Origin of the sequence: Paenibacillus mesophilus, from assembly GCF_005938385.1 — a bacterium.
Taxonomy (GTDB): domain Bacteria; phylum Bacillota; class Bacilli; order Paenibacillales; family NBRC-103111; genus Paenibacillus_AB; species Paenibacillus_AB mesophilus.
Genome location: NZ_VCRA01000007.1, coordinates 57,672 through 173,014 on the forward strand (window position 1 = coordinate 57,672; position 115,343 = coordinate 173,014).

The following is a 115,343-nucleotide window of genomic DNA, read 5'->3' on the forward strand; positions in this document are numbered from 1 at the left end:
GGTCAAGAAGCAGGACTTCAAATTAACGGCCTGCACGCGGTCCCATTCGTCGCCGGTTATTTCATGCCACGCTTTGCGCGGATATATGCCCGCATTGTTGACCAATATATCGACGCCGCCCCAAGCCCGGTTGACCGTCTCGATCATCGCGTTCACCTGGGCTTCGTCGCTGACGTCCGCGAACACGGCCATCGCTTGCCCGCCGGCGGCTTCGATTTCGGCAACGACGTCCCGCGCCTTCTGTTCGGAGCCGATATAATTGACGGCGACGCGCGCCCCTTCCGTCGCGAAAGCGAGGCATACTTCCCGGCCGATGCCGGTAGATCCGCCCGTAACGAGCGCAACTTTATCGTGTAATCTCATCGCAAGCGCATCTCCTTTACTTTCCGTTGAAGCCGTCCTCGAACGGGTACATCGGCCTCGGGATATGACGGAACGGCAAGCTCCGCAAGTTGGCGGTGCTCGCTCCGGGCGTATCGAGGATATAGATCTGCCGGGTCAGCAACTCGTACTCGGCGCGGAATTGATTCGCCGATTTCACCAGCACGAGATCCGCTTCCAGCGGCTCCAGCCCGACGCTCCGATACATGGCCGGATCACCCGTGAATGTAGGGTTCTCCATCAGCAGCAGCGATATCGTCCCGATGCTTACGACCGCGCATCGTCCCATATTGGCTTCCAGGTTGGAAGCCGCTCCGCCGCCGAAACGGAACTTGCCGCTGCCGATCTTGACGACCGTCCCTTCGATCTCAATCGGCTGTCCGACCGAGCGGCTGAGTGAATGTCCCACCCGGAGCTTGACGTCCGCTCCCTCTCCCGCTTCCACGGCAGCATGGGCCGCATCGCGGTCTACCATCGACAGCAAGCAGTTCAATCGCCGGTCCGCGCCCAGCCGAAGCAGCTCGCGGAGCACGAAGCTGCTGTCCCCCGCCGACCCTGCGCCGGGACTGTCCGCGGAATCGGATAGGACGGCCGGCTCGCCCCGGACCGATTCGGTCGCGAGCTGCCGGACGATTTCCTCGACTTGATATAGCTTGATGTCAAATAGACTCCTCTTGTCCCACATGAGAGCGGCCAGACGATCCGCTTCCCGCTCCGCACACCCGGCGTCTTCGTCCATGACGACAACCGAGCAGCCCATCTCCGCAATGTCCAGCCACGGCTGCACGAGGAACAGCGAGGTCAATGCGCTGCGGCCGTCCCGCTCGCCGGCCGACGCCTCCGACCAGAGCTCTGCCATCGGCCCGCGATAAGTTTCGTGGCGCTCCGCCGGCACGATCATCGGAATTTTCCTCATCCGGATATGCGGCTTCGTTTCTCCGCGTACGATGCGAAACAGCAGCTTCGCGGCGCGGTACCCCGTCTCCACATAATCGACATGAGGAAACGTGCGATAGCCTACGATTCCGTTCACTCCATCGACGATTTTGCGGGTAACGTTCGCATGCGAATCGAGAGTGATGACGATCGGAACGTCCGGACCTACCCGGCTGCGGATCGCTTCGACGATTTCCCCGTCCGCATCGTCTTCATCCTCGGCAACCCATGCTCCGTGAAGCGAGAACAGCACTCCGTCGCAGGAGGGGATTCGTTCCAGCCTCTCGAGCAAAATATGCTTCAATTCATCCAGCGTCCTGCGCGGAACTTTGCCCGAAGAGACCGCCTGCGTAAACACAGTGGGAAGCAGCGTTACGCCGGGCGCTTCTTCCGCCGCGGCGCGAACAAATCCGGCCAGTTCGTTCTCGACCGACTGCGGCTGCAACAGTTCGTCCCCGGTAAGAAAATAATAGTGCTGGAAATCGCGCAATGCGCTGCTCGCTTCGCTGAACGTATTGCTTTCCTGGATCATTCCGCCGATTACAATGTTCATGCTTGCCGTCCTCCTTACCCTTGAGCGGATGCGCCTTCAAGCGCCGGTTTGGCGAGCCTTGTATATTGGCCCAGCGCACCTTTATGCCGGATGTCGGGACGTTTCCATTCCGCTTTACGTTTCTCCAGAGCGAGACCGATTTCCTTCTCGTCGTTCGAATCGCTGCCATTCAGACGAATAAGGTCGAGGCGCCGTTCCGGGATATCGATCCGCACGATGTCTCCGTTCTCCACGAACGCGATCGGTCCGCCGTCAAGCGCTTCCGGCCCCACATATCCGATGCACGGCCCGCGGGTCGCGCCGGAGAATCGCCCGTCCGTGACGAGCGCCGTCGACTTGGACAGTACCGGATCGGAGGCGATCAGCTCGGACATGTAGAACATTTCCGGCATGCCGGTTGCCCGGGGTCCCTGATAGCGGATAATGATCACGTCGCCCGGCTGAAATTCCCGGTTTAAGTACGCGTCCACCGCCGTCTTCTCGCTGTCGAACACTTTCGCCGGCCCTTCATGCACCATCATTTCGGCCACGACGGCCGATTTTTTGATCGTCGCCCCTTTCGGAGCCAAGCTGCCTTTCAACAGCGCCATCGAGCCTTCCGACTTGAGCGGCTTCGAGATCGGATAGATGACGTCCCTTTTGTTCAGCTTATAATTCGCGAGAAACATCTCCGCATAATTCGGCATTTCGCTCTTGGCGAACTGCTCCAGATTGTCTCCGATCGTCCGCCCCGTTACCGTCAAGCAATCGAGATGAAGGTGGTTTCTCAGCTCCTTCATGACCATCGGCACTCCGCCCGCGTACCAGAACAGCTCCGTCGGGTATTTGCCCGCCGTCTTCGTATCGACCAGTACGGGAATTTCGCGGTGAATCGCGTCGAACGTTTCCGCGCTCAGCTCGATCCCGATCTCGCCCGCTATGGCGATCAAGTGCATGACGGCGTTTAGCGACCCCCCGATCGCCGAGTGGATCATGATGGCGTTCTCGAACGCCTTCTTCGTCAATATGCGCGACGGCGTCAATCCGGTGCGCATGAGCTCCATCACCTGCTGTCCTGCGGCTCTCGCCATCCGGCGAATTTCCGCATTCGTCGCGGGAATGAGCGCCGACCATGGGAGCGCCAGGCCGAGCGCTTCCGCCATCACCTGCATCGTCGCCGCCGTACCCATATATTGACAAGCGCCGCACGTCGGGCAGCACGCCCGCTGGAACGCCAGAAACTGCTCTTTGGTCATGTTCTTCTCTTTCACTTCGACGCTCATATGCCACAGCTCTTCGTTCGATTTCATACACGGCCCGGCGCCCATCGCTCCGCCGGGCACATGGATGGACGGGATGTCGAGCCGCGCGATCGCCATCAGATGGGCGGGAACCGCCTTATCTCCGGCCGAGCTCAGCACCATCGCGTCAAAAGGCGTCGCCTTCACGTGGATTTCCACCATCGATGCGATGAAGTCTCTGGATGCAAGCGAATAGTGCATCCCGTCATGAGCCTGTGCGATGCCGTCGCATATATCGGTCGTCGTATAGCGGGCCGGCTTGCCTCCCGCCTGCAGCACGCCCTTCTCCGCTTCTCCGGTAAGCTCGTCGAGATGGTACGAGCTCGGATGGCTCGAACCCGCCGTGCTTTCCACGAGCACCTGTACTTTATCCAAATCGGCCACTGACCAATCCATCGACATACGTAAAGCGTCGCCTTCGAAGCTCATGCTTCTTACTTGCTGGCTGCGCAGCCCTTCCGGTGTTGTGCTCACAATCGTTTTTCCCCTCTCCGGTCGTTTCATAACAATGCTGACAATAATAAGTATAAATGATAATGTAAGATTGTCAACAATATTACTGAAGTTTGTTTGCTAAATATTTGCAGAGAGCTGGGGTGGTCCTATAACGCTCAAATGTACCTTATTTCCGAGAAGTTGGCGATTCGGCAGTCGAGTAGTGTTCATATGTACCTTATCGCATCCTTTCCTAGACGATTTTCGCTGTGAAGTATGCGGTGAGGAGGCGATAACGATCAAATGTACCTTATTTCCGCTAATTGGGTCTTTCAACCGACTAATAGTGTTCATATGTACCTTATCGCATCCTTGCGGGCGATATTGAGGCCGCATAGAGACCCGATCGATCAGTACTAAGTATACTTTTCTAATAAGATTACCCCGAATTGATGTCCTAATGTTTACAATCGTCTTTTTTTCCCTTACTATGAAGGAATGTGAACCTATAAGCTAAGGAAGTGCCGATCCATGTCTCAATTCCGTTTCGACGAACAAAAAGCGACGTCGCTGCGTCATAAAATTACCGAAGATATACGCAGGGCGATTTTTCAAGGCAAATTAAATCCCGGAGACCGTCTGCGCGAGGTGGAAATATCGAAGCAGATGGGCGTAAGCCGCGGGCCCGTCCGCGAAGCGATCCGCATGCTCGAGCAGGAAGGGCTGCTCGTATCGCTTCCATACAAAGAAACGACGGTCGCGGAAATATCCGGCGAGGAAGTTCGAGACGTCCTGAACCCGATCCGTCTCATTATCGAGAATTATGCGATCCGCAAAGCGCTGCCGAACATCGGCGAACGCGAGCTCGAACGGCTCGCTTCCTTCGTACTCGACATGAAGGACGGCGCGGAGCAGAACAATTTGGACAAGATCGTAGAAGCCGATCTCGCCTTCCACGAGTATGTGCTCGGGCTAGCGGACATGCCGGGGCTGCTCAGCACCTGGACTTCGATCTACAACCGGATCCATCTCCATTTCATGATTCAGGGCAAAGCGTACGAGGATTTGAACGACTTGTGGAGGGAACACGACAAGCTGCTGCTGGCGATCCGGCAAGGCGATCCCGACACGATCGAACAAGCTTGGGCCGAGCATATCGGCACGTACAGAACGGCCGAAGCATAACGGCTCCTCTAGCACTCTTCCGGCTGTATGGCCTTTAACAGCCGATCCGACAAACTACTACTTCTATGGAGGGATTTACGTGACATTCGATTTCGACCGCCGCATCGACCGCCGCAATACGCGTTCCTACAAATGGGATCAGAACGGGAAGCTGTACGGGGATCCCGACGTTCTGCCGCTGTGGGTTGCCGACATGGATTTCCCGAGTCCTCCGGCCGTTCGCGAGGTGCTGGAGAAAAGAGCGGCGCTCGGCATATACGGCTATGCGATCCGCACGGACAGCTATTTGGAATCGATCGTCCAATGGTTCCAAAGAAGACACGGCTGGACGATAGAGCCGCAATGGATTACGGACACGCCGAGCGTCGTCACCTCGCTCAGTATCGCGGTCGAGCAGTTCAGCGAGCCCGGTAGCGACGTCGTGCTGCAATCGCCGGTGTATTACCCCTTCTACGATGTCATCCGGAGCAACGGCAGAAACGTAGTCAAAAATCCGCTGCTGCTGCGCGACGGGAAACTTCAAATGGATTATGAGCAGCTCGAATCGCTGTTTCGGAACGGGGCCAAGCTGCTGCTGCTGTGCAGTCCGCACAACCCCGGAGGGCGGGTATGGGACCGCGCGGATTTGCTCCGGCTCGGCGAGCTGTGCCTGACCTACGGCGTCACGGTCGTTTCCGACGAAATCCACTGCGACCTTGCGCTGCCCGGACATAAGCACATCCCGTTCGCCTCGCTCTCTCCGGAGCTGGCCGACATTACGATCAGCTGCCTCGCGGCAACGAAAACGTTCAACCTGCCGGGACTGCACACGTCGTATACGGTCATATCGAATCCGGCGCTGAAGCGCAAGTTCGAGAACCGGATTAAAGCGCTCAGCCTGCATATGGCGCAGCATTTCGCCCAAGACGCGGTGGAAGCCGCTTACCGGGAAGGCGACGCTTGGCTGGACGCGATGCTCGCCTATGTGTCCGGCAATATCGATTACGCGATCGATTATTTGGCCGAGCATTTGCCGGAGGTGAAGCCGGTCCGGCCGGAAGGAACGTACTTGCTCTGGATCGATTGCCGCGGACTCGGCCTCGATGTGCCCGGCTTGAAGGATCTGATGTACCGCAAGGCAAAAGTCGTGTTCAACGAAGGCTCCACATTCGGCGACGAGGGCGAAGGCTGGCTCCGCATCAATCTCGCCTGTCCGCGCTCGATCGTCGAGGAAGCGCTGGAATCGTTTTGCCGCGCGGCCGCGAGCCGGTAACATGTACCGGACAGCGAAAAAAAGCCGGACCTCAACTCGGGTCCGGCCTTTTTCCGTATGAAACCGCCGCCGCCAAGTCATTCAAGCTTCGTTCCCTTGACGTATTCCTCCGGCGATCTGCCGACGATCGCTTTGAAATCTTTAATGAAGTGCGCCTGGTCGTAATAGCCCAAATCGAGCGACAGCTTCGGCCAGTCCGTGATTTCGCCGCGCTCCAGCTGCTCGGCCGCATCGTGAAGACGATAGCGCTGGATGACCCACTTCGGGCTGATGCCGACATAACGGCTGAACAGCCGCTGCAGGGTTCGTTTGTTGATTCCGAACCGGCGGACGAGATCGTCCACCTTCGTTATATCCCTATCTCCTGAGATGGTCGTTACGATTCCATGCACATACTCGACGTTGTCATCCTTGACCGGGAGCCTCCCGCGAAAAAACCGTTCCGCCAATAACACCATGTCCCGTTCGTTGTCTTGGGCGAGAATATCCGCTTCCAGCGGCCGGACATCCGTGCCGAACGCTTCCCGGAAGCTGACGGAACGTCCGGTCAGCCCGGAAATGTCCCGTTTCCAGAAAGGATAAAATCCGCCGGGTCTGAACTTGATGCCGAGCACCTTTCCTTCATCCTTGACTATGCGGATGTCGCTCGTTCTCGTTATCCCGTATATTCGCGTGTTGCGTTGCTCGAAAACCATGTTGACGTTGGGATGCGACAGCACGACTTGTTCATAAGGGGCTTGTCCGCGCAAATCCCATTTCACGATCCAGAACCATTGGATGAACCAGTCGAGATCCTGCGAAGGGGAATACCGGGTAAGCGAAAACTTCTGCCTGCTTTCCTGTATATTCAATATGCCTTTGCCGCTAACCTCTACAGATGCAGTCATTGACCTGACCCTCCTCCGAACGGATCCGCCCCCGCAATGGGGCGATCCGGTGATGACCCTTGATCCGGCTATCCGCCATGTCGCGTTTTTACAATACGTCCGGGACAGTTTGTCCTATACTTAAGCGTAGCAAGCCGACTTCGAGCTTGCAAGCGATATTCCGACGTCAGGAGGCATTGTGGAATGAACGAACTCAGCTATGTTATTTATATCGGAGCCAAGCCCGAGGAAGTGTGGCAGGCGCTGCTGTCTCCCGAAGGCACGAAAGCGATCTTTTTCGGCTGCGTCATCCGCTCTACGTTCGAAATCGGTTCGACCCTCGAATATGTAGGTCCAGGTAACGACGGCGACGAAACCGTCCACGTATACGGCAACGTGCTCGCATTCGAGCCGAACCGCTTGCTGAGCGTAACCGAGCATCCGGGCCCGTCCTATTCCGAACATCACGCCGAGCTGGAGACCCGAATTACGATGACGCTCGAGCCGGTCGGGGCATGCACGAAGTTTACGCTGGTCAACGATCAGTGGCCGGACAATCATCCTTCCCGCGCCAATACGGAGCAAAGCTGGCCGATCATACTGAGCAACATCAAATCGTACGTGGAGACCGGCAAGGGGCTCGATCTCGGCTGGTAATAGAAACGTCTCGCCAACCTGCCCGGCATTCGCTGTCGAGGCAGGCTCTTTTGCGTAACTAAATAGCAAATGATAAAGACTCTTATTTCTCACAAAATGACGGTTGAGACGAAATAAGAGATGCTGGAGACTGTTAATTTGCGGCAAATAGCACGTTCGTGAGCCATTCGCTTCAAATAAAAGCCCCAAACATCTCTTATTGTCACGCTACATTCATTTTGATCAAATAACTGAAGAATGAAACGAGCAGTACGAGCATTACGGCGAATGGGACGCTGATCAAAGCAATCGCGGCTACGGCAAAGCCTCTGCCTTCGGCTGCCGATCTAATTGTCCGTATGGCAAGTACTAGTGTTACGACATAAATGGCAAATGCGACACTATATAAGAGGATTGCAACATAACCGTTACTGCTCCATACTCCCTGACCTTCGGCGATTACGGCGACCAGAAATAAAAGGGTAAAAACGACTCCGGCAGCGCCGACGACGAACGATACGACGCCTGGACTGAATCGGCCGAAGGGCGGTTTCGCGCTGGACAAAAAAACACTCCTCTTCTCCAATAGACTGCATGTAAGCTATAATAGCACGTTTTCGCGAAATGGAAAATCATACGTTGCCGATTGAGCATTGCCGCGTTAGCGGCTATACTTGTGGGGACAGGCAATCCTGGACAAGGGAGCGTGCAAGATGGGAAGCAATGAGGCAATCGGCGGAGGCGGCGGGTTTCATCACGTTGCGATTCGCGTGTTCGATTTCGACGCGACGATCCGGTTCTACACCGAGGTGCTCGGATTCCGCGAGCGGACGAGCTGGGGAGAGGGAGACGGCCGGGGAGCGCTGCTCGATACGGGCGACGGCAATTATTTGGAGGTGTTTGCCGGAGGGCGCGAAGGTCCGAAGCCGGAAGGCGCATTTATCCATATCGCACTGCGGTGCGACAACGTCGACGAAGTGACCGAACGCGTGCGGGCGGCGGGACGGGAAGTGACCGTCGAGCCCAAAACCGCACAGATGGGCGATTACTCGATTCGGCTTTCTTTCTTCAAAGGACCCGACGGGGAGCAGGTCGAGTTGTTCCATACGATCGGCGAGAACAAGCTGTAGCGAGAAAAATAAAGCGCCGACCGCGCGCGATGCCGGTCGGCGTCTCCTTTTTACGTTACCGCAACGTCACCCTCTCCACATCCCCTTCAACGAATTGCCCGCCCGCTTGCAGCACGTAGCGGATGCGGGATGCCGGTACATGCCTAACATCGTCCGCCTTCGCCCACACCGCCAACGCCGCAGCCGTTCCCGCCGCCTCGCCGATCGCGCTGACGCCGGACATGACCCGGTAAGAGCTGTGCGCTTCATGCGTGCCGCTTATACAGCGGGAACTGAGCAGCAAATTTTTCAGCCCTTTGGCGATCAGCGACCGGTACGGAATGTGATAATAGCCCGGCGCCCCGATTTTCACCAGTGTGGCCCCTCCGCCGAGCGGATCGTGGATATCCAGACTGTACGCGCAGGCGGCTACCATATCCTCGAACTTGCGTGCGCCGAGGCAGTCTTCTGCCGTCAGCACATAATCGCCCACAATCCGCCTTCCTTCGCGAACCCCCAGCTTGGGAGCGATAAACTCGACGGACGATCGGGCAAAAGCAGGGTGGCGCTTGACCGCTTCAATCAGCTGAAACGCCTGCTCCGTCCCTTCCTTCATGCCGTTCGCGACCGATTCCGGGCTTGTCGGATCGACATTGGTTACGGCCGTGGAGTTGAACAAAATGCCGCGGCCGTCCGGATAAGGAAAGCATAGAACGCTCGGCCGCGGGTTGCGCGTTCCGCCCTCCTCCTTCATCTGCTTGAAATGCACCGTCAGCTCCTGTCTCAAGGAGCGAATGCCGCCCCATGTCGCGATCCGCGGATTCAGCAGCTTGGACGGATCGAATCCGGTCATTTTGAAGGTGACGGTCGCGGATTGCAGCTTGCCGTCCTCCTCCCGTCCGATCTGGAAAGAAGCTCCGGCCATCGCACTCAGGTTGCCGTCCGCCGTAGCGTCGAGATATACGCCTCCGCTAACGGAAACCGGCTCTCCGCCGCCCGACTCGACTGTAATTCGGACGATGGACTCTCCATCGGTCATTACGCCGGTAACACGATGATCCGTCCATACCGTTATTAGCGGTTCAGCCCGCAGCAGCGACAAATATCGTTCCTTCAATTCCTTCTCGTCGTATGTGGGAACGGTTTCCTCCGTATCGAAAATTCCTTTACCGTTCCCGTAGGCTTGCGGAAACAGCTCGCGATGGATGCCGTTGTTGATGGTCCGGCCGTTATGATCCCGGAACGAGCAAATGAGCGAAACCGCCGAATGAACGCCCGTTCCGCCGATTTCCTTCATCCCCTCGATCAGCAGCACGCTTCTGCGCAGCCGCGCAGACGCGAGAGCCGCGCATATGCCGCCTACCCCCGCTCCAACAATAACAATATCGCGCTTCTCTTCCCGGACACTCATCAGGCTCTCTCCTTCTTGTTTTGCGTCAGCCGGGCTCCACCCGGTATCTTCTCCCTTTACTATGATAGAATCATGCCGTGATAACTACATAATTTTTCGCGAAATAGTTATGTTTTTTTGCGATATAAGAAAAGCTTCTGATCGAAGCCTTTCGATGATGTGCATTCGTGTTTTAGCGGTTGCTTATTCTTGGTTCAGAAACCCGCACTTCGCTTTAACACTATAGCGAAGTTAAATTTTCCGAATCAATAAGAAAACGTCTATCGACGTACTTCAAGGATGAGCGACCGCTACTCTCACCCCAAAAAGTGACGCTATCCCTTCGAAGATTACACCGGGTACTTTTCGGGGACCCCGAACACCGGAAGTTTTTCTTGGTTCAGAAACTCTCACTTCGCTTTAACGCTTTAGCGAAGTTAAACTTTCTTTATCGTTAAAAAATCCCCGCCGGCATTTGGCCGGCGAGGTTGCTGTTTTTGCTCCAGGTATTGCCCATTATTTCATTTTTTTGAGGAGAACGCCGGCGAGTCCTTTGAATACTTTCTCCAGACGAACTTTCTTGTGCCGCGTACCGCCCATACCGCCCAGAATACCCTTGATCAGATCGAACATTGTAATCACCCCCGAACGCATGGATGATACAGTATATTGAAGTCCGATTGATAGAGTCACAGTCAATCAACTATTACTAGAGTCTATCTTGCGGCCGTATCGGAGCAAATGTGCCGGTATTATTCGATCAAGCCTCGATCCTCCCGAACCACGCTTCCCCCTTCGCCTTCAACAGACGAATGAGTACGACATCCGCGGCAACCATCAGTACAAGCAGCAATGCAGCCGCGGCCCACAGACCGAGTCCGAGCCAATTGACCAGTATGAACAAAGCGGCGGCAGCGGCGATGCTGAGCAGCAGATTGAACAAGCCGTTCATATTTTGTTTAACCGCCTTCTGCTCGTTGTCCCACACCAGCTTCGGCAGCCACAGATCGATCATGATGCCGGTCAGGCACGTAAACAAGGTGGCCGCGATCGCAATGACGAGCATGGCCAGTATGAACAGGAGAGGCAGCTGTAGCATGAAGAATGCGACAACGAGTAGGAGGAGCGCTCCGATCATCGTAATGAGCCATCCGGCCGCGACCTTGGCGGCAATCATGCTGCCGTAGGAGACAGGCATATATTTCGAGACGAAAAATCCCGCTCCCTCCCGCGAAATCGAAGTGGAAGCCGTCGCATTCGCACCGGAAACGAACAACAGCAAGGCGAGCCCGATCGCCGGTACAAGCGCCGACGATTCGAACGTTTCGAACAACGTCTGGGCCGAGCCGAGCATTTCTTTGAAATCCGGCTGCGTGAGCACGGGGATAAGCAGCAGCACCGGCCACAGAAACGACATCAGCACGCAGTTGAGAAAAAACGGGGGCGTCCGCATCAGAATGCGCAGCTCCTTTAACAACAGCGCCTTCCGCGCAGACTGCTGCGATGTCTGCCGGTCGAGCTGGGATCCGCTGAGCCGGATTCGGCGAGCCGCCGTTTCGGAAATACCCATTACGCCTCGGAAGTAAAACCGCTGGGCCAGCGCAACGAACACGATATAGAATAGCGCCGTCAAGCCGACGAACAAGACGAGCCATGCCGCTCCGGCGAGCTGGGATTCCCTCAACAGGGCGTTTGCCGCAAGCTTGACGCTCGGAAAAGACCGGGTGGCGAATTCGATTAACGAATTGTTGCCGCCAAGCAGCATGTCCTGCATCTGCTCGGGCTTCATCGCTTTATTGATCGAACGCTGGATGAACATGTTCAATCCGAACGATGCCAGCACCGCCGCTACGCCGCCGAGCATCCGGAATCGGTCTTTGTTGCGGGCTACGCCTGCGAAGCTCATGATCGCCATCGCGATGACCGACGCCAAGACGAGCGGAACGACGGGCAGAGCCAAGAAGACGACGATCGCGTACAAATAATAGAGCACTCCGGCGCCGTCCTTGATGCCGAATACGACGATCAGCGGGACTAGAAAAATAAGCAGCGTCAAATATTCGTACAGCAGGACGGTCAGAAATTTGGCCGTTACGATTTGACCGGGCTTCAAAGGGAGCGGCAGCAAATGCTCCACATCCTGGGCAAAATAAAACACCGTGATCACATAAAAAATACCGAACATGAACACGACCAGACTGGCCAGTGCAAGTCCGAGTCCGAGAACGGCCCCGCCTTGTCCGATCGACTGAAGCGCGTCGTAAAAGATCGCGACCATGTTGCCGATGGCGGACGCGAGCGGCAGCAAGGCGACCAGAAGCAGCGCGGGGAGGAGAAACCGCTTCTTGCCCGGCTTCGACATCTGTCCCGTGCCGTTCACGAGTAAAATACGCGTCAGCGCGAGCGTCTTATTCATCGCCGGTCAGCTCCAAGAACAATTTCTCGAGAGACTGGTCGGACTGGAACCGCTCCTGCATATCTTTGAACGTCCCGCAGAAAAGGATTTCCCCTTTGTTGATGATCGCCACCCGGTCGCACAGCTTCTCGGCCACTTCGAGCACGTGCGTGGAGAAGAAGACCGTCTTGCCGCTGTCCGCATGCTCGCGCATCATTTCCTTCAGCGTGTAGGACGATTTCGGATCCAGTCCGGTCAGCGGCTCGTCCAATATCCATACCGCCGGGTCGTGAATGAGTACGCCCATAATGACGATCTTCTGCCTCATCCCGTGCGAATAGCTCTGAATCGGATCGGACAGCGCATGGGACAAATCGAACCGGCCTGCCAGCGCTTCGATCCGCGGTTTGCGGATTTCCTTCGGCACTTCGTACATATCCGCCATGAAGTTCAAATATTCCAATCCTTTCAGACGAAGGAACAAGTCCGGGCTGTCCGGGACGTAGCCGAACTGCTTCTTGGCCTCGATCGGGGATTCGGCGATATTTTTACCATTGATGCGGATCGTGCCTTTGTCGGGCTTCGTAATGCCGGTAATCATCTTGATCGTCGTCGTTTTGCCCGCTCCGTTCGGCCCGAGGAAGCCGAATATTTCTCCCCCTTGGACGGTCAGCGACATATTGTCGACCGCTTTCGTTTTGTTATTGTAGCTTTTGTCAACGTACATCAGTTCGATCATCGTTCGCATACTCCCTTCCTACAGCCGTCATGTCAAGGTTGCCAACCCTTATTATAGCACAAATCCTTCCTTCTCTTGCCAATCGTTGCCTAAATGCGATCCCGCGCGGATCATGCTTTCCATAACGCCCGGGCCTTGGTATCATGAAGAGAACGACGCGCCTATGATTTTATCCGGATCGAGGCAGGCAAAGGGGAATGAACATGACGGATTACCGTGACGATTTGTCGGAGCACCGCCGCAAGAAGCTGAAGCTGCTGAGATTCGACGAGAACGAGAATAAGCTCGTTGAAGCGGAAAAGCCGAAAGAAACATTCGCCGATGTCGGCGGACTGGAAGAGGTCAAGAAAAAAATACGGATGAACTTCATTCTCCCCCTGAAGCAGCCGGAGCTGTTCGCCGCCTACGGGAAGGAAGCCGGAGGAAGCCTGCTGCTGTACGGCCCGCCGGGTTGCGGCAAAACGTTTCTGGCCCGGACCGTCGCGGGAGAGATCGACGCCCATTTCATGCACATCGAGCTGCAGGCGATTTTGTCGATGTACGTCGGGCAAAGCGAGCACAATCTGCACGATTTCTTCGAGAAGGCGCGGGAGAACAAGCCGTGCGTCATTTTCATCGACGAATTGGACGCTATGGGCGGCAACCGCCATCAGATGAGGCAGCATCACGACCGGATGCTCGTCAACCAGCTGCTGCTCGAGCTGGACGGTCTCCGGACGGCCAACGACAACGTGTTCGTCATCGGCGCTACCAACACACCGTGGTATCTAGACCCGGCGCTGCGCAGACCCGGCAGATTCAACCACCTCGTATTTGTACCGCCTCCCGAGGAGCCCGAGCGCGAGACGATCCTGAACCTGAAGCTGGCGGGCAAGCCGGCCGGACCGCTGGACTTGGCTAAAGCGGCCAAGGAAACGAAGCATTTCTCCGGGGCGGACTTGGAGCAAGTCGTCAAGGATGCGATAGAGTCGGCGTTGGAGCGGTCGATGAATAGCGGACGTATCGAGCCGATTACCCGGGACGATCTAAACCGGGCAACCAAAGGGAGAAAACCGACGACGTTGGAATGGTTCGCCACCGCCAAAAACTATGCTACCTTCAGCGATGCAAATCAGGACTATAAGCACGTGCTGGACTATATGAAAGCGAATGGGATGAAGTAAAGCGATGACCGAAGCGAACCTTTACGCGACCCGATTCCGCAAAGCGTATCAATTGATGGAGTGGAAACGGTATGACGCCGCACTGGAGGAAGCCGGAGCCCTCATCCGGGAAAATCCCGAGGACGCGGATGCGTACGCGCTTGCCGGTGATATCCATCTGAAGACGGGACGGCACGATAAAGCGCTGCATTGGAGCGGAGAAGCGCTCAGGCGCGATCCCGAGAACCAGGTCGCCTGGTTCGTCCGCGTATCCGTTTACTACGAGACGGACAATGACAAGGAGCTGGACGAAGCGCTGCGGGAAGCGATGCGGATCGATCCGTACGAATCGCACTATTTATTTCTTCAAGCCAATTTGAGCAACAAAAAAGGCCGGTTCGCGGAAGCGAAGGCCCATATCGGGAGTGCGCTGGAACTGCAGCCGGAGAACGCGCTTTACTTGGCGATGCTCGGGTACATCGAAGCGCTTTTGAAAAATTACGGCGCCTCCAAGGCGCTCGGGCACGAGGCGCTCCGCCTTGAAGCGGAATCCCCCCACGTCTACTTGTACCTCGCCTGGGCGGCTGGCCGCAGAGATGACTACGCCGCCCAAACCGAGTATTTGAAAAGCGCGATCCGGCTCGCTCCCGACAATAGTCAGATCCGTGGCGAGTATTTGGAGGCGCTGCAGAAAAGCTATGCGTTCTACCGCTTCTTCCTGTATCCCGCCAAGCTGATGAAAAGGTGGAAGCCTTGGCAGCTGCTGCTCGTATGGGTAATCGCGTGGATCGTTTTCAAGCCGCTCGTCCTCGTCTTCATTGTGCTTTATATCGTATCCCACTGGATGACGAAGCTGCTTGTGCACGTCAAAGTATTCGGCTGGACGTTCAGGAAGTAGCGCCCTCGATATTTTTGAACTGGTTGTCGAACATCCGGTAATACGTCCCTCTCTTCGCGATCAGCGCTTCGTGGCTTCCTTTCTCCACGATCGCGCCGCGGTCGACGACCATGATCGTATCCGCGTCGCGGATCGTGTTCAGCCTGTGCGCGATAATGAAGCTGGTGCGGCCTTTCATGAGCTGGAGCAGCGCATCCTGGATATGCAGCTCGGTCCGGGTATCGATGCTGCTCGTCGCTTCGTCCAGAATCAGAATCGCCGGATTGGCGAGAATGACCCGCGCGATGGCGAGCAATTGCCGCTGCCCTTGGCTCAGGTTGCCCCCGTTCTCCGTCAGCTCCGTATCGTAACGGCCCGGAAGACGCTGGATGAATGCGTCGGCGTTGGCCATGGCCGCGGCTTTCCGCATTTCCTCGTCGGTCGCGTCGGGCTTGCCGTACTTGATATTATCCCGGATCGTGCCCGAGAACAAATACGTATCCTGCAATACGATCCCGAAGCATCTTCTCAAGCTGTCCCTCGTATAATCGCGTATATCTCTTCCGTCCAAATAGATGGCCCCGTCCGTTACGTCATAGAATCGGGTAACCAGATTGACTACGGTCGTCTTGCCCGCTCCCGTCGGACCGACAAGAGCGGTAGAGCTTCCTTGAGGCGATTCGAAGCCGACTTTCTTCAGAATGGGGACGTCGGGCCTGTAGCCGAAGCTGACTCGGTCGAACACGACATGTCCCCGCGGATTGTCCAGAACGACGGCGTTCGGGGAGTCTTCCGGCTCCTCTTCCTCCTCGAGAACTTCGAACGCGCGCTCCGCTCCGGCCACCCCGGACTGCAGCACGTTGTATATGTTCGCCAGCTCGTTCAGCGGCCGGACGAACTGCCTCGAATAGCTGATGAAGCTCGCGATGACGCCGACCGTAATGCTTCCTTTGACGGCCAATATCCCGCCGACGATCGCTACGGCGGCGAATCCGATATTACTGATGACGCTCAGCAGCGGCATCATGAAGCCGGACCATATTTGCGCCTTAAGTCCGATCTCGTACAGTCTCGCGTTCACGGTGTCGAACTCTTCGATCGATTTCTCCTCGCGGTTGAACGCTTTGACGACTTGAATGCCGGATATCGTTTCTTCGATATGGCCGTTCAGCTGGCCCAGCTGCGCCTGCTGCTCCTTGAACATGACGCTCGTCTTCTTCGTAATCGTACGGGCAAGAAGATAGACGAGTGGCACGGTAATCAAGCTCGCCAGCGTCAGCACCGGGCTTAATACGAGCATCATCGTCAGTGAGCCGACGATTGCGATCATGCCGGACATCAATTGTACCGTCGATTGGGATATCGTCGTGCTGACGTTGTCGATGTCGTTCGACATCCGGCTCATCACCTCGCCGTGCGGGCGGGCGTCGAAGAACGAGAGCGGGAGCTTCTGCAGCTTATCGAACATCGTGCGGCGCAAGTTCATGACGACCCTTTGCGATACGCCCGCCATCAGCCATCCTTGCATGAAAGTAAGCACGCCGTCCGAAATGTACGCCGCCGTCAGCGCGAACAGCGTCACTTCGAGCAGACGGAAATCGACCTTGCCGCCCGAACCGGTCATCGCGTCTATCGCGACGCCGATCAAATAAGGCCCGGTCAGCATAATCGCCGCATCAATCAGCAGGAAGGCGAAGATGAGCGCCAGCAGCTTCCTTTCTTTGCCCAAATAGCGCCAAAGCTTAGCCATCGTTTTGCGGAAGTTTTTCGGCTTGGCGACGGGGCCTCTGCCGCGCGCCCCGAACCCTCCCGCACCCGGATGCCTGCCGGGACCGACCATTGGCGGCATTTCGCCCGCTCCGGCCTGAGGCCCGCTTCGCTGCTCATTCGGCTTTGACATCGGCCTGCATCTCCCTTCCGATTTGAGACTGATAAATTTCCCGGTAAACGCCGCAGCTCTGCATGAGCGTCCCATGGGTGCCGATTCCGACGATCTCGCCCTGATCGAGCACGACGATTTTGTCGGCGTCCATGACGGACGTGATCCGCTGGGCGATCAGGAGGCACGTAAGTCCTTTGGCGTATGTTTTCAAAGACTGTTTGATCTTTGCTTCCGTTGCGACGTCGACCGCACTTGTGCAATCGTCCAATATTAAAATGTCCGGCTTGCGGATAAGCGCCCTCGCGATGGACAGCCGCTGCTTCTGACCGCCCGACAAGTTCACCCCGCGCTGGCCGAGCCGCGTCTCATACTTTTCCGGATATGCGGAAATGAATTCGTGCGCTTCCGCCAGCTTGGCCGCTTCCTCCACCTCTTGCTCCGTCGCGTCGTCTTTGCCCCACCGGATGTTATCGGCGATAGCTCCCGTGAACAGCACCGTCTTCTGCGGAACGATGGCGATCGTCTCCCTCAGCCGCTGCGGGTCAACGTCTCTCACATCTTCCCCGTTCACCTTGACGACGCCCGAATCGGCATCGTAGAACCGGGGGATGAGACTGACCAGACTGCTCTTGCCCGAGCCGGTAGAACCGATAATGCCTACGGTTTCTCCCGGAAGACAGCTGAACGTAATCTGCTTGATCGCGGGCTCGCCCTCCGGACCTTCGTACGAGAAGGAAACGTTCTCGAAATCGATGCGTCCCTTCAACCCGGAAGCCGGTGCGGACACCCCGTCTCGCCAAGACATCGTATTCTGCTCCGCGAACACCTCGCCGATCCGAACCGAAGACGCCTTCGCTCTGACGAACATATTGAAGACCATCGAGATCGTCATGAGCGACATCAAGATTTGCGTCATATAGTTGATGAAGGCGATAATGCTTCCGATCTGCATCTGGCCGTTATCGACCCGGATACCGCCCATCCAGATGACCGCTATGATGCCGAAGTTAACCGTAAGCATAATAGCCGGATTGAAGACGGACATGGCCCGCATGACCGTAACGGACCGATCGCGATATTCCGCGTTCGCCTTGTTGAACTTGTCGGTCTCGTAATCGAACCGGTTGAACGCCTTGACGACCCGCACGCCCGACAAATATTCGCGGATGACGCCGTTTACCCGGTCAAGCGCTTTCTGAACGAACATAAAGCGGGGAAACCCGATCTTCATGTTCAGCACGACGAGCAAGGCGACGACGGGCACGACGATGGCGAGTACGACGGACAGATGCAGGTCGAGCCGTGCGGCCATGATCAAGCTCCCGATGCACAGCAGCGGCGCTTTCACGAAAATGCGCATCAAGCCGTTGACGAAGTTCTGTACCTGAGTCACGTCGTTCGTCAGCCGGGTCACCAAGGAAGCCCTTTCATATTTGTCGATGCTCGCGAAGGACATCGTCTGGATTTTGCGGAACAGATCGCTTCTCAGCTCCGTTCCGAACTTTTGCGACACGCGGCTCGAGATAATGTTCCGCGAAGTGGCTCCCAGAGCGCCTACCGCCGTAATTAGCAGCATCAGTCCTCCCATGCTCAGCACGTAATCCAAGCGGCTCCCGGCAATCCCGACGTCGATGATCTTGGCCATAATCGTCGGCTGCAGCAGATCGCATGCCGCTTCCACCGTCAAGAACGCCACCGCCACGCAAAACAGCTTCCAATGTTTCCGGACATAAGGAAGTAAAAAATGCATTCCGCTCTCTCCTCTTCGCTATGGCGATAAAGATATTATACTACTCATTATCTTAATTTTTAATGGTTTGTGAAGAAAAAAATTGCCTCCCCGTGTCAACGTTAAAACAACTAACGGAACTAGATTCCGTTATCCACCGTTAAGACCAGGATGTTGTCAAAGTAACGGAACTTGCTTCCGTTATTCAACCTTTTTGCCGTCAACGAAGCAAAAAATGGACGTTTTAGCGCACTAGAGTTCCGTTAAAACCGAGAAATGCGGCAAAAAATTCGACATAGAGGAATACAGTTCCGCTATGCACCAAAAGCCGCATCCGGGCTAACCCGTCCGCAGCCCTCTACCGGCCGAATAGGCGACTTCCGTAATCGATACTCCTTGCCGGACTCCAGGAAAAACGTTTTTGCCGGTTGACAAAAAGCTCCACCGCAAGCTAACATAAACTCAATGAATAAGTTAATTATGAGTTCGTGAGCGATTTGCGAGGATCACGGGCGTGGTCACAAGCATTTTATAAAGATTGGGGATATTCCATTGCCTCCAAAACATACGATCCAAGAGCTGGCACCGGATTATGTCAAAGTATACGAATCGCCGGACCCCGAACATATTTATGCTTATAGTCCGGGCATAGCCGTACTGCCGGGCGGCCGGTTCATCGCAACGCTCGATTTAAGCGGACCGGGGATCGGGAATATTCCGGGACCTAAGCGAATCATCGAATGGGGCCGCCTTTGGTTCGGCAAAGTGTTCGCTTCCGATGACGGAGGGCTGACTTGGAGCCATAAGACCGATTTTCCGTTCATGCATGCGAGACCTTTCGTTGCCGGCAATGACTTATATGTAATCGGACACTGCAACGATTTGATGATTATGCGATCCGGCGACGGAGGGGAAAGCTGGGGGGAACCGGTACGGTTGACCGAGGGACAGGTTTGGCATCAGGCCCCTTGCAATGTGCATTATGCCAAAGGAAACGTTTATTTGGTGATGGAACGGATTACGTATCCCGGGGTGAAGGAGCTGCGCACGCATAGAATGGCGCCGGTCCTGTTGAGAGGAAGCTTGTCGGCCGATTTGACCCGTAGGGAATCGTGGACGTTCGCATCCGAGCTGACGATGCAGGAAGCGTTGTCCGGCAAGGAATGCGATTTGTTCGGAGTTCCGTTCTTCCCGGAGAAACGGCTGGATTCGCCCGCATCGGCTGTTCAACGGGACCCGGCGATTCCCGGGCCGAAAGAAATGTATCCCCGGGGCTGGCTCGAGTCGAATGTCGTCCAGTTCGTCGACGACCGCCATTACTTGTACGATCCGAGCGGCCGCACCTTCCATCTATGGATGCGTTCGGCTACCGGTGGCAACGGATTTGCCGCGATCGCGAAAGCGGTCGAGCAGGATGACGGCACCATCGTGACGATGCTCGAGCAAGCTCCGTCGGGGAAAACGTTTCTATACGTACCTTGTCCGGGCGGACAGATGAAGTTTCATCTATTGTATGACCGCGTAACGGCATTGTACTGGCTGCTCAGCACCCAAGCGACGGACAGCATGACGCGTGCCGAGAAACTTCCGCCGGAGCGGAGCGGCAACCCCAACAATGAACGCCGTCGCCTGCAGCTGCATTTCTCGACCAATTGCGTGGACTGGTGCTTCGCCGGACTTGTCGCCAAGACGAATATGCCGAATGCGGCCCGACACTATGCCAGTATGGCTATTTATGGCGAGGATCTGCTTATACTGAGCCGATCCGGCGACGAACGAGCGGCCAATCCGCACGACGGGAATCTTATCACCTTTCACCGGATCGAACAGTTTCGCGAGCTCGTTTATTGACCTGCTTACCGCCAGCTTAAGACGACGCCGAGGCAGCCGGCCTTGTTATGCTGAATGGTTTGCCACGCTTCGGCGGCGTCCTCGACCCGAAAATGATGGCTAATCAAAGGCGACGTTTGCAGCCAGCCTTCCGAAATGGCCTTAATCGTCTCCTCCATCCGCTTGCCCGTCCAGCCGGAAGGCGTATGCAGCGTTATTTCCTGCCCTCGCAGCGTCTGAATATCGATCAAGCCCGTCTCCCCGAGAAATCCGGCCGAAACAAAATGGCTGTCCCGCTTCATGTACGGCTGTATTGTGCGGAAAGCGTCCATATCGCCCACCGAATCGATCACGACGGCAATGGAACCGTAGTTGCCCAGAAACTCCGCGAGTTCCGTCCGACGCGTATTCGCGCCGCGGATTTGCTCCGGCAAATGGCCGAGCCTTCCGTCATGTCGGCCCAGTACGGCAACTTGCGCCCCCCTGTGGAGCAGCGTCTGGGCCGCCCATTGTCCGACCAGCCCGTCGCCGATCACAACGGCCCTGTCTCCCGCTTCAACGGCCGGCCGTATGCCGCAGTTGTACCCCACCTGAGCGAGCACCAGTCCGCAGTAATCGAGCGGCTGCGCATCCGCCGGCAGCTTCCATATTTGATGCGCAGGCGTAATCGCCGGGCTGACATGGCCGCCCATCGGCTCGAACATCCCGGACACTTTGCCGAGAGCGGCAAATACGCGCTCCCCTGCCTCGATGCCGCGAACAGCCGCGCCGACGGCCCTCACGATGCCCACCTTCTGATAGCCGGGCACGATCGGGAACGGCCACGGATCCCCTTCCTTGTAAGGCACCTCGCCTTTGATTCTTTCCGCGCGCAAATACGACGATTCCGTGCCGGTGCTGATCCAGGAGTATTCCACATCGACAACGACATCGTTGTCCCCCGGCTCCGGAACTTCAACCTCTTTGTATTCGACTTGCCCCTTATCCGTGAAAACTACAGCATGAGCTTTCATTGTGCCCTCCGTATCACTCGGGATGACGAGCCGTTCACTCTCCCGGAATGAAGCAAATTTTGACCGCTTCCTGCCTTCTCAGCATCTCCACGCCCCGGCTGTACTCCGCAAGCGGCAGCTCGCAGCTGATCAGCGGCTCGAAATCGAGCTTGCCGTTCACGATCAGCGCAAGCGCATACTCCGCCGCTTCCCGGAAATGGCCGGGATATCCGATGACGCTTAACCCTTGATGACGCAGCGTGTAATCGTCGCGCTGTACCGCAAATAACGCCACCGCCGTATTCGTGCGGTCCATAATATTACGCACCGCCTGAGGATATCCGACGCAATCGATCGCCAGGTCGAGCGCCCCGGGCTTGCCCCGCTTCGCGAGCTCCTCCGATTCCGGCTCGCAGCAATATGTCGCTCCGAGCTGAATCGCAAGCTCTCTTCTTTGCGGATTCGGATCGAGTCCGATTACTTCCGCCGCCCCTTCGGCCAGCAGCATCTGCACGGCGATCAATCCCGCCGGTCCGAGACCGTTCACGCCGCACCGGCGCCCGCGAATCCCTTCGAACTGCTTCAGCTTCATGACGCTTGCGGCCACGCACATGCCGAGCTCCAGCGAAACCGCTTTGCGAAACGGCACATGCTCGGGGATCGGCAGCAAGTGCTCCTCCTTCATGACCACATACTGGGCGTAGCAGCCCGCTCTATGATGGCCCGCATCCCGCCACGCAGCCACCTTCTGCCCCGCCTTCAGCGTGCAGCCCGGACCCGCCGCCGCGACAATCCCCGCCATCTCGTGACCGGGCTGGCCCGGGGAATAAGGGAAGGCGACGGCCTGCTCGTGCGCGAACATCGGCCTGCCGTAATAAATGTGCAGATCCCACTGGGGGCACGTAGCTACTTCTTTGACCTGTACAAGCAGCTCGCCCGGGCCCGGCTCCGGGATCGGAACTTCGATCAAGTCGGCATGCTCGGCGCCGAAGATTTGCAATGTTTTCATCGTTTGTTTCGCTACCACTCTAGTCACCGCCGTTTTGGATTGTTATTGCTAGCGTTCCATCTAATCATAATGAATGGAGGAGACACGGTCTTTAGAGGATCTATTCCAATACTCGTTCGTCCGGAGGCCGGGAATCCGTTCGGCTTCGCAACGTTCCCCCGGAACGTTTGCACATTATTGACATATCGGCTGCAGCCCTATACCGTAAGGTGTAAATAGGAACGGAGGGAACCGGGATGAATCAGCCTCTCGTATACCGGAGCGACAACTATTTTAGAGCCGGGGAACTGTTCAGCATTATCCGTTTTCACGAACCGAGAAAAGAACACCGCAAGTATCACTCCCATGATTTTGTCGAGATTTGTTATGTGGCGAGCGGCAACGGATATCACATGCTGGACGGCGAAGAGCACCGCGTCACCCGGGGGAATCTATTCATTATCAATTACGACGTCTCCCACGCCTTCCACCGCGAGGATAACGAACATCTCGTCATTTACAACATTTTGTTCAAGCCCGGATTTGTCGACGAATCTTTGATTGATTTCAACGATTTCAACAGCTTGTCGTTGTCTTATTTGTTCAACGGCCTGCTGGATAAGCCGTTCCATCCGAACCTGGCGTTATCGTTCGACGAAATACAGGAATTCGAGGCGCTTATCGATAAAATATATACCGAATACAATGAACAGCGATCCGGCTACATCTCAATTATCCGCGCCTTCGTCATTGAGCTCATTATTCTTATGATGCGCTGCTTCGACCGTTGTCCCGGCAACAGGGAAATGAACAGAAGACTGGACGTCATCAACGCGGCGATAGATTATTTGCGGGAAAACTACACAAGCTCGTTCAGCTTGGGGAGTCTTGCGTCCAAATCGTTTTTCAGCAAAAACTATTTCTGCAAGCTGTTCAAAGAAACGGTGGGAATGACGGTCACCGAGTACGTCCAGAAGCTGCGGATCGAGGAAGCATGCAAAATGATGGAAAACTCGAACAAGAAAATTACGGAAATTTCAATGGATACCGGGTTCGCCGATTATAAATCGTTTTATACAGCATTTACGAAACGGGTCGGCATGACACCGAGCGAATACCGGAAACGTATAGAAGAGGCCGCGGTCAAGCCTTGATTCGCGTTAACCCGTTACTAGCACGGACGATGCCTTATAGCGAAAAAGACGAAGCACGCCTCCGATCCATCGGTTCGGGGGCTGTTTGACCATGTCCGGATCGGATAATATTTACCATCTATCCAAGAACATACGCCATATAAATTCGAAATGTCTGCATGTATCTTAATGTTATATACGTTCGAGGGGGTAACCGCCATTTGATTGAAGCAGCCCGATGAAAGAAACGTGCATACGCTTACCCCATCGCTTTTTCTTTGAAAGCGCTGTCTATTCGTAAGGAGGGATGATTCGATGGAGAAAGAGAAGTCCGACCGCAAGATGAGCAGGAGAAAAGTGTTAACCTTGGGCGCGGCGGGCGCCGCAGCGGTTACGGGAACTTTGTTAAGCAGAGACATAACGCTCGGATACGGCGTGACGGACAACGTGTACGGCAGCGAAGCGGGCATTCGGCGGATTGCCGGAGAAGTTGTGCAGGAGTACGCGCAGGAAGTCGAGGCAGAGCTGGCGGATATAGAGTCGGAGATGGAACTGCGAGGAGTGAATGCCGCGAAGCTCGGAGTGAAAGGAGACGGCACGGACGAATCTGCCGCATTGCGATACGCGATCCAATACGCGGCCGACCGCCATCTGACGCTGCTCATTCCGAAATGGATGACCGTCAGCGTAGATACGATTACGATCACAGGCAAACAAAATTTCGGCATTCGCTGCGAAGGCTGGATACGAAGATTGGATAACTCCCCTACGGTCGGTTCCTTATTGAAGCTGGATTCCTGCTCCGGCGTCTGTATGCCCGAAATCCGTTTCGACGGTAACGGCTTGAATAACGGCTGCATCGAAAATGTCGCCTATACCGTCAATCAGGAGCAGAAGCATTGCCTTGTCCTATTGAATTGTCTGGACGTTACGATCGACCGGATCCATTGTGAGAACCCTTGCGGAGACGGCATCTATATTTCGGGCGGCTCCAAAAATGTGAAGCTGAACACGGTTACGGGACAAGCGGACGCGCAAATCGGCAGAAACCTCGTATCGATCATTAATGCCCAAAATATATGGATCGACTATTTGTACAGCGACAACATCGGCCATTACGATATGCCGGGAGGGTTCGATATCGAGCCTAACGCTTCGACTGAAACGGTACGCAACGTTTTCGTAAATTGTATGAATATTACGAGCGGCGGCACGAATCCCTGCTCCGTGCTGGGTACGAACAACGCCTTGGTAGAAAACATATTTCTCGGTAAAGTCAATCTCGTTCGCACGAACGTCGTTCAGCCTTCAACCGAGATTACGAGCGTCTACATATCCGCCTCCAACGTCCATATTGGTCAGTTGAGCGTCGTCAATAAAACGGCTCACAACATTTCGTTCCTTACTTTGAACAAGCAAGGGCTGACACCAAAAGGGATAACGATTCACGACGCTTACAGCGAGGGGTGCTACAGGGGCATTCAAGTCGGCTTCGGATCGAATGCGGTCGAAAATGTTCAGGTCAAGGCAACGATCAGAAATTGCAAGCACGACGGAATCTTTATGGGAACCGCGAAAAATGTGAAGCTCGACGTCGATATCGACAGCGTCGGGGCCGACCGGTTCATGCTGAACAAGCCCGCGGGCGGCGGAGTATGCGACAACATTTACATCACCGGAAACTTCTCGAAACGCGGAACGGGACTCAAGGCGATGATCATCGGTGACGTTCCCGCCAATGTGGTGAATTGGACGCTCGAGAACGTCGACTTTACGGGATGGGGCAACAACCAGCGCTTGTACGGCGGAGGCTTCCAAGGCTCCGTCCACAAAATCAATTGCCGGAATTTGACTCACCTGACGGCTCTGCCGGCATTCGAGCAATTTAAGCAGGGCGACCTGATTTGGAATATCGGGACCGATCCCGATGTTTCATACTGGAGAAGGCTGACGAACGGAACGGGAAATGCGCTGAATACGGACTGGAAAGCGTACTGATATTACGATTACGATGGAGGTCACCTATGTCAAAGAAAAGCATGATCGCCGCTATGCTGGCACTATCGTCATTAATCGGCTGCAGCAGTGGAGGAAGCGGCAGCGCCGGAGCAGGACAAGACACAGGCGGCAAGGCCGACGTCAAGCCGAAGGCCGACGAGCCGGTCGAGCTCATCTTCCATTCCAACAACGGAGGAAACGTGGAGCAGTTCGACAGCAAATACGGGAACGATCTGAGGAAGAAGTTTCCGAATTATACGATCAAATATATTCCCGACGCCAAAGGCACTTCGCTCCCCGAATTGATGGCCGCGAATCAGCGGGTCGATATTTTGTACAACGTGCTCGATGCCGCCTTGCAGCCTTTGATCGAATATAATTTGCAGTACGACATGACCGATCTCGCCAAGAAGCACCAAGTCGACTTGACGGTATTCGAGCCCACGGTCATCGATGCGATCCGGAATTCAAGCGGCGGCAAGCTTTATATGCTCCCGACGGAAAATCAGGTTCTCGTGCTGTTTTACAACAAAGGCATTTTCGACAAGTTCGGCGTTCCTTATCCGAAGGACGGGATGACCTGGGATGAGGCGAATGAGGTGGCCAAGAAATTGACGCGCAGAGAAGGCGACAAGCAATATTTGGGCATCTTTAACGCTGCACCCGCCATCATGTTTAAGACGAACCAGTTCTCCGAGCCTTATCTCGATCCGAAAACGGGCAAATCGACGTTCGAGCGGGAATCGTGGAAGAAGCTCATTCAGACGCTGTTCCTCGATCCGGCGAAAAGTCAAGGCTATGCCGAGCGGATCGCCGAGCTGAAGCGGATGCCCAACCGGCTCGACTTTACGAATACGCAGGAGATCGCCATGTTTGCGTTCCAGTACGGATTTCCGCTCGCGGTGCCGAAAGATTTGGAGAAAATCGACTGGGATCTGGTGTCGCTGCCGACGTTCAAGGAGCAGCCCGGCATCGGTTCGCAATCCGCCTCGGTCAGCATCGGCATCACCTCGATCGCCAAAAACAAAGATGCAGCCATGGAAGTCATCAAATATTTGACGTCGGCGGAATACCAGATGGAAATATCGAAGAAAGGCGTCATGTCCGCCCGGACGGACGAAGCGATCAAGAAAGCCTTCGCCCAAGACAGCCCGAACAAAGGGAAGAACTGGAAAGCGGTATATTACAATAAAATCGCTCCCATCTCGTCCAAATCGCCATACGAGTTGAAGGTCGAGAACTTGTACGGCGCGGCCGTGATGGATATCGTGACCGGCAAGTCGGACTTGAACACCGCTCTTCGCGAGACGGCGGAGAAGGCCGACAAAGCCGTGGCCGAAGAAAAGCAAAGCAAGAATAAGTAAAGCGAAAACGGCGGGTTTGGTCAATAGAGTGCAACGACAAGAGACTTCCCGTAGGTTAAGATGGTAAAGTGTACAATGCATAACCGAATGGGAGGAAAACAAGCGCATGTACGAGTTTACTAGACTATACGGCCGCCTTCAGGAAAAAGCGGCTAACCCGGCCGCCAGGCCGGTGATCTATGTTGCCATCGGCGACAGCGTTACGCAGGGCTGCTGCGAGGATGGCGCAGTCGAACACGAGCAAGTGTACCACCAGTTGCTCCGGCTGCGCGTGGCGAAGCGATACCCGAACAGCATCTTCAATGTCATCAATTCAGGGGTATCGGGAGACAGCGCCGCCCGGTCGAGAGACAGATGGGAGCGGGACGTTCTGTGCTATAAGCCGGACCTGGTGACGATCAAGTTCGGCTTGAACGACGCCCACGGCGGCGTGAAAGGGATCGAGCCGTATATCGGCGCAATTCGCGATCTCGTCCGGCAGATCAAGGAGCAGACCGAAGCCGACATATTGCTCATTACGCCCAGCATGATGATGAAGCGGGAGAACGAGTTCATCTCGGCCGGCCATCAGCACCACATCCCGACGTTCAAAGCTCTGTACGAAGCCGGACATCTGCTCCGCTACGTCGAAGCATTGCGGGCGTTCGCATCGGCCGCCGGATTGCCGCTGCTCGACGTATATGCGATGTGGGAGAAAATGGAGGCGGACGGGGTCGATATTCATAATCGGCTGTCCAACGGCATCAATCATCCCGATCGGCTGTTCCATGCGCAATTCGCGGAGGCGCTGGAAGAAGCGCTGTTCGCGGGAGCGAAGCAGCCTATATCTTAATGAGAGGGCGACCGAGCCGGCATGTCCGGCCCGGCCGTCCTTTCTCTTCCTTATCAGGAATCGGTCAAACAAAGCAGGCTGTTATGGTAAGCTTGCGCGTCCTCCAGCCGGTCGAACTGAACCGCCTGCCAGTCGGCAACGCGGACGAGGGAAGAGACGGTCCCGGCCGAGAACGTCAGCGCGATCCGGTTCGTTCCTTTCGCCACCGCTTGCGCAAGCGTCGAGATGCAGCGCCAACGCGCCTGAATATCCGCATCGAAATCGTTGGTGAGTGCGATTCCGCCCGATTGCTTGATAGCCGTCTTCACATCCCCGGACATATTCTTGACATGGACGCTGGCGACGATGTATTTTCCCGGCGTCAACGTGTAGGGAGCGGTCATCGTTACGGTTGTAGCCGCGGGAATCGTATATTCGGCGGACGAAGCGTGCAATACGCCGTCGGCGACTTGCGTCGACGTAATGGACGGGTGCGAGACGCTCGGTATGGACGCGGTGCCGCCGAACGATTGGTGCTGTGCATCGGCTCCGAAGTCCTGATGCGCAGTCGCAGCCCGCAGTGGCGTCCAAGCTCCTCCCCGCGCGGTTTTGTGCGGCGCCCCGATCGAAGTGACGAGCATGTTTTGTGGACGGCCGTACTGGGAATTGTCCCGCTCCGACTGGAGCACGCTATCCGCATCTACGGATACGCGCAGCCGGGTCACGCCGGTAATGTCGGATAGCTGGCACTCCGTCATCTTCAGGGAGGAGTTGATCAGCTCGATCGTTTCCATCAAAAGTCCCGACAGCCTGGCGTTGCGGACATTAGTCAAGCTGATTTCATACGGAACGCGCATCGTCCCGTCGATATTTACCGGCGCACCGGTGCCGGCCACCCGCTCGAACCAGCCGCCGCGAAAATCGATGCTGCCCGTCGCGATGCCATTCGTGTTGCCGCCGGTGGCAAGCAGTCCGAAACCGTTTACATATTCGTGAATACAGCCGTCGAAGACGAGATCGAGCGATGAGCCGGAACGGGTAGACATATCGTACCGGTAACAGGCTTTGGCAATGTTCGGTCCCATATGGCAGCGGATATAGTGGTCGTTCCCTTCGTGCATGGACGGATCGGTATTGACCGAGGTGGACCATACGCCGTAATCGGAGGCGATTACGGTCAACTCGCGGAACACGTTGCCGATATTGCCCTGAGGCTTGCGGACGGCCGCCATGCAGTTGGCGAACAAAATGCGCGCGAATTCGTACCGGCCGACGAAACGGCCGTCCGTCGGCGAATCGGCATAAGTCGGGTAAGAGATCGCCGACGCGCCGCGATTGATGCCGTCGTAGCGGAAGTCCCTCACGAACCGCCAGCGCCAATCCCCCGTCGCAATCCGCCTGCTGAGTGTAATGGCCGGGATCGAGGTGACCGCCGGCGTGATTACGGTACTGTAACCATTGCCTTGCAAGCCTCCGGGGAGCGATACGTTAAACTTGTACGTTCCGTCGCCGAGCCGGAGCGTCGAATCCGGATCGGACGAATCGATACAGGCTTGGACCGCTTCCGTATCGACCGCAGCCGGCTCGTAAGGCTTAGCTCCGAAATCGTCGGCCGTAAACGACACCTCCCCCGCTCCCTTGCATCTTAGCCAACAGCCGTTGCCCGTTCCGGTATGGGCGTACCAAGCCTGCCTCTGCGTCTGGGACGACCAGTCGGACGGAAACGGCGCCGACGGATCGATAATGCTTCCGCCGTTATGCAGCGACCGGCCAATCATCTCATCGAATACGAATACGCCCCCGCCGATGACACTCCCCGCATGATAACCCGCCAATCCGACCATCTTGCCGTGCTGCACCGGGATGGTCAACAAATCCTCCATATACATCGCCGATTCTCCGAATGCTCTTCCATATACCAAGCCCGATACCGTCAAGGCGCTCCCATGAACGGGATTCAGCGTGCCGAAGCCCGCGCCGCAAGCCGCCGCGATCCCGGCCGTACCGATCGTCTGCAGCAGCCTTCTTCTGCTGATCGGCTGCTCTTCGCTCCGATTCGGTTGTTCTTGTTCCGTCCTCATAAGTCATCCTCCCTTATTAAACTCCCTGAGTTTGTTGAATAAATTTTCTCCTTATAGCTTCCAGCAGTATGTTTTGCCATTCGTCATAGCGGACCTGCCACAGATCGCCGAGATTCGCCCCGCCGACGTTCAAGTCGATCGGTTTGCCGCTGTCGTCGGTAAAGATGTCGTGGCATAAAGCGCCGCAATGATTAATGGACGTCACTTTGCCAAGTTCGGCGAGAAACGGCTCCGTGATGACGATCCCGTAATGGTAGCGGTCGGATTCGTTCTTGATCAGTTTGTACTGCACAATCTCGGTATTTAACACGAAATCGCATAGCGGCTGCGGGATGCTGCCCCAATCCTTTTTCATCCTGGCGTCGGAACCGACGATAGGCGCATTGACAACATAGAAATTCGAAATCCTCGTCCCCGATGAACCCAGATTGGACCCGCCGTCGGCTCTCGGCTCGAGCCTTACCGTTCCGCCGCCGGCGGACAGCCTCCATCCGGTCGCCGTACCCGCATCCAAATGCAGCTGATCCAAGGCATACACGGACATGGCGGACGTATTGGGCGTTTTGATCCCGCCAACCTCGACGCCGTCTATCTTCGCTTTCAAGATGGATGAACCGGACTGGGTATTGAGCTCCAATACCGGGTTCAGCGTTCTCGAGTGTAGATTGTTCGAATAAAGATCGCAGCCCGATACAGTGGTTGTTCCTTTTATGGAATCGTTTTTGAATATGGGCGGAGCAAGCGTCGCTTTGTTCTCTTGTCTGAAATTGATGACGGAACAGTCACGGCCGCCGACGTAGAACGGAGCTATAATTGCGTTTACCGGCCTCCCGTCGGCATTCGCGGCATTTTGGTACAAAGTGGAATTGACGACCAATGCACAGCTTTCCGATTTCACTCTAAAAGCGGCGTCGCCGAAGAAAAACCCTATCCCGCCGTTGGGCAGTCCGTCGGCAAGTATGGTCTCGCCGGCTTGCGAATAGTCCTTTCTGGACGGGGAATCGGACTGACACATGTTGATGTGATTATTGGAAGCGTTTATCAAAAATCCGATCCTTTGCTCCCTGCCGCCTGACGTGCCGGGATCTTTGCCGTTCGCATAATAACCGGACCAGCCGTGTATGAACGACAAATGGTTGGACCCGCCGTTGACCTCTGTACCGATCGGGTTGAAAATGGTAATGCCGTTCGTGAAATGCCCGTCGCCGGAATTAACGACCAAACCTTTGGTAAACTCATCGCAATTGGGCGACGAAACAAGCCGGAAATTATTCAATAGCAGCTCATATCCCGGTGCGTTGGTTGTAAAGCAGTCTTTCTTGGTGTTGTATACATAAACGGTGTCCCACACAGCGCCATATATATGACTTACCACAATCCCTTTGCAGTTGAGATTGTTTCCGTCTACTACGATATCTTTAGCGTTGCCGACAAAGTAAGTGCCGTTCGTCTTTAATACAGGCTCGCCGGCCCATGTGCCGACTGCTCGAATATAGAAACATTCCAAGTTAACGTTGTTTTTCAAGACGACGGATGCAGATACTGCGGCGATTTTGCCGCCTGTATTGATGGCGAACGAAGCGTACGTTCTGTTCGGCGACTGGGACGAGTTGCCGGCATTCATGGAGCAGGAGTCGATCGCTTTCTGCACCCGCAGCACATCATCGGTTACGCCATCGAGAACCGCCCCCCAACCGTATACGTTGCCCGTCACCCTGGCTGCGTGTCTTTCGGACGGCAGGAACTCGTAAGTGCCTCTGTCGGTTACGACATCGTAGCCCGAGAAAGAGTTGGGCGTGATCGACGCCACAATGTGCGTGCTGGCTGCGAAATCGCCGCTCGGCTCCCACAAATAAAGAACGCCGTATTCCGTACACAACCGGTCGACTCCTTGAGGAACGGAGCTTCCGCTCGTTACCAAATCGTAACCGTGTCCGTATACTTCTTCTGAAACCGTTTTCTTTTTTCCGAAAACGACATCCGTCATCCCCAGCATTTCCGCCGCGGCCACCGTCGCCCCCGCCGCTCCGAGCGAAGCGAGCAGCTTTCTTCTGCTCAGCTTGGGCCGTACACGCTCTTCCGATTCAGTGAATATCGTCCCATCAGCGATGTCCTGATCCAACTTATCCCGCATCCCCATTCCTCCTTGAAATCGATACGTAAAGCCGTGCTCAATTCCCGAGGCGCGCCTTGTCGGCGCACCCGGGGACTTATGTGATGGCGGCATCGCTTGCCGACGGCTATCTGGCCTTCAGCTCGGCCAATTTTTTGTCCAATTCCTCCTCCGCCCGTTTCAATCCGCTGTTGATATCGGTATTGCCTTTCAACACTTCCATCAGTTGATTTTGTACGATCGTCATCCCTTCGCGGTCGTATATCGTGACCGGCGGAATAACCGGGTACGTCTGGTTGAACAAGCCTTTCAAGTTTTTCCCTTTGGCGGCCGGGTTGTTCTCGAACGCGTGCTCCAATATCGCTTTATCCTTCAGACCGGTAATCCGCCCGTTCTTGGTCGCTTCCAGCTGCACCTCGGGGTCCGTGCTCAGATAAGAAATGATCTGGAACGCCAAATCCGCATGCTTGCCCCCTTGCGGCAGGACGAAGCCGTCGGAGAACAAGCCCGTATTGACGTTAGGCTTATCCTTGAGCGTCGGATACGTGACCATATCCCAGCGGAAGCCTTCCTTCTCCGCCGCGACTATGTCGGAATTTTGCAAATACAGGATTTCCGCGATCATCGCCACGTTCCGCGTCTTCAGAAACTCGTCCCGCGTGCTTATATTTCTTTGACTTTGCGGCATCGGCTCGGGGTACGTCCGCTTCATGAGCTCGAACAACGACTTCCAGCCGTCGGTCGTCACCGCCGCTTTCCCCGTCTTGGCATCGAGATACGGGATTCCCATCTGCATTTGCAGGCGATTCAGCGCGCCCGGCGGACGGAAGCCTATATAGTTCACGCCGTTGTCCGGCCGCGACAGCTTCTTGCCGAGCTCGATCGTCTCGTCCCACGTCATATTGTCTTTCGGGTAGGCGACCCCGAACTTGTCGAAAATGTCCTTGTTGTACTGAAGCGCGAACAAGAGAGTGTTGTAAGGCAAATAATAGATTTGTCCTTGATCCGAGTACGATTTGATGCTGTCCACCAGCTTGGAATCGAACTTGTTGAAATCGAAGCCATGCTTCTTGGCGAGCGGTTGCAAGTCGATCGGCACCTTGAGCGGGGTGAGCAGATGGATGTTGGTCAGGCCTTCCCAAATGATATCGGGAATGTCCCCTGCCGCCAGCAGCTCCTCGATCGTCGTTCCTTTTTCGTTTTTGACGAGCTGCAGCGTCACATGCGGGAATTTTTTCTTGACGAACTGGTTGATGTATTTCTCGAAATCGTCCAGCACCGTATGCGCGTAAAACTTCAGCGTTACCGGCTCTTCCTGCTTAGCCGGCGCTTTCGTCTGCTCCTTCGGCTGTGTCTGTTCATCCGGTTGGGCCGTACTGCCGTTATTCCCCGACCCGCAGCCTGCCGCTAGCACGGCGACCGCTAGCAGCGCCGTGCCTGCTCCGAGCAACTTTTTGTTCATTTGGATATCCCCCTTTGATCCGCCATAGACGGAATTCGGTATACGGTGACTGAAACATGCTGCCGCCGACTGAACTCATTATAAGTAAACGAAATGACGCGGGTCTTTAGAGAATATCTCACAATATTGCGATTTTGCTGCTGTGGTAAACGCTTACTCCATCCGGGTTTTACGGCCCGTTTGCATTTTCTTGACTTCTTGTCCCGGCCGGGCCGGTGCGAGAGCCGGTCTACTGCTTATGAAGACGCAAAAAAGCCCGGACAAGTCCGGGATGAGCTGTTGAGAAATTCTGCAATGAGAGGAAGCAGCGAAGACAGGAGGCAGGGAATGTGCTCCACTTCCGTTAAAATCAAGTTGTCTTATTTGAATATAAGAGGTTACAACTCGATTTAAGCATATCCTTCCGAAGCCAGCTTTGCTTACGCAAAGCTCTCAAGTCAGACGCTTCGCTTTACGCCCATCTCCCTGCCCCCTCTTTGTATTTCAAATTTCTCATTTTGACTTTCACAACAACTTAGGCCCGGACAAATCCAGACTCGTCATGTGGCGCCGCCGCGCCCGCGTTTCTGCTGCTCCCGCCACTGCTGGGGACTGCTGCCGTACTTCTGCTTGAACAGTCTCGAGAAGTAATGAATGCTGTTGAAGCCGGTCGCTTCGGCTATTTGCTGGATGCCCATCTCGGTGTTGGCCAAATAGCTGACCGCGGCGTTCAGCCGGAGCTTGTTCAAATAATGGATCGGCGTGACACCCGCTTCGTTCTTGAAAGCGCGAACGAGATAAGACGGATTCAGATGCACTTTGCGGGCCAAGGCGGTCAAATCGAGCGGGTCGTAGTATTCGGATTCCATTTGCCGGATCAGCCGTTGAATCGATTGTCTCGTCGTCGGATCGTCTTCGGCGGGTGCGTCGCGGTCTTCCCGGAAATATTGCCGGATCAGCAATATCGTCTTCCTGATGTCAAGCAGAACGATTTCCGCTTCGAAGTCGGGGTCGCGCTTGTGGCTGATCAAAGATAAAGTCAACGATTCGAGCGTTTGTCTAATCATCTGCAGCTTGGGCGAGCCGTAGTCCGCGTTTTTCTGCAAGCGATTCCACTCGATCGCCTGCTCGACCGTCAGAAACGACTCGGGGTCGACGGCGTCCAGCTCGATAAACCAGAAGCTTAAGGGGGTCAGGAATCGCAGCCGATGGGGGGTATTCGGCGTAAGCATGAACAGGGACGGAGAAGGGACGTCATATTCGACGCCCATCCAATCCAATACGGTCTCCCCTTGCGTAACATAAAGCATTTCACAGAAAGGATGGATGCCGCCGCTTCTGCCCGACCGGTCGAGAACTTGGTTGTAATGGTTGAAAGACCTAATTCGCAAGGCGATCCCTCCCGTACAGCTATTCCTGTATATACAGGAATTATACGCGAAGGCCGGACGATCCGGCTAGTTCAAAGTCGGAGCCATTATTGTACAAGCAGTAACCGCGCCGCCGACAAAAGTCTAAAGCTTCACTCTCGCTTCGCCGGTCGGCGTTCGGTACACCCTGCCCGCGCCCAAGCTGCCCGCTCCCGCCGAAGCATCGTCCGCGTATACCGGAGCGTGTACGGTCATCCCGTATACGACGGCCGCATTCGCGTAATCCGACAGTAGCGAAGCGGAACCGATCACGTTCGCGAACCCTTCGATCCGCGCATTGTGCTGCCGGCTCTTGAATTTGCAGTACACCGTAGTTTTGGCGGCCATCGCCGGCGTCAGCACGAGTCCGGACGTGACGATGTCGGTGTAAAGTCCGAGCTCCGTATCGCGCACCTTCAAATCGTCCGATTTGCTGGCCATTACCGCATTCGTGCAGGTGCCGATATGCCTGATGCCGACAAATTCGCTACTCAGCGTAGCGAATACGTCGTCGGTAATCGTATCGGCTTCGAAGAACCGGGTAAACGAGATCAGGTTGGTGCAATCCCCGATGAACGTCCCGCCGTCGATAACGACATTGGACCAATCGCCCATGAGCAAGGAACCGATCGCGCCGTATTCCGGGTCGTTATGAAGCGAGAAGCTGCCGATCCGTACATTGGAGCCTCGATCGGATACGAACGCGCCGTGGGGACGGCTGTACTTGACAGACTTGCCACAATTGCGTGCGGCCACCTGATGGACGACATGCTGCATTTTCGAGCCGGGATGCGGATAGCCGGCCGTATTGCCGAACAGCCCGATCACCGTCTCGCACCGCTCCGCAACGACACTGTGGACCACCACTCCGGTGTCCTCCTGATACGTTCCGCCGGCCAGGCACAGCGCCATGTAGCAGTCGATCGCGATTATGCTGGCGATGACGGCTTTTCTACCGCCGTATAGGGACGGATTGACGCCGGCCTCGCACGTAACCGCCCTTCCTCCTTTGCGCGACTTGTCGTGCGCCGCGTTTTTGACCGTAATGCTGCCCGCATGCCATTCCGTATGATTTCTCCGCAAATACAATCCGCCTTGGGCCGGAACATTCCCGCAATCGACCTTCAATTCGGTGATGTGCACGTTTTTGACGCCGGGAACGCCGGTTACCGCCGCGTCATACGTCGTTTGCGCGACAATCTTCAACCAATTCGGTCCGCCGAATGTCGTGTTGTTCCACAGCGTAATCGTCTCGCCGATCCCGTAAGCTCCGCCCGCCCAGTCCAGAACGGCCGTGCCGCCGCCCTGCTTCTTCAACTGCAGCGCCATCGCCTGAAGCTGCGGATACGAATTCGTCGCCCCGTTGTCGCCTTTCGCGCCGTAGCGGGTGGCGAGCAGCCCGCCTGTTTTACGAAGCACCGCTATATTGCCGTTAGCCAGCACATGATCGCCGAAGCCGTCGGGCGTTCCCGAGAAGTCGGCCGGCTGGATGATGTCGTATAACGCTCCGCCAAGCGGTCCGAGCGGCGTCCCCGCCCAGCCCGCATAATAGGAGACGGTTGAAGCGAGCTTCCCGGCCGGTATGTCGGCCAGCTTCATCTCCGCCACATTGTCGAAGCAATAGAGCGGCGAACAGCATTCGTCCGGGCCCGGACCGCCGTATACGGCGCTCATGACGGAGTGGCCGGGGGGTGCCGAACCCGCCGCTCCCGCATAGCCGCCTTCCCCGAACAAGAGACCCGCCGCGGCGGCCGCCCCCGCAACCGAGAGGGAAGCGAGTACTTCCCTCCTGCTTAACGTGCGCCGATCCGCATCGGCTTCCATCGTCCGGGCAATGTCGTCATTCGATTTCGTCGTCATCCTCGTCCCACTCCCCGCTTGCAACAGATTGATTGGACTGCTCGGATTCCATTATTTCTTCTGCTGCTCCAATAACTTGTCCGCCCTGTCGTTCGCATCCCGCAGAGCCGAGTTGATGTCTTTGCCGCCCAATACTTCGTTCAACGCTTTGGCCAATTCGGCTCTGACGATCGAATCGTAGCGGTGGACTTTGTACAGAGGCGCCGATTGCAGCTTGAAGATCGCTTCGATGTTTTTGCCCTTGAGCGACTGCAGGTTCGCCCCGAACACTTTCTGCGGCTCGGTATCGACGAGACTGGAGACGTAGCCGCTGCGGCTTATGTCCATCTGCACTTCTTTGGAGGTCAAGTACGCGATGACCTGGAACGCCGCCTCCTTGTGCTTACTCAGCGACGAGATGCTCAAATTGTGCGAATCGACCTGAAACGACTTGCCCGGCACTTGCTCGTACGTCGGCATCGTAACCATATCCCAGTTCTGGTTGATTCCTTTCTTGAAGTTGTCCTCGAAATTGCCGAGCACGTTCCAGAACGCGGACATCGCCACCGTTCCTTTGTAGAAGTCCGTCATGTTGTTGCCGCGGCTGTTGCCCGGTATAGTATATATCGTCCTCAAGTTGTCAAGCGCGAGCCCGAAACGCTCCGCTTCGAGATTCGCTTTGCCGTCGGCCTTCACAAACGGGGTTGTCAGCTGGGAAACCGCCGAGTACGAGTCGCTCGCGTCCAATCCTTTGTAATTGACGCCGCCGTCCGTCCGGGTTACTTTGGCCGCGAGCTCCGCCGCCTGCTTCCAGGTCATGCCGTCCTTCGGATAAGGGACGCCGAACTTGTCGAACAAGTCCTTGTTGTAATACAGCACGGCGAAGTTGCGGTAGATCGGCAGCGCGTACAGCTCGCCCTTGTCTCCCCACATTTTGATCGCGTCAATCGCGAGCGGGTCCAGCTTCGTGACGTCGAAGCCGTTCTTTTTCACCAGCTCGTTCAAATCCTGCAGCACGTTCAGATTGATATACTCCGCGTACCAAGGCGTGCTGTTGTAAAGCAAATCCGGGAACGTCCCCGCCGCCACGAGATCCTCGGGCAGCTGCCCCTTCTGCCTGAGCAGAGGCTGCAGCGTAATGTGCGGATACTTTTTGCGCACCGCCTCCACGATCAGATCCTGGATCGGAAAAGCGTTCTGCATATACAAGGTAAGCGTAACCGGCTCCGGCGCCGCCTGCTTCTCCTTGCCTCCCGCCGTATCCGCTCCTTTCGGCGCATCCGCCGCTTTGCCGCATCCGGATGCCGCGACAAGTACGGCCATCAGTGCAGCCATCGGCCAAAAACATCTCATGTTCATTCCCCCTGTGTGATCATCGCTACATCCTTATCATAATGAAACGCCGGGGGGCGGTCTTTAGATGATCCGTGCCTATCGTCGATTTGCGGCCGCGCGGGGAAACCGCTTTCCTGCTGTCGTTTCGCGCCGCCGTTTGCACAAAACTGACATGCGGAACCGGGAGATGGCTCGTACTCCGGTTCCCCCAGTAAAATAACGGTTGTTTGCGAGACTGTGATTAACTGGTGAGTTAAGGAGTGTCTCTTATGCCGATTTCAGAGAGGCCGAGCATAAGCAAAAAGCAGCCGCCATGGCGATTTTTCGCCCAAGACAGCTGCCCCGAATTCTTATTTAAACTGGGCTGCTACAATTTCCGCCCACTTAAAGTTCGCTTCCTTCGTTCTCCCCGCGTTATGCGGCGTATGGACGACATTATGCCGGCCGAGCAGCGGATCGTCCAGCGGCAGCGGCTCGATGTCGAATACGTCAGCGGCGAGACTGAGCTCGTCGGCCAGCACCCTCCTCCGCAGCTCCTCCGTATCGCATATGCCGGCCCGCGTCGCCAGCACGACGATACAGCCTTGCGGCAGCATCCGGATATGCTCCGCGGTCACGATTCCTTTCGTTCCTTCCGTCAGCGGCACCATCGGGACGAATATTTCGGCGTCCTGCACGAGCCTCTCCAAGTACCATTCCTTCCGGCTCCCCGCACGGTGAAAGGCCGGCTCCGCCGCATAGGGATCCCATACCGCGACATCGGCTCCGAGCATGTTGACGAAACTCGCATACCGGCTCGCGATATTGCCCGCTCCCACGATACGCACTCGTTTGCCTTCCACGGTGCCGTTTACGAAGCGGGGATCGTCCCCGAACTGCTGATACTCGTATTTCCATGGTTGCTGGCTCGCAATGATTTCGTGGTGTGTTTGCGGGATGCGTCTTAACGCGCATATCGTAAGCCCGAGGGCGAATTCGGATACGGACTGTCCCCAGTATCCCTCAGAAGGATGAACATATGCGCTTACGCCTCTGTCCTTCAGCTGCGAATACAATTCCTCGGGTCTCCAGACGGCATAATTGTCGGTGCCGATGTAGGCTTCCCGCAAGCTAGTGAATTTGTCCAAACACGAGGTCGTCACAGGAACGGCCAGCGTGACGAGGCGGGTTACTTTCTCGGGTTCCGCAACCGCCTCCGCAAGCGTGCCGATCCAATTTCGAGGCAAGCGAATCAGCTCGAAATCCCCTACCCGTCCGAGAAGCTGCCGCAAGCGATCCGCCGTATAAGGCCACACCTGCTCGAAGCTCGGATGAACGACAATAACATTAGGAATGGTCATGTTACCTCCCGCAAAATGACTTCCATGCTTGTTCGATAAAGGAAGCCTTGATTTGTCCGCAAAATACAACCGCGCGGTATTTGAACGTACGACTCTCGCCCTTGGCCAGCTTCCACTCTCCGGCGATGCAGCAGCTCGGACCTATCCCCAATTGTCCGTCCACGCGCCATGGAACCGGATGCTCCCTATTCCCGGCATGATCCAAGATCGCGATTCCGGCCGGCCCCTCCCGGCCCTCGATCGGCATGCTCACGGCAACCCAGCGGGCTCGCTGCCCTTCCGCATCCGTACTTCGCCGCCCTTCGCTGCTGTATACGTCGCCGCCCGTTTCTTTACGGAAAGGCATTCGAAGAAACAAGCCTCCATAAGGGTATTGTCCGAAGGTGAGGTCGATTTCCGCGGTCAGCCGCCAATTCAGATCCAGCTCATAATAATCGCCGCGGTCGGTGAAGGACCACGTCTGCTCCTCCTGCAGCATCGGTGAACCCGAAGGGTCGCGCCACTCCGTATGCACAGTCCAGGACGCTTCATTGCCGGCTGCCTGGAAATGCTCGATCGGGAGAGGGTGAAACGAGCCGTCTTGATCTTTATTTCCGCCAAGCCCCTCGCTCCAAAACCCGATGCCGTTAACTGCATTCAAGCCGATATATAAACCGTGCTGCCAAGGATGATGAGAAGGTGCATCTTCGGTCAGAATGCCTTTCCCGTCCGGGGCTGCGATCGGATGAATATACGGCCTCTTATTGCTCTCCGCATGCTGGACGATGATAGGATCAGCTCGACCAACCCGGTATATCCGTAAGACGCCGGGCAAATGTTCAACTCGCAGCGTGAAGGACATAGTTCTTGTTCACTCCTTGAATTTGCCATGTTTTCTGAACTGTGGCAAGTATATTGCCGCCCCCCGATTCATGGCGGATTCATGCGCGCATAACCCGGCACATGTCCAATTCGCGGAAGTGTATACGTCGGGAAACGGGCTCCGGTTGTCGACGATGCTCATGACGAATTCATGTACGAGATGAGGGTGAGAACCGCCGTGTCCGCTGCCTTGCGTGAAGGAAAGATGCTTGTTCTCCGAAGCGTCATACACGCCTTGCGTTGTGAATTTGCGAATTTCTTCAGGCAGCCTGTCGGCGTAGTCCGGAATCTTCACGCGCTCTCCGGACTCGCCGGTAAAAACAACCGGCGCTTCCCGCTCCAACTGCTGCCACTCGAAGCTCATCAGGTCTCCATATACGTCAAAGCTCTCCACATATTCCCTGGACGTTTCGAACAAGGAACGCGTAACCTCCATGGCCAGCTCCGAATCGCGCAGCCGGAATAGCGCGGATTCCACCGCGAACGGAGACCCGTACTTCTCCGCCAACCGCGTATCGATTCTGCCCGAGCCCAGGCAATTGACGCTCTCCGCCTCCCGGCCGGCAAGAGCAAGCAGCGGACCGACCGCATGCGTCGCATAGTGCATGGGCGGCAATCCTTCCCAATACCCCGGCCATCCGGCCATCTCCTGCTGATGCGCGCCCCGCAGAAATTGAATGCGGCCCAGTTTCCCTTGGTCCAGCAAATCCTTGACGTACAAAAACTCCCTCGTATAAACGGCTGTTTCCATCATCATGTACTGTTTCCCCGACTGCCGCTGGGCTTCGACGATTCGATGACAGTCTTCTATCGAAGTGGCCATCGGCACGGTGCAGGCGACATGCTTCCCTGCCCGCAGTGCGGCAATGCTCTGCTCCGCGTGGTCGGGAATCGGCGTATTGATATGGATGGCATCGATATCCGGGTCCAACAGCATCTCTTCGTACCGGCTGTATCGTTTCGGAATGCCGAAATGGTCGGCGATTTGTCCGAGCTTCTCCGCGGATCTTTGGCATACCGCCACAAGCTCCGTATAAGGATGCGACTGATAGATCGGAATGAATTCCGCTCCGAATCCCAGCCCCGCGATGCCGACCTTTATAGGCTTCATTCAAGTGATCCTCCCTTCCCGTGCATACCTAAACTATAGCTTCCGCCAGAAGGGAGGTCGATGAGAATTTTCGTACAAATCCTTAGATTTTTTACATCGGATAATCACGGAAAATAGTATACTATAAACCATATAGTCTGATAGAGGAGCTGTACGAGTGAGAAATTTTACAGCTGCGGATGCTACGCGTCGGCAGGAAGAGAAGCCGCAGAAGCATGTCGCTCTGCTGATCGAAACTTCGAACGAATATGCGCGCGGATTGCTCGCCGGAATCAAATCATACATTCGTACGCACCGCCCCTGGTCGATCTACCTGGGGGAGCATAGCCGGCTCGGCACGGATTTGTCTTGGTTGAACGACTGGCGCGGCGACGGCATTCTTGCCCGTATCGAGAATAAAGAAATCGCCGACTATGTTCGGCTCTTGAATGTGCCGACCGTCGATTTGAGCGCGTCGCGCCTACTCCCTGCTTTGCCATGCGTAGAGACGGACGATGAAACGATAGCGCTATGGGCCGCGGAGCATCTTGCCGGCAGGGGCTTGAAGCACTTTGCGTATTGCGGGGATCCGACATTTCCATGGTCCGTCGAACGAGGGAAGCACTTCGAACGGATCGTTCGAGGCAGAGGCCACCCGATCCATCTTTTTCAGCACGAGCTCAAGTCTACGGTCATGGAAGGGAGAATGGCGATGGCCCGGTGGGTCGAACGGCTGCCCAAGCCGATCGGCATTATGGCCTGCTACGACAGCATGGCCCAGTCGCTGCTGGAGGCATGCCGGATTGCAGGCGTCATCGTTCCCGATCAAGTTGCCATTCTGGGAGTGGACAATGACGATTTGCTATGCAACCTGTCTTCCCCGCCCTTATCCAGCATCCGAACGGATACGATGAAAACCGGATACATGGCCGCCTCGCTGCTCGACCGCATGATGTCGGGCGAACGAATCGAACCCCGGGTATGGTCCATACCACCGCTCGAAGTCGTTACGCGCTTATCGACGGATGTCATCGCTGTCGATGACCCCTACGTATCGGCCGCCGTCCAATTTATTCGCGATCATGCTTACGAGGATCTGAAGGTTGAGGACGTGCTGCGTCGCATTCCGCTTTCCCGGAGGTCTCTGGATCATCGTTTTCTGCAAGCTTTGGGCCGAACCCCGCATGAGGAAATCGTCCAAGTTAGGATGAAGCTCGTCATGCGCCTGCTGACCGAAACGGACTGGACGTTGTCCGTCATCGCCGAGCGGTTAAGCTTCAAGCATGCCGAATATATGGGGGCGGCTTTCAAGAAATTTACCGGTCTGTCGCCCGGAGCGTACAGAGAGAAGCATTCCGGAATTCGCCGAGACTGAGGTGGCCTGTGCCTTATTTCCGCTGTGCGAGCCGCCATTGCTGGGGGCTCATTCCGTATTTGCGCTTGAACAGCCTGGAGAAGTAGTGGATGCTGTTGAAGCCGGTCGCTTCCGCGATCTGCTGCACCCCCATCTCGGTGTTGACCAAATAGCTGATCGCCGCGCTTAGCCTCAGCTTGTTCAAATATTGCATCGGCGTTATTCCGGTCTCGCTCTTGAACGCCCGGACGAGATACGAAGAATTCAGGTGCACCCGGTTCGATAAGGCGGTCAGATCGATCGGTTCGTAATAGCTCGTCTCCATATGTCTCATGAGCGTCTGGATAAATTCCCGGTTCGCCTTGTCATTCGGTTCCGCAGACGCATGAAGCCGGTTCCGAAGGTAATTATGGATAAGCCGAATCGTCTTCATGACGTCAAGCTTGACGATTTCGTCGTCATAGTCGGCGCTGCCGCGATATTTATATTCCAGCGATAGGCTTAAGGCGTCGAGCGTCTGCTTGATCGGGCGCAGCTCTTCCGAACTGTAGTCCGCCTCTTTTTGTAATCGATTCCAATAAATAGCCTGCTCGGCGCTCGGACATGCTTCCTGATCCCCGATATCCATCTCGATGTACCAGAAGCTGAAGGGCGTCTGGAAGCGGACAAGCCGATGGGGCGTATTCGGTGTCAGCACATACAAGCTCGGCGACGGGACCTCGTATTCGCCGCCCATCCATTCCAGAACGGCTGTTCCTTGTGCGATGTACAGCATTTCGAAGAAAGGGTGAATGCCGCCGCTTTTCCCCTTATAGCCGGAGTGAAACGTGTGGCGGTTAAACGTTCTGATATGCATGGCGATCCCCCGAAGCTGCGACTTGGGTGTCCGGTCGGTCCGACGTGCCGGACTACTTACATGAATTATAGGTTTCGAGCCGGAAACGGTCAATCCGCATGAAAAACAAGACGACACGAGCAAAACCTCCAACGCCGCACACCGTACGGCTTTGGAGGTTTTATCGTTTCCTTTCGGATCAGTTAACCGAAAGCTTTAATCAACAAACTGATGCACACGATATTGAGCAGCAGCAGAGCCGGGACGCCGAACGTAAACGAAGCGTGCTTCGTCTTATGCCGAAACGACCTCATCCCGATCCATGCGCCCGCTGCGCCGCCAAGCGCCGCGATGAGAAACAAACGTTTCTCCGGCACCCGCCTTTCCTTGCGCACGGCCTTCAGCTTGTCCAAGCCGAACAGGAAAAAACCGACGACGTTGATCGCGAGCCAGTAGAGCAGTATAGCGACCATCTTACGCTTTCAGCGCAACGACGATTTCCACCTCGGTGGAAGCGCCGAGCGGCAGCGTATGAATGCCGAGAGCGGCCCGGGCGTGCTTGCCCGCGTCTCCGAATACGTCGACGAGCACTTGGCTGCCCGCATTCATGATTTCCGGGTGGGCGGTCACTTCTTCCGTACAGCTCAAATATCCCGTTACTTTGACGATTTGCTCCACCCGCTCGAGACCTACTTCCCTCTCCAGCGCCATCAGGCAGTTCAGCACCGAATAAGCGGCGGAGAGCTTGCCTTCTTCGATCGACACATCGGCGCCGATGCGTCCCTTGTACTTCAGTTCACCGGCCGAGAACGCTACGTTTCCGGAGATATAGGCCATCCGGCCGTCCACCCGCACCGGCAAAACGAGCTTGGGCTCTTTTACTGCTGGAGATTCCAGCCACCCCAGCGATTGTTTGACTTGCTCGAACCGTTCATTAACAGTTGACACGATTGCAGCCTCCTTTTGAAGTTCGGTGAATAATTCCACTACAGGTCTGAAATATGCTTCCGATCGCCGTTGCTTCCAGATTTTTTGATACAAGTTGCAATTATCGAGTTCATGATAATTGTCAACAGAATAAGCCCATAATCGGTAAAAATCCGGAAACAAATGCGAACGCTGACGCTTCTCCAGCATCATTTCAGACCTTCCGCTCCATTTTTCACCGGCTTTTAGATCATTGATTATTGGACTATGCGTCCGAAATTTCCCGGTACGATTTGGCCGTCTTTTATCGCAAACCGGCCGTTCACGAGCACATGCTCCACCCCTTCCGGAGTCAAGCGCGGCTCGGCAAACGTGGCCCGGTCGCGTATCCGGGCCGGGTCGAATACGGCGATATCGGCGTAGCATCCCTTGGCAAGCACCCCGCGCCGGGATATGCCGAACCGTTCGGCCGGGAACGCGGTCATTTTGCGAACCGCCTGCTCGAGCGACAGCCAAGCCCGCTCGTACACGTATTCGCGGAATATTTTCGGATAGGAGCCGAAGCCTCTCGGATGCGGACTGACACCGGCATATATGCCGTCCGTACTGACCATATGTAGCGGATGCTTGAACGTATCCTCTAAGTAACCGTACCGCTCTTGCGGCCAATGGAAAATCATCAGCGACGGATACTCGGTATGGACGATCAAATCGCACACGAGGTCGGTCAAGCTGATGCCGAGCTCGTCGCGCACTTCGCCGATCAGCTTCCCTTCCCAATTCCGGATGCCGGCTACCCAGTCCGGCGCCGCCGCGGAAGCGCTCCCGTCCGCCCGCGGCTTGCCGACCGACGCGAAACGTACCCGGTCAAGCGGAAAAGCTTGCTCGATGTGAGCCGCGATTCGCTGACGGAAGCTTCGGTCCGACAACCGGTCCCGGACCTCCTTGGGGTTCCCTTCTTGGGCGTACGGAGGAAGGTTGAGCAGCAAATGCGTGCTCCCCGCCGGATAAGGGTACATATCGAACGTGATGTCCGCCCCTTCCGACGCTCCCCTCTCAAGCTCCGAGGCCGCCATCGGATCGATCGTCAGATGGGAAATGTGGACCGGAATGCCCGCTTGAACGCCGATCGCGAACGTCTCCTCGCAGCCTGTCCGGATATTGTCGCCGTACCCGCGTTGATGAGCGACGTAGATGCCGCCGTATTCGGCGACCGTTCGCGACAACGCGACCAGCTCCCGGAGATCCGCCCGCCGCATCGGCTCGTATTCGAGTCCGGTAGCGAACGCTTTCGCTCCGCGCTCCATCCAATCCCGCGTGAGGCGGGCCATCCGGGCGATCTCCGCATCATCGGCGGGCCGCGTCTCCCAGTTCAGCACGGACTGCCGGATCGAGCCGTGAGGAACTTGCAGGACGAGATTGGAAGGAATGTTACCGCGAAACAACGCGAGCAAATCGTCGATAGACATCGGTTGCGACGGATCGATGCAATCGTCTTCGTAAAACGTCGCCAAGTAATCTTTCATTTCCTTCAATTGCCCGCCGGACAGCGGCGCCCAGGAAAATCCGTCGGGCGAAGCGAGCTGCGTCGTAACGCCCATCCGGAGCGGTGCGTACTGGTCGGGTCCGCCAAGCAGAGCCAGCTCCGAATGCACATGAACGTCGATAAAGCCGGGACATACGACCCGTCCTTCCGCATCGACGATTTCTTCCGCCGCCGCATCGCCCAAGCTGCCTATCGCCTCGATTTCGTCCCCCGTAATGCCAATATCTCCCTTGAACCGCGGCGCTCCCGTACCGTCGACGATCCAGCCGTTTTTGATCAGTCGGTCAAATGCCATATGGAATACGCTCCTCCGCTTCGTTTACCGGTTCTTCCCTCTGCCCAGTACGGGGACGACGGTTTCCAGCTCTCCGTTCCGGAAAGCGAACAGCTCGTCCGCCAAATTGATCGACGGGCATATATGATTCGGAATGATCCGCAGCACGTCTCCGATACGCAGCTCGGAATGTCCCGTCACCTCGATCGTTCCGTGCTCCTCGGACAACGCCCTGAGAGTCAGGTTCGGGTGTCCGATCACATGCCCGTGGCCGCCGTGCTTGAAAGCGTCCGCCGCGAACGTCTTGCTACCGGCGTCGATAATGATCCGGTTCGGCGTTGGACGGGCAACGACCGTAGCGACTACCGTCACGGCGCAATCTTCCTCCTCCGCTCCACCTGCAGCCATGACGAACCGGTCGTTGAACGCGTACATGCCCGGCCGCATTTCCGTCGCATGCGGGATGTCCGGGATGAAGCGGGCGGTTGCGCTTGCTCCGACGCTGATCTCCGGAACGAACAGCCCGAGCTTGTCGAGAAGCGTCCGCGTCTCGTTCAGCAGCTCCGCATCCTCGATCGCCGTCGCTTTGATCTCTTCCACCGTTGGCTTGGCATACGCGTGACCGGTATGGCTCATCAGTCCACGCACTTCCAGATAAGGCAGCTTGGCGATTTCGAGAATCGGCCCGACGCTCTCCTTCACCCCTCTTCCCATCCGGTGAAGCCCGGTATCGACATCTACGTATACCGGAATACGCCGTTTGTGAGCTTCGCCCACGTCATTGATTCCTTTCGCGACGGCGATGTCGTCAAGCCCTACGGTCAGCTTCGCCCGGCCGAGCAGATCGCTGAACCGCTTCAGCTTGTTCCGTCCGACCAGCGGGAAGGCGATCAAAATATCGTCGATGCCGTGATCGGCCATCACCTCGGCCTCCCCCAGCTTCGCCACCGTAATGCCGGCCGCGCCATATTCCATCTGCTTCTTGGCGATGTAGGGGCTCTTGTGCGTCTTCGTATGGGGACGGAGCTTGACCCCCGCTTGCTTGGCAAGCGCCGCCATGCCGCGCAAATTGCGCTCCAGCACCTCGAGGTCCAAGGCGAGGAACGGAGTGTCCGACATCAGCTCGAAATTTTCGTTTATCATACGATCGGCTCCCTTCTCTATTATGCATCGAATACTAGATGATTGACCAGCCCGAATCGACCATCATGGCGGTTCCCGTAACGAAACCGGCTTCGTCCGAGGCCAAATACAAGGCCGCGGAAGCGATATCGTCGGGCGTTCCGTAACGCCCGGCGAGCGTCTTGCTCATGCGCAGCCGCCTGAGCTCCTCCGTATCGTCGGAGCGGGTCGACGGCGTGTCGATGATGCCCGGGCATATCGCGTTGCAGCGGATACCGTCCGCCGCGAAATCGACCGCAATCGATTTGCAAAGCTGGATGACGCCCGCTTTGGCGGTCATATAGGACGCATTATTTTGGAAAGCGACTACGCCGCCTACGGAGGAAGTGTGGACGATCGAACCGCCTCCCGTCACTCTCATCAGCTGCACCGCGTGCTTGCTGCATAGAAACGGAGCCGTCAGCGTAACCGCCATGCACCGGTTCCACTCCTCAAGCGACGTGTCCACGGCATTTTTGGGCGCCGCCCAGTACGCGTTCGTACTCAAAATGTGCAGTTTTCCGTGCCTCTCGCCGACGCGGCGGAACAGCTCGGCGATCTCCCGCTCGCTTCCGACATCCGTCTTATGCGCCTCGCACTCGCCCCCCGAACGGCGGATGTCCCGCTCGATTTCGCGGACGCTCTCCTCGTTGACGTCGGCCAGGACGACCCATGCCCCTTCCCGGGCGAAACGTCTCGCGATGCCGGCCCCGATCCCCGAAGCCGCTCCGGTCACTACGCATATTTTATTCGCCAGCCGGTTTCCCATTTCCTGTATATCACCGCTTTCTCGTATGGATAAGATTTGCCGCCGCCCGGCCGCATGGATGTCCTTTCAATCGCTCTCCTTCGTCCCGAACGTAAGCGTATCGGCCCAGAACGGCCTATTCCCGCTATCCGCATCCGCCGCCTGTCGGGATTCGCCCGCTCTCGCCTGAATCGATTTCGCATACTCGGACGGAGTCATGCCCCCGTATTTTTTGAACGCTTTAGAGAAATGGTGGATGCTGCCGTACCCGAGCAAGCGCGATATTTCCGTGAAGTTGTGCCGCTCCTCGCGGACGAGCATTTTGGCCTGCTCCACCTTCAATCTTTTGAAATATTCCATTAGGGGGTAACCGGTCCTGCGCTTGAACAGCCGGGTGATGTGCGTCTTGCCTACGTTGAACGATTCGCACACCGCATCGAGCGACAAGTCCTCGTTCAAACGGTCGCGAAGAAACGCCGTCACGCTCCGGACCAGATCGCGTTCCCGCTTCTCCTTCGGCACGAACGGAAGCTTCTCGCTCGGCTCCTGTCCGCCATGGGCGCGGCGGATAAGCCGGATCAGCAATATTTCGAGATAGCTCTGAAGCAGCTGCTCGCACCCTTCGGGGGCTCCGGCTTGGCGCACGATCGTATGCACATCCGGATCGTGGTACGGCGGTGCGAACGCACGGAAGCCTTCTTTGACGATTTGCGCAAGCAGACCCCGCTCGCTTTCGCTCAAGCGGAAATGCCGGTTCGCCAAATGCGCAAGCACCGCCGAGCTGCACGCGAAGGCGACCCCGAACAGATTGGAAGCGGTTACCCGGTTGGCGGACAAGCGATGGTACGCATTCGGCTTATACAGCATGACGTCGCCCTGCTTCAGCTCATACTGCACGTCCTCGACGTATACGATCACTTCTCCTTTGTCCACATAGAACAGCTCCCAGAAATCGTGCTTCTCCCCGTGGAAGACATAATCTTTCGTAAACTCGAAATAATGGAACGCATACAGCTGATCGACGTTAATATAATTCCGCAGCCGGATTCTCGTGTAGTCCAACGATTGTCTCCTCCCCGACTAGACGGCGTGCCTTCAAGCAGCCCGCTTTGATCCCATTATATATCCTCTCTCCCCCCGCTTGTCGCGCTTTTGGCGAAAAAGGACAAAAAAAATGCGATTTCGAACAAAGCATCACAGCGTCCGCTCGTCTTATAATGCAAGTAGATCCCCCAGAAGGAGCGATACGAATGGACCGGAACGGGAAACTGAAGGTCGGCATCGTCGGTGCGGCGGGCAGACCGAGAATATTCAAAAGCGCTTTGGAAGCTCATCCGCGGGCCGCCGTCGCGGCCATTTGCGACATTTCGGAAGAAAGGCTGGAGCAGGCCAAAACGCACTTCGGACCGTGTCCGGCGTTCCTTTCGTACGAGAGCATGCTGGAGCAAGCCGGGCTGGATGCGGTTATTATCGGGACTCCGATGCACTTTCACGTCGGTCAGACGCTGCTGGCGCTGGAGCGCAACCTGCACGTGATCAGCGAAGTTCCCGCCGGAGTGTCCATCGAGGAGTGCAGGAAGCTGGCCGAGGCGGCGGCTCGATCCAAAGGGCAGTACATCATGGCCGAAAACTGCAATTACATGAAACCGCACATGACAATCGCAAATATGGTGCGCAGCGGACTATTCGGAGAGCTGTATTTCGCGGAAGGCGAATATTTGCATGAGGTCAAGCCGTTAAACGAATCGACGCCTTGGCGGCGCACTTGGCAGACCGGGGTAAACGGGATAACGTACGGCACGCACAGCCTGGGGCCGATACTCGAATGGATGGAAGGAGACCGTATCGCGCGGGTAAGCTGCGTCGGCAGCGGCCGCCATTACGCCGACGGCCAAAACCGTCCCTACGGGATCGAGGACACTTGTGTCATGATGGCCAAAACGGAGCGGGGCAAGCTGATCCGGGTCCGCCTCGACATGCTGTCCGAGCGGCCGACCGCGCTCAACTACACGCTCCAAGGCACTCGCGGCTGCTATGAAAGCGTCCGGCACGAGCTGCTTGGGTCGGGGAAAGTGTTTGTGAAGAACGGCGAAAGCGATAAGCACGAATGGGCCGATCTCGCGACGGTCGGCCAAGATTACATTCCCGATATATGGCAGCGCATGCCCGAATCGATGCTGGGACCGAGCGGGCACGGGGGAAGCGATTACGTTATGATGACCGACTTCCTGGATGCATTGACCGAAGGCAAACCTTCGCCCATCTCCATCCACCGGGCTCTCGATATGACGCTTCCCGGCTTGATCAGCCAGCTGTCGATCAAACGGGACGGGGAATGGCTCGATGTCCCGGATTCGCGGGCATGGTGCGGCGACACGGCGTGCGGTTAAAGAATGAACCGAAGAAAGCCGGAATCCGTTAACGGAATTCCGGCTTTCTATGTTCTCCATCCCTATTCCAGTCGAGTATTCGATTACCCGTACCGGTCAAGCACTCAATCGATCGGCAAAGTCACCTCCACCGTTGTCCCCGCACCGTCTGCATGTTTATACTCGATCGTACCGTTATGCTCGTTAATGATTTTGAAGCTGACCATAAGACCGATTCCGGTTCCTTTCACTTTCGTGATGTAGTACGGCTCTCCCAGTTTGGGCCTTAGCTCGTCGGATATGCCTCCTCCCTCGTCCGCGATCCGGATGAGCACGTCTTTGTCGCCCTTTCTCGTCAAATCCACCGTAATCGTGCCTTCGCCGGTCATCGATTCGATCGCGTTTTTGATCATGTTGATGAAAACCTGCTTGATCTTGTTCTCGTCGCACAAAATATACGGCAAGTCCGGGGCGGTGCGGGTTTCGATCGCGATATTGTTCATATTGGCCTGAGCTTGAAGCAGCGTCAGCACGTGGCCGACAAGCTCCTTCAAGTTGATCCGTTTATATTGCTCGGGCTGGTGGTTTGCGAGCAGCAAAAATTCCGTAATGATGCTGTCGATCTGGTCGATTTCCGCGTCGATCACTTCATAGATGTCTTCCCTGCCCATTCCTCTGCGCAGCAGATGGAAGAAGCCTTTGATCGAAGTCAGCGGATTGCGTATTTCGTGGGCCACTCCGGCCGCGAGCTGCCCGGCCATGCTCAGCTTGTCCGATTTGCGGAACATTTCCTCGTTCTGCTTTTGCATCGTAATGTCTTTGGCGATAAGCATGATCGCCGCCACCCGTTTCTCCTTCAGGACCGGAATCGTCGTAGCGTTCAAATGGACTAAATGCCCGTTTTTGTGAATCAGCTCCATTTCGAACGTTTGCGGAATTCCCTGGCTCACCTTCTCGAAGCGCCTTTCCGATTCTTCGAATCGTTCGGGAGGCAGCAGATCGTGTCTGGTTCGCAGCAGCAGCTCTTCCGCCGTATACCCCGTAATGTGCCCGGCAGCGTAATTCGATTGAATAATCCGCCCCTGAAGGTCTATCGTGCAGACGAGATCCGGGTTGCCGTTGTACAGCGCTTCGAATTGGAGAGCGCTCAGCTGCGCGGATTCCAGAGCCAGCTTGCGGTCGATAAAAGCGCCGGCGATCAATATCGCGATCAGGATAAAGATGGTGACGCCCACCCACAAGGACAACGCATCCGGAGCCAACGTTACGGTCAGAAAGGTCGAGCTGCCGGACGGAACCGATTGCATATGCTCCGCCGGTTCCGGCGCCGCCGCGAAATGAGTGGCCATCATGCCGACGTAATGCATGCCCGATATCGCTATGCCAAGCAGAACGGCGCCCGTCATTTTGCCCGTCGGGTTGTGTTCTAGCCAATTCGGCTTCTGCAGCCGGAACGTCAAATACAGCGCCCAATACGACACGACAATCGCAATCAGAATCGATCCGATAAACGGAAGCAGCTTATAATGGATCGTATAGGTGCTCTGGATCGCCGCCATCCCGATATAATGCATCAAGGATATGCCTCCACCCATTAACACCCCTGCGAATATGAAGCAGTAAAAGCTGAGCCGGGCCCGGCTCACCACGAATACGGCGAGAAAGGAAGAAATGATGGCGATAACAAGGGAAATGAAAGTCAAGAACAACTGATACGTCGTCGGAAAAGGCAGCCTTAGCGCCAGCATCCCGATGAAATGCATCGACCATATCCCGAGACCCATCGTAACGGCACTGGCGGACAGCCAGAACGATCTGCGGCGGCGGTCGGCCGACTGCCGCGCCCGGCTCGTCATATCCAGCGAAATGCAGGATGCCGCAATAGCCATCGTAATCGATAAAACTACAAGTGAAATGCTATAGCTCCCACCCGCATGTTCCATCATATCCCTCCAGTGTGAATGGTGTTCGTTCAACCCGTGGGTCGCAATCCGGCTGCGTAAGGAAAAGTATCGATCGCCTCCTTCTCCGTGTTCTCTCGTCTATCCGCTGACGCTGTATATGATAAAACGGGCCGTATGCCGGCACCATGGAAAAGTCGCTGCGTGGCGGCGGAGGCCTGCCGTTAACGGGAAACCACCCGAAAGAGACCTTCCTTAGCAGGACGGTCTCCAACCTTCTTTTGTTTTCCCGTTCTATCGGAGCGCCTGACGAATCACACCTTCGAACCATTTCCATGGCAGCAGCGCTTTCCCCCATAACGTCAGCCGGGCCCCTTTGCCAAGCGCGTAGCGCAAGCGAGGCGACCGGGAGACGGCGATGCGCCCGACCAGCCCGGCGACTTGCCGAGGGTCGGGCGCGGCGGCCGCCGCGCGTTCCGAATATTTCAGCACGGCTTGCAGCTTTCTCCCGTAAGGGGAGTCGGGGCTCGTGCGTATGTTCGCCAATCCTTTGTTCCATATCGGGGTTTTGTACGCGCCCGGCTCCACGAGGACGATCCGGACGCCGAACGGCGACATTTCATGACGGAGGCTTTCGCTGAAGCCTTCTACGGCAAATTTGGAGGCGGCATAAGGCGCGTAACCCGGAAATCCGACTCTTCCGCTTACGCTCCCGATGTTGACGATCGTGCCGCTTCGTTGGCCGCGCATGATGGGCAGAACCGCTCTCGTCATGGCGACGACACCGAAGAAATTCGTCTCCATCTGCAGACGCCAATCTTCCATCGTCAGCTCTTCCACAAATCCGCCCAAAGCAAACCCCGCATTATTGACCAGCACATCTACTCTGCCGTATCGGGACATCACTTCGGACACGACCCTCTCTATTGTTTCGGCATCCGTTACGTCAAGCCGCATCACTTCCACAAGCGGGGCGGCGCCTGCGCGGCCGGCCGCATCAAGCAGCGCGCCTTGATCGCCCGTATGGCGCATCGTGGCGATAACCCGGTACCCGAGACGGGCCAGCTCGACTGCGGTCAGCAAACCGAATCCGCTGGACGTTCCGGTAATCAACGCTACACGTTCCATTTCGATCCCCTCCGAGCTTGTCGGTTCACCTACACATTCGCCAAGCTCGGAGTCATTCCTCTTTTTGGTAACGCTCAAAAGGACGTACCTGTTCAGCACGTCCTTACCCATTTTCATGCGCTGCAAATCATTCCGCCGTATCTATCGCCGGAAGCCGTGTCGCGCCGCTGCCTTTCTTCGTATCATCCACTGTATCCGAGCCGCTTCTTGCGGTATTCCGCCGGGGATATGCCGCTTTCTTTGCGGAACATGCGCGAGAAGTAGTTCGGGTCAGGCATGCATACGATTTCGGCGATTTGCTTCACCGTCAGCTCGGCCGATTGCTCAAGCAGCCGCCGCGCCTTCTCCATTCGGACATGCCGCAAATACTCGAGCGGACTCATTCCCGTATGCCGCTTCAGACATCGCGAAATGTAGTCAAGGTTGTAATGGAACTCCTTCTCCAATTGACCCGTACAAAATGGCAGGCTCTCATGTTTGCGCAAGTAGGCGGCGACCGCTCCGGCCAGCCTTCCCGACCGGCTCTCCGCTTCGGAAGTCCGGACCAGCTCCTGCAGCTTGGCGAGCAATTGCACGAATTGCACTTGAAGCCCCAGCACCGTTTCCACGGAAAGCCGGTTGTGCAGCCGCACCATTTCCTCCAGAATGATCCAAGCTTCCTTCAGCTCCATATAGCCGAACTTGGGCATGTAGATCGGCCGGTTGACCGGCGCCAAGTCCGAATCGGTCCCTTTGCGGAGCACGAGCGACCACGGAATCTGCTCCGCGGGCAAACGGCACTGTTCGGAATCGTGCTTAATATGAATCCAAAATATTTCCGTCTCTTCCTCGCTCTCCCTATATCCGACATGCGTCTTTCCGGGCTCCAGCGTGAGCATGTGGCCGGCGCGCACTTCGTACTCGCGACCGTCCTCCGCCATATACATGCAGCCCGAGCGGACGAACAGAACGTCATAAAGACCGAAATTGCGAGAAAAATGCCTCATTCCCGGTTTCCAGACGCCGTGCCCGACCGTTACAAGCTGCGGCATCGGCGATACGGACCATTCCAGACAATCCATGCTTCCACTCCCCGTTCTCGTCCGGTTGTCGATTGCCCTTGATCTATCGTTATGCTCTTATCCTATACCATTCGGACGCGGAACGAAAGTCGGAATTGTGCTAGCTTAGGTCGGAACCGTCACTGTGTAGGCGGCCGTGGAAGCGCTACACTAGGGATATTGATCCGTTCTTAATTCCAGGAGGTTAAGCCCAATGAGATTCCGCCAAGTGCACCTTGATTTCCATACTTCGGAGGCGATTCCCGGCATCGGAGCCGGCTTCTCGAAGCAGCAATTCCAACAAATGCTCAAGCTGGGCCACGTAGACTCGATCACGGTATTCTCCAAATGCCATCACGGTTGGGCTTACCATCCGTCCAAGGCGAACCGGATGCATCCCTATTTGACTTTCGACCTGCTCGGCGCCCAAATTGAAGCCGCGCACGAAATCGGGGTCAAAACGCCGGTCTACTTGTCCGCCGGATTGGACGAGAAGCTCACCCGCGAGCATCCGGAATGGCTGCAGCGCAGACGCAACGAGCAGCCGGCGGGAGCGCCGGATTTTTTGACCGCTGGGTGGCATGCGTTCTGCATGAATTCGCCGTACTTGGACGTGCTCGTCAGCCAGATCGAGGAGGTCGTGACGGGCTACGAAGCGGACGGCATTTTCCTCGATATCGTCGGCATCCGGGAATGCTATTGCCATCATTGCATCCGCTCCGCCAGAGAGCGTGGAATCGATCCGCGGGATCGGGAGAAAATGGTGCCGCTATGGGAGGAAACGTACGCCCGCTACACCGAACGGACGAACGAAGCCGTCCATAAGCATATGCCCGGACTTCCCGTATTCCACAACGGCGGCCACATCCCGCAAGGGAGACGGGATCTCGCCCGGCGCAATACGCATCTGGAGCTGGAATCGCTGCCTACCGGCGGCTGGGGCTACGATCACTTCCCGCTCTCCGCGCGTTATGCGCAAGGGCTCGGAATGCCCGTACTCGGCATGACCGGCAAATTTCATCTGTCGTGGGGCGAATTCGGCGGCTTTAAGCACCCGAACGCGCTCCGTTACGAGACGGCGCTCAGTCTCGCGAACGGCGCCCGCTGCTCGATCGGGGACCAGCTTCATCCGGACGGGCTCATGGACGAAGCGACGTACCGGCTGATCGGCGAAGCGTACCGCGAGGTGGAGGCGAAGGAGGCGTGGTGCGAAGGGACGACCAACGTCGCGGATATCGCGCTGCTGACCGTGGAAGCGTCCGGATTCGCGAAGGACGACGAGAGAAGATGCCCGAAGCCCGACCAAGGCGCCGTCCGCATGCTGCTCGAAGGAAATTGGCTGTTCGACGTAGTCGATTTCGAGTCGGACTGGAGCAAGTACGCCGTATTGATTTTGCCCGACCGGATTCGTATCGATTCTGCACTCGAGAGCAGGCTGGCGGAATTCGTCGGACAAGGAGGACGGCTGCTGGCAACAGGACAGTCCGGCCTGCGGACGGACGGTACCGGGTTCGCCGTCGATTTCGGCGTACGCTGGGTCGGACCGAATCCGTACCGGCCGGACTACTGGGTGCCGGAGCACGAGTCGGCCGCCGGCTCCGCTCTGTCCGCCGGTACCGCCTACGTCATGTATGCGGAAGGGCAGAAGATCGAAGCGGCAGGCGCGACGATTCTCGGCCATCGCGAGGATCCTTACTTCAACCGCGACGTGTTCCACTTCTGTTCGCACAGACATACGCCGAATAGCAAGCAGCACGGAGGTCCGGGTATGGCGGAGGGTGCGGCGGGCATCTATATCGCCTGGGACGTGTTCGAGGATTACGCGGAGAAAGGAAGTCTGTTCCTGCGCGAGACCGTCTCGCTCGCGCTCGGCCGACTGCTCGGAGACCGCCGGACGCTGACGACCTCGCTGCCTGCCCAAGGCGTAACGACCGTTCAGGAGCAGCCGAGCGAGAACCGGTGGGTGCACCATCTGCTATATGCTTCCCCCGTACGGCGAGGACAATCGGTGGAAATTATCGAAGACATCGTGCCTCTCGACAGCGTCAAGGCATCGGTTCGGACGAACCGTCCGGTAAGCGGCGTCTATTTGGCGCCGCAAATGACCGACATCCCGTTCGAAGCGAATGACGGTGTCGTCACCTACACGGTGCCGAGACTGGAATGTCATCAGATGGTTGTGCTGCAGTTTGCATAATGCGGAAAGACGGAGCCCGCATCCGCGTGGCTCCGTCTTTTTGTATTGTACGATCCGTTTCAGTCCTTCTTGACCGACTTCAGCATTTCCCCGATCGCTCCGATGCTGCCGAGCGTCTCCACCGCCTTCGTCGGGATGAACACTTTGTTCGCCGCCCCGTTCGAAATGTCGGTCAACGCCTCGAGCGAACGGTACGTAAGCACCTGCTCGTCAAGACCGGCCTCGCGCAGCAGCTCGATCCGCCGCTTCTCGGCTTCGGCGACCGCCTGGATCGCCTTCGCCTGACCGAGCGCCTCCAGCTCCTGAGCCTGCCGCAGCCCTTCGGCTTCGCGGATGCGCGCTTCCTTGTCGCCCTCCGCCTTTAAGATTTTGCTCTGCTTGTCGCCTTCCGCCCGCAAAATCATATCCTGCTTGGCCGCCTCCGCCTCCAATACGATGGCGCGCTTACTGCGCTCGGCCTTCATCTGTTTGTCCATCGCTTCCTGGATGTCGCTGGGCGGCTGAATGTCGATTACTTCGACGCGCTCGATCCGGACGCCCCATTTCTCCGTCGCTTCGTCGAGCGCGACACGGATATCGGTCGATATTTTCTCCCGGCCGGAGAGCGTCTCGTCGAGCTCCATCTTGCCGATAATTTGCCGCATCGTGGCCGTGGATATGTTCCGCACCCCGTAGACGTAATCGGAAATGCCGTAAGTAGCCTGCTCCGGCCCGGTCACCTGGTAGAAAATGATCGTGTCGATCTGCACCTGCACGTTGTCCTTCGTAATAACCGTCTGCGGCGGCACGTTCGCCTGCTGGATGCGCAGGTCGTGATACGTCCGCACATGGTCGATGATCGGGACGAGGATGTTGACGCCCGGCGTCAGCAGCCGGTTGAATTTCCCGAGCCGCTCCACGACGCCCACTCTTTGCTGCGGTACGATTTTGATCGACAATGCCGCAATGACGATAACGATGAACAGCACGATAAGAGAAAGTATGACTCCCACTTAAACATCCCCTCTCCATTTGTGGACTTGCAGCAGAGCGCTTCCCCTCTCGACGACGATTACGGTGTCTCCCTTGGTCAAGTTCTCGTCGGAGACCGCGCTCCATGTCTCGCTTCCCACCTTGACGATACCGGGCTTGCCGTCCTGTATGCTCTCGACTACGATGCCTTGCTTGCCGATCAGTTCGTCCACCGCATCCGTAAAGCCTCTCGAAGAGCGGAATCGGCGCGTAATCGGCTTCGTGAACACCGTCAGCACAAGTACGACGATGCAGCCCGCCAACACCTGCCATACGAACGAGTCGGGCACGAACAGCGCGACCGCGGCAGCCACGACGGCGCCGATTCCGATCCATAATAAATAGAACGTCAATGTCATCATTTCGATGACAAGCAAAATGCCGGCCGCGATGAGCCATATCGCCCAAAGCTCCATCTTGCCGCACCCCTTTCCTTCATATTTGCGGACCGCCGGAACCGAAACGGAATTCGCATCGGAGCGGGAATCCGCATGTGGGGCTGTTCTTGTCTACTATATTCCATAGGAATCGGTGATTTTCCTCCTTTTTTTCGCGCGGATTCGACAATCAAAGCGCCGCTCCCCGCAAGGAACTTGGACGCATACGCCGAATTAGGTAGAGACGCAACATAAAACAAACGAGAGAGGGATCGGAAATGAAGCCATGGCCCGAAGAGCTGATCCGATTTCTGGAGCGGCCGTCACCCCTCTTCGCTCATGTGGCAGCTGTAAAGAATGGAGCGCATCCTTTCTGCTGCCGCGTTTACGGCGTTCAAGCGGACGCCAACGGACTTCTGTGGATATCCGTCTTAACGAAGCAGTGGCGGCGGCTGAGCGACTACAAGGCGGACGGCTCGTGCCTGGCCGTCCTGCTAACATCCGGACTGGATAACGAATCGTATCAAGCGAAAGGTCCGTTTGTCCGGTGCCGCGCGTTCGCGGAGGACGATTCGGCATTGCTCGAGCGGCAGCGGAAGCTGACCGTCGACTGCTTCCCGAACCTTGCGCAGCTGCTCCATATCGATTCATCGGACTGCCTTGTAATCGGAATGGAAGTGCACAGCGTGTATATCCAAACTCCGGGTCCGCGAGCGGGCTCGCTGCTGGCCGAAAGGAGAGGATAGCTTGCTGCCTGCCGAACTGATGCCTGTATTCGATGGCGTTTTTCCCGCCACGATCATTACCGGCTCGCGCGACCTCGTTCCGAACATAGCCAATTTGTCGAAAGTATGGCATGTGGACGAGGAGCATGTCGCCATCGCCAACCAACTGCTGAACAAGACGGCAAGCAATCTGCAGGACAATCCGCTCGCTCTCATCCGGTTAATGACCCCTGACGATCTGGTCCATTGGGAGCTGGAAGTGACTTATGTAAGCTCGGTAAGCGAAGGTCCGTTATTCGAATCGATCGATCAATCGATCAAGGCGCTTTCCTGGGTGACCGGTGCCGAATCGGCCGCGGCTTTGCGAGCCGCCGTCCTCTTCCGCGTGCTGTCGGTCAGGCGGTGCGATGAAGAGTCGCATCACCCGCAGCCGGACCCGGAAACATACGGCGATCTGCTGCATGTTTTGGCGGAAACGGTGGAGCTGAACCGGTCCTCCTGCTGGATACCCGGAGCGGACGACCGCGAGCCGCAGCTGGTTGCCTCGAGAGGCGTGCCGGGAGCGGGAACGGACGATTCCGCGTTCGAAGCAATGAAGCGTCTGGCCGCTCTGGTCGCGTCGGAACGCCGGATGATCCGGCTGCGCAACATCCGGTCCCAGATGAATTATATGCATACGATTCGGAAAGCCGCCGATACCTCTCTTCAAGGCGACAGTCCGAACGTGATCCGCCCGCCGATATTGCAGCCGGACAGTTATCTCGCTTTTCCGATCGCAGCAAACGATAGTTTGCAAGGCATCGTTTGCTGTGAACAGGCGAATCCGGCCGGCGGCGAATCGTTCGACCGTCTGGAGGAGCGGTTCCTGACGCTGCTCTCCCGCAGAATCGGCGAGACGCTCTCGAGCTTGGCCTCCGTCTCCGACAACGACCGCCGCCATTTATTCAGACAAGCCGTGGAGCGCGCCAAGCTGGAATGGGCGAAAGAAACCGATCCGTTCTACACCGTGCTCAGCGCGAGAGAACGTCAAGTTTCGATACACGTCGCCCGCGGCTGTACGAATGCGGAGACCGCCAAGCTGCTTTTCGTCAGCGTACGGACGGTAACGACCCATTTGGAGCGAATATACCAGAAGCTTGAGCTGACCTCCCGCGCGGCTCTGACCCGTTACATCGTCGAGAAGGGACTTATGTCGGACGATCCGAATCCGTAATCGAAACAATACGTAATTCAACCGATACAAGGACAAGCAGATTACCGGCTATTATGGGAATTGAAAATCATACTCCCATGAAAGCGGTGTTGAATCAGATGCAATGGCTTGTCATGCTTCATGTTTTGTCGGCGGTAATCGGGATCGGTCCTACCTTCGCTTTTCCGCTGCTGCTGCGCAATACGTCTTCCGCGGCCGAGATGACAACCGCACTCGGCCATGTCGCCAAGCTGGAACTATTTCCGAAACTATTCGGCACGCTCGCCGTTTTATCGGGATTCGCGTTATTTTGGCTCGGCTCGTACGGCTCGTTTATGCAAATTTGGATAATAGGGACGCTGCTGCTGTATATCGTCATCGAGGTGCTGATCATCGGATTTCTGAACCCGACGGCAAAGAAGCTTCATGAGGCTGTTGGAAGCCCTGACGTACAGTCGGGCGGCGGAATATCGCCACAGGCGGGAGCGATGTATGCGCGGGTGAGAAGCTATCATTTGTGGGCAACCGTTCTCAGTACCGTTATCATCGTCCTGATGATTTTGAAACCGCATTGATCGAAGGGGGCACAGTCCATGAACGATTCCCTGCAAGGCGCGTACTTGAATATGATTCAAATCGGGAAGCGGGAGCCCTCGCTGCCCTATTTGCAAAGTCTGATCCGGCATCATTTGTGCCGGGTCCCTTTCGAGAATATAAGCAAGCTGCACTATTATATGCACCAAGGGAAGACCGGCCCGTTATGGATGCCTTCCCTGGAAACGTTTCTGCACAACCGGATCGCAAAAGGATTCGGCGGGAACTGCTACATCTTGAACTCTTCATTCGGGGAGCTGCTGCAATCGCTCGGCTTTCAGACGGAAATCGTCCGCGCAACCGGCGGAAACATGCATTTGGCGCTTCGCGTGACGATCGGACAGCAGAGCTATTATGTGGATGTCGGGTACGGAGCTCCCTTGTTCGAGCCTCTCTCGTTGGAGAGGCAGCCTCATTTTACCCGATTCGGGGAAGAAGTGATCATCACGAAGCTGGAAGACGACCGTTACAGGATCGATCGGCGAACGAACGGGCAAAGCTTCGTGATGAAGCAGATCGAATGGAAGCCTGTCACGTTGGCGAGCTTCAACGACGCGATAACGGATTCCTTGAGAGACGATGACGGTAACCCGTTCATGCGAAGAATCGTGGCAACCGCGTTCAAGAACGATACGGCGTACTCGGTCGTCAATCGGAAGCTGTTCGTGAAGACCGATAAAGGAACGGAACTGCACGAATATTCCCGCGAACGGGACTGGATGGACATGATGCGGATCACGTTCGGCTTCGACCCGGACGCCCTGCGGGAAGCGCAGCAATTTTTGGATGAACGCGGCGTCCGCTTGTTTGGATAAGAACCAACCACTAAATGGAAAACCTGCAGTAAATGCGACTGGTAAAGAGCAAATAGCTGGCCATAACGGGAAAACCTACAGCTAATCTCGCCATAATCGGCCCCAAAAAGCAAATTAGAGAAAACATACTGTAGGTTTTCCAGTTCACTACCCGTAGAAGCAAAGAAATCGAAAAAATAACGGCATGTTTTCCAGTTACGAGTGCGGAAAAGGTTCGATTGAGCCGGATCATGTCTCGGGTCATAGGTAAAGTTACTGATCGAAGCCGTTCACTCCGCTTCCAAAGCCGACGGAAGTCCGACTTTCGCCCGGTCCGGCTCCAGCGTTTTCCTGGCGCGGTATTCGAAGTAAGGGACGGCCAGCAGACATAACACGGACACGCCGATCAGCACGACGAATATAGGGCTCCGGAAATCGTCTACGGACATGACGATCAACAGCGTAGCGATACGGGTTACGCAGATGAGCGTCTCCCTCCAGACGAGAAGCTTCGCCTGTCCCGCCTCCGAATACGGCTTGATCCATTTGAATTGAAGCGTATTCCAGGCCGCGCCGAAGCAAAACATGCCGACCGCCGTCAGCAGATTGGAAACGATGAGCAAAGGCTTGGCGGGGACGAGCACGATCAGGAAGCCGCCGGCGATCAGCAGACAGCCCAGCATCAGAAACGTGCTGTCCTTCAACCCGTACTTGCGGTATACGAACAGCCCTCCCAAGGTGGCGAGCGTGTACAAGCCGTTGAGCGCCGCGATCCAGAACTTGTTCTCCGTCACGCTGAACGTAAATAACAGCAGAAACAGCTGCTGGAACTGCAAAAAGACGCCGGCCGCCAAGTTCGATGCGGAAAACCAGCGAAGACCGGGTTTGCGCAACAGCTCCCGCCACAGCCAACCGAGCGTCGACGGACGGGGCGAGTCATCCTTACCCGCTTTCATCGAAATTTTCGGCATCGCAAACGAGAATACGAGCATGCACACGACGAAAACGAGCATAAGGGCGAACGTGCCCGAATACCCGAAATACATAATAATCGCCGCGGATAACAGCGGGATCGCCAAAGTAACGGCCTGCTGAATGCTTGCCGCCGCCGAGAAATATTGGCCGAGCTCTGCGCTTGTACCGCTCATGGACACGCTCAAGTTTTGCGCCGCGCTGAAAAATCCGTACATGACGCCGACGGCCGCTCCGATCAAGGCGATCCAGAGCAGCCGGTTATCCAGCTCGAGAAACGACAATATCAAAAATGCGCTTCCCCCGGCAAAAGCCGAGATGCCGAGCAGCAGCCGAACCGTTGCTCTGGTCAGCAAGTAAGCCGCTGCGGCGAAAGCGAACGACCACGAGAAATAGACGAGCAAATTGTACCAGGCGACCTCGGAGATGAGCCGGTTTTTCTCCCAAATAAACAGATTGACGAATATTCCGACATAAACGAAAATGGTGTAGCTCATCAAGTTCATGACGAGCCATCTTCTAAGCGCGTGCGACATGTTGGTTCCTCTTTCCGCTAATCTCTGGTCGGCACCGTCATCTGCGTTCCTCTCGGGCCCCAACTAAGTATACTATCGAACGGTGAATTTGACATCGGGGGAGCGCAAAAAAAGAATCGGACATCATCGCCCTCAATAACGTGCGGAGCACCCGGCGCCGCAACTATTGGCTCTTCTGCGAGGGGATACTGCCTCTAACGCTATACGCTGCCGTTCGGAATGTCCCATATAATACGGGCGGCGTATACGCTATTGTCAGCGCCCATCAAAGTTATTAGTCCGCTCATATGGGGAGCCGATCCGAGTGGAGCCAGCTCCTGTTCGGTATACGATTCGAGCAGCAGACGCCGCATTTCCTCACCCCATACGCCCCCATTTTGCATCCATTCGGCTACGGTTACCCATGTCTCCCGCTCGTTCACATTCACGACCCCGAAGTTGCACAGTCTCGCTCCCCGTTCCGGGACCAGCACACGTTCGGATGCGCGGATCAAGCACAGCCGTTCCGGATCGACCTCGGCGATAAACAAAGGAGCCCGGTGTCTGAAGATGTGATCGTTGTTGCCTGCCTTTCTCGTATAGATCAGGAACAGCCCTTCGCTATGGGTTACCCAATGCTGCTGAGTGTTGTACGTGGGCACCTCGCTTCCGTCATCCCAAGTCCAACCTTTCGGCTCCCCGAATTGCAGCCCGTCTGCACTTCGCGCCACAGCCCCGTGATCGTCGGCCCGCAATGTCAAGTAAAACTGTCCCCGGAACCGGGTCAAGGAAGGCTCTACGTAGCCTCGATCACGAAGAACCGTGAGCTCCGTCCCGTGCTCGATATATCGAAGTCTTTCTCCGTCGAAACGACAGCGGACAACCGTCGAGTAGTTGAAATGACGCCCGCCGCTTACATCCTCCGCGGATTTCGAAAAGTAGATGGGCAATAAAATGTCGCCGTTCTCCAAATCGAATCGCTGCGTCGATCCCGCACCCGACGTATAAAAAGTCGGAGGCATCGCCATTTCACGCCAATCCGTCCAGCTTTGACGATCCGCATCGTATACCGCATACCCCGTTTTACGAATCGGCCGGTAGATGTGGTTGCCTCTGTACGTTACGGTATGGCCGATTCCCAGAAGCTTTCCGGTCGCTTCGTGCCATGCCGGAGTAAAGTCGCTTATAACCTCTTCCAAGCCTTCGCCTAGCGTATGTCGTCCAAGAGCCGGCTGTTCCGCGGGAGAGGTCCAAGTCTTCCCCATATCATCGGAACGCGTTACGTTCAAGGCGTAGAAGACGTCGCTGCCGGTTAAATTCAGCGGTGACAGCGTCATGACTACGGAGGTCTTCTCCCCTTTCACGATGCCGGCTCTCGGATGCGTCCAGCACAATTCCTGACCGGGAACGAACCCGGAGCTGATCGTATCAAGCCGAATGTCATAGCCTGGACTTTTGGGTTCAACATACTCGCCCATCTTGCCCGCCTCCTCGTTGTATCACTACGGTCGTCATAGTCCCAATTTTGCTCGCCGCGATTTGCTTCGATTGCTTAATCGGCCGCTTCCGCATCTTTGGCTAACGAAGCTTTGTTTAATATGGAGTCCACGATGCTTACGCCCAATTGAATGTTGCCATAGAACTCCAACCAAGCGCAAGCCCCCTTCGGCAATTAAGCATGAAAAACCGGCGACCGCTGCGATCGCCGGATTCCGTATTCCGTATTGCGTCCATTACCTTATGCCGTCTTCCCTCCGCTTTCGGACACGATTTTGTCCGCGAAGCTTTTGATCGTCGAGCAGCCGAGCAGCGGCGGCTTGGATACGCAGGTGAGGATCAGCTGTCCGCTTCTGGCGTCCCAAGCATACTGGAAATTAACCTTCAAGCCGGCGACCGTTATCGAGATGTTTCCCGACGGCGCATTCGGTATATCGATTCCTTTTTTCTTGCCCAACATTTGCAGTGCGCGAAATACGGCGGGCGTCACATTTTTGTACTTGAAAGGCGGGCATGCGGCCATCCGGCATCTTCCCCTCGTCATGGTGTCGTATTGTATGTATATGAGGGGCTGCTTGGCTAAAGTGCCGCATGAATTAGTGCCACGGAACGATCTTCAACCGCGGCCACAGCGCACTCCATCTGCTTACCTTCTTCTCGTAGATCGACTGCGTAATTTGTGCTTTGTTCGGCCTGACAATCATCCCGAATAAATCGTTTAAACCGAATGGCGCATAGACGCTCCAATCGCCGTTCCCGTCTCTTCGCACTCCGATCGCGGTCGCCGTCGTCGGCCAACTGTTGATCGCATCTTCTACGGAATCGTAAGGCCGGATCGGATATCCGAAATGCCGCTCGTACCATAGATGGACGCGCGCCTGATTTTTCACATCCAGTCTGAACGGCAAATGAGCGAATAGACGCTGCGCGTCTTCGATCGCCTTATTTTCTTTGTCCGGCGACAAATCCGTATCGAAGTACACGATATCGATATCGCTTATGCCATAGTTCAACGGCAGCCCGCTGATATAGTTCCATATCGACTGAGTAACGCAGCCCGCCCCGATATAGCAGTTATCGAGCTTCAGCAGCCGCATGTCTTGAAACAGCGCCTCCATTACAGGATTCGCTTGCAATATGCCGGCAACAGCTTCCAACTGGAAACCAAGATCACGGTTATACGCTTCGAAGCGTGTCTCCGTCGTCATATCCCACACCCCTGCCTCTGACTAAATCTTCGTTGGAGCCGTCGGCTTTGCCTTGCAAATACGGCAGGATCCGCTCCATGTACACTTTCCAATCGACGTGTTCTTGTTGGTCGTTTGGCTTCCCGGCGGAGCGCAACTTTCATCGCCAATTCGCCTCCCTCAACTACCACTTATTGCCGTCAATTCAAGAATACCAAACATACGTTCCCCCATCAACAAGAAACTTGTAAGCGATCCGGTAAAAAACAAAAAGACCGATTCCCGGAACCGGTAATAATAAATACCGGCCGTCTTATCGGTCGTTGCGCTATAAAAGATGCGGGGTCACGGCTGTCTATCCGTATGCCCGTCAAGCGGTGCGTAGCCGGCGGCCTCGTATATCATCTCTGTAAGTTTGACGACTTTGAGCGCGAATTCTCCGGGCACGAGCACCTCATGACGACCTAGAATGGCGTCGACGAAGCTTTTGTCCTGATTGCTTGTCCGTGCCGGCAATTCGGGAACAACCGGCTCTTGCCCCAATCTGCGGACCATAATGCGTCCGTTGTCGTAATGAATCGCTCCTTGTTCCCCGCAAAACATGTAGGTTTCGTGCCAGCCTTGGGCGAAGCCTACGACATTCAGTCCGGCGATCGGTCCTTCGGCGAAACGGATCGATGTAAAAGAATCGATCTCGACCGGTGCTCCGTGCCGATGCACGACCGACTTGACCTCCGCCGGCGTAAGACCCGTCGTCCATAGCAAGGCGTCGACCAGATGGCTGCCCGAATCCATCAGCATCCCGCCTCCGGACAGCTCCGGCTTTACCCTCCACGTGCCTGCCGTACCCTGCTTCCATTCCTGATACAATGTAGCGGTAACCGATGTGAGCCGCCCGATTACGCCGTCCCGGATCGCTTGACGAATGTACAGAAACTCCGGCTGGAAATGGCGCTGGTACGCAACCTGCAGCAGCTTGCCGGCTGAAGCGGCCGTTTGGATCAATTGCCTGGCCTCCCGCGACGAGCAAGTCATCGGCTTCTCGATCAGCACATGGCATCCGGCTCGGAGCGCGTCGGAGGCGTGGGAGTAATGTAGCGTATGCGGTGAGCAGATGACGACCGCATCCAAGCCTCCGGCATCGAGCATGTTGCGGTAATCGTCATGGACGGCGGCGCCGGACAGTCCGAATTTGTGCACGAAGCGGTTCCGGCTCTCCTCGTTCGGATCGGCCAATGCCGTGATCTCCGCCTCGCCGTTCAGCTCCCCGAGCAGCTGCCCGTGCCAATGGGAGATGTTGCCCGTGCCGATCATGCCGAAACGCAATTTCCCCATCCCGTCAACTCCTGTCCTCGTATCTTCGCGTATTGTCGTTCTCTATACACCATATTGAATCGGGCTCGCGGTTATGCCGGGGTCCGCGTCCCGGACTTGGCCGGGCCGATGTCCGCGAATCGGGGAATAAGCCGACTACGCGGGATTGATCGACCTTTCGGCTCGCTCATCGGCTTGCGAGTCCAAGCCAGTCGAGCCATTGGCCGGCATCGGCGAAATCTCCGGCGATCCGCTCGGCCCCGGCCGCGATCAGCCGGTTTCGCTTCACTTCATTGATGCCCTCCCGGCGGTTCTCGTCGCTCGCTATGCCGAGCGGGAGCGCCCCGTTTTCGTGGGCAAGGCGGATTTCCACCTTGCCGTCGCCGATAATCGCCAGCTCGCTGCCGCGGAATCCTTTCTCCTTTAGCAGATCGGCGATGACCTTTTCCTTCGAGCAATCGGCGCGTCCGACCGGGGCTCCCGCTATATCGCGGAAAAACCGGTCCACGCCAAGCACCTTCGCCTCATTGACCACGTCCGGATGGTCGGTTCCGCTAGCGACGTACATATCGATGCCGCGCTCGCGAAGAAGCTCGAGGAACGCTTGAGCGCCCTTCATCAAAAAATCCGCAGGCTCGCGGCGTCCTGCCTGCAAATCGGCAATGCGCTCGTTCACGCAGTTCAGCAGACGGCGGTTGTATTCCGCCTTGTACTCCCATTCGCCAAGCACCTGCGGGTTCCAGCCTTTCTCCGAGACCTTCTCCGCCAGCCACTTCATCTGGAATATAGTCTGAATGCCCGTCGATTGATCGATGTAGGCCGCTATCTCGATATCCAACGCTTCCGACTCCTCCGGCGTGAGCGGTCTCGCTCCCGCGATCGCTTCCTTCATCATCGGAGCCATCGTTTCTTCCCATCCCGCCCGGAGCGTAGACAGCGTACCGTCGAAATCGAACAGTACGGCCTTGATCGGCTCCTTGCGGCTCGGAATGCCGAGTGTCATGTCATGCAGCCTCCCTAATGATACGTTTCGCAAAAGTTGTCGGCCTTCAAGCTTGCGTGCCGCCCGATTCATGAAGCTGCAGCGCCCGCAAGATCGCCGGGATCGTCCGTTCGTGCAGCCCTTCGAAATGAAATCCTTTGCCGCCGAGGCTCGTCGGCCGGTGAACGATATTTTTGCGCGGACGGTAGTAGTAATCCCAATCCTCGTAGCCTACCATCTTGCGGTAGTCGCCCAGCCGTACGATGTCGAAATTGGCGGTCGTAATATGATGGACGGGGTACTGCAAATTGCGTGCGATCGACAGCGCCTTCAGAAACACCTCCGGTCCTGTTACGCTGGAGCCGAAATTCAGGAAGACGCCGCCTTCCAGCTGCGCCACCGTCAGACAATAGGCTTGAAAATCGAAGCCGCTCGCTTGCCCCTGTACGGCGAAATCGCTCTGCGGATGAAGCTGGATATCATCCGGACCAATCGTAATATGGCACGTATACGGAATGTCCGCACGGATGCAGGCACCAAGCAGGCTGTCCTCGATGTACGGAAATCGTCCGGGATTGCGCCTAACGTAGTGGATCAAGCTATCGCCGTAGCCCAAATCATTGACGTATCCGTCCGAAAGCGCACGGTGGATGAGATCCCCGGTTTCCTGCCACATGCCGAGCTTGCCTGCCAGAAGCGTCCCGGGCTCCATCGCTTCCGCCTCTCCGAACGCGGCCAACTCGACGTCCTGCGTGCACGCCGCGCCAGTCAAGGCAAGGTGGGTTACGTAACCGGAGCGGATCAGATCGATCAAATGCCGGTGAATACCCGCCCCGATGACATGACTGCCGAGTGAGACGAGAATGCGGCAGCCCCGCTCCTTGGCCATGATCAGTCTGGCGATGAAATCGTCAAACTGCGGATCGCTCCACTGATCCGGGAACGGCGCTTGACCGGGAACGAAGGCGAGACGCGGACCGGATGGGGGCTGCCCGGCCGCATCGACCGGAGCATGCTCCGAACCCCGTTCGTCCGGCGGCCTCCCCGATGGAACGCCGCCTTCGGGCGGATTGAGGAACAGTCTGCTCCGTCTCGTTCGAACCGGAAACATCTTCGCTTCCGGCTGCAGAGCCGAGTCTGGCCCGCGTGCCGGCGGGAACTCTGCGCCGAGCTCCCGCTTCCTTTGCAGCAGCCCGTGGAACAGCGCCGGAATCGTATATTGATGCAGGCCGTGGAACAACAATCCTTCGCCGCCGATTTCCGCAAGCCGGTCGATCAGTACGCGCCGCGGTCGGTAATGATAGTCCGGGTCCGACTCGGGCGGACGGGAATCCGCCGTCACCGGCACGATGTCGAAGTTGGCGGCGACGATATCGCGCATCGGCAGCCCCCTGTTGCGGGCAAGCGACAGGCCGCGCAGAAACAGCTCCGGCCCGGAAATGGCCGATCCGAAATTCAGGAAGACGCCGCCGTCGCTCATCGCCGCCACGGATCGGCACATCGTGCGGAAATCTTCCCCGGACGCCGCCCCGAGCGCGTGAAAATCGACGATCGGATGCTGATGGATAATATCGGTGCCGATCGATATATGACACGTATAAGGGACCCCATAACGCTGGCATTGAACGAACACGCAATCGTCATAATGCGGGAACCGTTCCGGGTTAGCCGACAAATACCGGTATAGACTTGGCCCGTAGCCGAGTCCGAGCGCGGCTCCCTGCTGGATCGCCTCGTTCATGAAACGGCCCGTTTCCTCCCACATGCCGAACGAGCCGTCTTCGATTGAACGGGCTACGTCCTCGGACGTTTCGCCGAGAAAGGCCAGCTCGAAATCGTGAATGCTTGTCGCCCCGTTGCCCGAGACGTGGGTCAAAAATCCATGCCGCACAAGCTCGATCACGTAACAGGACATCCCGTTCTTAATGACGTGCGCTCCCATCGACCAGACGACCGGTTTCCCGGCGAGCCGGGCGGAAACAATCGTATCGATCAGCCGGGCGAACGGCTCGCTTGACGCCCCCGGCCACTGCCCGGCCGGTGGATCGGGCTCATAGGGACGGGCCATATTTCGAATCGTCACCAGGTTCGTCCGCTCGTAGACGGAGTTCGTCCGGATGCCGGCAAAGGACAACCGCTTCGCGTGAGTCATCCCGCAGTTCCTCCCTTTCCTTGACGTTCTTGCAGCGTCTGGAACGTCGTAACCTCAAGCCACGACGAAATGGCGCCCCCAGGCGGCACGACGAGTGCCAGCTTCCGCTCCGCCGCCTCGGCAAGCGTCAGCTTCGGGGGTACGTTGAACATTTCCAGCCCGATGTTGTAGTCGCAGCCGAAGAACGGGGCGTTCCTGTCCGCCCGGAAATTTTGCCAATACCATAAATAAGGCCACACCGCCCTATCCCAGCGTACTTCCAGCGTAAGGCCCTTGCTCGGGCTCGCCAGTCTGTAAGCCGCGTCCGGCACGGCGATGTACAGCAAATCGCGTTCCGTCCCGGGAGACGGCATGACTGACAGATCGGTGACCGTCCCCGCTTGCCGCATAAGCGGCCAGTCCCAGCTTTCGCCCGTAATGGGATTGCATACGATTGCCCCTTCGGACAAGGAGACGGTGGAGTCCTCCCCGAGAAACGGCCGGCCGAATGCGAGATGATGCCCCCAGTTAGCTTCGAGCGCCGAGGTTGGCGATAAGTTCCGCACTGTCTCCTCGATCCGTACTGTCTCGCTGCCGGATGCCATAATCATCAGCTTCTCGAGGCGGAACGGCATCGAGCGGATTTGATTGATGAGCAGCACCCGGATTTCATCCGGTTCGTCCTTGACGATCCGGTAATCCCACGGCGTAATCGCCGTTTCCCCGCGATGCACCGTTCCTCCGCGGTATTCCGACGTATAACTGACCTCCGGCAGCAGTTCCTGCCAGCCTCCGATGTAGCTGATCTGGTAGTCGGCATACATGGCGTGCGAAGCGCCCAAGCCGTTGTGGGATATCCAGATCATATCGGTGTCGGTCGGCTTGTGCAGCCAGCGGATCGGTTCCGCCCCTTTATCGAGCAGCAGATGGATGAGCAGCTTTTCATTCTCGAGCACAAGCGACCGGTAGCCTTTGAACACGAGGTCGTCGATAATTCGGCATCCGGAATTGCGAAGCGGTCTATACAATTCGCTCACGGGTCAAACAACCTCCTTCCGATACGGCTGCATAAATTTACTTAATCTTTAAGTTTATTGACTGCAAAGACGCCGCAGTTATGGAAGTGCGGGCTTTATACCGTCTCCAACCGCAACCGGGAAGTCTATGCTATTTGTCGGGCGTGCTCAAGTTCCGTCGTTCAGCGCGAGCAGCCGGACCGGCTCCGACAGCAGAAAACCGAACAGCAGCGCAGCCGCTCCCACCGCACTTTGCGAAGTGCCGAACGTCGACGGCTCGATGCGTAGCCGGTCTTTGGCAAAGGCGTACTGTCTGGAACGCAGATGATTTTGCACGGGCGGCAAATAATCCGCCAAATACGGATACAGCCGTCCGCCAAGCACAACCAGCTCGGGATCGTACAAGTTGTATACGTTGATCAAGGCCGTTTCCAAATAGCCGAGCGTATCTTCCATACATTTCAGCGCTTCTGGATCTCCCAGCCGGATCGCTTCCTTCAGCTCATCCATCGTTTTGCCGCCCGACCAGCGGCTCAATATGCCCGGAATCGAGCCGACCGTCTCCCAGCAGCCGCGGTTGCCGCAGTCGCATGTTTTACCGTCGAGCAGTATCGTCATATGACCGACTTGACCGCATAATCCGTTCGTTCCCCGGACGATTTTCCCGTTTCCTACGACTCCGCCGCCGATCCCGATTCCCATCGTGATGAATACGAGATCCTGGAGGCTTCGCCCAAGCCCGTATCGGCGTTCCGCCATCGCCGACGTTCGCGCGTCGTCCTCGATCAAAGTAACGAGACCGTACCGGTCCTCGAGCGTCCGCTGCAGCGGGAAGCCCTTCCATCCGGGGAAATTGGGGGGATCGAGCAGGCTGCCCGTACTGTAATCCATCGGTCCCGGCACCCCGGCACCGAGACCGAGAATCGAATAACCGGCCTTCTCGATATCGCGTTTCAATTCGTTCATTAGCGGGTCGATCACTTCGAAATATTCGTCAGGGCCGATTCGTCCGCTCATATCCCGTTCGATCGTCTTGATGATTTTGCCGTTCAGATCGACGACGACGATCTCCACCGTAGCGCGCCCGATATCCAAACCGATAATCCGGTACAGGCTCGGATCGAAGCCCAGCATCACTCTTCTGCGGCCGACGCTGCCGGAAACGGCTTCGAATTCGCGAATGAGCTTCAACTCGATCAGCTCGTGCGTCAAATTCGTAATCGTACCGGACGTAAGCCCTGTAAGCTCGACCAGCTCCACGCGGGATATTTGCTGATGTTGCCATATCCGTTCCAGCACTTCGGACATGTTGCTTTGCTTGACCTGCTTCAAATAAGCAATTTTATTCGGCTGTATTGCCTGTCTCCTCCTAACCTGAACCCAATCGGTGCTCTCTATTTAGGAACTGTCACGTCATTACCTGCCTGCAGCTGATGACCGCTCCCATTCATGACAAGGAGTACGAATATCCCAGCAGATACGTGATGACATGACAGTTCCCTAGTCCTGCTTCGTATAGTTGGTTTCTTAGCTGCGTGAGGCGTAATCCGTTCGGCGTCCGCCACTTTAAAGATACCACTTGTCTGTTTGCTTCTCAATACGCTCAACTTGCCCGGCCGCCGAAAAAGTGCCGCTCCAGCATGATGCATAGCGTGTGATAAATCGGCAAATGCCGCTCCTGAATATCCGGAGTCGACTCGTAAGGGACGCGAATCGTTACGTCGCAAAACCGTTTCATCTCGCCTCCGTCGCGTCCTGTCAATCCGATCGTTCCCATACCGAGCGCGCGGGCGACCTGCATCGCCCGGACGACATTGCGCGAATTGCCGGAGGTGCTCAAACCGACAAGCACGTCCCCCTGCTTCCCGTAGCCGTATACTTGCTGGGCAAACACCATATCCGCCGCCACATCGTTCGCGTAAGCGGTAGCAATCGAAGTATGGCTGACGAGCGATATAGCCGGAAGCGCTCCTTGCAGCCGGTCCGCCATATAAACGCCATCGGCCTCGCCGAACTGGTTCAGCTTCTCTCTCATTTGTGCCGGAATCGGCCGCTTCGACATAAAGCCCTTCATCAGCTCTCCGACGATATGCTCGCAATCCGACGCGCTGCCGCCGTTGCCGGCCAATAAGATTTTGCCGCCCTCGGCGTAGCAGTCCTTCATCGCATGAAAAGCCCGTTCGATATCTCCCCTACAAGCGGACAGCTCCGGATATTTGGCGATACAGGCCTGCAAAGCTTCATTCATATCGGTTCATCCCCCGCCTTGTAAGCTTGTCGAGCGCTCCCGGCCAGATCGACAACCGCCTTGACCGCGACGGAGGAAAAATCGAGCTCGGGCACCTGCGCCATGGCAAGCCGGTCGGTCATCATGGAGTCCAGCAATCCGGGAAAGTCCCGCTCCATTTCCTGCAGCCGGCGGATGCCGGTAACGAAATCGGCCCGCGAGGCGTTCACCGAGCCGATGATGCATTTGTTCTTGAGCACCATTTCCTGATTCAGCAAATCACAAGGAATGTGGAGCCGCCTGCTTCCCGAAGTGACGCCGAGAATGGCGAGCACGCCGTTCGGGTTCAACAGTTGGATCGATTCGAAGGCGAGCGGTGTATGTCCGCTGCATTCCCAGATGATGTCCGGGCGAATGTCTTGGCTCTCCGCGAACTGTTGCAAACCGGAGGTGAAGTGGCGGTCCTCCGCGCCCGGCGGTTGCGTATCCGGGAGCGCGGTTCCGCCGTCGTCCTTCGCCTCGTGGTAAAAGGCGCCGCACCGGCGTATTAAACTTGCGTTGACGCTGTCGTCCCCCGAACGGGACCAGACGTGCGTATCCAGCCCCATCGTGCGGCACGTCAGTGCCGTCAAGATGCCGAGCGGCCCCGAGCCGGTAATGAGCGCCGTCCGCGGCTCCCATTTGACACGCTGCTGGACGATCGCGATTTGGCTGCATACTTTCTCCACGATGCTCTGCGGCTCGACGAGCACTCCGTATGGAGCGCAAACGGCCGGAATCGGCACGACGTAACGCGCCTGCTCGACTACATATTCGCTCAGGAAGCCGTCCGCTCCGCGAATCCCCCGTTCCGTATAGGCACCCGACTGGCAATAATCCTGCTGCCCGTGCCGGCATGCCGCACACGCTGCATCGCCGCACGGTCTGCGGACGAGCGCCGTTGCGAGCTCCCCTCGCGTTAAGCCCGACTCCGGACCCGCCTGCTCGATCACGCCAAGCAGCTCGTGCCCGATAACCATCTGCTCCGCGCCTTCCGGCAATACGCCGTACCGGTCTCTTACGATTTCCCGGTCGGTCCCGTCCAGCCCGACGCTGAGCACCCGGATCAGCACATCGTCACGCCCGGTCGGAATCGGTACGGGCAGGTCGGCTACCGTTACGTATTGACGGTCGGTACCATTGCGGATCACAACCGCTTTCATACTTGTCTCCTCCCTTACTCGCCTTCCGATGCGACGGTTCCCGAACTCGCGGGCCCGAAGACCGGTCCAGTACTACGCCGGCTGGCGGCGCACTGCGGCCGGCGAACGCCGTTCGGTTGATAGGCTTCGTGCAGTTGGCTCGTTGGGTGAGCAGCACGATTACGGAAGGCGATCTCCTTTTAAAAAGTTCAGGAATACCTCGCCTGGCGAATTTACTTAATCATTAATTAAATGTATTATAAGGGTACAGCCGGATACTTGTAAACAGCTTTCCGCTTGCAACCAAATTAACGACACGCCTAGACTGTCCCCTCCACAAGACGTGAAATGGAGCCGTTTGTTAGTAGTAATGTTCATTTGAACGTTATTTGGCTCCGAAGGCGTCATTTGACCGCGGATAAGGTACATTTGAGCTTTATTTTGTCATTTCCCCTTCCTGAGGGCGGAGTTGGAGCCGATTTGCTAGATTTAATGTTCATTTGAACGTTATTTGGCTCGGGAGGCGTCATTTGACTGCGGATAAGGTACATTTGAGCTTTATTTTGTCATTTCCCCTTCCTGAGAGCGGAGTTGGAGCCGATTTGCTAGATTTAGTGTTCATTTGAACGTTATTTAGCCCCGAAGGTGTCATTTGACCGTGGATAAGGTACATTTGAGCTTTATATCATTTTCACCTTCCGGGCCGGGAGCAGCCGTCAAACGACATCGCTTTAGCACCTCTCCGCCATCCAATCCCGCCCGCTTTTACTTTAAGGAGGATCTAACCATGAACGCTGATCAGCTCAACGTCAGCCCTCGTTTCGTTCCCATTTCCTTGCATCCGTTCTATAACCGCTCCGTCGCGGGACTCCGGCCCTCGGACTGCTCCGCTGCCGTACTGGCCCATAAGGATAAGCTGCTCACCGGCGTGCAGGAGCTATGGGGGGTACCGTTTGCACTCGGCCCCCGGGACGGGGCTGCCAATATCATTTTGTTGAAGGACGAAGAGGTCGAGCTCGTCTTTCCGCAGCCGCTCTACGACCGCCAGCTGCTGTTCGTGCACGCGGCGGATTTCAAGGAAAGCGACACAACGGCCGACGGCATCATCAGACCGATGATGGGTACCCCGCGCCTCGGCGAAACCGTATGCGAATACTCGCTGCACTACGCGGACGGCTCCGTCGTTGCTTTTCCGATCCGCCGCAGGTACCAGATCAGCGAATTTCAAGTCAAATGGGGCGAGAACAGCTTCGAGTCGTTCAAGCACGTCAAGCCCCGGACGATGGTCACGAACACCGATCTGCTCCATAAGGAAGCACCGGTTATCCCTTGGGGGCAAAGCCAGCTCCGCACTACGTTTCCGGGCTTCGGCAGCGTCATGCATCATTCCTTGTACGCGCTGCAAAATCCGTATCCGGACAAAGCGCTTGTCCGTCTCGTCATGCGTCCGGTCGACGGCACCGCGTTCATTTTCGGCATTACCCGAACGAGGCTCGAGACGAATCCATTCCGCTGGGACGCCCGCCGCAAAGTCCGGTTCGTTTCCTCCCCCGGCTTCGTGCCTGAGCCTTACGGAGATAGCGCCAACATCGGCATCGATTTGGGCGAAGTCATTTCCGTAGCTCCCGCACTCGACTATCGACACGCCGACTGGCTCGACAATCCGAATCCGCGCCTGCCGTATCCGTTGCCGAACGAATGGATCGTGGAATATTCGGCCCATCCGGATGCCCATCTATTCGTCCGAGGCGATCGGCCGGCAACGATCCCTTTGCGCGAATTGCACGCCGCCCCGGAATGGACGCTGCTCGAAAATACGTTCAGCAAAGTGACGCTGCGCATTACGGAACGGAACGGCGGCCGGAAAGTCGCGGCCAAAATCCATGTGCACGGAGCGTCCGGCGACTACATCGCCCCGATTAACGGACATCGCATTCCGAATGCGCATTGGTTCGAAGATTATGGAGCGGAGTATGTGCAGGGGTTCCATTACAGCGCTTATATCGACGGCGAAGCCGAATACAAGCTGCCGCTCGGCGACATCTACATCGAAGTGACGAAAGGCTTTGAAATCAAGCCGGTGCGCAAGCGCTTTACGATAACGCCGGAGACGAAGCTGATCGCCATCGAGCTCGAGCGCGTGTTGAAATGGAGGCAGCTAGGCTGGGTGACGGCGGATACGCACGTCCATTTCCTCTCGCCTCAGACCGCGCTACTGGAAGGCGGCGCCGAAGACGTCAATGTCATCAACTTGCTTACAAGCCAATGGGGCGAAATGTTCAGCAACCTCGGCGACTTCGACGGCAAAACGACGATCGGCAGCTTGGAAAACGGAGGCTCCGGCGAATATTTGGTGCGCGTCGGGACGGAAAACCGCCAACATGTACTGGGGCACATTTCACTGCTCGGCTACGAGGGGAACATGATCGTTCCGTTATGCACCGGCGGGCCGGACGAGTCGGGACTCGGCGATCCGCTGGAGGCGACCGTTACGGAATGGGCCAAGCAATGCCGGGAGCGGAACGGGCTGGTCGTCATGCCCCACCTGCCGAACCCGCGGGCCGAAGGCGCCGCCGCGCTGGTGCTCGGGGAAGTCGATGCGGTGGAAATGTGCTCCTTCGAAAATATCGGGATCAACCCGTATTCGTTGTCCGACTGGTACCGGTATTTGAACTGCGGCTACAAGGCGCCGGCTGTCGGCGGCACCGACAAAATGTCGCAGCAAACCGCGGTCGGTACGATCCGCACCTATTCGCTGATCCGCGACGAACCGTTCACTTACGCCTCATGGATGAACGCCGTTCGCCGCGGTCATACGTTCGTCACGCTCGGGCCGCTGCTAGACTTACGGATAGGCGATTCCGAAATGGGGTCGCTCATGCAGCTGCCGGCATCGGGCGGCACGCTCGACGTCGTTTGGCATGTATCGTCCGTTACGGTCCCGGTAACGAAAATCGAGCTTGTCGTGGGAGGCCTGCTTCGCGAGACGCTCGCCGTCGACCCCGAGGTCGGCCATTATGCGGGCCATTGGTCGGTTCCCGTGAAAGAAAGCTGCTGGATCGCCTTGCGCATACGCGGCAAGTACCATGACCAATCGGAGATGATCGCCGCCCATTCCAGCGCGATAACCGTTGTCGTAGACGGCAAGTCCTGCTTCAATTCGACCGACGCCGTCACGATCCTGGAGCAGATCGAAGGCTCCACCGCCTATATCAAAACGCTCGCGACCAAAGCGGACGAGCAAACGTACAAGCGGCTGCTCATGACGCTGACGAGCGCTCAACGCGCGCTGCACAACCGGATGCACCGTCACGGCGTCATGCATCGGCACTCCGCTCCTGACCGGCATCATCATCATGATCACGACCAGTAGGGGCAAATCGGAAGTATTTATAAAAACGGAAGGTCGGGACTTGGGCCCGTCCTTTTTTTTCCAGAAAATAAAGCTGACGTTTGACTTGACACGAAACCAAAAGGTGTCATATTATAAAAAAGCGAAACCAAATGGTTGTATATCCGGAGGAAATCAATGAGCGAACAACTGTTAAGCAAGCTGCGCTACAAGGAAGGCGCCGCCGCGGTATGGAACGCACCGGAGGGCTATGATCTCGGAATCGGAATAGGCGGCATCGAGGAGCCTGCGGAAGGCGGTTACGACTTCGCGCTGCTCTATGTCAACAATTTCAGCGAAGTCGAGCAGTGGGTGCCGAAACTCTTACCGACCTTGAAAGAAGATGCCTTATTTTGGGTATCCTATCCGAAGCAAAGCGCCAAAACGAAGGAAAAGCCGGACATTAACCGGGATATTTTGGCCGCATGGGTGCAGGATCATACCCCTTACCGGGTAGTCAGCAACGTGGCCGTCGACGAGAAATGGTCGGCTCTCCGCCTGCGTCCCCAAGACAAAGTAAAGCCCGGCAAGCGGACTTAAACGATCATTTCCACACTTAATCCGAAAATAGGGAGGATTTTATGATGAGCAACAACACATCCGATACACTTCCGGACATTCGCCAAACGGTGCTCTTGAACGCGCCGATCCAAAAAGTATGGGACGCCGTCGCCACGGCCGAAGGAATCGCCGCCTGGTTCATGCCGAACGATTTCAAGCCGGAGCTCGGCTACGAATTCGAACTGCAAGCCGGACCGTTCGGCAATTCTCCCTGCAAAGTAACCGAACTCGACCCTCCCCGCCGCTTGTCGTTCACATGGGCCAAAGATTGGACGCTTACGTTCGAGCTGGCGGAACGGGAAGGCAAAACCGAGTTTACTTTGACCCACGGCGGCTGGAATCCGGACGTCGTCACCGAGTTCGGCGAAACCCACCGCGTCGTGCGCGAGCGGATGTCGCAAGGCTGGGTCGGGATTGTGCAGAAGCTCGCGTCCCATGTCGAAGGTTGAGTCGGCTGCGGGCGGCGCCGCGGCGAAGCATGACGTATTTCAAGCGATAGCCGATCCGACCCGGCGCAAGCTGCTGCTGCTTCTGGACGAGCAGGAGATGCCGGTCAGCAGGATCAGCGGGCATTTTCCGATGAGCCGTACGGCCGTCTCCAAACATTTGCGTATACTGGCCGACGCTGGGCTTGTCAAGGAGCGAAAGGTCGGCCGGGAAACCCGGTACCGGATGGAGCCCGAACCGCTTCTCGAATTGAAGCGTTGGCTCGCCTTTTTCGAGCGGTATTGGGAGAACAAGATGGCTGCGCTCAAACGGTATGTCGAATCGGACGATCCCGATTCCGTAAATGCATTCCCGCCGCCCAAAGCCGTGCCGCTCGACGGTGGTGGAGAATAATAGCCCACAGACCGCACAACGATGAAAGGGGCTGCCGGATTCGCTTTGGCAGTCCCTTTTCATGAGCTTTTCTCCCCGTACCGGACGGCTGAACGCGTCAAGTGTCGCACTCACCTGGCCGCTTCCCCGGCGAACAAAGCGGGCTTGAGTGTCCAAGTTTGCAGCTTGGACATGTTCACGATGTTCGGCGCAGGGAAATGCTCCGGAAAAATGCACCATCTCGGCCCCCACAGCTCGTTGTCTGCGGCGTAACGGCTCGTCGTCAAAACTCCTTGGACAAGTTCGACCGTATCGTCATCGTGCAGCCGGCGGTTAAGGATGCCGGCCATCGTGCAGGTCAGATCAAGCACGCTCACCTTCCGACCGTCGATCTCGCAGCAGTCCGGAAGCTGGCTGAAGCCGAGAACATCCGGTTGCCCGGACTCGGCCAGCGCCTTCTTGATATCTGCGACGCGAAGCTTCCCGCCCGCAACCTCGCTGGCGATCTCGCGCTCCGGACCGTACGCGAGGCGGGGTGTCAGCTCGCGCCCGAGCAGCAAGGCGGCGAACAGCGAATGCAGCTCGGAAGCCGAATAGCATTTGCCTTCGAGCTCGCGGAAGCCCAGCTCCCGGTCCACCGTCGCCGCAAGCCTTCGCACATCGGACTCCGGTACCGTTCCGGGCTGAGAGCTTTCCAGACGCAGAGCCTGCTGCGCCGTTATAAATTCGATCTGTCCTTTGGACAACGCGTAGTCGATAAACTCGCCGAACCGTTCGAGCTCCTGCTCCAATTCCCCCGGCGGCTTGAGGGGAGCCGGACGCCATTCTTCACGGGGAGTTTGCTTGCCCTTCGCGAAATTGACCGCATCCCAGAAGCCTTGGCAAACAAAATCGCAGTCGTGGCAGTACATGCTGATGAAGCCGACAGGCTCGTCGGCCAATTGTTCGTACAACCGGTCGAAATTGGCATACGTCCGTTCCGCGCCGCCTTTGTCGAACGACAGATGCATAGTCGCCGTCAATCTGGTGAAATTCAGCAAGCCGCCGTACCAGAACGGACGGCCGTCCATTGCGATTTGATCGTGATCGTCCAAATAAACGGGAACTCCCCATTTGCGCAGCGCGGCGAATGTTTGCGGCGCCCAGGAATAGCCAGCCTGACCGTAACAGACTACCGGCGAGCCGGTAATGGTCCGGACATCGGCAAAACCGTCCCGCTCCCGCTTCTCGAACTCGACTGCCCCTTCTCGGAAGCCCATATGCTCCAAATATTCGGTGCTCACCGGATGCACGCTGTGCATATCGCTATGATAGCCGATCTCGTGACCGGTCAGCCCGCGCAATATATCTTGGCGCTGCCGGGATCCCGTGATCCGCGCCTTCTCGCCTACGATTTTGAAAATGCCGGGCACCCGCTTTTCATGAAGGACGCGCAAAATTCCCGCCCAGGCATCCTGCGCTTCGGGAGTGATATAGTCCTCCACGTCGAACCACATCAGCACTTTAATGTTTGCCATTCGTCCTCTCCTCCTTCTGTTCAATCGACTGTCCCTGTAAAAAGGCCGCTACCTCTCCCGGACAATGTTCAGTCGGCCGTTCCTACACAGTAACAGCCGGTTGCACCGGAATTTTGGCTTTCGCCAGAACCGGGTAGTGGTCCGATGGATACAAGTTGTCCATCCGGTCGCGGATGATGCGGACACCCTCGATCCGTACTTCCGGCGAAGCGAACACATAATCGATCGGCTGCCCCTCGTCCCCGCCCGCGAAGCCATGAAACGATCGCCCCGGTTCCTCGCCGGCGGCCTCATAAGCGTCATGGAGCGCGCACCGGACACCGTCCACTTCGAGCTTGCCGCTCAAAAAAGCGATAGCCGGGTTGTCCGGCTCGGCATTCATATCCCCGGTCAAAATCGCGGGAAGTCCGGTCCGCCGGCGGTGCTCCGCCAGCCTTTCCGACAGAAGGCGGCTCCCCTTCTCGCGCGCTTGTTGGCTGCTATGGTCCAGATGCGTATTATAATGAAGAAAACATGGACCGGGCTCCGCGCGGAACCGGAACAGCGCCCATGTGCAAATCCGGAAGTGCGTCGTTCCCCAGCTTTTCTCCATGGGCCCATCCGGCAGCTCGGACAGCCAGAACTGGCCCCAGTCGACAGCCTCCACCTCGTCCTTCCTGTAAAAAATCGCGTTGAACTCATTCTCTCTGCCGCCGTTTCGGCCTTCCCCCACCCATTCATACTCGGACAAGCGATGCCCGAGATCGGCCAGCATGCCATACAACCCTTCCTGCGTACCTGCGACCGTCGGCTTGTAGCGGGCGAATATTTCCGCGGCGGCGTCTTTGCGATGTTCCCAGCTGTTCCCTTCGTCGCGCGGATTGTTGAAGCGGAGATTGAATGTCATTACGGATAAGTCCATCGTCAAATCCCTCCATCGTCATGAATGCCGGTCCGCGCGTCCGAATGGCGGATCGAAATCCCCAATATACCGCAATTCGACCCCATTGTCGCTGAAATTCAGCCAATACATCGTCCCGTTGCTTTGCAGGAAGCGGACGCCGCTGCGATGCTCGAGACCTAGCGCGGCCAGCAGCAGACGGCGGTTGAAGCCGCTGTGCGAGAACAGCGCCACCCGCTCTTCGCCGGAATATTCGCGGCGCAGCCGCTCTAGGATGCGCAGCGCCCGGCCGTGTGCCTTCTCCTCGTCCTCGTCGCCGGAGCAGTACCAGCCTTCCGGCTCCACCTCGTCCTCGAAGCGGATTTCCGGATACATTCGCTTCATCTCCGACTCGCACGGTCCGCGATACGCTCCCTTGCTGCGCACCTCGAACGTCTCCGTCCAGACGCGGATCGGCAGCGCCGTCGCGCGCGCCAGCGGCTGCGCCGTCTCGATCGCTCGTATGAGCGGGCTTGATAAGATATGCGTTACTCCGGCATCCTTCATGCCGTGCAGCACCTTCTCCGCCTGGCTGCGGCCGAGCCCGGTCAGTTCTCCGTCGGCCATATCGTAAGTGACGGTATTGCCTATCGATTGTCCGTGACGAATAAGGAATAGATCCATGTGCCGCCTCCTTGAGCCTGCCGTGCGAACAACAGGCTTGCTCGCGCTTACGTGCCCGTCACCTGCTTGAACTTCATCTTGTCCTCGCTGCCCGATTCGCCTTTGCCCATGCGGCCGGCCAGTTAGTGTTCAAATGAGCACTATTTGCCTATGGAGCGAGCCGTTATCGCGAAATAAGGTACGTTTGTACCTTATTTTTCTCCGCGCAGCCCGATTTGACCACTTTCACAGACACAGCTGTCAGTTAGTGTTCATATGAGCACTATTTGCCTTTGAGACGGGCCATTTTAGCGTTATAAGGTACGTTTGAACATTATTTTGTCCGCGCGGCCGCAAGGACCGGTTTTCCGCACCGGCTCAAGTCAGGCCGAGCATACGCACCGCCGCTCTCAGCCACACTGCGACCCCTTGGGCGGCGGAGCCGTTCATCCCTTTCGACTTGCGTGTAACTGTCTCCATCGCGACGCCCCGCAAGCGGACCAAATGCTTGGCTGCAGCCGGATAGCCTTTGCCCAGCACGCCGTCCAGAAAGACGAGCAGCTCGTGTGCAGCTTCCGCCGTCGCGGTATCCCGGCTCGTCTCCGCCCGCCAATAGGCGAGTACCGCATCGACGGCCGCTGTGCCCGTCGTAGCCATAATGCCTTGCGCGCCATCCAGCACCGCTTCGCGCAAGTACGGCATGTTCGCCTGGAATACGAGACTACCGGCAGCGCTTTCAATTTTGGCGCGGATGCCTTCCGGCGTACACGTCGTATCTTTGATTCCTACGATGCCGTGCCGCCGGACCAGCCTGCCGTACACGTCCGAGGCGACATGGTGCGGCGAAGCTAGCGGACATTCGTACAAGAAGACAGGCAGCGGCGAAAGTTCCGCCATACGTGCGAAGTAGTGCTCCAGCCTGCTTTGGTCTTCCCCCATATTTCCCGGCGGGATGAGCACGATGCCGGATACGCCCGTATCCGCCATGCGCGCAAGCTCCTCCTCGTGACAGGCCGGATCGTCCTGCACGTTGCCCGTCGCGAGCACCGGCACTCCCTCCGCTCTCGACGCGGCCCGCCTGGCCAGCTCGAGCCGCTCCTCCATACTCAAACATTCCATCTCGCTGCTGCCGCAAACGGCGAATATTCCGTCCGGCCGTTTGGACAGCTGCCAGTCTACATACCGGTCATAGCAGGCCCAGTCTATTTCCTTATTCGGCGAAAAAGGCGTAAGCAGCAGCGCATACACGCCCCGAAACCGCTCGGCCGCCACTTCGGAATTTTTACTGGACATTCAACCATCCCTCATTTCATTATCCCGCCGCGCCCTCTTCCGGTCAACGCGCATTTTACAGATTGACCGTCTGGTCGAAGCGGAGCAATAGTTCTTGCGGCGTGGCCGATCCGACGCCGCCCAGCTTGCGCACGGACACCGCGGAAGCCAAATGCGCGAACGCGGCTGCCTCGGGTCCAGGACTTCCGGCGCCGAGCGCGGACAACAACGCGGCGGAGAACGTATCTCCCGCCCCGACGATATCGATCGGCGGCTCGGCGGCCGTGGTCGGCACGTATGTCACGACTCCTCCCTCGAACCAAAGCGCGCCCTTCTCTCCCAGCGTCACGCAGCACGGAGCATCGGCATGCCTGGCCAAGCGCATGCCCGCCTTGATGATATCGCTCTCCGAGGAAGGAGGATGCTTCAAGCTTCCGTAGCACCAGCCGAGCGTTTCGATTTCGTTCGGCTTGACGACGACTCCCTTGTACTTGCCGATATTGTCCCGGCTGTCGACGACGATCCGTTTGCCGAGGGCGGCCCAATAACGGAGCCGCTCGCGGAGCAGTCGGCCGGTAATGCCGGACTTCAGCTGATCGGTGACGCAGATTACGTCGACCTTCGCAGCCATTTTGTCGAGCTCCGCCACGAGCCGCCGCTGGAGCGCGTCGTGAGGAGCGTCCAAATTGATAAAATCGATGCGGGGGGCTTCCTGCTCGGCATCCTGCAGCCCGCGCAATATCGTTTTGCAGAAAGCGGGAGTGACTCTCCCTTTGTCGGACAAAAGGAATGAGCCGTCGATCCCGCGCCCGCCCAATGCTTCCTGCAGCAGCGCCCCTCTCCAATCGTCTCCGACGACGGAGCATAAGCTGACTTCGGCACAGCCCAGCTGCTTGAAATTGTTCGCAACGTTGCCCGCCGCCCCCGGAACGAACGTCTCCCGGACAACGGGCAAATTATAATGAGGCGTTTCCCGTGACAGCTCGCTCATCGTCATATCCGCGTACCAATATACGTCGAGGCAAGCGTCCCCGAGCACCCCCGCCTTGAGACTCGCGATACGCTGCAACAGATCGACGACTTTGTCGCGTGTTAACCCGCTATATTGTGGAACGGAGGATAAACCCGGCATTTCCTCTTCCATCGTTCGCATTCTCCCTTCCGCTATCTTCCGTGCCCGTTCCGCGCATATCTAGAAATTCAAGCGCCGCCCAGAGAGACGCGGAACGTCTTCAGCTCGAACGGCTTGAAGAACGACTTGAACCCGTGCGCTTCGTACGGTATCGCCGAGGCCTCCCGCTCGGACAAATTCACTTCGTGCACCCCGCTCACTCCGTAATGAACGCGAAACGACGCTTCTCCCCGCTTGCCGGCATATTCGTAGCAGCGGACGATCCATTCGTCCGAATCCTCGGCCTTCTTCACCGTATCGATCATAATATGATCGCTGTCCGTACCGATCAGGCTTGCGCAGGCGGGCAGCGCCCCCGCCGCTTCCGCGGACTTTCCGTCTGCTTCCGCCCCGGGCAGCTCCGCCGTCACAACTGGGACGTTCAAGCGGTATGCCTGCTTGAAGGTGCCCGCGGCGAACCAATCGCCTCCGTGCGGCAGCAGTGCGTACGTGAATGTATGCTCGCCTTTGTCGCATTCCGGATCCGGTTTGTTGGACGATTTGAGCAGCGTAATGCGCATGACATTGTCGCGAATGTCGTGACCATATTTGCAATCGTTCATCAAGCTTACACCGAAGCCGCGCTCGGACAGATCGACCCACTTGTGCGCGCATGTCTCGAACCGGGCGAAATCCCAGCTCGTATTCCAATGCGTCGGCCGCTGGACATGACCGAACTGAATTTCGTAAGTGGCCGCAGTAGCTCGGACAGCAACCGGGAATGCCACCTTGAGCAGCGTTTCCCTCTCCTGCCAATCGACCCATGTGGAGAAATCGATGCGCGGGTCGTTCACGTACAGGATCATATCTTGGCGAATCGTCGTCTTCCCGTACTGCCAATGAAAATGTACGACCGCCCGAAGCGGACCGTTCTCGACGACCTCGATCGTTCTCGCATCGGTGATGTGCCGTACTTTGTCATAGTAGAAAATATCGATCTCCCAGTTGTCGTGGTTGACCGGCTTATCCTCGTGCACGTCGAACCGGTTGGCGGTCTCGCCGGGGGCGATCGCCTCGCGCGCCGCACGCTTGTCGAACAGCCGGGTCAGCTGGCCCGCCTCGTTCCACTCGATTTCGTAAAACGGCGTCGACGCGCCGCGTTCCCGGAAGACGATCGCGGGCACCACGGCCGGGGCGGCGTCATCCTCTGCGGCTTCCTCCATCATGACCGTCGTGTAGCCCATCTTCGGAATGCCGATAACGTACAGCTGCAGCCGGTCACCGTCGTCGAGACCGCTTACGCGCTCCGCCGTCAGCGTGTTGCCCGCCGCATCCATCCAACGTTTGCCCGCGAAACGGGCCTCCCAAGGAAGCTGGATCAGCTCGTCACGAGTCCACGGCAGCGAGTTGAACACGAGCCAGCCCGCACGGCCGTCCGAATCGACGAAGGAAGACAACCGCGCCAGACTGTCTGTCAGCGCCGTCTGCGCCAGCTGCTCTGCCTCCGCATATTCCTTGTCGCAATCCTCGTATACGGCCGTAATCGAGGAACCCGGCAAAATATCATGGAACTGGTTGCGCAGCACGATTTTCCAGCTGTCGTACAGCTGTCCGGCCGGGTAAGCGGCGAATCCGGCGAGCGGACTGCCGAAGCTGGCCGCCGCCTCCGCGTCTCGCAGCAGAAATTCCATCCTGCGGTTCATCCGCTTCACGAAGCCTTGCGACGTGTACGTTCCGCGGTGCAGCTCCAAATACAGCTCGCCGTCCCAGCGGTGCACGTATCGGTCCGTATTCGTCACCGTCCGCTCGAGATTGCGGAAAAACTCGTCGGCGCGCCCTGTCACGGCCTTCGGCAGCCCGGGCATATGCTCCAGCCGCCGCCGCAGCTCCAGCATCGTCCGGGTGGGTCCGCCGCCGCCGTCGCCCCATCCATAAGAAAGCAGCAGCTCTGAATCGTTCACTTCTTTGTCGCGATAGTTGTTCCATATGCCGGCCAGCGTCGCCGGAACGACCTGTCCGTTGTATGTATAGAACCGAGTGAACGGGCTGTCGGCCAAATCCGGGTCGGGAGTCGTAATGTAGTGCGTCATAATTTCCGTACCGTCGATGCCGCGCCACAAAAACGTATCGTGCGGGAACCGGTTGTACACGTTCCAGCTAATCTTCGTCGTCATGAAGTAGCGCAATCCGCTCTTGCGCAATATTTGCGGCAGCGCCCAGCTGTAGCCGAATACGTCGGGCAGCCATAAATATTCGCAGCGGACGCCGAGCGTGTTCTCGTAGTAACGCATGCCGTAAAGCAGTTGGCGTACGAGCGATTCGCCGGACGGAATGTTGCAGTCCGATTCGAGCCACATTGCTCCGCCGGCCTCCCAGCGGCCTTCCTTGACGCGTTCCTGAATACCGGCGAATATATCCGGATAATCGTGCTGAATGTATTCGTACAATTGCGGCTGCGTCTGCAGGAACACGTAATCCGGGAACTGCTCCATCAGCCGCAGAACGGTCGAGAACGAGCGCGCCGCCTTCTCCCGCGTGTGCTTAAGCTGCCATAACCAGGCGACGTCGATATGCGTATGGCCGATGCAGCGTACCGTGAGCGGGTGGAACTTCGGCAGCGCCGCAAGCTCCTCCTTTAGCTTGGAATTCGCCTCGGCCACGCTCGCATAGAACGCCGCGTCGCCCGGCACCCGCCAGTCGAGCAGGTGAAACGCACGATCGAGCGCTTTCAGCAGCGCCTGCTTCTCCCAGCTGTTGTCGTTCAGCACCTTGATCGTGTGCCATGCCGCCAGCGCCGTATAGTACAAATCGTCCGTTTCCGTCTCGAGCAGGGCGAGCGCCGACATCGACAGCTGATGCTCCAGCTCCGTTTTGAGGCCGCTTTCCCCGTTCAGACCGGTCCATACTTTAAAAAGCAGCTCCACCTTCTGTCCGGCGAACGATTCCGGAAAAAACACTTCCTTGTGATTGCTGCCGACTCCCTGGTACGGCGAGCCGTTGACATAGAGCAGCGATTCGAAGCCGGAATTGTGCCCCGCTCCTGTTTTGCCGAAGTCGAACAGCCCTACCGCCTTCCGTCCCGACCATTCACCGGGTATGTCGATCTCGGCCTTCAGCCAGGCGATCAGGTCGTACCCCTTCCACCGGTCTCCGACGGAAATCGTTCCCCATTCCGCATACTCGGGAGGCATGGCGCCGACCACCGCACCCTTGTCGATCCAGAATCGGTACGAGGGCAGCTCGCGGTAATCGATATAACGGTGCATTTCCAATTGCACGATTCGTTTCCACAGTTTCTCGAACGTTAAGAGCATGGGGATCCTCCTGATTATGCGCTATTGTCGGGCGGCGCGAATGGCATTGCCGGATCGTCGCCGGACGGGTTCCGCTTAATTAATTTAATGATAAAGTTAATTATAGATTTTGTAAAGAGGTTTTTGAAGCCCGTCCGGGGATAGCACACGACGCATGACCAGCCATTACACAAAAAAACAACCCCCGCCGCTGCCTCTGGCCGCGATGGAGGTTGATTCGCCCGTTCCCGTCAAGATAACCGTTTCACTTCGTTCGTAACTTTGCCATCCGTCGTCTCGCTGTCGTCTACGATGCCGCGTGTGGAATTGCGGAATTCCCGCAGCGTGTCGCCGAACGCCCGTCCGAGCTGGGGCAGCTTGGCCGGACCGAACACGACGAGCGCGATAGCCAGAATGATGATCAATCCGGAAACGCCGATATTGTTGAACATACGGACCACGCTCCTTTCCTGCAAAATTGTTTTTACTTCTGCGGTGACAAGCCGTGCGCCATCGAACGCCACTGTCTCGCCGACACGATTACGCTGATTTCAAACAGCAAAATGAGCGGGATCGTAACCGACAGATGCGAAACGAAATCGGGTGGCGAGATGCACGAGCCGACAATCGCAAGCCCGAGGTAAGCGTATTTGCGCGCCTTCTTCAGCCTCTCCGGCGTCAGCAGGCCGATCCGGGTCAGAAACAGGATGACGACCGGCAGCTCGAAAGCGACCGCCATCGGAAACACGACACTGAATAGAAACGAGAAGTAGCGGTCGATGCCGTACGTCTCGACGGCGCCGATCGTCCGATTCATCTTCTCCATAAACTTGACCATCATCGGGAATACGACGAAATAGCTGAACGACGCGCCTCCGAGAAACAGTCCGAACGAGATCGGTACGAACGGCAGCGTCCCTCTCGCTTCCTCCTCCGTCAATCCCGGACGGACGAACGCCCATATCTGGTATAGCAGGACGGGCAGCGTGAACAGCACGGCGACCATAAGCGCGCACTTCATATAGATGAACAGCCCGTCCGTAAACGAAAACACGTTCCATTCGATGTTGGCCGCCGCAGGCTGAGACTTCATAAATAGAAGCAGCCGGGGCGATATGTACAAGCCTGCGCAAAGCGCGGCGAAAAACGATCCAAATACGATCAGCAGCCGTTTGCGCACCTCGGTCAAATGGTAAATCAGCTCTTCCTGCTCCATGCCTTCGTCCAGCTCGCTTTCTGCGGCAGGGCCGCAATCAGACGACGAGGCCGCTGCCCTGCTTCAAATATTTCGCTATACCTTCGGCCGCCCTGTAGGAAAGTGCACCGACCGTCGCGGTCGGATTGTAGCCGCTGTTGTGAGGGAAAGCCGAAGCTCCGACGACGAATACGTTCTCGGCGTCCCACATTTGCAAGTACGAGTTGACCGCCGAAGTCGACGGGTCCGCTCCCATGACCGCTCCGCCCGTATTGTGCGTGGACTGGTAAGGCACGATATTGTAAGGGTTCAGCTGATCGTTCGATCCGTCCTTCGTCGGTCCCATTTCTTTCATGATCTCGGCCGTTTTGCCCGCCATGAACTTGACCAGCTGGCGGTCCTGCTCCTCGAAGTCGAAAGTGATCCGCATAAGCGGGAGTCCGTATACGTCTTTGTACGTCGGGTCCAGATCGACGAAATGATGTCTCCACGGCATATTTGAGCCTTGCGAAGCTACCGTCAGCGTACGGTAAGCGTATTTAAGCGAGGACTGCTTAAACTCCTTGCCCCACGCCGGCGTCCCGGCCGGCACCGAGTTGTTGGCGATCGGCCGCTGTCCGGTCTGGAATATGCGAATTCCCGCGCCATGAATGAACTGGAGATTGCTGTGATCGAAGTTGTCCCCATTAAAATCCGGGATTTCCATACCAAGCGATCCCGCACCGGCATATGTATTGAACTGTTTCTCGTCGAAAAAGCCGGTCGTCCCGCCTCCGCCTACCTGGTACGCATAGTTTCGGCCGACCACCCCTTTCCCGGTTGCCGGATCGTACGGAGTTCCCAGCTTCGAAGTCAGCATCAGCCTCAAGTTGCTGAACAGATAACCTGCTAATATAACTACATCGGCCGGCTGCTCGAACTGTTCACCCGTTACCGTATTGACATATACGACCCCGTTCGCTTTCTTGCCGTCATAAAGCACCTGAACGACGTTCGAATAGCTGCGAAGCTCGAAATTGCCCGTCTTCTGAGCGACCGGCAGAACGGTTACGACCGCATCGGCTTTAGCCCCGTATTCGCAGCCGAACCGCTCGCAGTAGCCGCAATATTGGCAGGCGGCCCGGGTAATGCCGTCGGGATTCGTGTACTGCTCCGATAAATTGGCCGACGGCGCCATATACGGATGGTACCCGAGCTTTTTCGTCGCCGCTTCGAACATTTTGATTGCCGGAGTCTTCACCATTTCCTTCGTCGGAAACGGGCTGGATCGCTTGCCCACCAAGCCTTCCGGCGGCTCACCGCCGGATATCCCGGCCATTTTCTCGAACTTGTCGAAGTAAGGCTCCAACTGGTCGTACGTGATGCCCCAGTCTTGAATCGTCATGCCGTCGGGAATTTTATTTTTGCCGTAACGTTCCACCGTTTTGCTGTAAATTTCGAAGTCATACGGTAAAAACCGGTACGTCTGCCCGTTCCAGTGAATGCTCGCGCCCCCCAGTCCTTCCCCGAGCAGAAACGAGCCGTGCTCGCGCATCGGCAGAGCCGTCATTTTGGCCGTGTTGCGGAAAGTGATCGTTTCCTTGGACAAATCCTGCATCAGATCGAGCCGCTGGGCGTATCGCAGCTCGTCGTGCGCCATGTAGTAGTCTTTCGTGCTTCTCGGCTTGCCGCGCTCCAGTCCGACTACCTTGACGCCTTGCTTGGTCAATTCGGCGGCAATAATGCCCCCGACCCATCCCACCCCGACGATGACTACCGGCACCTTCGGCATTTTCGTGGCCATATAATTCCCCCGCTTCCTAGTGGATAAATGTTGCCGGTGCCGCTGTCAATGCGCCGCGAAATGGTCGTGCAGGCTGCGCGGCTCGATGACGACGAACTCGTCCTTCTCCATAATGCTCGTATAGCTCATCTGGTTGCCCGGATATTGGCGCATTTTCCAGCCCATCATATTTTTGTTGCCGCCGTAGACGGGATCGCTGTATACGCCTTCCATCGTCATGCTTCGCAAAAGGTTGAAAAACGATTTGCCGGTAACGCCGGTAACGACCATAATTTCGCCTTTTTGCATCGAGGTGAGAATCGCATCCCGCTCCGCGTCCGTAATTTCGGTAAATCCTTTCTGGTGCTTCTTGTTGCTCTCGTCATCGAGCGCCTGCAAGCCCATCGTGAACAGCTCGTGACGCTGGATGCTTTGATAGTCCCCCTGCGTTGCTTCGGCGTGACCGAACGGCCCCATCCGGTATTCGCGGACGTTATTGCCGAATTGGCCTGCAAGCTGATGGTCGATGTAGAACGCAACGCCCAGCTCCGCAGCCCCCGGACCCAGCTCGTCCTTCGGATAAATGCGCTCGGTCGCCGCTTCCGTAATTTGCAGCTCGGCCTGGTTGAAAAACATTGCCGCTTCGTTATAGTTCGCGGCCGGCGGCTGCTTCTCCACGGGTGCCGGTTCCGCCGCCTTCTTGCCCCCGATATTGCAACCGGCCATGACGCCGGTTACGACCGCTCCGCCGATAGCCGCTCCCGAATATTTCAGAAACCGGCGCCGGGAATGGCGTTGCCGTTGTTCGGATTGTTCTGTCATAATCGCTGCTCCTCGGTTCGTTATCATGGTGTAATCGCATGGCGAAATCTTGGTGTGGCTTCCATTATGTTGAACTTATCGTTTTCAAATTATGCAGATGCGTGAGCCGGAACGCCGGATTTCGGATTGCATGAAAAGAAACCGAGAAGGAAACGCTATGCTCATAGTAACCTCAGCCTGCTATAAGGAGCGTTCAAAAACTATGCGCAAATCAATCGTTTGCTTGTCTTTGCTGCTCGCCTTGTCCCTCACCGCCTGCGGCAAAACCACTAAAACTCCCGAGGGCGGTACGGCCGGCGGAGGCACCACCCCCGGCGGAGGCGGCACGGCTACCGTGGATGCGTCGGCCATTGCCAAGCAAAACTGCACGTCTTGCCACGGAGGCAACTTGGAAGGCGCCGGGGCGCCGAAGCTCCAAACGATCGGGGCCAAATATTCCAAAGATCAAATTGCCGGCATCATCGCCAACGGCAAAGGTGCGATGCCCAGCTTCAAAGGAAGACTTTCGGATGCGGACATTAACGGTCTCGCCGATTGGTTGGCAGCTAAGAAATAATAAGGGGTACGCAAAAAAGCTCCGCCTCATCGGATAGAGAGGCGGAGCTTTTGGTATGCACGTTCGATCCATCATCGCCGCAATGCGGCAAAGTTCACTTCCGGGACAAGCCCCGCCTTGGCGGCTCTCCCGAGCAAAGCTTCCACGGCTGCAAATCCGGCTTCGCCAAGGTCGGCCGTGAAGTCGTTCACGTACAAATCGATATGCGCTTTCGCCACATCCGGGTTCATTTCTTGGGCATGATGAAGCACATAGTGCATCGACGCTTCCGGGTGAGCCCAGGCGTACTCGACCGATTCGCGCGTCCAGCGGGCAATCGCCTCGACGTCCAGCGACCTGCGGGCGATAATCGCCCCGAGCGGAATCGGCAGCCCCGTGTCGGATTCCCACCAGCTGCCCATATCCGCCAGCATCGTAAGCCCATAGTTCGGATAAGTGAAACGGGCTTCATGGATGACGAGACCCGCGTCGATCGCTCCGTCACTCACGGCCGGCATAATTTCGTGGAACGGCATAACGACGATCTCGCCGACACCGCCCGGAACTTGCTCCGCGGCCCACAGCCGGAACAGCAAATAGGCGGTCGACCGTTCGCTCGGCACAGCTACCCGCTTGTCCGAGAGCACGGCGGGACCTTGAGTCGCCGCTTCGCTGCCGCGAGTCAGCACAAGCGGACCGCAGCCTCGGCCGAGGGCGCCTCCGCAAGGCACAAGCGCATATTCGGACAGTACCCAAGGCAGTGCCGCATACGAAATTTTCATGACATCCGGTCCGCTGCCGTCCGCCGCAAGCTTATTCGTTATATCGATATCCGCATACGTCACATCCAGCTTCGGCGCGCCTGACACGAGCCCGTGAACCCAGGCGTGGAAGACGAACGTATCGTTCGGACAAGGGGAAAATGCGATTTTCATCCGAGCACCTCCAATAGAATAGGTCCGGCTGACTGCAAAGCGTCCAGCGCTTCCCGGATTTTCCAGGAGGCGCGGTCGCGCGGGCCGACCGGATTCGATATGGCGCGGATCTCCAGCACGGGCAGCCCGCGAAGCTGAGCCGCCGTCGCCACGCCGAAGCCCTCCATCCCTTCCGCGGCGGCTCCCGGCACGCGTTCCGCTAGAGCCGACGCGGTAGCCGCCGTTCCCGTAGCGGTCGAGACGGTCACGATCGGACCGCAGCACGCCGGCAAACCGGCTTTCCGCAGCGCGCCGGCCAGCCGATCCGCGGTTGTCCGATCAACCGCTACTCGGGCAGAGCCGAACCCGAGCTCGTCCACGCCGATAAATCCTTCCTGAGTCTCGACGCCCAGATCGGCGGCGACGATTTCGCTCGATACGACGAGCCCGCCCAGCTCCGCACGCCCGGCGAAGCCTCCGGCAATGCCGGCGCTAATGACGAGGCCGTAGTCCGCCGCCGCCAGCGCCGCCGCCGTGTTGGCTGCCGCTTGCGCCGGACCGACTCCGGCCAGCATGACGTCGAAGCGGCCGTCGCCTGCAAGCCCGCGTGCGACAGCTTCTCTTTCGGCCTCAACCGCCGTCATCACGAGCACGCGTTTCGCTTGTTCCATGATGGTTACCGCTCCCTTCCGTTGTTCGCTCAAACTGTATAGCCTTCAAAACTGACAAGTGTTTCTCCGACGAAAGCTTCTGCACGCCGGTCCGGATGAACAACGAGCTCCAGCTTTTCGCCGTACAAGTTCGAGTAGGTGACACTCAAAGGGACAGTCTCCGAAAATTGCGGCGCTCTCGCTCTCGCGCTGCCGGCAAATTCATTCAAGCTGCGCATCCCTTTTCGTGCCGCCTCCCGGACGCTTACCGCCTCCATGACAACTCCGTTCGGCGATCCAACGCTTATCGCAAGCATGCGATCGGACTTTTCCTCCACGTGATAAGACCGCATGACGTATATGGCCCAGTATACATTGCCCGCCTGTCCGTACAGGGCATTCGGCTCCTGAAGCCACTCGCCCTTCGGCAATATGCCGACAATCGTTTCATGCGACTCGGGCGGGATCGGATACAGAGCAAGCACCGTATTTTTGTGAAGCAGCACTTCGGCGCAATCGCTCTGGTGTCGCGGGTCGTCCTCCGCATAACCGCTGCCCGGGTGCATAAAAAACGACTGGTTCACGCCATCCGTCAGCCCGAGCGGAAGCGTGAAGTCCCAGCGATGCTGCTCGTTATCGAACTCCGCGTATCGCTCCCATACTCCTCCCGCAGCGAACGATTCCGTAATGTAGGCATAGCTGTGCAGTTCTACCGCTTCAGGTCGGGCGGCAGTCGCTTGCTTCGTTATTAGTTTGGTTACTTCGACAGCCTGCGAACGTTCGAGCGCTGCGCGTCGAACCGGTTCAGACGCTTCGTAAAACAACAAACCGGCATATTCGGTCCGCGGCAGTTCACGCGGCAGCGCAAAATCCCCATACTGCACATAGTCGAACAGCACATTGGAATCGCGGGGAATATCGTGCTTCAGCGCGCGGGAATGCGCTCCGACCCATGTTCCTTGTAAATAGAACTGCGACCTTTCCTGCCACAATCTATCCAGCATGGCGGCAAGCGACTGTTTCAGAGCCGCATTCTCCGTCATGCTCCATGCGCACGTGAAAGCTTGCACCCAATGCCAAAACCACGGCAAGCTGCCATACTCGGACATCCCTTTCGTCTGAATGCTCGCAATCATCCGCTCCAAGCATTCTTGACCGTCCCGGAGCAGCTCCCGGTCATGGAACATTTCGCCGAAGATGAGCTTCGCGGCCGTATATTTCGCCTCATGGTGATTATATTGATTGAGCGGCTTGCGGTAATAGCCGCTTCGATACGCGTGCAGCAGCGCGGACTCGAAAGCCAGCCGGAGCGGCCGGCTGAACGCGGACGAATATCGGCGGAACAAGTACGCCATCAAGATGCCCATCAGCTCGATCGGCAGCGCGCTGCGCTTGATCGGTGCCGGCTGCGGCTCCAGCTTCAACGGGAAGTGGCCGTACGTATCGCTCCGTGTATCTTGATCTTGAAGACGGATCACTTCCAGCAGAACAGTTTCCGCAATCTGCTTGCCCTCATCGGTATCGAAGGTCGCGGATAGCCCAGGGTTCGTTGAAGTCGCGAATAAATGCGACGCGTAGTAGAAATTGTCCCGGATATCGTGGTGAAACCACAGACCGCTTTCAAGCAAAGGCTGTTCATAGGCTGCTAGAGCGATTCGGACTGCGACTTCATGTTGCCTCTCTCGAAAGGTCACGGCGATTTCTCCTTCTCTATGAAACGAACAAACCGCACGACTTACGCAATGCGGCCTCATGAAGATTATATCAAATGAACGCATTCATGATCTACTAAAGCGACGTAGATTGCGATAGGAGGCCGTTAACACTCCGCTAACAATCGTCCATTATGCTGAATGGGCGGGGCTTTTTCGGCATTAGCCAAGTCCGCTCACTAGTGAAAGAGAAAGGGGAGCACCGGAAACATGTCGCGAGAGCTCCAGCAGTATTGGGGACTTGAGAGAAGAATCGCCGCAGTCCGCAAGCCGGAAGATTTGCAGGCCGCGCTCGCTGCCCGCTGGCCGGTCGTCTTTTTGCTGATCGGAGATTTGTTTACAGCCGAGCGTTACGTCGCCGAAGCGCTGCGCGCAGGCAAGAAAGTGTTCCTTCATGTAGACTTCATAGCCGGTCTTGGCGGGGATCCGATCGTGATCAAATATATCGCCGAGCGGGTGAAACCGACCGGGATCATTTCGACGAAGAGCCATTTCGTCAAGCACGCCAAAAAGTACGGCCTGCTCGCGATCCAGCGCCTGTTCATCATCGACACCTCCGCCTTGGAGCAAGGCATCCATAACATCCGGCAAAGCGAGCCCGACGCCGTCGAGATTATGCCCGGCCTCCTGTCGCGGGTCATTACCGAGCTGCATCATACCGTTCCGGTCCCCATTATTGCGGGAGGCTTGATCAAAGATCAGGCGGAGATCGAGACGGCTCTGCAAGCCGGAGCGGCGGCGGTGTCGATGGGCAACCGGCTGTTGTGGAGCTAGTGCGCTTCGGCTCCGGCGTTAAATGGTAGCTTTGGCCGTTTTACAAATTCTTCACGCCGAGTTGATGTCCGGTTAACAAACGGTTAGTAAAGTGGAGCTAAGGATGGACAACCGAATAGTCAAGGGTACGAGACGAGGAGAATACCCTTTTATGTGTCGATAACGGAAGAGCCTATGGACGGCGCGCCGCTGCCTTTATCGATGCGTAGAAGGGTTTTTTGCCGTTCTTTGCCGCTTGACCGGCCCATCGACGAAAGGAAGGATGATTCGTGATGAGAAAACCTTCTAAACTGGTATCCTTGGTCGTAAGCGCCACGATTGTATGCGGACTGCTGCCTCTTCATCCCTTCTCCCCGCAAGCAACCGCTGCGGAAGCGGGCCGCAAATCGCTCGAGGTCAGAAAAACACTGAACGCGCCAATCATCGACGGCACGCTGGACGATTCCGTCTGGAACATCGACCAGCCGCTGAGCGCGCAAATCGGAGAAGGCCCCTTCCAAGCTTCCAAGTTCGGACTGCTGTGGGACAACCAGTACTTATACGTAGGCATCAAAGCCGAGGACAGCACTCCGGCGGCGGGCAAGCCGGGCTACTGGTTCGATCAGGACAACATCAACCTGTTCTTCGACCCTACGCTTCACCGGTCGGCTCCATTTGCAAATGACGACATGCAGGCCGGCTTCGTCTACCAGGAAAATTCGGCCACGCCGGAGTTCCATTTCGGTGCGGCTCTCGCCAATCATGCCGGCAAGGACGAGAAAAACATATTGCGGGCGATCCGCAAAACGGATACGGGCTGGATGCTCGAAGCGGCCATCCCTTGGGACATGCTGGGCATGAGTCCCGTATCCCGCAAAACGCTCGGATTCGAGATCGGGGCGACCGACCGCTACGGCGAGGAGGCCTCCCAGCAGCGTTCCTCTTTCTGGAGCGCCTACCAGACGGCCTCGTTCTGGAACGATACTAGCGGGTACGGCACTCTCATGCTAAGCGACAACAACCCGGTATCCGGACCGGTGAACAACGTGCTTCTGGAAGAAAGCTTTGAAACCGTCGCGATCGGCTCGCTGCCATTCGGCTGGATATCGGACGTCAATGCGGGCAGCAATCCGTTCACTGTCGTACGCGATACATACGGCAACGCGAGAGTCGCGTTCGACGGCAAAGCGTCCGGCAAGCAAGCCCGGCTCACGGCCCCTGTCCAGTGGGACAACTACACGATCGAAGCGGACGTGCGCTTCGAGAGCGTGCTCGATTCCGGCAGATGGGCGTCGCTAATGTTCCGCGGAGCGGCCAATGGTAAAAACCCTTACAACCAGATGGCGATCCGGCAAAGAGGCACCTATGAGGTCGCCTACCGGAAACCGGACAATAACTGGTCCGTCATGGCCAGCGGAGAATGGAAGCCGCTCGCTTTGAACGGCGACTATACGATGAAGGTTCGGGTGTTCGGCAGCAATGTGAAAGAATATATCAAAGCGAAGAATGACCCGGCTTATACGCTTCTGCTAGATAAGAGCTTCGCGACCGATTTGCTCGCACGCGGAAAAGTAGGCTTCCAGGCCGATCAAAGTAAAGTTTCGTTCGACAACCTGAAGGTGACGCGCATTACGGCAGACCGGCTCGACGTGAACGTTCCGCAGACGATGGAAGCGTTGACCGGACCGCTCGGCGTAACGGGCAGCGTCTACTTCTCGGACGGCATTACGGAGCAGCTGGCGGCGGATCGGATCAAGGTGTACTCCTCCGACGAGAGCATCGTGAAAGTGATCAACAACCAGCTGTATCCGATCAAACCGGGCAGCGCGACGATCAAGACGGTTTTCGCGAATGCGGAAGCATCCCGCAACGTCATTGTGACTCCGTCGGCGACCGGAGCCAAAGTGCTGAAGCTCGCGCATGACGAAGGATACGTGCTCGCCGAGACGGGGACCGCGATCGATTTGAACTCCATTACGTTCCGGACGGAGCGGAGCGACTTCACATCGGGCACGATCCGGGGCGACCAGTTGACATGGAGTACCGACAGCGGAGTCGTTACGATCGCAAGCGGCAAAATCACCGTTCAGCAGAAAGGCGTGCACACGCTGACTGCCAAAATAGACAATGCCTCCGTCAATATACTCGTCGTGGCGAAAAACCCCGGCGATACCGAATATGTGCTATACGAGGAAAACTTCGACACCGTGAGCGAAGGCTCGCTCCCGCAAGGCTGGACGCGGAAAGAAGGCGCGACCGCAAGCGCCGCCGCGGTACGGTCGGGCGCGTTCGAGATCAATGCGAGCGCCGCGCCGGACAATCCGTCCCGCGTGCTGCTGCCGGACTATTTGGGTCTGTTCGGAGACTACAAGATCGAGGCCGACATTACCCATCTGTCCGCCAACGACAATGCAAGATGGCACTCCCTCATGTACCGGATCCAGAACAACGATTATCCGTATTACCAGATGGCCGTGCGCAAAGACGCAACCGCCGCCAACGGGGTGGAATTCGCGGAGAGAACGCCCGCGAACGGCTGGAATGTTATCGACAAGGGCTCCTACACCGAAGCGATCGATTCGTCCAAGCTTTATCATTATACGGTCAAAGCCCGCGGCAATCGCGTGCAGGAATGGATCGGCGACAAGCTCGTCGTCGACACGGACGCAGCCGGCGCTTACCTCAAAGGCCGGATCGGCCTGCAGGCCAACGGCAGCAAGATGAAGGTAGACAACTTACGAGTTACGCTTCAACAGGAAGCATTGCCGCCGATGCCGGCAGACCGTTTCGCGAATGTGTTTGAGCCTGAGACGAAAATCGCCATGGGACCTACCGTTGTGAGCGAGTTGACCGGACAAGACTCGCTTGCCGCACTGAGCGGACCGGCAACACCCGCTACCGTCATCCTGAATGTCAACGATGATCTGAAAGTGACCGATCCTGATGGCAGTATCGTCATTTCAGACGTTGAAACGGTACTCGGAGCGATCGAAGGACGAATCATCCCCGCCCTCTATGTAAGAACAGAGCAAGCGGCGGACCGGGTTGTCCAGCTCCTCCAATCGAAAGGAATCGAGGATGCGTTCATCGTCTCCAACAACGGGGAGCTGATAAAGCGCGCGAGAGCGGCTTATCCGATGCTCCGCGGGGTGCTCGACTTCCGCAAGCAGCCGGTCACGAAGGACAATCTGCTCGAGATTCGTCGGCAAACGACGCTCAGCACGGCCAAAATCGCCATTTTGCCCGAATCGGCGGCTACAAGGGAAAACGTATCTTACCTGCAGCAAAGAACGATCGTCGTCTGGGCCGGCAAAAAAGCCGGTGCCGCACCTTCCGGCGTCGCGCTGCACAAGCTGATTACTTCGGGGACGAACGGCATCGTTACCGATTCGCCCGCGGCCGCCTTCGAAGCGCTCAAAACGTATAACCATGCGACTACGCTCATCCGCAAGCCGTTTATTATCGGACACCGCGGAATGCCCTCTACGTCGCCCGAGAATACGATCGAGAGCAATCTGCTCGCCTACGAGAGCGGAGCGGACTTCATCGAGAACGACATGTACGTTACGAAAGACGATCATCTCGTCATCATCCACGACTCGGTGCTGCAGAACACGACGAACGGCACCGGCAACGTCGAGGATTTCACGCTCGCGGAAATCAAGCGATTGAATGCGAACAAGCCTTATCCGAACGGCTTCCCGGATGTGAAAGTACCGACGATGGACGAACAGCTCGACCTTGCCCGGGACAAAGGCATTATGGTTTACGGCGAAATCAAGACGGGCACCCCGCGGGCCGTCGACGTGCTCGTGAAGCTGATCAAAGAAAAGCAAGCCGAAGATCTCGTGAACATCATGTCGTTCTCCGCCGATCAGCTGAAGCGCTTCGCCGCGCAAATGCCGGAAATTCCGCTCGGACTTCTAGTCGGCAGTCCCGGTACCGATACGGACAAGAACGTCAATAAATCGCTGCGGGATACGCTGCGCACGACCCAGAACCAGAACGTCACGTATAACGCCGGCTATTACAATATGGGACAGCGCTTCATGGAAGCTTCCAAGCACCGCGGCATCGTCGTCTCGCCGTGGACGATCAACAACAAGGCCGATTTTACGACCTTCTTCCTGCGTGGCGCGTTTGGCATTACGACCGATTACGCCTACTACTCGGCGGATTGGAACGCTTCGCTAGCTGCGGACAAAGACGAGTATCTTTTAGCCAAAGGCGAAAGCTTGACGCTCTCGGCAATCGCCGAATCGTTCAAACGCGACAAAACGGCGGTAACCCCGGATATCGTATGGCTGGACGGTCAGGATCTGTTCGAGACGAACGGAAACGTGATCAAGGCCCAATCGTCCGGAACGGCCCATGTACTGCTCCGATATACATCCGTGATCGACGACGCCAACCGGTACGATCTCTATACCGAGCCCGTTACGATCAAGGTAACCGGCAACGGCAATGGCAATATCGGTAAAGGAAACACCAAGTAATCGCGGCTATGCCGAAGCGTCTTAACAATATCTTTATCCCGCGTTTATACTGCCCTAACAATCGGGCGGTAAGCTGAATTCGTAGAACAAACAATCGAATATAAAGGGTCGAGACGAGGAGAAAGCCCTTTTATGCACCGGATGGAAGCAGCCTTTCGTTTATTTCGAAACGGCCGCCTCCCCCCGGTGGATAAAGGGTTTTTTCGTTTTGCGTCAACAGAAAGGAGCTGCCAGCAACTTGCCGGATGTGGCCGATTATGATGGTTATTTTTTCGACTTGGACGGAACCGTATTTCTCGGGGACCGGCTGCTTCCCGGCGTTAAGGAAACGATCGCGCTAATTAGGGAGAAACGGAAAAAAGTACTGTTTTTGAGCAACACGACGATACGGACAAGGCGGCAATGCCTGGCCCGTCTGCACGAACTCGGCTTGGATGCCCGGCTCGACGAAATCGTTACGGCCGCTTACGTCGCAGCGGTGTATATGCGCGAGCGGAGCCCAGAGCCGACTGTACTTATCGTCGGTGAGCCCGCTGTCGCGGCCGAGCTTGAAGAACAAGACGTACCCATGACGAACCGGCCGGAAGAAGCGACTCATGTACTCGTAGGTATGGACATGCAGTTCGATTACGTCAAGCTTCATACGGCCATGAAAGCTATACGCGGCGGCGCGCAGCTAATAGCGGCCAACCCGGACCCGAACTGCCCGATCGAAGGCGACGTCATCCCGGACACGTGGTCGATGGTGCAAGCGATTGGCGCGGCCAGCGGCACGGAACCCGCGGCGGTCGTCGGCAAGCCTTCCGGATATTATGCAGCGAAGGTGCTGGACTTGACAGGGCTTCCCGCCGAGCGGTGCCTGATGATCGGCGACCGTCTCGAGACGGATATTTTGTTCGGCTCGCTCAACGGGCTGCGTACGGCGCTTGTCCTGACCGGTATATCGACGGAACGTGATGCCGACCGCTCACCGGTACGTCCGGATTACATTTGGCGGACGATGGAACGGTTCGTCGAGCTGGTCCGGGCCTGAACCGGTACTTTACGCAATCCTTACATTCCCGTAATCGCCGCTTTACATGAACCCGCTACAGTATAGGGGAAGGCGACGGGAGCACAAACATCGCAATATCCGCCCGCACAAGCGCGGTGTGAAAAATCCAAATTTAAGGGAGAGAATGGCATGCGTTCCTTCGCATCGAAAATGATTTGCACCTCGCTTTGCCTCATGATGATGGCGGCTTGCGCCAAACCGGCCGCCAATGCACCCGCCGCTTCAGGGACGGGTTCCAAGGCGGAGACTTCCGCCAAATCCGACGAAAAAGTCGAGCTGACCTTCTATTACCCGATCGCCGTAGGCGGACCTTTGACCGAGACGATCGAAGGCATGGCCAAGGAATTTACAAAGCTCCATCCGAACATTACCGTCAAGCCGGTATACACGGGCAGCTATGCGGATACGACGGTCAAAACCCAAGCGGGCGTACAGAGCAAAACTCCTCCGGATGTAGCGGTGCTGCTCTCGACCGAGCTGTTCAGCCTGCTGGATATGAACGCGATTATCCCGCTTGACGAGTTCGTCGCCAAGGAAGGCGGAGACAAGTATTTGTCCGACTTCTACCCGGCTTTCATGGCCAACTCACAGACCGGCGGCAAAACGTACAGCATTCCGTTCCAACGCAGCACGATCGTGCTCTATTACAACAAGCAAATGTTCAAAGCGGCCGGACTCGATCCGGACAAATCGCCGCAAACATGGACGGAGCTGCGCGACCATGCGAAGAAGCTGACCAAGGACGGCACTTGGGGGCTGGAAATCCCCGTATCCGGCTTCTCCTACTGGATGCTGCAAACGTTCGCCCTGCAAAACGGCAAAAACTTGATGACCCAGGACGGCAAAAAAGTGATGTTCGATACGCCGGAAAATGTCGAAGGGCTGCAATATTGGTCCGATCTGGCGATGAAGGATAAAGTGATGCCGCAAGGCGTCACCGAATGGGGAACCGTTCCCTCCGACTTCCTGGAAGGAAAGACGGCGATGATGTATCATACGACCGGCAACTTGTCCAACGTCAAGAAAAACGCCAAGTTCGATTTCGGCGTCGGCTTCCTGCCGAAGAACAAAAGCTTCGGCAGCCCGACCGGCGGCGGCAACTTTTATATTTTCAAAGACATCGACAAGAAAAAGCAGGAAGCGGCTTGGCAGTTCGTCAAATTCATGACCGAAACCGAACGCGCCGCGCAATGGAGCATCGACACCGGCTACGTGGCAGTCAAGAAGTCGGCCTATGAAACCGAGCGGATGAAAAAATACGCCGCGGAATTCCCTCAGGCGCTTGTCGCCCGCGACCAGCTGCAATACGCCGCAGCCGAGCTGTCCACCCACAACAACGGGAAAGTGACGAAAGCGATCAGCGACCAGGTTCAGGCTGTACTGACAGGCGGCACGACTCCGGCCGAAGCGCTCAAGAAAGCGCAGGAAGAAGCGGATAAGGCGCTCGCGCCTTTCAACAAGTAGGTCAAGCTTGCAAGTCCGGGGAGACCGCTGCGGCATTGAGTACGGCCGAACGCGCAGCAGCGGGACTCCCCTTCTATTCCCACTTCACGTTAGCATAGGAGGTCCCCTTTTGGGCATCAAATCGGTTTCACGCTGGAAAACGGGCGCCTTCGCCTGGCTGCTGCTACTGCCCTCCCTGCTGTTCCTGTTCCTGTTTACGTTTTATCCGATCGCCAAGACGATCCGGCTCAGCTTCTATCAAGCGGACTTGGCTTCGCCGGAGCCCGTCTTCATCGGACTCGGCAATTACTCCGGCTTATTCGCGGACGAAGTGTTTGTCAAAGTCATGTCCAACAACCTGCTATTTGCTCTCGGCACCGTACCGACTTCGATGGCGCTGGCTCTGTTGATGGCCGTTTTCGCCAATAAGGCGATGCGCGGGACGGGTTTGATGCGGACGGCGTTTTTTTACCCGACAATGATCCCGATGATTGCGGTAGCCAACATATGGCTGTTTATATACACGCCGAAGTACGGGTTGCTAAGCAGGGCGATGACCGCTCTCGGCATGGGCGAGATCAACTGGCTCGGCTCCCCGGATTATGTCATGTGGGCGATGATCGCGATGATGATCTGGAAGGAAGCCGGCTATTTCATGATTTTCTATTTGGCCGGGCTGCAGAACATATCGCCCGATCTGTACGAATCGGCGCAAGTGGACGGCGTCAGCCGGTGGACGGTGTTCCGCAAAATTACGTTTCCCCTGCTTATGCCGACTACGCTGTTCGTATCGATCGTCGCCCTGACGAATTCGTTCAAGCTGGTCGATCACCTGCTCGTCATGACGAAGGGCGGACCGAACAATTCGAGCAACCTGCTCCTGTACTATATTTACGAAACGGCCTTCGGCTTCTGGGATCAAGGGGTCGCCTCCGCGCTGACGGTAGTGATGATCGCGGTGTTGCTGCTGTTCGCGGCGCTCAACTTCTTAGGTCTGGACAAGAAGATCCATTACAATTGACCGGACGGCACCTGAAGAAAGCAACGACGAAAGGAAATCGATCTTATGCGGTTAAAAAAGTTGAACATCGGCCGATGGCCGTTTCTGGCGCTTGCCGCACTATGGCTTATCCCGCTGCTGTGGGTCGTGGTTACGGCGTTCCGCCCGAGGCAGGTCGCGCTGTCGCCTTCGTTTTCGCTCGATTTTACACTGGATAATTTCGCGGCCGTATGGGCGGCTGCGCCGTTCGCGCAATATTACGTCAATACGGTGCTGATCGTCGTCGGCGTATTCGCCGTCCAGATGGTTACCGCTACGATGGCGGCGTTCGCGTTCGCCCGCGTGGAGTTCAGCGGCAAAACTATACTGTTCCTGCTGTTTCTCGTCCAGATCATGATTCCGCCCGACGTGCTCATCTTCCCGAACTACAACGTGCTTAAGGAGCTGTCGCTGCTCGACACGAAGCTCGGCATCATGATGCCCTATTTCGCATCCGCATTCGGTATTTTCCTGCTGCGGCAGATGTTCAAGACGATTCCGCCGGAGCTTGACGAAGCGGCCCGAGTGGAGGGATACTCGAAGTGGCAAATTTTATGGAAGATCTATTTCCCACTTGCCCGTCCGTCCTATATCGCCTTCGGCCTCGTATCGGTGAGCTATCATTGGAACAACTTCCTGTGGCCGCTCATCGTTACCAATTCCGTGGAGAATCGGCCGCTGACGGTAGGTCTCGCCATTTTTGCGCAGTCGTTCGAGATCGGCGCCCAGTGGACCGAGGTGAGCGCGGCGACGCTGCTCGTCATTACGCCGCTCATGGCCGCGTTTCTGCTGTTTCAGCGGCAGTTCATGAACAGCTTCATCCATTCGGGGATCAAATAATAATACGGGAGGAAACGATTGTGGAGACTTACGGCCATTATGCGGTATCGACCTACGCCTATTTGAGCTTGACTTTGGAGGAGGCGGTGCGGAAAATCGCCGGCGAAGGCTGGAAGGCGATCGAGATTATGTGCGAAGGACCGCACGGCGAACTGCTCGATTGGCCCGCCGAGCGTCTTGCCGAGCTGAAGCGGTTCGGGAGCGAACACGGGATCGCCTGGACGCTTCACGCCCCGATAACCGGCTGCAATCCGGCAACCCGCTACAGCGAGCCGCTCCGCGCCTCCTTGGACCTGCTCGTCCGGACGATTCGCGTCGCCGAAGCGCTCGAATGCGCGCATATCGTCGTCCATCCCGGGGAAGCGGACGGTGATGAGGCTACGGCGCATGAATCGTCGTCGCCGGCCGGCGGGCTAGCGGCGGATGACGAAGGGGCCGCACTGCGAGTCGCAGCCTTTTTGCGGGAAGCGCTGCATGCCGCCGAAGCTCCTGCTGTCTCGATCGCATTGGAAAACGTACCGCCTTATCCGGGGCTGCTGGGCACCGATGCGGCTTTTCTCGGCCGCGTGCTGCAATTGGCGGATTCGCCGCGGATCGGCATCGTCTTCGACGTCGGCCACGCTCATTTGACCGGGGCGGGACAATGTTTATCCTCCCTCCGCAGCGTCTTGTTCGATATTGTCAGCATCCACTTGAGCGACAACGGCGGGAAGCATGACGACCATCAAAGGCTGGGCGCCGGCACCGTACCGCTCGAGGAAACGGTCGAGCTGTTGAAGAAGGCCGGCTATTCGGGCAGCTGGGTCATCGAAATGCGCGACGCCGCAGACGTACAGCCGTCGGCCGAATGGCTCCGTCAACGCGGTATTTGAGGAAAATCTTTACTTGACTTCTAAGGCGTCATCACATACAATTTCAGTACGCTTAATTTCCGATAGCGCTTATCGGAAAGCGGGGGAACCACTTTTCAGGGGCGAATCGAAACGATCCTCGGATCATCGTAGGGAACCATCTTTCCCGAGTCCGTCAGCTAACCTCGTCAGCAGCAGATGGGTCATTTGGTATTTAATCGCGATTATGACCCGTAACAGGGTCTTTTTGTGCTTTTTTAAGGCCCTGGCAGCAGAGCGGAGCAATGTGCCACTCTGTCGCTTGCGGGCTATTTTTATTTGCCTGAATTCCTTAAATTTCAATATAAAGAAATATTTACAATTCAACGATTGGGGGCCTGGGCGCTTTACCCTCTGAACCTATCGAAGCTGCTGCGGCGGCCGCGATTCGGGGGATCACATAGATCAAACCTAGGAAATGGGAGGAATACGCATGGCACAGCCGAAGTACATTACGGACATTGGGAAAATTACGGCAATACCGGAGACGGAAAGGAAACGGCTCAAACAAATTACGGAGAAATTCGTATTTCGCGTCAACGACTATTACTTGAACTTGATCGATTGGGACGATCCCGAGGATCCGATCCGGAAGCTGGTCATTCCGAATGAAGGCGAGCTCGCGGAATACGGGCGCTGGGATGCTTCGGACGAAGATACGAACTATGTCGTGCCGGGCTGCCAGCACAAATACCGGACGACCGCCCTGCTGATCGTCTCGGAGGTTTGCGGAGCATATTGTCGTTACTGCTTCCGCAAGCGTCTGTTCCGCAACGACGTGAAGGAAGCGATGTCCGACGTCGATCCCGGCCTGGACTATATCGCCAAGCATCCGGAAATCAACAACGTGCTGCTGACGGGCGGTGACAGCCTTATACTGGCCACCCCCAAGCTGCGCTCGATCTTCGAGCGGCTGCGGGATATGGAGCATGTCAAAATCATCCGGCTCGGCTCGAAGCTGCCGGTGTTTAATCCGATGCGGATCTACGAGGATAAGGATCTGTTGGAGACGATCCGCGAGTTCTCGAATGCGGACCGGCGCATCTACGTCATGGCTCACATTAACCACCCGCGAGAGATAACGGCCGAAGCGAAACGCGGATTCGAGGCTCTGCACGAGGCCGGCGCCATCGTCGTCAACCAGACGCCGGTGCTGAAAGGCATCAACGACGATCCCGCCGTCCTGGGCGAGCTGCTGGACCGGCTGTCGTGGGCGGGCGTGACGCCGTATTACTTCTTCATTAACCGCCCCGTGGCCGGCAACCGCGACTTCGTGCTGACGCTTGCGGAAGCGTATCGGATCGTGGAGGAAGCGAAGGCGCGAACGTCCGGACTCGGCAAACGCATACGGCTGTCGATGAGCCATACGTCCGGCAAAATCGAAATATTGGCCGTCGAGGACGGAAAAGCTTATTTGAAATATCACCAATCCCGCGACGGGCAGTATGGCAAGTTCATGGTTCTGGACTGCCCGAAGGACGCCTCCTGGTTCGACGACTTGCCCGGCAACGAGCAATATTGGTCCCGCCCGGAGAAGAAGACGAACGAAGTCGTGTCGGTCAACGAGCTCCCCGATATGCCCCGCCAGCGGATACGGACGTCGTCCAGCGGCCGATCCGTCAGCAGCTGATTCAAGGTTCCCGGCCAAATTCGCCTCGACAGGCGAATGCCAGGGGCGGCGATATTGCCGCTCCTTCGCCCGTTGGCCGGCAAGTCCAACATCAAAGACCACTCCGCCGCTCTGTAAAGCGCCTCCCCCTCGCTCAGGATTTGTCAGCGAACGATAGTCCCTTATCGGCAAGGGCTTGACGGATTATCCCCAACGCTTTGGGTCCCATGCCGTGCAGCTTCAAAATCTCGGCCTCGCTGATCGTCGTGAACTGCTCGAGCCGCGAGTATCCGGCCCCGGAGAGTGCTCGTTGCGCGGGTTTGCTTATCCCTGTCGGAAGATCGCTTTCCGGTTTAGGTTCATTGATGTTTGTCAACGCTGCTCCTCCTTTCTCTTGAATGTTTCTCTCTATTATAGCAGGTAACGAATATCATGATTTCTTGTCGATTGCTCTTCTTTTTAAGTCATGCACCGGGAAAGCAGCGAGATTGCGGACCGGAATTAACACTTGCATCATTTCCATGTCGTTGTCCCGGTATCGCTCCATATGAGGTCCCATCGGTTCAATGCCGTATTTCTTATAAAAGTGAATAAGCTGAAAACAATAAAGCTCGTCGTTGGAATCACATTCCAGTACGACAAATAATTTAGCCTGCAAACCGCCCGTCCGGGCGGAGAAACTTCCGAATCCCCATCATCCATCACATTCACATCAAAATCAGTCACTAAGCTGCGCAATTCCTCGTTCCTGGGCAGGTCAGACCCTACACTTGACCGGGCTCGACCCACTTAATGGAATACCTACAGTTCATGTAACAAGAATTGAGCAAATAACGAGCCATAACGGGAAAACCTACAGCTAATCTCGTCATTATCGGGCCTATCAAGCAAATTCGATAAAAAATACTGTAGGTTTTCCAGTTCACTACCCATGTTTTCCAGTTACGGGAGCGGGAAAGGTTCAAATGAGCCGGACCACGGCTCGGTACACCTATGCACGTTCGAAGGGCACTGTTTACTCTTTAGTACGGTAAAGAGCTTAAACAATCTGTCCTGCAAAAAAAAGAAAGGGCCGCGGCCCTTTCCCCTACTGTACGGATCATCCGGTTAGTCCCGCCTGCACGGTCAAGCTCTACAGATCCTTCCGGCTGAACGCCCGGCACCCCAGCAGGAGCAGAACTGCCGCATACCCCACCGTATACAGGAGGAAGGCATTCGAAGGAACACTCGCCATGGAAAAAGGCCCCATATCAGCCGTCGCCAACCCGGCCCAATCCGCTCCCCCCATAACCTCGTATAGACTTCTTCGGTAGACGGAGTCCGTGGGCAGGAGCAGCCCGGTCAGAAGGAGGAATTTGTCCAATGCGGGGTGGCTCCCTTCATAGACCGTTATCCCTTCGACCAGCCCGCTGAAGAGGGCGAACCCATACAACAGGGCTGCGCAGATCCCGTTCCCGAGCATCGGCAAATAGACGGAACCGAGCATGGTCAGCGCAAGCAGAAGGAGCGGCATCCAGATAAAGAACACGAAGCCCCGCAGCAGGTCCTCCGCAAATACGGGAAGTCCGGCCAAGCTGTGGACGGTCCAGACCACGGAAACGAACAGGACTGCGCTGTACACGGTGATCCAGACCGCATGGCCCAGCCATTTGGCCAAGTACAGCTTCCAGCGGGGGATGGGACGGGCGGCGACGGCCAGCAGCAGGCCGTTCTCCTGTTCGCCCGTGACGATCCCCATCGCCGAGAAGAGCACGAAGAAGGCGGCTAGAAATTGTGCGAAAAAAAGCCCCAGCACCATCATCACCATGCTGTTCAACATGGTTTCGGCCGGAGAGACCCGGTTCTGCGCGAATGTGCCGGCCAACTCCCGGACCCCGAAGGCGAATAGGAGCAGAAAGACGAAAGTCAAAATGATCGTGACCAGGAACACCCGCTTGCGGGTCAGCTCCTTGAAGGTGGCGGAGATGTACATGGTCATTGCGGGACACCTCCTTGGCGGAACTTAGCCATCCGGAGGAACCAGGCCTCCAGGCTGTTCGGCTCGGGGCCGGATTCGTAGAGCGTCAGGCCGCTCCGGATGAACAGAGCGCACAGGTAGCCGGCCTGTTCCCGGTCCGTTACGCGGGCGGTCAGGAGGGCGTTGCCGCTCTCATCGGCCTCGACCAGGTGCAGCAGGGTGCCCCCGACGGCCTCGTTCAACTCCGCCCACGTCTCGGGTAGCCAGCCGCCGATCCGGAAGCGCCAATTGGCGCCGCTATCACCGGTGCCGCTGAGCAGCTGGTGCAGCGGACCCGACGCCAGCAGCTCGCCTCCGTACAGGAAAGCCGCTTCATCGCACAGCTCCTCCACATCCTCGAGCAGATGGGTATTGAGGAAAACCGTCACGCCTTTGCCCCGAAGCCGCTTCAGCAGGCTGCGGATCTCGTAGCGGCCGACGGGGTCCAGGGCGGAGGCGGGTTCGTCCAGAATCACCAGCTCGGGATCCAGGAGCAGGGCGGCAGCCAGGCCAAGGCGCTGCTGCATGCCCTTGGAGAACCCGCCGACCCGGCGGTCTGCGGCTTCGGACAGGCCGACCAGCTCCAAGGTGTCCCGGACCCGGTTGCGGAAAGCGGGCGCCCGTATTTCCTGCGGGCGCAGCCCCCCCAGCCGACCATGGAAGCGGAGCACCTCCGCCGGGGTCAGCCAGTCCTGAAAGCGGAACAGCTCGGGCAAATACCCGAGCCTGCGCCGTGCCTCCGGCCGGCCCAGAGGCTGCCCCAGCACGGCGGCTCGCCCGGAGTCGGGGCGGTGAAGGCCGGCGAGCATTTTGACGAAGGTACTTTTGCCGGCACCGTTGGGTCCGAGCAGGCCGAAAATGCAGCCCTCCGGCACCCGAAGGGTGATGCCGCGGCAGCCGCCGCGGCCGTTGTAGGTTTTGGTCAATTGTTCCGTGTCGATCATCATCATGGCCGGATAAGCTCCTCCGCGGCCCGCTGGAAGCTGGATTCCGTAGGGAAATCCTTCAGCTCGCCGCCCAGCAGACCCATTCGGTCCCCTGCGAGCCAGAATAGATAGCGATTCTTGCCGTTCACCGTCATGACCGCATCATGGCCGCCCAGACGGAGGCTGGTAGTCACGCCGTCACGGGCCGGCACCGGCAAGGTGCTCTGCCAATCGCCGATGGCGGCCAGTTTCGTCCGCAGGCTGTCCGGCAGCACGGGCAGCCCAAGTACCGCCTCTCGGACGGTCGCCGCATCGATGCCGTCCTCCACGGTCAGCTCCGGCTTGCCGAATTGGAGCAGCTTCACCGGCTTGCCCGTCAAGGTGCCCTCTGTGGCGATGCCGTCCGGGATGTGCAGCCGGATGACTTTGCCGTCCGCTTCCGTAGGCAGGGTAGTGGCGCTACCCAAACGGGTGAGCAGCCGGTTGACCGCGTTCACATTCAGTTTGAAGGTAAGCGTAGTAGCCGGCTGGTAAGAGGGGTCGGTGGAGTTCCCCAACTGGAGCAGGGGGGCTCCCATCCGTTTTTCCGCTTCGCCCCATGCGATGGTATCGGCTTTCCCGCCGCCGGACTGGGTCAAGGTGCCGTATTGGGCCAGATTGAAGCTCCGGTCTCCATCGGGTGAGCCGCGGTCCAGCAGGCCGGAGATGGTCGCCATGTCATCCGCCGAAATTCCGACTCCGACCAAGTGCTGGATGCGGAAGGTTTGCTTCATGGCAGCCAGAGCCCGGTCTCCCAAGGGGGTGGTGAACAGGCCGATGGCCAATGCGGCTGCGGCAACTCCGGCGGTCAGTCTCCGAAGCCTGCGCTTGGCCGGTCTTTCCGTGCGCCAGGTGCCGTTCGCCCCGCTATGTCTTGCCGCGCTTAGAGCTCCTGTCGCTCCGCCAACCGAGGACCCTTGTGTCCCCCGGGATGTTTCCGTCTGTTTCATCTCAACCGCACCATCCTTCTCGTGATTATGATGATTCCCGTCCAATCGTGCTCGGGTCTTTGCTTCGGCCGAACGCCGACCTTCCTCCGCCTGCCTCCAAAACGCCGGAACCGGCTCCCGGGCCGTCATCCTCTCGAACCGGTCCCATGCCCGATCCGTATCAAAAACCGGCTCCCCCCCGGTCCGATTCTCTTCGTCCGCCATATTGCCGCTCCTCCTCCTGCCCGTATTTCTTCTTCAGCCGTTCCTCCGCCCGGGCCAGCAGCGTGCCGACAATCTTCGGGTTGACCTCCAGCCGGAGGGCAATCTCCTCGTAGCTGTACCCTTCCTCCCGCAGCAGAAGGGCGGTTCGGTCCCGGTCCGAGAGCTTCTGCAGCACCCGGCGGACCACGTCTATTTCCCACTCGCGGATGACCTCGGTCTCTCCCGAAGGGGCGGCGCTTTCCGACCAAGCCGCCACGCGGGCGGTTTCCTTTTCCAATAACGCCTTGCCCGACGAGCGCTGTCTCATATAATCGTAGCCTATCCGGGTCAGCACCCGGTGAAGCCAAGCACCGACGGCCTCCAGCCGATCCGGAGGGCTCCGGTACAGCCGCAGGAACACCTCTTGGGCCAAATCCTCCGCCGCCGCATAATCGCCGGTCAACGCATAGAGCTTCCGCGCCACCCCGGGGTAATGCTCCCGGAACAAGCGCTGGAACAGCTCGGGTACCTGTGCGCCTTCCTCCATGTTGCCGCCGTCCCCCCTTTCGCTTATAAGACGGATGCCGGATCGGTTTTGTAGCAGGTCTGCTTACGCAGAATCTCGATAGCTTTGCTTTGCGGGCCTTAGTATACCGGATGGCTTGTGTCTGGAGCAAGAGTTAAGCACGATGATTCAAATAACGGAATCGAATTTTGTCGTAGAGGCCGAGATTTCGGGAGGGATTCATCCTATATTTGATGAATCTTGTTAGAAAGGGAGGAAAACCTCAGGTTGTTGAAAAAGTCTAAAGTGAGAGTTGGAATACCAAAAGGGGTGGGGGAGATGTGCGTAAAGCGAAGCGGCTGACTTTAAAATCGGGTTGTAACCGCTGAAAATTCCAAAAACAACACGATTTTAACGGAAGTGGAGCGCATTCCCCCACCTCTTGCCTTCACCGCTTCCTCTCTTGCAGACTTTTTCAACAACCTCAAAACCTCCTATTCTTTTTTTCAAATGATAAATCGGGGGGATTGTTTTGAGGAAATCGGCCGTATGCGCCATAATATGGATCGCGTTAGCTCTGGGAATAGCTATGCCTGCTTATGCAAGCGACGCGATACCATCCATTACAGTTAACGGAGTACCGTTAATAACCGAGGTTCAGCCCATTATTACACCAAACGGTACGACAATGGTGCAATTCAGGCCTCTCTTCGAGAAGTTGGGGCTTGAGGTCGGCTGGGATCAAACGGACAAGGTCGTGACTGGAACAAGACCCGGCTTAAGGATCGAACTCCGAATCGAGAACGACATCGCTTCCGTCAACGGCGCGGCCAAGAAGCTGGAAGCCGCACCGATGCTCGTCGATGGAGTAACGGTTGTTCCGTTGAGGTTTATCGGCGAAGCTACCGGAAATCAAGTGATATGGAACGAAGCGGATCGCAGTATTTCGATCAACGGACCTATTTTCGTCAAGACTATTTCTACTTTCGGCAAAGGAAGCTTCTCTCCCGTCAGATCAGTAACTCCGGAAGATGTTGCGGCTGTGAACTTATATGAAAAGGATGGAATCCTGCATTTTGTTTGGATGGAATCCGATCCATCCGCAAAAAAGTTCGTCATTCGGTTATCCGCGGCCGACGCCGAGCGTTGGATCGTCACGGAGAAGAGCTTGCTCGAGCTTCCTTATTACGAAGACGACAAGCTCAATAAACGGCCTCCCGTTCTGCTTATGGAACAAAGTGTGATCCTTGAGGATAGGAACGGGCTAAAACAAATTACGTATAACGAGAAGGGCGAATTGTTGTCAGACGACTATTTAATCAAGAGGCCTGCGACAAACGGCGAAGCGAGGATCATCCGACAGGTCTATTTCGGACAAAGACAGGGCGTCATCTGGGGACCGGAAAACGGGAGGCACATTTACTTTTTTGATTCACCGGGTAAATCGATCCCGATTAAAGATACGCCGTTAAACAGCCTTTTTCTTGCAAACTTGTATAGCAATCTGCCGGTCATTCTGGATGAGAGCGGTACTGTCGCGACCTTTCAAGGAGATCCTTTTGATAGATCCATTTTGGTGCGGTTGAATATTCACTCCGGTCAGCTTGAACGAGCTTATCCCAAGTTGCCGGACCATAATCAAATATTGGGCGGCCAGCTTATTCACCGGGATTTTAAACTGTATCTTTTTTATATTACGGGTTCCGTTCATAAAACTGAGATAAACCTTGCGACGTTTGATTCCGCCAAGCAAACCATTACCGGAATCTACCGCAATATTATGGAGGGGGATGCTTTTGCGACAATAGTAAAAGATGAGGTTCATTTCTGGACCATCTCGGAGCCGACCGGCGAGCTGAATGTTACCGTTTTTAAGCTGCCGTGAGAGTGCCGCAACAGGCTGCCATTGTCGGCAGCCTGTTGTCATCATAATCAAAATTCCAGAATCGATAAGATATTCCCGTCCGGATCAGCAACTTTAAAGTACTTTGCACATGGCAAGTTATCGATTCGATCGAAAGCATGAACGCCTTCCTTTTGCAGCTGTTCATAAAATTCATCTATATTTTCAGTCCGAAGTTCAAAAATGGAGCCCATAGTCCCATTGCTATGCATGTAATGCATCTTCACTCGATCCGGTGACTCATGAAGAAACACGGTCTGCACTCCGATTTTGATTTGTGAATTTGCGCTTCCGTCCTTAAATCTTTGTGGTTCTCTAACAACCTTGCAACCCAGATGCTTAACATACCAGTCAGTCGAAACAAAGACATCCGTTACAGTCAAGTTAAAGCACGCAAATTCGATTACACGTTTGTGTGTAATTTCCATACCGGGCAATTGCCTCCTTTATAATTTTTTATTTTGAAATATTCAACGGCCAACACAATCAAGCCAAGAACAAACAATCCGATCCCCATTATGAACGGGAAGCCCAGAAATAAACTCTGCACAACTTCGTTCCCTAATTCTCCGCCAAATATAGCGAACCATAGCTTCGAGCCACTCCACAACTGCCGGGTCATGCAAATCCCGATAACTCTACAACAATCATAGTGTACCCGCCTTAAATTAGTAGAGTATACAGTATGAACATAATCTAGTACTTTGCCGCCCATTGGTCGAGAAAAGGCAACCGGTCCACTTGGCCGGCTGCCTTTGCAATAATCCCTATGTACACACCCCGAGCTGTCAGGACACCAGTATAAATCGATACTTATTGCTGAGCCCGAGCTGCCCGCATGGCTGCGGTTTCTTCTTCGTTAGGACCGTAGAGACCTGGCGCTACGAGTCCGGCCTGGCGCATGAGAATCGTCATCTGGCCGCGGTGATGAATTTGATGGCGGAGCATGATGGTAAGCACGCCGCCGTATGTCGTATCGATGAAGTTGAACAAGCGAAGAGACTCCTGCAGCTTGGCATCGGACCACTGCTGTG

The 115,343-nt window shown here is 56.8% G+C and carries 97 protein-coding genes and 1 riboswitch (2 of these 98 cut by a window edge); of the genes, 32 read left to right on the forward strand and 65 right to left on the reverse strand.

The window, feature by feature from the left end; genetic code table 11:
• The 3 genes in view from FE783_RS14750 to ilvD are tightly spaced (at most 16 nt apart) and all read right to left on the reverse strand, a layout consistent with a single transcriptional unit that may run on beyond the window.
• Positions 1-363 carry the start of an SDR family NAD(P)-dependent oxidoreductase gene (locus FE783_RS14750; protein WP_138880146.1) on the reverse strand. Its footprint begins 402 nt before the window's first position, so the window shows 363 of its 765 coding nt (coding positions 1-363); the start codon lies at positions 361-363; its stop codon lies beyond the left edge, outside the window.
• A 16-nt stretch (positions 364-379) separates the two neighbouring features.
• Complete coding sequence (locus FE783_RS14755) at positions 380-1,870, reverse strand: M81 family metallopeptidase (protein WP_138880147.1); 1,491 nt, start codon at positions 1,868-1,870, stop codon at positions 380-382.
• Between the two features lie 14 nt (positions 1,871-1,884).
• Positions 1,885-3,624 carry a dihydroxy-acid dehydratase gene (gene ilvD / locus FE783_RS14760; RefSeq protein ID WP_202916196.1) on the reverse strand — a complete coding sequence of 580 codons (1,740 nt, stop codon included), beginning with the start codon at positions 3,622-3,624 and terminating at the stop codon, positions 1,885-1,887.
• Between the two features lie 492 nt (positions 3,625-4,116).
• On the opposite strand from ilvD, the gene FE783_RS14765 reads away from it, so the two are divergent.
• On the forward strand, positions 4,117-4,770 hold the full coding sequence (locus tag FE783_RS14765; protein WP_138880149.1) for a GntR family transcriptional regulator: 654 nt from the start codon (positions 4,117-4,119) through the stop codon (positions 4,768-4,770).
• Between the two features lie 79 nt (positions 4,771-4,849).
• A complete protein-coding gene (locus FE783_RS14770; RefSeq protein WP_138880150.1) occupies positions 4,850-6,022 on the forward strand; it encodes a MalY/PatB family protein in 1,173 nt (390 codons plus the stop codon).
• A gap of 77 nt (positions 6,023-6,099) precedes the next feature.
• Here the strand turns inward: FE783_RS14770 and FE783_RS14775 are convergent, their stop codons facing one another.
• Positions 6,100-6,909 (reverse strand): helix-turn-helix domain-containing protein, encoded by an 810-nt coding sequence (locus FE783_RS14775; RefSeq protein WP_138880151.1) that lies wholly within the window; start codon positions 6,907-6,909, stop codon positions 6,100-6,102.
• A gap of 183 nt (positions 6,910-7,092) precedes the next feature.
• Between FE783_RS14775 and FE783_RS14780 the strand changes: the two genes are divergently transcribed.
• Entirely contained in the window at positions 7,093-7,545 is a 453-nt protein-coding gene (locus FE783_RS14780) for an SRPBCC family protein (protein ID WP_138880152.1), read from the forward strand.
• Between the two features lie 202 nt (positions 7,546-7,747).
• Here the strand turns inward: FE783_RS14780 and FE783_RS14785 are convergent, their stop codons facing one another.
• Positions 7,748-8,089, reverse strand: coding sequence for a hypothetical protein (locus FE783_RS14785; RefSeq protein ID WP_138880153.1), 342 nt, complete (start codon positions 8,087-8,089; stop codon positions 7,748-7,750).
• A gap of 148 nt (positions 8,090-8,237) precedes the next feature.
• Here FE783_RS14785 and FE783_RS14790 point away from each other — a divergent pair, with 148 nt between their 5' ends.
• Positions 8,238-8,654, forward strand: coding sequence for a VOC family protein (locus tag FE783_RS14790; RefSeq protein WP_138880154.1), 417 nt, complete (start codon positions 8,238-8,240; stop codon positions 8,652-8,654).
• A 55-nt stretch (positions 8,655-8,709) separates the two neighbouring features.
• On the opposite strand, the gene FE783_RS14795 is transcribed toward FE783_RS14790, so the two are convergent.
• The 3 genes from FE783_RS14795 to FE783_RS14805 form a co-directional block, all read right to left on the reverse strand.
• Positions 8,710-10,044 (reverse strand): FAD-dependent oxidoreductase, encoded by a 1,335-nt coding sequence (locus tag FE783_RS14795; RefSeq protein WP_138880155.1) that lies wholly within the window; start codon positions 10,042-10,044, stop codon positions 8,710-8,712.
• Positions 10,045-10,783: 739 nt separating this feature from the next.
• Positions 10,784-12,439: a putative ABC transporter permease subunit gene (locus FE783_RS14800; protein ID WP_138880156.1), complete on the reverse strand. Its 1,656-nt coding sequence runs from the start codon at positions 12,437-12,439 to the stop codon at positions 10,784-10,786.
• A complete protein-coding gene (locus FE783_RS14805; protein ID WP_138880157.1) occupies positions 12,432-13,157 on the reverse strand; it encodes an ABC transporter ATP-binding protein in 726 nt (241 codons plus the stop codon). The genes FE783_RS14800 and FE783_RS14805 overlap by 8 nt, the downstream gene beginning before the upstream one ends.
• 203 nt (positions 13,158-13,360) lie before the next feature.
• On the opposite strand from FE783_RS14805, the gene FE783_RS14810 reads away from it, so the two are divergent.
• Positions 13,361-14,320: an ATP-binding protein gene (locus tag FE783_RS14810; RefSeq protein WP_138880158.1), complete on the forward strand. Its 960-nt coding sequence runs from the start codon at positions 13,361-13,363 to the stop codon at positions 14,318-14,320.
• Between the two features lie 4 nt (positions 14,321-14,324).
• Positions 14,325-15,197, forward strand: a complete 873-nt coding sequence (locus FE783_RS14815; RefSeq protein ID WP_138880159.1) for a tetratricopeptide repeat protein — start codon at positions 14,325-14,327, stop codon at positions 15,195-15,197.
• Here the strand turns inward: FE783_RS14815 and FE783_RS14820 are convergent.
• A complete protein-coding gene (locus FE783_RS14820) occupies positions 15,187-17,025 on the reverse strand; it encodes an ABC transporter ATP-binding protein (RefSeq protein ID WP_138880374.1) in 1,839 nt (612 codons plus the stop codon). The two genes, FE783_RS14815 and FE783_RS14820, sit on opposite strands and share 11 nt — an antisense overlap.
• Positions 17,026-17,059: 34 nt before the next feature.
• Positions 17,060-18,808, reverse strand: coding sequence for an ABC transporter ATP-binding protein (locus FE783_RS14825; RefSeq protein ID WP_138880160.1), 1,749 nt, complete (start codon positions 18,806-18,808; stop codon positions 17,060-17,062).
• Between the two features lie 531 nt (positions 18,809-19,339).
• On the opposite strand from FE783_RS14825, the gene FE783_RS14830 reads away from it, so the two are divergent.
• Positions 19,340-20,638 carry a sialidase family protein gene (locus FE783_RS14830; RefSeq protein ID WP_138880161.1) on the forward strand — a complete coding sequence of 433 codons (1,299 nt, stop codon included), beginning with the start codon at positions 19,340-19,342 and terminating at the stop codon, positions 20,636-20,638.
• A gap of 5 nt (positions 20,639-20,643) precedes the next feature.
• Here FE783_RS14830 and FE783_RS14835 read toward each other — a convergent pair whose 3' ends face one another.
• Positions 20,644-21,630, reverse strand: a complete 987-nt coding sequence (locus FE783_RS14835; protein ID WP_138880162.1) for a zinc-dependent alcohol dehydrogenase — start codon at positions 21,628-21,630, stop codon at positions 20,644-20,646.
• A 34-nt stretch (positions 21,631-21,664) separates the two neighbouring features.
• Positions 21,665-22,636 carry a zinc-dependent alcohol dehydrogenase gene (locus FE783_RS14840; RefSeq protein WP_138880163.1) on the reverse strand — a complete coding sequence of 324 codons (972 nt, stop codon included), beginning with the start codon at positions 22,634-22,636 and terminating at the stop codon, positions 21,665-21,667.
• Positions 22,637-22,854: 218 nt separating this feature from the next.
• Here FE783_RS14840 and FE783_RS14845 point away from each other — a divergent pair, with 218 nt between their 5' ends.
• The 4 genes from FE783_RS14845 (at position 22,855) to FE783_RS14860 (ending at position 27,924) form a co-directional block, all read left to right on the forward strand.
• The gene (locus tag FE783_RS14845; RefSeq protein WP_138880164.1) at positions 22,855-23,751 is read left to right on the forward strand and encodes a helix-turn-helix domain-containing protein; all 897 of its coding nucleotides are present in this window, start codon (positions 22,855-22,857) and stop codon (positions 23,749-23,751) included.
• Positions 23,752-24,045: 294 nt separating this feature from the next.
• Positions 24,046-25,728 (forward strand): hypothetical protein, encoded by a 1,683-nt coding sequence (locus FE783_RS14850; protein WP_138880165.1) that lies wholly within the window; start codon positions 24,046-24,048, stop codon positions 25,726-25,728.
• A gap of 26 nt (positions 25,729-25,754) precedes the next feature.
• Positions 25,755-27,092: an ABC transporter substrate-binding protein gene (locus FE783_RS14855; RefSeq protein WP_138880166.1), complete on the forward strand. Its 1,338-nt coding sequence runs from the start codon at positions 25,755-25,757 to the stop codon at positions 27,090-27,092.
• A gap of 106 nt (positions 27,093-27,198) precedes the next feature.
• Entirely contained in the window at positions 27,199-27,924 is a 726-nt protein-coding gene (locus FE783_RS14860; RefSeq protein WP_138880167.1) for an SGNH/GDSL hydrolase family protein, read from the forward strand.
• A 53-nt stretch (positions 27,925-27,977) separates the two neighbouring features.
• Here the strand turns inward: FE783_RS14860 and FE783_RS14865 are convergent, their stop codons facing one another.
• From FE783_RS14865 to FE783_RS14905, 9 genes are all read right to left on the reverse strand, one after another.
• Positions 27,978-29,984 carry a hypothetical protein gene (locus FE783_RS14865; protein WP_138880168.1) on the reverse strand — a complete coding sequence of 669 codons (2,007 nt, stop codon included), beginning with the start codon at positions 29,982-29,984 and terminating at the stop codon, positions 27,978-27,980.
• A gap of 16 nt (positions 29,985-30,000) precedes the next feature.
• Positions 30,001-32,118, reverse strand: a complete 2,118-nt coding sequence (locus FE783_RS14870; protein WP_138880169.1) for a tail fiber domain-containing protein — start codon at positions 32,116-32,118, stop codon at positions 30,001-30,003.
• Positions 32,119-32,224: 106 nt separating this feature from the next.
• A complete protein-coding gene (locus FE783_RS14875; protein WP_138880170.1) occupies positions 32,225-33,559 on the reverse strand; it encodes an ABC transporter substrate-binding protein in 1,335 nt (444 codons plus the stop codon).
• A 539-nt stretch (positions 33,560-34,098) separates the two neighbouring features.
• Positions 34,099-34,929: a helix-turn-helix transcriptional regulator gene (locus FE783_RS14880; protein ID WP_138880171.1), complete on the reverse strand. Its 831-nt coding sequence runs from the start codon at positions 34,927-34,929 to the stop codon at positions 34,099-34,101.
• 123 nt (positions 34,930-35,052) lie between these two features.
• Entirely contained in the window at positions 35,053-36,807 is a 1,755-nt protein-coding gene (locus FE783_RS14885; protein WP_138880172.1) for a hypothetical protein, read from the reverse strand.
• Positions 36,808-36,858: 51 nt separating this feature from the next.
• Positions 36,859-38,139: an ABC transporter substrate-binding protein gene (locus tag FE783_RS14890; RefSeq protein WP_158301809.1), complete on the reverse strand. Its 1,281-nt coding sequence runs from the start codon at positions 38,137-38,139 to the stop codon at positions 36,859-36,861.
• Positions 38,140-38,471: 332 nt separating this feature from the next.
• A complete protein-coding gene (locus tag FE783_RS14895; RefSeq protein WP_202916197.1) occupies positions 38,472-39,461 on the reverse strand; it encodes an NAD(P)-dependent oxidoreductase in 990 nt (329 codons plus the stop codon).
• 1 nt (position 39,462) lies between these two features.
• On the reverse strand, positions 39,463-40,302 hold the full coding sequence (locus tag FE783_RS14900; protein WP_138880174.1) for a DUF6807 domain-containing protein: 840 nt from the start codon (positions 40,300-40,302) through the stop codon (positions 39,463-39,465).
• Between the two features lie 9 nt (positions 40,303-40,311).
• Positions 40,312-41,433, reverse strand: coding sequence for a Gfo/Idh/MocA family protein (locus FE783_RS14905; protein ID WP_138880175.1), 1,122 nt, complete (start codon positions 41,431-41,433; stop codon positions 40,312-40,314).
• Between the two features lie 157 nt (positions 41,434-41,590).
• Here FE783_RS14905 and FE783_RS14910 point away from each other — a divergent pair, with 157 nt between their 5' ends.
• Positions 41,591-42,787, forward strand: a complete 1,197-nt coding sequence (locus tag FE783_RS14910; RefSeq protein ID WP_138880176.1) for a XylR family transcriptional regulator — start codon at positions 41,591-41,593, stop codon at positions 42,785-42,787.
• Between the two features lie 13 nt (positions 42,788-42,800).
• Here the strand turns inward: FE783_RS14910 and FE783_RS14915 are convergent, their stop codons facing one another.
• From FE783_RS14915 to FE783_RS14945, 7 genes are all read right to left on the reverse strand, one after another.
• The gene (locus FE783_RS14915; RefSeq protein ID WP_138880177.1) at positions 42,801-43,622 is read right to left on the reverse strand and encodes an AraC family transcriptional regulator; all 822 of its coding nucleotides are present in this window, start codon (positions 43,620-43,622) and stop codon (positions 42,801-42,803) included.
• 182 nt (positions 43,623-43,804) lie between these two features.
• A complete protein-coding gene (locus FE783_RS14920) occupies positions 43,805-44,074 on the reverse strand; it encodes a DUF1294 domain-containing protein (RefSeq protein ID WP_138880178.1) in 270 nt (89 codons plus the stop codon).
• 1 nt (position 44,075) lies between these two features.
• Positions 44,076-44,549: a RidA family protein gene (locus FE783_RS37560; RefSeq protein ID WP_158301810.1), complete on the reverse strand. Its 474-nt coding sequence runs from the start codon at positions 44,547-44,549 to the stop codon at positions 44,076-44,078.
• 236 nt (positions 44,550-44,785) lie between these two features.
• Positions 44,786-46,369, reverse strand: a complete 1,584-nt coding sequence (locus FE783_RS14930) for an N-acyl-D-amino-acid deacylase family protein (RefSeq protein ID WP_138880180.1) — start codon at positions 46,367-46,369, stop codon at positions 44,786-44,788.
• 24 nt (positions 46,370-46,393) lie between these two features.
• On the reverse strand, positions 46,394-47,491 hold the full coding sequence (locus FE783_RS14935) for an alanine racemase (protein WP_138880181.1): 1,098 nt from the start codon (positions 47,489-47,491) through the stop codon (positions 46,394-46,396).
• 34 nt (positions 47,492-47,525) lie between these two features.
• Entirely contained in the window at positions 47,526-48,278 is a 753-nt protein-coding gene (locus FE783_RS14940; RefSeq protein WP_138880182.1) for an SDR family NAD(P)-dependent oxidoreductase, read from the reverse strand.
• Between the two features lie 66 nt (positions 48,279-48,344).
• Entirely contained in the window at positions 48,345-49,319 is a 975-nt protein-coding gene (locus FE783_RS14945; RefSeq protein WP_138880183.1) for an AraC family transcriptional regulator, read from the reverse strand.
• A 188-nt stretch (positions 49,320-49,507) separates the two neighbouring features.
• On the opposite strand from FE783_RS14945, the gene FE783_RS14950 reads away from it, so the two are divergent.
• Positions 49,508-50,647, forward strand: a complete 1,140-nt coding sequence (locus tag FE783_RS14950; RefSeq protein ID WP_158301811.1) for a Gfo/Idh/MocA family protein — start codon at positions 49,508-49,510, stop codon at positions 50,645-50,647.
• Between the two features lie 104 nt (positions 50,648-50,751).
• Here the strand turns inward: FE783_RS14950 and FE783_RS14955 are convergent, their stop codons facing one another.
• The 3 genes from FE783_RS14955 to FE783_RS14965 all read right to left on the reverse strand — a co-directional run bounded on the left by FE783_RS14955 (position 50,752) and on the right by FE783_RS14965 (position 54,716).
• Positions 50,752-52,569, reverse strand: coding sequence for an MHYT domain-containing protein (locus tag FE783_RS14955; RefSeq protein ID WP_158301812.1), 1,818 nt, complete (start codon positions 52,567-52,569; stop codon positions 50,752-50,754).
• Positions 52,570-52,821: 252 nt separating this feature from the next.
• Positions 52,822-53,655: an SDR family oxidoreductase gene (locus FE783_RS14960; protein ID WP_138880186.1), complete on the reverse strand. Its 834-nt coding sequence runs from the start codon at positions 53,653-53,655 to the stop codon at positions 52,822-52,824.
• A 182-nt stretch (positions 53,656-53,837) separates the two neighbouring features.
• On the reverse strand, positions 53,838-54,716 hold the full coding sequence (locus FE783_RS14965; RefSeq protein WP_138880187.1) for a helix-turn-helix domain-containing protein: 879 nt from the start codon (positions 54,714-54,716) through the stop codon (positions 53,838-53,840).
• 193 nt (positions 54,717-54,909) lie between these two features.
• Here FE783_RS14965 and FE783_RS14970 point away from each other — a divergent pair, with 193 nt between their 5' ends.
• Complete coding sequence (locus FE783_RS14970; RefSeq protein WP_138880188.1) at positions 54,910-56,892, forward strand: beta-galactosidase trimerization domain-containing protein; 1,983 nt, start codon at positions 54,910-54,912, stop codon at positions 56,890-56,892.
• A 59-nt stretch (positions 56,893-56,951) separates the two neighbouring features.
• Here FE783_RS14970 and FE783_RS14975 read toward each other — a convergent pair whose 3' ends face one another.
• Positions 56,952-57,884 (reverse strand): SPFH domain-containing protein, encoded by a 933-nt coding sequence (locus tag FE783_RS14975; RefSeq protein ID WP_138880189.1) that lies wholly within the window; start codon positions 57,882-57,884, stop codon positions 56,952-56,954.
• A complete protein-coding gene (locus FE783_RS14980; RefSeq protein WP_138880190.1) occupies positions 57,885-58,319 on the reverse strand; it encodes an NfeD family protein in 435 nt (144 codons plus the stop codon).
• Positions 58,320-58,558: 239 nt separating this feature from the next.
• Here FE783_RS14980 and FE783_RS14985 point away from each other — a divergent pair, with 239 nt between their 5' ends.
• The 4 genes from FE783_RS14985 to FE783_RS15000 are packed head-to-tail and all read left to right on the forward strand — an operon-like array spanning position 58,559 to position 61,606.
• Positions 58,559-59,026 carry a hypothetical protein gene (locus FE783_RS14985; RefSeq protein ID WP_138880191.1) on the forward strand — a complete coding sequence of 156 codons (468 nt, stop codon included), beginning with the start codon at positions 58,559-58,561 and terminating at the stop codon, positions 59,024-59,026.
• 1 nt (position 59,027) lies between these two features.
• Positions 59,028-60,218, forward strand: a complete 1,191-nt coding sequence (locus tag FE783_RS14990; RefSeq protein WP_138880192.1) for a LuxR C-terminal-related transcriptional regulator — start codon at positions 59,028-59,030, stop codon at positions 60,216-60,218.
• Positions 60,219-60,271: 53 nt separating this feature from the next.
• Positions 60,272-60,772 (forward strand): DUF2269 family protein, encoded by a 501-nt coding sequence (locus FE783_RS14995; RefSeq protein WP_138880193.1) that lies wholly within the window; start codon positions 60,272-60,274, stop codon positions 60,770-60,772.
• Between the two features lie 18 nt (positions 60,773-60,790).
• Positions 60,791-61,606, forward strand: coding sequence for an arylamine N-acetyltransferase (locus FE783_RS15000; protein ID WP_138880194.1), 816 nt, complete (start codon positions 60,791-60,793; stop codon positions 61,604-61,606).
• Between the two features lie 269 nt (positions 61,607-61,875).
• Here FE783_RS15000 and FE783_RS15005 read toward each other — a convergent pair whose 3' ends face one another.
• From FE783_RS15005 to FE783_RS15055, 11 genes are all read right to left on the reverse strand, one after another.
• A complete protein-coding gene (locus FE783_RS15005; RefSeq protein ID WP_138880195.1) occupies positions 61,876-63,093 on the reverse strand; it encodes an MFS transporter in 1,218 nt (405 codons plus the stop codon).
• A gap of 200 nt (positions 63,094-63,293) precedes the next feature.
• Positions 63,294-64,550 (reverse strand): sialidase family protein, encoded by a 1,257-nt coding sequence (locus FE783_RS15010; protein ID WP_138880196.1) that lies wholly within the window; start codon positions 64,548-64,550, stop codon positions 63,294-63,296.
• A gap of 260 nt (positions 64,551-64,810) precedes the next feature.
• Entirely contained in the window at positions 64,811-65,092 is a 282-nt protein-coding gene (locus FE783_RS15015) for a DUF2671 domain-containing protein (RefSeq protein ID WP_138880197.1), read from the reverse strand.
• A 73-nt stretch (positions 65,093-65,165) separates the two neighbouring features.
• Positions 65,166-65,777: a nucleotidyltransferase family protein gene (locus FE783_RS15020; RefSeq protein WP_138880198.1), complete on the reverse strand. Its 612-nt coding sequence runs from the start codon at positions 65,775-65,777 to the stop codon at positions 65,166-65,168.
• Between the two features lie 324 nt (positions 65,778-66,101).
• Positions 66,102-67,091 (reverse strand): Gfo/Idh/MocA family protein, encoded by a 990-nt coding sequence (locus FE783_RS15025; RefSeq protein WP_138880199.1) that lies wholly within the window; start codon positions 67,089-67,091, stop codon positions 66,102-66,104.
• 166 nt (positions 67,092-67,257) lie between these two features.
• Positions 67,258-68,073, reverse strand: coding sequence for an HAD family hydrolase (locus tag FE783_RS15030; RefSeq protein WP_158301813.1), 816 nt, complete (start codon positions 68,071-68,073; stop codon positions 67,258-67,260).
• 46 nt (positions 68,074-68,119) lie between these two features.
• Positions 68,120-70,204, reverse strand: coding sequence for a GSU2086 family protein (locus FE783_RS37975; protein WP_202916198.1), 2,085 nt, complete (start codon positions 70,202-70,204; stop codon positions 68,120-68,122).
• Positions 70,201-71,220, reverse strand: coding sequence for a DUF4432 family protein (locus FE783_RS15040; RefSeq protein ID WP_138880201.1), 1,020 nt, complete (start codon positions 71,218-71,220; stop codon positions 70,201-70,203). The genes FE783_RS37975 and FE783_RS15040 overlap by 4 nt, the downstream gene beginning before the upstream one ends.
• 147 nt (positions 71,221-71,367) lie before the next feature.
• Complete coding sequence (locus tag FE783_RS15045) at positions 71,368-72,507, reverse strand: ROK family protein (protein WP_138880202.1); 1,140 nt, start codon at positions 72,505-72,507, stop codon at positions 71,368-71,370.
• Between the two features lie 295 nt (positions 72,508-72,802).
• A complete protein-coding gene (locus FE783_RS15050; RefSeq protein ID WP_138880203.1) occupies positions 72,803-73,447 on the reverse strand; it encodes a D-sedoheptulose-7-phosphate isomerase in 645 nt (214 codons plus the stop codon).
• Positions 73,444-74,628, reverse strand: a complete 1,185-nt coding sequence (locus tag FE783_RS15055; RefSeq protein WP_138880204.1) for a glucose 1-dehydrogenase — start codon at positions 74,626-74,628, stop codon at positions 73,444-73,446. Before FE783_RS15055 ends, FE783_RS15050 begins: the two co-directional genes overlap by 4 nt.
• A 766-nt stretch (positions 74,629-75,394) precedes the next feature.
• On the opposite strand from FE783_RS15055, the gene FE783_RS15060 reads away from it, so the two are divergent.
• The 4 genes from FE783_RS15060 (at position 75,395) to FE783_RS15075 (ending at position 79,399) form a co-directional block, all read left to right on the forward strand.
• Positions 75,395-77,980, forward strand: a complete 2,586-nt coding sequence (locus FE783_RS15060; protein WP_138880205.1) for a CehA/McbA family metallohydrolase — start codon at positions 75,395-75,397, stop codon at positions 77,978-77,980.
• A 156-nt stretch (positions 77,981-78,136) separates the two neighbouring features.
• On the forward strand, positions 78,137-78,538 hold the full coding sequence (locus FE783_RS15065) for a hypothetical protein (protein WP_138880206.1): 402 nt from the start codon (positions 78,137-78,139) through the stop codon (positions 78,536-78,538).
• A gap of 44 nt (positions 78,539-78,582) precedes the next feature.
• Complete coding sequence (locus tag FE783_RS15070; RefSeq protein ID WP_138880207.1) at positions 78,583-79,008, forward strand: SRPBCC family protein; 426 nt, start codon at positions 78,583-78,585, stop codon at positions 79,006-79,008.
• Positions 78,995-79,399, forward strand: a complete 405-nt coding sequence (locus FE783_RS15075; protein ID WP_138880208.1) for an ArsR/SmtB family transcription factor — start codon at positions 78,995-78,997, stop codon at positions 79,397-79,399. Before FE783_RS15070 ends, FE783_RS15075 begins: the two co-directional genes overlap by 14 nt.
• 110 nt (positions 79,400-79,509) lie before the next feature.
• On the opposite strand, the gene FE783_RS15080 is transcribed toward FE783_RS15075, so the two are convergent.
• The 10 genes from FE783_RS15080 to FE783_RS15125 all read right to left on the reverse strand — a co-directional run bounded on the left by FE783_RS15080 (position 79,510) and on the right by FE783_RS15125 (position 91,872).
• Positions 79,510-80,895: a polysaccharide deacetylase family protein gene (locus tag FE783_RS15080; protein WP_138880209.1), complete on the reverse strand. Its 1,386-nt coding sequence runs from the start codon at positions 80,893-80,895 to the stop codon at positions 79,510-79,512.
• Between the two features lie 82 nt (positions 80,896-80,977).
• On the reverse strand, positions 80,978-81,796 hold the full coding sequence (locus tag FE783_RS15085; RefSeq protein ID WP_138880210.1) for an endonuclease/exonuclease/phosphatase family protein: 819 nt from the start codon (positions 81,794-81,796) through the stop codon (positions 80,978-80,980).
• Between the two features lie 18 nt (positions 81,797-81,814).
• Positions 81,815-82,438, reverse strand: a complete 624-nt coding sequence (locus FE783_RS15090) for a histidine phosphatase family protein (protein ID WP_138880211.1) — start codon at positions 82,436-82,438, stop codon at positions 81,815-81,817.
• A gap of 357 nt (positions 82,439-82,795) precedes the next feature.
• Positions 82,796-83,710, reverse strand: a complete 915-nt coding sequence (locus FE783_RS15095) for a dihydrodipicolinate synthase family protein (RefSeq protein WP_138880212.1) — start codon at positions 83,708-83,710, stop codon at positions 82,796-82,798.
• 55 nt (positions 83,711-83,765) lie between these two features.
• Entirely contained in the window at positions 83,766-84,833 is a 1,068-nt protein-coding gene (locus FE783_RS15100; protein WP_158301814.1) for a bifunctional heptose 7-phosphate kinase/heptose 1-phosphate adenyltransferase, read from the reverse strand.
• A gap of 56 nt (positions 84,834-84,889) precedes the next feature.
• A complete protein-coding gene (locus FE783_RS15105) occupies positions 84,890-88,114 on the reverse strand; it encodes an alpha-mannosidase (RefSeq protein ID WP_138880214.1) in 3,225 nt (1,074 codons plus the stop codon).
• Positions 88,115-88,344: 230 nt separating this feature from the next.
• Positions 88,345-88,545: a twin-arginine translocase TatA/TatE family subunit gene (locus FE783_RS15110; RefSeq protein ID WP_138880215.1), complete on the reverse strand. Its 201-nt coding sequence runs from the start codon at positions 88,543-88,545 to the stop codon at positions 88,345-88,347.
• A 32-nt stretch (positions 88,546-88,577) separates the two neighbouring features.
• Positions 88,578-89,309, reverse strand: coding sequence for a twin-arginine translocase subunit TatC (gene tatC / locus FE783_RS15115; protein WP_138880216.1), 732 nt, complete (start codon positions 89,307-89,309; stop codon positions 88,578-88,580).
• Positions 89,310-89,346: 37 nt separating this feature from the next.
• Positions 89,347-91,071: a GMC family oxidoreductase gene (locus tag FE783_RS15120; protein WP_138880217.1), complete on the reverse strand. Its 1,725-nt coding sequence runs from the start codon at positions 91,069-91,071 to the stop codon at positions 89,347-89,349.
• Between the two features lie 45 nt (positions 91,072-91,116).
• Positions 91,117-91,872: a gluconate 2-dehydrogenase subunit 3 family protein gene (locus FE783_RS15125; RefSeq protein ID WP_138880218.1), complete on the reverse strand. Its 756-nt coding sequence runs from the start codon at positions 91,870-91,872 to the stop codon at positions 91,117-91,119.
• A 202-nt stretch (positions 91,873-92,074) separates the two neighbouring features.
• Between FE783_RS15125 and FE783_RS15130 the strand changes: the two genes are divergently transcribed.
• The gene (locus FE783_RS15130; protein WP_138880219.1) at positions 92,075-92,428 is read left to right on the forward strand and encodes a c-type cytochrome; all 354 of its coding nucleotides are present in this window, start codon (positions 92,075-92,077) and stop codon (positions 92,426-92,428) included.
• Positions 92,429-92,499: 71 nt separating this feature from the next.
• Here FE783_RS15130 and FE783_RS15135 read toward each other — a convergent pair whose 3' ends face one another.
• Genes FE783_RS15135 through FE783_RS15145 form a run of 3 tightly spaced genes read right to left on the reverse strand, consistent with a single transcriptional unit; the run spans position 92,500 to position 95,665 of the window.
• Entirely contained in the window at positions 92,500-93,342 is an 843-nt protein-coding gene (locus FE783_RS15135) for a 1,4-dihydroxy-6-naphtoate synthase (RefSeq protein WP_138880220.1), read from the reverse strand.
• On the reverse strand, positions 93,339-93,992 hold the full coding sequence (locus FE783_RS15140; RefSeq protein WP_138880221.1) for a futalosine hydrolase: 654 nt from the start codon (positions 93,990-93,992) through the stop codon (positions 93,339-93,341). The genes FE783_RS15135 and FE783_RS15140 overlap by 4 nt, the downstream gene beginning before the upstream one ends.
• Positions 93,993-94,021: 29 nt before the next feature.
• Positions 94,022-95,665, reverse strand: a complete 1,644-nt coding sequence (locus FE783_RS15145; RefSeq protein WP_138880222.1) for a hypothetical protein — start codon at positions 95,663-95,665, stop codon at positions 94,022-94,024.
• A 228-nt stretch (positions 95,666-95,893) separates the two neighbouring features.
• Between FE783_RS15145 and FE783_RS15150 the strand changes: the two genes are divergently transcribed.
• From FE783_RS15150 to FE783_RS15185, 8 genes are all read left to right on the forward strand, one after another.
• Positions 95,894-96,457 carry a glycerol-3-phosphate responsive antiterminator gene (locus FE783_RS15150; protein WP_138880223.1) on the forward strand — a complete coding sequence of 188 codons (564 nt, stop codon included), beginning with the start codon at positions 95,894-95,896 and terminating at the stop codon, positions 96,455-96,457.
• Positions 96,458-96,729: 272 nt separating this feature from the next.
• A complete protein-coding gene (locus FE783_RS15155; RefSeq protein ID WP_138880224.1) occupies positions 96,730-100,932 on the forward strand; it encodes a glycerophosphodiester phosphodiesterase family protein in 4,203 nt (1,400 codons plus the stop codon).
• A gap of 208 nt (positions 100,933-101,140) precedes the next feature.
• Positions 101,141-101,965: an HAD-IIA family hydrolase gene (locus FE783_RS15160; RefSeq protein ID WP_238403092.1), complete on the forward strand. Its 825-nt coding sequence runs from the start codon at positions 101,141-101,143 to the stop codon at positions 101,963-101,965.
• A 150-nt stretch (positions 101,966-102,115) separates the two neighbouring features.
• Positions 102,116-103,450, forward strand: coding sequence for an ABC transporter substrate-binding protein (locus FE783_RS15165; RefSeq protein ID WP_138880225.1), 1,335 nt, complete (start codon positions 102,116-102,118; stop codon positions 103,448-103,450).
• A gap of 115 nt (positions 103,451-103,565) precedes the next feature.
• Positions 103,566-104,450 (forward strand): carbohydrate ABC transporter permease, encoded by an 885-nt coding sequence (locus FE783_RS15170; protein ID WP_420799745.1) that lies wholly within the window; start codon positions 103,566-103,568, stop codon positions 104,448-104,450.
• A 45-nt stretch (positions 104,451-104,495) separates the two neighbouring features.
• The gene (locus FE783_RS15175) at positions 104,496-105,308 is read left to right on the forward strand and encodes a carbohydrate ABC transporter permease (protein WP_138880227.1); all 813 of its coding nucleotides are present in this window, start codon (positions 104,496-104,498) and stop codon (positions 105,306-105,308) included.
• A 20-nt stretch (positions 105,309-105,328) separates the two neighbouring features.
• Positions 105,329-106,180: a sugar phosphate isomerase/epimerase family protein gene (locus FE783_RS15180; RefSeq protein WP_238403093.1), complete on the forward strand. Its 852-nt coding sequence runs from the start codon at positions 105,329-105,331 to the stop codon at positions 106,178-106,180.
• A 39-nt stretch (positions 106,181-106,219) separates the two neighbouring features.
• Positions 106,220-106,368: riboswitch (cyclic di-AMP (ydaO/yuaA leader) on the forward strand.
• Positions 106,369-106,631: 263 nt separating this feature from the next.
• On the forward strand, positions 106,632-107,828 hold the full coding sequence (locus FE783_RS15185) for a KamA family radical SAM protein (RefSeq protein WP_138880228.1): 1,197 nt from the start codon (positions 106,632-106,634) through the stop codon (positions 107,826-107,828).
• Between the two features lie 133 nt (positions 107,829-107,961).
• On the opposite strand, the gene FE783_RS15190 is transcribed toward FE783_RS15185, so the two are convergent.
• The 6 genes from FE783_RS15190 to FE783_RS15215 form a co-directional block, all read right to left on the reverse strand.
• Positions 107,962-108,183, reverse strand: coding sequence for a helix-hairpin-helix domain-containing protein (locus FE783_RS15190; protein WP_202916199.1), 222 nt, complete (start codon positions 108,181-108,183; stop codon positions 107,962-107,964).
• A gap of 54 nt (positions 108,184-108,237) precedes the next feature.
• Positions 108,238-108,465, reverse strand: coding sequence for a hypothetical protein (locus tag FE783_RS15195; RefSeq protein WP_138880230.1), 228 nt, complete (start codon positions 108,463-108,465; stop codon positions 108,238-108,240).
• A gap of 474 nt (positions 108,466-108,939) precedes the next feature.
• A complete protein-coding gene (locus tag FE783_RS15200; protein WP_138880231.1) occupies positions 108,940-109,785 on the reverse strand; it encodes an ABC transporter permease subunit in 846 nt (281 codons plus the stop codon).
• A complete protein-coding gene (locus tag FE783_RS15205) occupies positions 109,782-110,753 on the reverse strand; it encodes an ABC transporter ATP-binding protein (protein WP_138880232.1) in 972 nt (323 codons plus the stop codon). The genes FE783_RS15200 and FE783_RS15205 overlap by 4 nt, the downstream gene beginning before the upstream one ends.
• On the reverse strand, positions 110,750-111,922 hold the full coding sequence (locus FE783_RS15210; protein WP_138880233.1) for a hypothetical protein: 1,173 nt from the start codon (positions 111,920-111,922) through the stop codon (positions 110,750-110,752). Before FE783_RS15210 ends, FE783_RS15205 begins: the two co-directional genes overlap by 4 nt.
• Complete coding sequence (locus tag FE783_RS15215; protein WP_138880234.1) at positions 111,879-112,448, reverse strand: sigma-70 family RNA polymerase sigma factor; 570 nt, start codon at positions 112,446-112,448, stop codon at positions 111,879-111,881. Before FE783_RS15215 ends, FE783_RS15210 begins: the two co-directional genes overlap by 44 nt.
• A 547-nt stretch (positions 112,449-112,995) precedes the next feature.
• Between FE783_RS15215 and FE783_RS15220 the strand changes: the two genes are divergently transcribed.
• Positions 112,996-114,291: a copper amine oxidase N-terminal domain-containing protein gene (locus FE783_RS15220; RefSeq protein ID WP_420799746.1), complete on the forward strand. Its 1,296-nt coding sequence runs from the start codon at positions 112,996-112,998 to the stop codon at positions 114,289-114,291.
• 47 nt (positions 114,292-114,338) lie between these two features.
• On the opposite strand, the gene FE783_RS15225 is transcribed toward FE783_RS15220, so the two are convergent.
• On the reverse strand, positions 114,339-114,737 hold the full coding sequence (locus FE783_RS15225) for a VOC family protein (RefSeq protein ID WP_138880236.1): 399 nt from the start codon (positions 114,735-114,737) through the stop codon (positions 114,339-114,341).
• A 385-nt stretch (positions 114,738-115,122) separates the two neighbouring features.
• Positions 115,123-115,343 carry the 3' end of a DinB family protein gene (locus FE783_RS15230; protein WP_138880237.1) on the reverse strand. Its footprint extends 286 nt past the window's final position, so the window shows 221 of its 507 coding nt (coding positions 287-507); its start codon lies off the right edge, out of view; the stop codon is at positions 115,123-115,125.

Excerpts from the sequence above, each read along its gene's own strand:
- FE783_RS14755 (WP_138880147.1), bottom strand. The coding sequence starts at position 1,870 with ATGAACATTGTAATCGGCGGAATGATCCAGGAAAGCAATACGTTCAGC.
- FE783_RS14765 (WP_138880149.1), top strand. The coding sequence starts at position 4,117 with ATGTCTCAATTCCGTTTCGACGAACAAAAAGCGACGTCGCTGCGTCAT.
- FE783_RS14775 (WP_138880151.1), bottom strand. The coding sequence starts at position 6,909 with ATGACTGCATCTGTAGAGGTTAGCGGCAAAGGCATATTGAATATACAG.
- FE783_RS14780 (WP_138880152.1), top strand. The coding sequence starts at position 7,093 with ATGAACGAACTCAGCTATGTTATTTATATCGGAGCCAAGCCCGAGGAA.
- FE783_RS14790 (WP_138880154.1), top strand. The coding sequence starts at position 8,238 with ATGGGAAGCAATGAGGCAATCGGCGGAGGCGGCGGGTTTCATCACGTT.
- FE783_RS14795 (WP_138880155.1), bottom strand. The coding sequence starts at position 10,044 with ATGAGTGTCCGGGAAGAGAAGCGCGATATTGTTATTGTTGGAGCGGGG.
- FE783_RS14800 (WP_138880156.1), bottom strand. The coding sequence starts at position 12,439 with ATGAATAAGACGCTCGCGCTGACGCGTATTTTACTCGTGAACGGCACG.
- FE783_RS14805 (WP_138880157.1), bottom strand. The coding sequence starts at position 13,157 with ATGATCGAACTGATGTACGTTGACAAAAGCTACAATAACAAAACGAAA.
- FE783_RS14810 (WP_138880158.1), top strand. The coding sequence starts at position 13,361 with ATGACGGATTACCGTGACGATTTGTCGGAGCACCGCCGCAAGAAGCTG.
- FE783_RS14815 (WP_138880159.1), top strand. The coding sequence starts at position 14,325 with ATGACCGAAGCGAACCTTTACGCGACCCGATTCCGCAAAGCGTATCAA.
- FE783_RS14820 (WP_138880374.1), bottom strand. The coding sequence starts at position 17,025 with ATGCCGCCAATGGTCGGTCCCGGCAGGCATCCGGGTGCGGGAGGGTTC.
- FE783_RS14825 (WP_138880160.1), bottom strand. The coding sequence starts at position 18,808 with ATGCATTTTTTACTTCCTTATGTCCGGAAACATTGGAAGCTGTTTTGC.
- FE783_RS14835 (WP_138880162.1), bottom strand. The coding sequence starts at position 21,630 with ATGAAAGCTCATGCTGTAGTTTTCACGGATAAGGGGCAAGTCGAATAC.
- FE783_RS14845 (WP_138880164.1), top strand. The coding sequence starts at position 22,855 with ATGAATCAGCCTCTCGTATACCGGAGCGACAACTATTTTAGAGCCGGG.
- FE783_RS14850 (WP_138880165.1), top strand. The coding sequence starts at position 24,046 with ATGGAGAAAGAGAAGTCCGACCGCAAGATGAGCAGGAGAAAAGTGTTA.
- FE783_RS14855 (WP_138880166.1), top strand. The coding sequence starts at position 25,755 with ATGTCAAAGAAAAGCATGATCGCCGCTATGCTGGCACTATCGTCATTA.
- FE783_RS14860 (WP_138880167.1), top strand. The coding sequence starts at position 27,199 with ATGTACGAGTTTACTAGACTATACGGCCGCCTTCAGGAAAAAGCGGCT.
- FE783_RS14865 (WP_138880168.1), bottom strand. The coding sequence starts at position 29,984 with ATGAGGACGGAACAAGAACAACCGAATCGGAGCGAAGAGCAGCCGATC.
- FE783_RS14870 (WP_138880169.1), bottom strand. The coding sequence starts at position 32,118 with ATGCGGGATAAGTTGGATCAGGACATCGCTGATGGGACGATATTCACT.
- FE783_RS14875 (WP_138880170.1), bottom strand. The coding sequence starts at position 33,559 with ATGAACAAAAAGTTGCTCGGAGCAGGCACGGCGCTGCTAGCGGTCGCC.
- FE783_RS14885 (WP_138880172.1), bottom strand. The coding sequence starts at position 36,807 with ATGACGACGAAATCGAATGACGACATTGCCCGGACGATGGAAGCCGAT.
- FE783_RS14890 (WP_158301809.1), bottom strand. The coding sequence starts at position 38,139 with ATGAGATGTTTTTGGCCGATGGCTGCACTGATGGCCGTACTTGTCGCG.
- FE783_RS14895 (WP_202916197.1), bottom strand. The coding sequence starts at position 39,461 with ATGACCATTCCTAATGTTATTGTCGTTCATCCGAGCTTCGAGCAGGTG.
- FE783_RS14900 (WP_138880174.1), bottom strand. The coding sequence starts at position 40,302 with ATGTCCTTCACGCTGCGAGTTGAACATTTGCCCGGCGTCTTACGGATA.
- FE783_RS14905 (WP_138880175.1), bottom strand. The coding sequence starts at position 41,433 with ATGAAGCCTATAAAGGTCGGCATCGCGGGGCTGGGATTCGGAGCGGAA.
- FE783_RS14915 (WP_138880177.1), bottom strand. The coding sequence starts at position 43,622 with ATGCATATCAGAACGTTTAACCGCCACACGTTTCACTCCGGCTATAAG.
- FE783_RS14920 (WP_138880178.1), bottom strand. The coding sequence starts at position 44,074 with ATGGTCGCTATACTGCTCTACTGGCTCGCGATCAACGTCGTCGGTTTT.
- FE783_RS14930 (WP_138880180.1), bottom strand. The coding sequence starts at position 46,369 with ATGGCATTTGACCGACTGATCAAAAACGGCTGGATCGTCGACGGTACG.
- FE783_RS14935 (WP_138880181.1), bottom strand. The coding sequence starts at position 47,491 with ATGATAAACGAAAATTTCGAGCTGATGTCGGACACTCCGTTCCTCGCC.
- FE783_RS14940 (WP_138880182.1), bottom strand. The coding sequence starts at position 48,278 with ATGGGAAACCGGCTGGCGAATAAAATATGCGTAGTGACCGGAGCGGCT.
- FE783_RS14950 (WP_158301811.1), top strand. The coding sequence starts at position 49,508 with ATGGACCGGAACGGGAAACTGAAGGTCGGCATCGTCGGTGCGGCGGGC.
- FE783_RS14955 (WP_158301812.1), bottom strand. The coding sequence starts at position 52,569 with ATGGAACATGCGGGTGGGAGCTATAGCATTTCACTTGTAGTTTTATCG.
- FE783_RS14960 (WP_138880186.1), bottom strand. The coding sequence starts at position 53,655 with ATGGAACGTGTAGCGTTGATTACCGGAACGTCCAGCGGATTCGGTTTG.
- FE783_RS14965 (WP_138880187.1), bottom strand. The coding sequence starts at position 54,716 with ATGGATTGTCTGGAATGGTCCGTATCGCCGATGCCGCAGCTTGTAACG.
- FE783_RS14970 (WP_138880188.1), top strand. The coding sequence starts at position 54,910 with ATGAGATTCCGCCAAGTGCACCTTGATTTCCATACTTCGGAGGCGATT.
- FE783_RS14980 (WP_138880190.1), bottom strand. The coding sequence starts at position 58,319 with ATGGAGCTTTGGGCGATATGGCTCATCGCGGCCGGCATTTTGCTTGTC.
- FE783_RS14985 (WP_138880191.1), top strand. The coding sequence starts at position 58,559 with ATGAAGCCATGGCCCGAAGAGCTGATCCGATTTCTGGAGCGGCCGTCA.
- FE783_RS14995 (WP_138880193.1), top strand. The coding sequence starts at position 60,272 with ATGGGAATTGAAAATCATACTCCCATGAAAGCGGTGTTGAATCAGATG.
- FE783_RS15000 (WP_138880194.1), top strand. The coding sequence starts at position 60,791 with ATGAACGATTCCCTGCAAGGCGCGTACTTGAATATGATTCAAATCGGG.
- FE783_RS15005 (WP_138880195.1), bottom strand. The coding sequence starts at position 63,093 with ATGTCGCACGCGCTTAGAAGATGGCTCGTCATGAACTTGATGAGCTAC.
- FE783_RS15010 (WP_138880196.1), bottom strand. The coding sequence starts at position 64,550 with ATGGGCGAGTATGTTGAACCCAAAAGTCCAGGCTATGACATTCGGCTT.
- FE783_RS15015 (WP_138880197.1), bottom strand. The coding sequence starts at position 65,092 with ATGGCCGCATGCCCGCCTTTCAAGTACAAAAATGTGACGCCCGCCGTA.
- FE783_RS15020 (WP_138880198.1), bottom strand. The coding sequence starts at position 65,777 with ATGACGACGGAGACACGCTTCGAAGCGTATAACCGTGATCTTGGTTTC.
- FE783_RS15025 (WP_138880199.1), bottom strand. The coding sequence starts at position 67,091 with ATGGGGAAATTGCGTTTCGGCATGATCGGCACGGGCAACATCTCCCAT.
- FE783_RS15030 (WP_158301813.1), bottom strand. The coding sequence starts at position 68,073 with ATGACACTCGGCATTCCGAGCCGCAAGGAGCCGATCAAGGCCGTACTG.
- FE783_RS37975 (WP_202916198.1), bottom strand. The coding sequence starts at position 70,204 with ATGACTCACGCGAAGCGGTTGTCCTTTGCCGGCATCCGGACGAACTCC.
- FE783_RS15045 (WP_138880202.1), bottom strand. The coding sequence starts at position 72,507 with ATGTCCGAAGTGCTGGAACGGATATGGCAACATCAGCAAATATCCCGC.
- FE783_RS15050 (WP_138880203.1), bottom strand. The coding sequence starts at position 73,447 with ATGAATGAAGCTTTGCAGGCCTGTATCGCCAAATATCCGGAGCTGTCC.
- FE783_RS15055 (WP_138880204.1), bottom strand. The coding sequence starts at position 74,628 with ATGAAAGCGGTTGTGATCCGCAATGGTACCGACCGTCAATACGTAACG.
- FE783_RS15060 (WP_138880205.1), top strand. The coding sequence starts at position 75,395 with ATGAACGCTGATCAGCTCAACGTCAGCCCTCGTTTCGTTCCCATTTCC.
- FE783_RS15065 (WP_138880206.1), top strand. The coding sequence starts at position 78,137 with ATGAGCGAACAACTGTTAAGCAAGCTGCGCTACAAGGAAGGCGCCGCC.
- FE783_RS15070 (WP_138880207.1), top strand. The coding sequence starts at position 78,583 with ATGAGCAACAACACATCCGATACACTTCCGGACATTCGCCAAACGGTG.
- FE783_RS15075 (WP_138880208.1), top strand. The coding sequence starts at position 78,995 with ATGTCGAAGGTTGAGTCGGCTGCGGGCGGCGCCGCGGCGAAGCATGAC.
- FE783_RS15080 (WP_138880209.1), bottom strand. The coding sequence starts at position 80,895 with ATGGCAAACATTAAAGTGCTGATGTGGTTCGACGTGGAGGACTATATC.
- FE783_RS15085 (WP_138880210.1), bottom strand. The coding sequence starts at position 81,796 with ATGGACTTATCCGTAATGACATTCAATCTCCGCTTCAACAATCCGCGC.
- FE783_RS15090 (WP_138880211.1), bottom strand. The coding sequence starts at position 82,438 with ATGGATCTATTCCTTATTCGTCACGGACAATCGATAGGCAATACCGTC.
- FE783_RS15095 (WP_138880212.1), bottom strand. The coding sequence starts at position 83,710 with ATGTCCAGTAAAAATTCCGAAGTGGCGGCCGAGCGGTTTCGGGGCGTG.
- FE783_RS15100 (WP_158301814.1), bottom strand. The coding sequence starts at position 84,833 with ATGGAAGAGGAAATGCCGGGTTTATCCTCCGTTCCACAATATAGCGGG.
- FE783_RS15105 (WP_138880214.1), bottom strand. The coding sequence starts at position 88,114 with ATGCTCTTAACGTTCGAGAAACTGTGGAAACGAATCGTGCAATTGGAA.
- FE783_RS15110 (WP_138880215.1), bottom strand. The coding sequence starts at position 88,545 with ATGTTCAACAATATCGGCGTTTCCGGATTGATCATCATTCTGGCTATC.
- tatC (WP_138880216.1), bottom strand. The coding sequence starts at position 89,309 with ATGGAGCAGGAAGAGCTGATTTACCATTTGACCGAGGTGCGCAAACGG.
- FE783_RS15120 (WP_138880217.1), bottom strand. The coding sequence starts at position 91,071 with ATGGCCACGAAAATGCCGAAGGTGCCGGTAGTCATCGTCGGGGTGGGA.
- FE783_RS15125 (WP_138880218.1), bottom strand. The coding sequence starts at position 91,872 with ATGACAGAACAATCCGAACAACGGCAACGCCATTCCCGGCGCCGGTTT.
- FE783_RS15130 (WP_138880219.1), top strand. The coding sequence starts at position 92,075 with ATGCGCAAATCAATCGTTTGCTTGTCTTTGCTGCTCGCCTTGTCCCTC.
- FE783_RS15135 (WP_138880220.1), bottom strand. The coding sequence starts at position 93,342 with ATGAAAATCGCATTTTCCCCTTGTCCGAACGATACGTTCGTCTTCCAC.
- FE783_RS15140 (WP_138880221.1), bottom strand. The coding sequence starts at position 93,992 with ATGGAACAAGCGAAACGCGTGCTCGTGATGACGGCGGTTGAGGCCGAA.
- FE783_RS15150 (WP_138880223.1), top strand. The coding sequence starts at position 95,894 with ATGTCGCGAGAGCTCCAGCAGTATTGGGGACTTGAGAGAAGAATCGCC.
- FE783_RS15155 (WP_138880224.1), top strand. The coding sequence starts at position 96,730 with ATGAGAAAACCTTCTAAACTGGTATCCTTGGTCGTAAGCGCCACGATT.
- FE783_RS15165 (WP_138880225.1), top strand. The coding sequence starts at position 102,116 with ATGCGTTCCTTCGCATCGAAAATGATTTGCACCTCGCTTTGCCTCATG.
- FE783_RS15175 (WP_138880227.1), top strand. The coding sequence starts at position 104,496 with ATGCGGTTAAAAAAGTTGAACATCGGCCGATGGCCGTTTCTGGCGCTT.
- FE783_RS15185 (WP_138880228.1), top strand. The coding sequence starts at position 106,632 with ATGGCACAGCCGAAGTACATTACGGACATTGGGAAAATTACGGCAATA.
- FE783_RS15200 (WP_138880231.1), bottom strand. The coding sequence starts at position 109,785 with ATGACCATGTACATCTCCGCCACCTTCAAGGAGCTGACCCGCAAGCGG.
- FE783_RS15205 (WP_138880232.1), bottom strand. The coding sequence starts at position 110,753 with ATGATGATGATCGACACGGAACAATTGACCAAAACCTACAACGGCCGC.
- FE783_RS15210 (WP_138880233.1), bottom strand. The coding sequence starts at position 111,922 with ATGGCGGACGAAGAGAATCGGACCGGGGGGGAGCCGGTTTTTGATACG.
- FE783_RS15215 (WP_138880234.1), bottom strand. The coding sequence starts at position 112,448 with ATGGAGGAAGGCGCACAGGTACCCGAGCTGTTCCAGCGCTTGTTCCGG.
- FE783_RS15220 (WP_420799746.1), top strand. The coding sequence starts at position 112,996 with ATGCCTGCTTATGCAAGCGACGCGATACCATCCATTACAGTTAACGGA.
- FE783_RS15225 (WP_138880236.1), bottom strand. The coding sequence starts at position 114,737 with ATGGAAATTACACACAAACGTGTAATCGAATTTGCGTGCTTTAACTTG.